Below are 110,453 nucleotides of genomic sequence, written 5' to 3'. Positions count from 1 at the left end.
CACCCTCTTCCCCACCCCCCCGCTCTCCCTATCTGGGGGGGGGGCGGACCCCCCCCCGCGGCGGAGCCGAAAATCGACACTGCGGGAAGGGGCGGGTAGGGGACAAGGCCCGCCGCAGGCGCCCCCACCCCCACCCGCACCCGCACCCGCAAGCGCGCCCCCCACCCGCACCCGCAGGCGCCCCCCACCCGCAGCCTCACGCGCACGCACCCCGGCCGAGCCGGGGTCGCCCGGCATTCAGATGGCGCACATCCGCGCTCCGCACCCCCGTCATGTCGAATCCAGCCGGTCACGGAATTAGTTAGGAGCCGGGCCCCCGCAGCCCGAGGCCCGGCGCTTCCGTCCGGCAGAGGAGAGCCGCCATGCCCGCATCGCCCGCCGTCATCCCCGCCCCACTCGTGTCCGCCGAGCCGCGCTACGTGGTCTCCCTCGCCCGCGACCAGGACGACGTCCGGGCCGCGCAGCGGCTGCGGCACCAGGTGTTCGCCGGAGAGATGGGGGCCCGGATCGAGGGCCCGGAGCCCGGCCTCGACATCGACGCGTTCGACGCGTACTGCGACCACATCCTCGTACGGCACGAGGAGACCGGCGAGGTCGTCGGCACGTACCGCGTGCTCCCGCCCGACCGCGCACGGATCGCCGGGCGGCTCTACTGCGAGACCGAGTTCGACATCGCCCGCCTCGCCCCGATCCGCGACGACCTGGTCGAGGTGGGCCGTTCCTGCGTCCACCCCGCCCACCGCAACGGCGCCGTCATCGCCCTGATCTGGGCGGGCCTCGCCCGCTACATGACCCGCACCGGCCACACCTGGCTGGCCGGCTGCTGCTCCATCCCACTCGCCGACGGGGGCTCCCTCGCCGCCGCCACCTGGGACACGGTCAAGGCCAAGCACCTCGCCCCCGAGGAGTACTGGGTCACCCCGCACAAGCTCTGGAGCCCCGACGGCATCACCCGGCCCGAGGGCCGCACCGAACTCCCCCCGCTCCTGCGCGGCTATCTGCGGCTCGGAGCCTGGGTGTGCGGCGCGCCCGCCCACGACCCGGACTTCGGCGTCGCGGACCTGTACGTGCTGCTGTCGCTGCGCCGCACCAACCCCCGCTATCTGCGCCACTTCCTGTCGCTGGCCCCGGTGCGATGAGCGTCTGGCTGCCCACCGCGCCCTGCACCCCGGGCGCCTGCGCGACCCCGCGGTGGCCGGCCGCCGGCCGGCTGACGGCGGTCGCCCGGCTGATCGCGGGGATGGCGGCGGTGCTCGCCGGTGTCGTCCTGTCCCCGCTGGCGATCCCGCTCAGCCCGGCGGGCCGGGCCCGGTTGGCGAGTCTGTGGTCCCGGACGGTGATACGCGCGTTCGGCGTACGCATCCGCATCGTGGGCGAGATACCGGCGCCGACGCCTCCACGGCGGCTGGGCCCCGTACGAGACGTCGCGTCCCGGCCGGGGAAGGCCGTCGGAACCCTCGTCGTCGCCAATCACATCTCCTGGCTCGACATACCCCTCGTCGCGGCCGTCCTGCCCGGACGGATGCTCGCCAAGCGCGAGGTCCGGCAGTGGCCCGTGCTCGGGCCGCTCGCCGGATTCGGGGGGACGCTGTTCCTGGACCGGGACCGGCTGCGGGCGCTGCCCGGGGTGGTACGGGCCATGGCGGACGCCCTCGGGGGAGGGGCACGGGTGATCGTCTTCCCGGAGGGGTCCACGTGGTGCGGCCGCGGGCACGGCCGGTTCCGTAACGCCGCGTTCCAGGCCGCCCTGGACGCCGGGGCCGTCGTCCAGCCCGTACGGATCACCTACCGGCCCACCGGCGCCGCCGCGTTCGTGGGCGAGGACCCACTGACCGCGTCCCTGTGGCGGGTCGTGACGGCCGGCGGGCTCACGGCGGAGATCACCCTGCTGCCGGCGATCCCCGCGGCCCGCCACCCCGACCGCCGCTCACTCGCACGAGCCGCGCAGACCGCGGTCGTCCACACCGCGGCCGCCCCCGGGGCCGTTCACAACGCCGTCGGTCACACCGCGGCCGCCGCCGGGGCCGTTCACAACGCGGTCGTTCACACCGCCGTCGACAGCGACAGCGCGAATCTGCCCTCCCCGTCCGTCCACCACTCCGAGAGCTTGAGCCCGGCGTCGGCCAGTTCGGTCCGCACGCCCTCCTGACGGAACTTCGCCGACACCTCCGTACGGATCTCCTCACCCGCCTCGAACGGCACCAGCAGATCCAGCTCACGGATCTTGACCGTCAACGCCTCCCGCGCCCGCAGCCGCATCTCGATCCATTCCTCCTCCGCGTTCCACAGCGCCACATGGGCGAAGTGCTCCAGCGGGAAGTCGGCGCCGAGCTCCCTGTTGATCACGGCCAGCACGTTCCGGTTGAACTCGGCGGTGACACCGGCCGCGTCGTCGTACGCCGCGACCAGCACCGCCTCGTCCTTCACCAGGTCCGTGCCGAGCAGCAGCGCGTCCCCGGGCGCGAGCAGCGAGCGTACGGACCGCAGGAACACCGCACGCTCTCCCGGCAGCAGATTGCCGATCGTGCCGCCCAGGAAGGCGACCAGCCGGGGGCCCGGCGTTCCCGGCAGCGCCAGCCCGCGGGTGAAGTCGGCGATCAGGGCGTGGACATGGAGCTCCGGGTGCTCGGCGAGCAGCGCCTCGGCCGCCCCGGTCAGCGCGCTCTCGCTGACGTCGACCGGTACGTAGCTCTCCAGCTCCGTCAGCGCGTCCAGCAGATGGCGGGTCTTCTCGGACGAGCCGGAGCCCAGCTCCACCAGGGTGCGGGCGCCGGTCGCCGCGGCGATCCCGTCCGCGCGGGCGAGCAGGATCTCCCGTTCCGCGCGCGTCGGGTAGTACTCGGGCAGCCGGGTGATCTCCTCGAAGAGGTCACTGCCGCGCGCGTCGTAGAACCACTTGGGCGGCAGCTCCTTCGGCATACGGGTCAGCCCGTGCAGCACATCGGCGCGCAGCGCGGCTTCCGTGGCGTCCTCGGGCAGGGTGCGGGTCAGCTGGAACGGGCTCACGCGGTCGGCTCCTTGAGCGGGGTCAGCAGTACATCGGTGCGGGTCGCCACGACCAGCGTGCGGTCGGGCACCTCGCACCAGCGGGGATCGTCGTCGTACGGCTCCGAGGCGACGACCGTGCGGCCTTCTTCCTGGGCCCGGTCCGCCTCCTGGTCGCTCCCGCGGCCGGGTGGCGCGAGGTACCAGAGCGTGTCGCCCCAGGCGGTCGCCACGACCGTCACACCGTCCGTGAGCAGGAGGTTCAGCCGGGAACCGGGCGCGGCGGCCGAGATGTCCAGCACGGTCTCGGCGAGCGCCTGGCCGGGCTCGTCGCCGTCCCGCAGCCGGTGCAGCACCAGCGCCCACACCAGCGCGGAGTCGCAGCGCGCCTCCATCGACAGCAGCTCGGCGGCGGGCAGCGCGGCGGCGAGCGGCGCGAGCGAGCCCGGCCAGCCCTTCACTGCGCCGTTGTGGCTGAACAGCCACGGCCCGGCGGCGAACGGCGCGGCCGCCGCCTCCCCGTCCGCGCCCGCCTCGGTGGCGTCCCGGACGGCGGCCAGCAGCGCCCCGGCCCTGACCACCCGGGCCAGGTCGGCGAAGGACTGGTCGCCCCAGATCGGGCCGGAACGGCGGTAGCGGGCCGGGACCGGATCGCCCTCGGCGTACCAGCCCACACCGAAGCCGTCCGCGTTGACCGTCCCGTACCGCTGCCTCCTCGGCGCCCAGGACTGGCGGAAGAGCGCGTGCGGCGGCCGTACCAGCAGTTCGGCGAGCGCCGTCGCGGGGCCCAGAAAGGCGATATGACGACACATCACGCGTCCCTGGCGGTACGGAACCCGGAGAAGATCTGCCGGCGCACCGGCAGGTCCCAGTTGCGGAACGTGCCCCGGCAGGCCACCGGGTCCACGGCGAACGAACCGCCCCGCAGCACCTTGTGGCCGGGGCCGAAGAACACCTCGGAGTACTCGCGGTACGGGAACGCCACGAAGCCCGGATACGGCAGGAAGTCGCTCGCCGTCCACTCCCACACGTCGCCGATCAGCTGCCGGACGCCGAGGGGCGAGGCGCCCTCGGGATACGCCCCTGCGGGCGCGGGGCGCAGATGGCGCTGGCCGAGGTTGGCGTGCGCCGGGGTGGGATCGCCGTCGCCCCACGGGTAGCGCCGGGACCGCCCGGACGCCGGATCGTGCCGGGCCGCCTTCTCCCACTCGGCCTCCGTCGGCAGCCGCCGCCCCGCCCAGCGGGCGTACGCGTCGGCCTCGTACCAGCTGATGTGCAGCACCGGCTCGTCCTCGGGCACCGGCTCGGTCACCCCGAACCGGCGGCGCAGCCACTGGCCGCCCTCGCTGCGCCAGAACAGCGGCGCGCCGATGCCGTGCCGGTGGATCTGGTCCCAGCCCTCCTCCGCCCACCAGCGCTCGTCGGTGTAGCCGCCGTCCGCGATGAACTGCTGGAAGGCGCCGTTCGTGACGGGTGTGGTGTCGATGTAGTACGCCGGGAGGTCGCGGTGGTGCGCCGGGCGTTCGTTGTCCAGCGCCCAGGGCTCGGCGGACGTGCCCATGGTGAACAGCCCGGCCGGGACCAGGACTTCGGCGGGCAGACCGTTCGTGCCGCCCCGTGGCGGCTCGGGAGCTTCGAGCGCGGCCGGGCCGCGCCGCAGCTGATGGGTGATCAGCATCGTCTCGTCGTGCTGCTGCTCGTGCTGCGCGATCATCCCGAAGGCGAAGGCGGAATCGACGAGCCGCCCGCCGCGCAGCGGATGGCCGTCGAGGACGTCGAGGACCCGGGCCCGTACGTCCGAGGCGTACGTCCGGGACTCGGCGGGGGAGAGCAGCGGCAGCGAGGGCCGCTCCGCGCGGGGATGCTCGAAGGCGTCGTACACCTTGTCGATCTCGGGGCGTATCGCCTCGCGCCCGGCGACCGCCCGCAGCAGCCACTGCTCCTCCTGGTTGCCGATGTGCGCCAGGTCCCAGACGAGCGGTGACATCAACGGCGAGTGCTGAGCGGTCAGTTCATGGTCGTCGACGCACGTGGTGAGCAGGGAGGTGCGGGCACGGGCGGTGAGCAGCGCCTCCAGGGCGCGCTGCCTGAGCACGTCGTCGGTCGCCACCACCGGGGACTCGTTCATGAGCTGATCTCCTTGCCGCTGAGCTCGCTGCTGAACTTGCTGCCGATCGAGAAGTCGTCGGCCGGACATCGGCCCCGCAGGACGTAGCGGTCGTAGTACGCGGCCACCGCGTCCTGGACGGACGGGGCCGCCCCGATCCGGGGCAGGGCCTCCAGCGCGGCGGCGAAGCAGCTGACGGCCGCGCCGTGCAGTTCGGGGTCGGTCAGCCCGTGGCGGGCGGCGCCCAGCCAGAGCGGATTGCGCGGCGCGGGCTGCGGCCCGGCCGTCTCGGCGAGCGGTTTCACCGTCCGGTACGCCGTCTCCGTCGCCTCCGGGTCGTCGAACAGAGCCGTCGTGACGGCCACCGGCACCATCCAGCCGTCCTCGCCCGGCTGGGCGTCGATCATGCGCAGTTCGAGATGGCCGCGCGGCCGGACGGGCGGGAAGAGCGTGGTGATGTGGTACTCGAGATCCGCGCGGACCGGCGGCCGGGGTGCCCCCCACCGTGTCCCGTCACGTATCCAGTCGCGGAACGTCAGCCGCTCCGGCACGGCCCACGGACCATCGGCGGTCCTGACACACATCACCGGTGTGTCCAGCACATGCGCCGTCCAGCCCGCGCGCGGCTCCGTACCGAAGGGCGGCGCCAGCGAGCGCACGGGGTCCAGCTGGGCCCACAGCGCCTGCCGGGTCGACCGCCAGCCGGTGGGCCGGCCGGAGCCGGCCGGGGAGTGCGCGAACGCCGCCACCAGCACCGCGCCCAGCAGGTGCGCGAGCTGCCAGCGTCTGCCGAGCCCCAGCGGGCCCGGCTCCTCGTGACCGGCGTCCAGGCACACCTGGACCGAGGCGGAGGAGCACATCATGGAGCGCCCGGCGGGTCCCGTGCGCTGGAAGTAGGCCTCCATGGCGTCGTAGCGCGGCTCGCGCAGCAGTCGGCGCGGGGGATGCCAGGGATCGTGACCGAAACCGGTGAGTGCGAGCCCGGACGCGCGAAGCGCGGTCCGTACGGTGGCGAGGTCTGCCGCCGTGGAGTCGATGCACTCGGTGAGAGAGGCGGCGGGCGGCGAGCTGAGCTCCAGCTGACCGCCGGGTTCGAAGGTGAGCGCCGAGCCGAGGGGCAGGGTCCTCAGTCCGGCGAAGGCGCGCTCCAGCCGGGTGGGCGCGACGGGCAGTTGCGGTACGTGCAGATCGTGGACGAGCCATTCCAGTTCGACCCCGATGAGGCGGGGCGGGCCCGTCTTGAAGCAGATACATCGCAGTAGGTCTTCGGCGTCGTTCTCGGTGAGCGGTGGTCCGCTCCCCGTGACGTCGGGTGCTGCCATGGCCGACTCCTCCTGTCGAAGGCGCTCCGTCCACCTAAGGCCACCGTCGTTGGTTCGCACAAGAGTGCCCCTGCGGGGCGTATAGGGGCGGTAATTCGGTTGCTGCCTCCATGAATGATCACTGAGGATGCCGGGCATGAGTGCACGTTTGCGGGGGATCGCGAAACAGACCCAGGAGATCGTCGAAGCCGGCCGGTACAGGGCACCCGGCGGCCGGATGGTGACGATCGGCGCGGACCTGTCCGCCGCGGTCGAGGGGACACGGATGTACGGGCCCGGGCCCGTGCCGGTCACCCCCGGCTCGGACCGTTCCAGCGTATGCGAGGTCACCGGAGAGAGCAGCCTGGACGCCGCCCGCCGGATGACGGCCCGGGATCCGGGCGCTCCGGTCGCCGTGCTGAACTTCGCCTCGGCCCGCAACCCCGGCGGCGGCTATCTCAACGGCGCGCAGGCCCAGGAGGAGGCGCTCTGCCGGGCCTCCGGGCTGTACACCACGCTGCTGAGCGCCCCGGAGTTCTACGCCCACCACCGCGCCGACCGCGACCCGTTCTACACCGACCGGGTCATCCACTCACCCGGCGTCCCGGTCTTCCGCGACGACCGCGGCACGCTCCTCGACACGCCGTACCGCGTCGGCTTCCTCACCTCGCCCGCGCCGAACGCGGGCGTGATCCTCAGCCGTACGCCGGGGGAGGCCGGGCGCATACCGGCCGCCCTCGCCTCCCGGGCGGAGAGGGTCCTGGAGACCGCAGTGGCGAACGGCTACCGCAGGCTGGTGCTGGGCGCCTGGGGCTGCGGGGTCTTCCGCAACGATCCGGCGCAGGTGGCGGTCGCGTTCCGGACGCTGCTCGAAGGCCGGTTCGCCGGGCACTTCGACGAGATCGTCTTCGCCGTACTGGACCGTACGCAGGGGCAGACCACGCTGGGGGCGTTCCGGGCGGCGTTTCCCGGCGCGGCGGCGCGCTGACGCACGCCCGGCCGCTTCGCGGCGGCCCGGCGCGCGTCACGTGGCACGCGTCAGGGCGTGCCCGTCAGATCCAGCCGTCCAGCGACGACATGAACCCGTCGAAGTCGTCACGGTGGATCGTGTGGCCCGCGCCCTTCACCGTACGGACCTCGAAGCCGCGCGCGGTCAGCACCCGCGCCCGCTCCGCCGACACCAGGAGGCTCGGATCGGCGAGCTGGACCAGGGAGGGCACGACGGCCCTCGTCGGCAGCAGGTCCACGCCGACGGAATCGGCCAGCCCCCGCACGGACGACTCGTCCCAGGCCGCGAGGGTCTCCAGCTCGATGTCGACGTCCTCGCTCTCCCAGCGCGGGTTGAGCGCCGCGATCCGGTCCTTCGAGGCGACCGCCTTGAACTCGGCGAACTGTTCGAGGCCACGGCCGTCCTCCGACGGGGCGAGGTGCCAGGCCGGATCCGAGTACACGGCGCGCCGCGGCGCGAGCCGCTCCACCGCGAGGGAGAGCGTCAGCCCGCCGAGCGAGTGCCCGACGGCGAGTTCGGCGCCGCCCGGCAGCGTCTCGACGAGGTCGTCGGCGAAGTCCCGCGGTGTGTACGAGGTCGCGGCGCCGCTGCGGCCGTGGCCGCGCAGATCGACGGCGATCACGCGATAGCCCTGCTCGGCCAGCGCGGGACCCACGCGCCGCCAGGTGCGGTGGTCGGCCATGATGCCGTGGACCAGGAGTGCGACGCGGTCGCCCGAGCCCCAGGTGTGGGTGTGCAGCTGCACGGTGGTGTGCCTTTCCGTTCGTGGTCGGTTCGTTGATTCATCGACTCATCGATCCGGGGTTCAGCGCACCGTGCGGATCGGGCGCACGGCGAGCGCGCCCAGCACCGACAGCGCGGCGGCGACGAGGAAGAGCGTGGTGTAGCCGCCGGCGACCGACACGATCACCGAGGCCACGAACGGCGCGATGATCTGCGGGCCGGCGTTGGCGACGTTGAGCACGCCCATGTCCCGCGCGGCGTCCTCGGCCTTCGGCAGGACCATCGTGACGAGCGCGGTGTCCACGGCCATGTAGCAGCCGAAGCCGAGCCCGTTGACGGCCGAGAAGGCGAGCATCGCCGTCCAGCTGTCCGACACGGCCGGGATGACCATGGCCGCCGCCGCCAGCGCGGCGGACGCGCCGACGAACAGCTTGCGGCGGTCGTAACGGTCGGAGAGCCAGCCGCCCAGCACCGTGGACAGGGCCATCGCGACGCTGTTGACCGGCAGCAGGACGGCCACGGCCTCCTCCGGTGCGAGGCCGGCGGGCAGCGCGGTGTGGTCCTTGAGGATGTACAGCTGGAAGCCGGCGACCGCGAAGTACCCGAGGATCAGCAGGGCCCGGCCGATGAACGCCCAGCGGAAGTCGTGCTCCTTCAGCGCCCCGCCGAACGCGGCGATCTGCGCCTTGACGGGAAGGGGCTCGCGCGCGGGCATCCGCTCCTCGCGGGCGCCCGCGGAGAACAGCACGGCGGCGGCCGCCACGAGCACGCCGAACACCAGATAGCCGGTGCGGTGGTCGTCCGAGAAGGCCGCGCCCAGCAGGGCGCCCAGGGTGGAACCGACCGGCAGGCCGAGCCCGACGGCCGCCGACGCCCTGCCGCGCGCGCCGACCGGCACCCGGTCGGGGACGACCGAGGTGAGGGCCGCCTGGTAGACGTTCATCACGGCCTGGCCGAGGCACCAGGCGATCATCACCAGCAGCACGGTGTCGACGCTGCCGAGCAGCAGCATCACAGGGACGGCGAGGAGCCCGCCGGCCAGGATCCACGGATTGCGCCGGCCCGACCGGTCGGACAGCGCGCCTGCCACCGGATTGAGGACGGTCGCGAAGATGGCCGACACCCCGGCGACCAGCCCGAAGTTGGCCACCTTGTCCGCCGGGTCGATGGCCTCGATCTGGAGGGCGAGGAGCACTCCGGCGACGCCGGTGTAGAGCGCGTACATCGCGGTGTTGCCGAGGAGGAGCAGGGGTAGGAGCCCACGCGCCGTGCGGGGCGACGGGGGCGGCGACGGGTGCGGGACCGGGTGCGGAACGGGTCCGGGGATGTCGGCACCGGGGGAGGAAAGGGCCACGTTGCCCTCCGGTTGAGGGGTGGGATCGGGATGTGGTTACACGTGTCAGCTGAGGCGTGCGCACTGTCTAGCACCCAATTCAGGCCATCCGCCAGACCCTGGACGCGACAGGTCTGGAAAGATGCCGAGGGCGATGAGCCAGACACCCGAGCAGTCAGCAGAACGTCCCGTCCCGACCAGTGCCGATGTCGCGCGGCTGGCCGGAGTCTCCCGGGCCACCGTCTCGTACGTGCTGAACAACACCTCCGCGGTGCGGATCAGCGAGCCCACCCGCCGCAGAGTGCGCGAGGCCGCCGAGGAACTGGGCTACGTACCGCACGCCGCCGCCCGCAGCCTGCGCGCCGGGCACAGCCGCATCGTGCTGCTGCCCACCGCGCACGTTCCGGTCGGGCCGCTCTACAGCCGGTTCTTCAACGAACTCCAGTGGGCCCTGCGGCGCCTCGACTACACCGTCGTGCAGTACGGCAGCCTCGGTCTGGACGGCGACGCGGCGGCCCGCGCCTGGGCGGAGCTGCGCCCCGTCGCGGTGGTGTCACTCGGCGAGGTCGCCCTCACGGCGCACGGCGTCGAGGTGCTCAAGCGCTCCGGTGCGAAGGCCGTGATCACGCTCGGTCCGCAGGACGTCGAGGGTGCCCACTCGCTGGTGATGGACCAGCGGGAGGTCGGCATCCGCGCGGCGGGGCACCTGCTGGAGCGCGGTCACCGCCGGATCGGCGTGATCATGCCCGAGGAGCCGGGCCTGGAGCTGTTCTCCGTGCCCCGGCTGGCCGGCGTCCGGCGGGCCGTCGAGCCCGCCGGCGGGACGGTCGTCCCGATCCCGCTCGCGTACGACGAGGACGCGGCGACCGCGCTGGCGGCGCGCTGGCGGGACCTGGGCGTCGACGCCGTGTACGCGTACAACGACGAGTACGCCATGCTGCTGATGCGGGCCCTCCAGGACGCCGGGATCGGCATCCCGCAGGAGACGGCGGTGATCGGCGCCGACGACCTGCTGCTGGGGCGGCTGCTGCGGCCGCGGCTGAGTACGGTACGGATCGACATGGTCACCGGGCAGCACCTGGCCGAACTCGTCGACCGGGTCGTACGGGATCCCGGCAGCGAGCCCGAACGGCACGACCTGATGGGCGCGCAGGTCGTCCAGCGCGAGTCGACCTGAACCGCGCTAGCTTCATTGCATGGGCACTGTTCCGCGGCGCTTCGAGATCCTGCTGGTGCCGTCGCACGTCGAGGACCGCTCCGGCGCGACGGTGGAGGACAGCGCGGTCCGCTCGGCCGTCGTCGAGGCCACCGGCCAGACCGGCGCGTCGGGCTACCCGCGCTATGTGGGCCACGGCATCGTGGCGGACATCGACCCGCTGACCCGCACGGTGGAGGCGCTCCTCGTCGACGGCTCGGAACTGGACTACGGCCTGACGGCCCTGGTCTCGGGGCGTACCCCGGACTGACGGGTGTGCGTGAACCGACGGAGCCTCAGGTCATCGCGAGAACACCGCCGACACGACTCATCGCGTGAGTCGTTGTCAGGGCCGTCAGGGAACGCCCCCTAGCGGGCCAGGGCGCGCAGGAAGCGGACATACATGGTCCAGCGGGCCCGGTGGCGCCGGTGCCCGGCGCGGTCCAGGCTGTCCTCCAGAAGGGCGTCGTGCAGCCAGCGGTATGCCAGGGGCCAGCTCAGGCGGGCGATTCCGCTGACGCGCATCGAGAGAGTGTGCCGCAGCATCGTGTGCTCGTCGTCGACCGGCAGCACCGCGTACTCGTGGAAGCCGTGGAAGCCCCGGGGGCCGCTGAAGGTGAATCGGACCCAGGTGCCCGGCACGTACGCGGCGACCGTGTAGCGGACCGGCCCGTGGCCGCCCGCCGCGCCCGCCGACAGCGGGCGGTCGAACTCCATCGCGGGCCAGGCCTGGTGGGGCCAGAGCCGGTCCGAGGCCCCGCCGGACAGCGTGTCGAGGAGGTCGCCGACCTCGGCGGCTCTCATCGGCAGCAGGCGTTCGTGCACGTTGTGGACGGGCATCGCCACTCCTTCAATTGGAGAACATCCTCTAATTGATATGGAGAGTACTCTCTGATTCATGCCGAGACCACCACGCTTCGACACCGGCCTCCTTCTCGACGCCGCCGTCCGGCTCGCCGCCTCCGGCGGCCCGGCCGCCGTGACCATGTCCGCCGTCGCCCAGGCGGTCGGCGCGCCCAGTGGATCGGTCTACCACCGCTTCTCGGGGCGGCCGGCCCTGCTCGCCGAGGTGTGGCTGCGTACCGTCGAGGGCTTCCAGGACGGCTACCTCGACGTGCTCGGCGGGGATCCCGACCTTCGCCGGGCGGCCTGCGCCGCTGCCCGGCACGTCGTCGCCTGGAGCAGGGCCCATCCCCAGGAGGCCGCGCTGCTCCTTTACGGCCCCGAGGAGTTCGGCCGCACCGACTGGCCCGAGGAGTACCGGGAGCGCGCGGACCGGGGCAACCGGCGCGTCTTCGCCCGCCTCGGCGAGATCGGCGAAGCCCTCGGTGCGGGCGGGGCCCAGGGCGCGGACCGTGTCACCCTCGCCCTGGTCGACGTGCCGCTCACCGTGATCCGCCGCCACCTGCGCGCCGGACAGCCGCTGCCGCCGCACGCCGAGGACCTTGCCGAGGAGTCCGCCGCGAGGCTGCTCCACATCAGGTAGGGGTCGAAGCGAACACCAAGGGGTCGCCGACTCCTGGCCCGCCGAACATCCGTGCGTCCGCAGGGAGTTGACGCGTAGATACGATGCTCCGCGTCCAACTGGGCGAAGCCGACGCGACTGGAGCGCCTCCATGACCCTGCTCGACCCCAAGACCTGGCAGCCCGTCAGACTCTCCGGACACCGGTCCGACGTCGTCGAACCCGCCACCGGGGCCACGCTCGCCTCCGTGCGCCTCGCCACCGCCGACGACGTCACCGCCGCCACCGATTCCGCCGCGGCGGCCCGGACCGACTGGGCGCGCACCCCGCACTTCCTGCGGGCGACCGTGCTGCGGCGGGCGGGGGACCTGTTCACCGAGCACGCCGCCGAGCTGCGCGAATGGCTGGTCCGGGAGTCCGGTTCGATCCCCGGCAAGGCGGACTTCGAGCTGCACGTCGCCGCCCAGGAGTGCTACGAGGCCGCCGCGCTCGCCTCCCGCCCCACCGGCCAGGTGCTGCCGAGCGAGCAGCCCAGGCTGTCGTACACCCGCCGGGTCCCCGCCGGGGTCGTCGGTGTCATCGCTCCGTTCAACGCTCCGCTGATCCTCTCCATACGCTCCGTCGCCCCGGCCCTCGCGCTCGGCAACGCCGTCCTGCTCAAGCCCGATCCGCGCACCGCGGTCTGTGGCGGACTCTCGCTCGCCGCGGTGTTCGCGCGGGCCGGGCTGCCCGAGGGGCTGCTGCACGTCCTGCCGGGCGGCGCGGACGTGGGCCGGGCGATCGTCGTGGAGCCGGGCATCCCGGTGGTGTCCTTCACCGGCTCGACGGCGGCGGGCCGCTCCGTGGGCGAGGCGGCCGGCCGCCACCTCAAGCGCGTCCATCTCGAACTCGGCGGCAACTCGGCCCTCGTGGTCCTCGAGGACGCCGACATCGAGGCAGCCGTCGCCCAGGCGTCCTGGGGTTCGTTCTTCCACCAGGGCCAGATCTGCATGACCACCGGACGGCATCTGGTGCACGCCTCGCTCTACGAGGAGTACGTCGAACGACTCGCCGCGAAGGCCGAATCGCTCGCCGTGGGCGACCCGTACCGCGAGCAGGTGCACCTCGGACCGGTCATCGACCGCGGCCAACTCGACCGGATCCACGGCCTGGTGGAGGCCAGCACGGCGCGTGGGGCCGTACTGGCCGCGGGCGGCAAGCACCGCGACCTGTTCTACCGTCCCACCGTCCTCGCCGGTGTCGACGACCACACCCCCGCCTACGCGGAGGAGGTCTTCGGACCGGTCGCCCCGGTCCGGCCGTTCGGCACGCTCGACGAGGCCGCGGCGCTCGCGGCGGCGGGCCCGTACGGACTGTCGCTGGGCATCGTCACCCGCGACAGCGCGCTCGGCCTGGAGCTCGCCGACCGGATCCCCACGGGCATCGCGCACATCAACGACCAGACGGTCAACGACGAGGCGGTCGCGCCCTTCGGCGGTGTCGCGGCGTCGGGCACCGGCGCGCGCTTCGGCGGTGACGCCAACCTGGAGGCGTTCACCGAGCTGCGCTGGACGACCGTACGCGGCGAGGCGCCGGGTCACCCGTTCTGACGCGCGGGGGCCCGGGTCGTGGCGCGGACCCGGGCCCCGCAGGCGCTCACCGGATCCGAGGCGGCTCAACGGCGCGGAGGCGGCTCACTGCTTCTGCTGCGCGACCTCGACCGACTTGCGGACCTCGTCCATGTCCAGACCGCGCGCCTGGCCGATCAGGTCCTCGAGCGCGGGCTCGGGGAGCGCCCCGGGCTGGGCGAAGATCGCGACCTTCTCCCGGACGATCATCAGCGTCGGGATGGAGCTGATCTGGAACGCCGCGGCCAGCTCCGGCTGCGCCTCCGTGTCCACCTTGCCGAAGACGAGATCCGGGTGGCGCTCGGAGGACTTCTCGAAGACCGGGGCGAACTGGCGGCAAGGGCCGCACCAGGAAGCCCAGAAGTCGATCAGGACAAAGTCATTGTCAGATACAACCTGATCGAAGTTTTCCTTGGTGAGCTCGACAGTGCTCATTGCTTCCTACCTCTTCCTGGTGTCCGCTCGGACCCCCGCACAACGATGTACGGAGTGGCCGTATTCCGGGTGAGAGGCGCCTGCCCCTGTGGCCACGGCCCACACGTGGTCACAGACTGTCCGTATGACGGATGCCGTGGAGTACGACGTGGTGGTGCTGGGGAGCGGGCCGACAGGGGAGAACGTCGCGGACAGGACCAGGGCCGCCGGGCTGAGCACGGCGGTCGTGGAGAGCGAACTCGTCGGAGGCGAGTGCTCGTACTGGGCGTGTATGCCCAGCAAGGCGCTGCTGCGGCCCGTCATCACCCGCGCCGACGCCCGCCGGGTCCCGGGCGTACGCCACTCCGTCCAGGGCCCGCTGGACACCGCCGAGGTGCTGGCCCACCGCGACGAGTACGCCTCCCACTGGAAGGACGACGGCCAGAGCGGCTGGCTCGACTCGATCGGCGCCCGGCTCTACCGAGGGCAGGGCCGCCTCCACGGCCCGAAGAAGGTCGTCGTCACCGGCCCCGAGGGCGAGCGTCACGTACTGACCGCGCGGCACGCCGTCGCCGTGTGCACCGGAAGCCGGGCCGTCCTGCCCCGGCTCCCCGGGCTCGCCGGGGCCAGGGCCTGGACCAGCCGCGAGGCGACCAGCGCGCAGACCGTCCCCGAGCGGCTCGTCGTGGTCGGCGGGGGAGTGGTCGGCACCGAGATGGCCACCGCCTGGCAGGCCCTCGGCTCACGGATCACCATGCTGGTCCGGGGCAAAGGGCTGCTGCCGCGCATGGAACCGTTCGTCGGCGAATACGTCGCCGAGGCGCTCACCGAGGCCGGTGCCACGGTCCGCACCGGCGTGTCCGTGGCCGCCGTACGCCGCGACGGAGGCGGCGGACCGGTCACCGTGGTGCTGGAGGACGGCGAACTGATCGACGCCGACGAAGTCCTCTTCGCCACCGGACGCGCACCGCGCACCGACGACATCGGGCTGGAGACGGTGGGCCTGGAACCCGGCTCCTGGCTCCGCGTCGACGACAGCTGCCGGGTCGACGGCAGCGACTGGCTGTACGGGGTCGGCGACGTCAACCACCGCGCCCTCCTGACCCACCAGGGCAAGTACCAGGCGCGCGTCGCGGGCGCCGCGATCGCCGCGCGTGCCCAGCACGTCCCGCTCCTGGAGACGGACCGCTGGGGCGCGCACGCCGCGACGGCCGACCACGACGCCGTCCCGCAGGTCGTCTTCACCGATCCGGAGGCGGCATCGGTCGGCCTGACCCTCGCCGAGGCCGAGGCGGCGGGCCACCGCGTGCGAGCGGTGGACCACGACCTCGCCGCCGTCGCCGGGGCCGGGCTCTACGGCGACCAGTACCGTGGCCGCGCCCGCATGGTCGTCGACCTGGACCGGGAGATCGTCCGGGGGATCACCTTCGTCGGCCCGGGGGTGGGCGAGCTGCTCCACTCGGCGACGATCGCGGTCGCCGGCGAGGTCCCGATCGACCGGCTCTGGCACGCGGTCCCGGCGTACCCCACGATCAGCGAGGTGTGGCTGCGGCTGCTGGAGACGTACCGCGGATAGGGCCCGTCGCGCGGAGCCGCGTCAGGTGGTGCGGGTGCGGCACGGAACCGATGACGGCGCCGCGGTCGGCATCGTCCGCCGGGTCGGAGCCGTCCTCGCCGTGGTGGATGAGCACCCTCGGTCTGCTGGACCACCTGGACGCGGCACTGGCGGCGTTGCGGGCCGCGGTGACCAGATGGCGGGTCCGGCATCTGCTGCTCGTCGAGCGGATGATCGGCGACGGCCAGGAAACGGACGGGACGGACGGCCTGGCCCACCTCAGATCCCTGATCGTTCTCCCGCCCCGTGACCAGGTGCCCTGAATACAGCGAGGTCCCACTCCCGGGCCGATCGGCTGTTTGACCTGCTGCTGTGCTGCTCGCTTTGATCTCGCTGGTCGACGTTCGGTTGTTCGGGCGGGAGAGCGGGGGGCGGGCTGATGAGGATGGCCAGACGGTCGTCAGGGCGGCCGCTGGGGCGGCAGTTCGGGTGGCTCTGGGCGGCGTACACGGTCAGCACGCTCGGCACGTGGTTCGCGTTTGACGCGTTCCCCTTGATCGCGATTCTCGTGCTGGACGCCGGGACGACCGAGGTGTCGCTGCTGGCGGCCGCCGGACCGGCGGCCGGCGCGGCCGTAGCGGTGCTGCTCGGACCGTGGGTGGAGTTCCGCCGCAAGCGGCCGGTGATGGTCGCGATGGACCTGGTCCGGTTCGCGGCGTTGATGAGCGTCGCCGCGGCGTTCGCGTTCGGCAGCCTCGGCTTCGCCCAGCTCCTGGTCGTGTCGGTCGTCGTCGTGGCGGCCGACATCGCCTTCACGGCGGCCGGCGGCGCCTGTGTGAAGACGCTGGTGAAGCCGAAGGATCTGATCGTCGCCAACGGGCGGTTCGAGTCCACGACCTGGACGGCCACCATGCTCGGACCTCCGCTCGGCGGGGCCGCGACCGGGATGTTCGGCCCGGTGATTCCCGTGATCGCCAACGCGGTGAGCTTCCTGCTCTCGGCGGTGGGGATCCGTGCGATCGGCGGACGGGAGCCGCGCCCCACGCACACCGAAGCACCGCCACGGCTGCGCGCCGGCGACCTGCTCGACGGGTGGCGGTACATCCTGAGCGACTCCGCGCTGCGGCCGCTGTTCGTCAACGCGATCCTGGTCAATGGCCTGATCATGGCTACCTCGCCGCTGCTCGCCGTCCTCATGCTCGGCCGCCTCGGGTTCGCGCCGTGGCAGTACGGCCTCGCCTTCGCCGTGCCCTGCGTCGGCGGCCTGATCGGCTCACGCCTGGCCCCCGGGCTGGTCGCCCGGTTCGGGCAGCACAGGGTCATGCTCACGGCCGGGGCGCTGCGGGCGTGCTGGCTGCTCGGACTGGCCTTCGTCGGCCCCGGAACCGCCGGGCTCGTGCTCGTCATGGTTGTCGAGTTCGGGCTGATCACCTGCATGGGAGTGTTCAACCCGGTGCTCGCCACCTACCGGCTCGAACGGACGCCGGCGGACCGGGTCGTCCGGACCCTGTCCGCGTGGTCGGTCACCAGCAAAGCCGGCATCGCCGCCCTGACCGTTCTGTGGGGCCTGCTGGCCGGCGTCACCGGCCCCCGCATCGCGATCGCGATCGCCGGGCTCCTCATCATGACGACGCCGTTCCTGCTCCCCCGGCACGACCGCGTGCCGCTGCGCGAGCGGGAACCGGGCCCGAGCCGCCCATGACACCGGTTCAGGGCACACCAGGTCCTGGCCCCGGCCCCCGGCTCGTCTCACGCGCCCGGCGCCACCCGCAGACGTACCGGCGCGACGGCCGCGGGCTGCGGGAGCCGCAGGCCGTGGCGGCCGGGGGTGATCGAGCCCAGGATGCTGGGGTGGCGGGCGCCGGTGCAGGCCGGCACCGTTCCGGCGAGGCCGTGGGCGGTCAGGAAGCCGAGGACCGCGAAGGCGTACGCCTCCTTGGCCGCCGACGGCAGCCCGAGGTCGTCGGAGTGCCGCAGCGGGATGCCGCCGAGCGCGGTGCGGAGCATGGCCATCAGGGTCGGGTTGCGGGTACCGCCACCCGAGGCGATGACCTCGCTCCCGCCCGCGGACCTGACGGCGTCGGCGACGGTCGTGGCGGTGAGCCGGGTGACGGTGGCGATGACGTCCTCGGGCGGGAGGGGGCCGAGGCCGGTCAGGGCGGTGCGGACATGGTCGTAGTGGAACAGTTCCTTCCCCGTCGTCTTGGGCGGCGGCGCGGCGTAGTACGGCTCGGCGAGGAGCCGTCGCAGCAGGTCCTGATCGACGGTGCCCCGTGCGGCCAGCGCGCCGTCCTCGTCGTAACGCAGCCCGCCCCGGGTGAGCTCGTGCACCGCCGCGTCGATGAGGGCGTTCGCGGGGCCGGTGTCGTAGGCGACCGGGTCCCGGTCCCCGGCCGCCACGGTGATGTTGGCGATTCCGCCGAGGTTCAGGGCGACGGGCACGCCGGGGCGCCCGCGCAGCCACATGACGTCCACCAGGCTCACGAGGGGCGCGCCCTGGCCGCCGGCGGCGACGTCGCGGGTGCGCAGCCCGGACACCACGGGGCAGCCGGTCGCCTCGGCGATCCAGGCGGCGGCGCCGAGTTGCAGGGTCCCGTGCACATGGCCGTTCTCGGCCCAGTGGTAGACGGTCTGACCGTGGGAGGTGATGAGGTCCGTACGTCCGTGGCACAGCTCCCGGTCGGCCCGGACGGCGAGTGATGCGAACGCCTGGCCGATCCGGGTGTCGAGCACGCACACGTCCCTCATGGTGATCGCCGCCGGGGGCAGTACGTCGCCCGGACGCAGTTCGTCGGGGTACGCGGCGCTCACCATGCCCAGCGGCGTGAGCACGAGGCAGTCCCCGTCCAGTGCCAGCTCGGCCGCGGCGGCGTCGACGGCGTCGTGGGAGGTGCCCGACATCAGTCCGATGACCCGCATTTCAGTCGCCCCGCATCTCAGTCACGCAGCGCGCTGCGATGGTCGTCGCCCCGCAGCGTGAGCAGGGCGAGCGCGCTGATCGCGCAGATCCCGGCCACGTAGTACGCGGGGACATCGATGTCGCCGGTCCGTTCGACCGCCTCGGTGATGACGAGGCCCGCGCAGCCCGAGAAGACCGCGTTGGACAGCGCGTACGCCAGCCCGAGCCCGGTGTAGCGGACGCGGGTCGGAAACATCTCGGCCAGCATCGCCGGCCCCGGCCCCGCCATCAGCCCGACCACGGCGCCGGCGGCGAGTACGGCGAGCGCCTTGACGAGGGTGGGGACGGCGGGGTCCTGCAACACGTTCAGCAGCGGGAACGCGAGCACCGCGGCGAGTACGGCACCGGCCACCATGACCGTGCGTCTGCCGGTCCGGTCGCTCAGCGCCCCCGCCGGGATGATGGCGGCGGCGAAGCCCAGGTTGGCGAGGACGGTGGCGATCAGAGCCTGCTGAAACGTCGCGTTCAGCGTGCTCTGGAGGTACGACGGCATCACGACCAGGAAGGTGTACCCGGCCGCCGACCAGCCCATGAGGCGGCCCGCGCCGAGGACGATGGCCCCGGCGGTCTCCCGCGCGGACGCGGACGCGGACGTGGAAGTGGAAGTGGAAGTGGAAGTGGACGCGGCAGGCTCTTCCCCCGTCCGTCGGAAGGCGGGCGTCTCCTCCAGCCTCAGCCGCAGCCACAGGGCACCGAGCCCCATGGGCAGGGTGAGCAGGAACGGCAGCCGCCACCCCCAGGCGTCGAGCTGCGCCGGGGTCAGTACGGTCGCCAGCAGCGCTGCCATCCCGGCGCCGCCGAGGAGCCCGAGCGCCACCGTGAAGGACTGCCACGATCCGTAAAGGCCGCGCCTGCCCTCGGGGGCGAACTCCGTCATGACGGAGACGGCGCCGCCGAACTCCCCTCCCGCGGACAGCCCTTGCAGGACCCGCAGGAACGTGAGCAGCCACGGTGCCGCGGCTCCGAGCGTCGCGTACGTGGGCAGCAGGCCGATCAGCGTCGTGGCGCCGGTCATGAGCAGGACCACGAGAATCAGCGTGGGGCGCCGCCCGATGCGATCACCGACGTGGCCGAAAACCGCGGCACCCACCGGCCGGAAGAAGAAGGCGAGCGCGAACGACGCGTACGTTTTGACGAGGGCCTCGACCTCGCCGTCGCCCTGCGGGGTGAAGAAGTTGGCGGCGATGACCGTGGCGAAATAGCCGTAGACGCCGAACTCGTACCACTCGATGAAGTTGCCCACCGACCCCGCCACCAGCGCCCTGCGCGCTCGCGGCGTCCCGGTGGCGGCTCGTGCAGGACCGTGCACGGATGCGGTCATGGAAAGTTGGTTACACCATCACTTCCGGATGCTGTCAACAGCATTCACCGGGAGGGACGAGAAGGGAGCAGCAGCCATGGCGGATGCCGCGGATGGACCGAATGGGCCGAATGGCGCGGAGCGGCAGTCGGCCGGAGCGGTGCTGGTGGGTGTCGACGACGGGAGCGGCCAGGAGCCCGTCCTGCGTCATGCCGCCCGGCACGCCGTCCTGCACGGCAGCCCCCTGCGGGTCCTGCACGTGGTGGAGCACCGGACGGCGGCCGATGCGGGGGCGGAGGTCGTCGGGCGGCTGGAGAAGCTCGTACGGTCGGAGTTCCCCGGACTGCCCGTGACGGCGGAGGCGGTCACCGGACGCGCCGCTGCCGTGCTCCTGGAGCGGTCCCGTGAAGCCGCGTGGCTGGTGGTCGGCCACCGGGGGAGCGGCGGGTTCCCCCGGCTGCCGCTCGGCTCGGTCAGCTGGCAGGTGGCCACGCACGCCGAGTGCCCGGTGATCGTCATCCGCTCGGCGGAGCTGCCCGAGGCGCCCGCGAACCGGGTCGTGGCCGGTGTGGACCTCTCCCAGGTCTCCGAGGCGGCCCTTGACGTGGCCTACGCCGAGGCCGACCTGCGCGGCGCGCGCCTGGAGCTGGTGCACGGGAGCTTCCACCTGGGCGAGATGCCGTCCGGGCCGAGCATGACGCAGCCGGACTTCACGAGCATGGACGCCTCCGCCCGTACGGCACTGGAGACGGAGGCGGCCGGGCGCCGCGAGCGGTTCCCGCGGGTACGGGTCGATGTGCGCGTGGAGTGCCTTCGCCCGGCGACCCTGCTGGCGGACGCCTCGCGGGGAGCGGCGCTGCTGGTGGTCGGGTCCCATGGGCGTACGGGGCTGCGCAGGCTGCTGCTGGGGTCGGTGAGCGGGGAGGTGTTGCACACGGCTTCGTGCCCGGTCGTGGTGGTCCCCACGACGACGGTCACCGATTGACCGGCTCCCGCGGGTCCTGCGGGCCTCGTGGCTCCTGCGACTCCTGTGGGCCTCGTGGCTCCTGCGACTTCTACGGTTCCTGTGCCTCCCCGGACATCGCCGCCGCGATGCGCAGGTGCGGGGCCGCCTCGGCGGCGCGCCCCTGCCGCTCCAGCGTGCGGCCGAGCATCAGCCGGGCGTACTGCTCGACCGGGTCGCGCTCCAGCACGGCGCGCAGCTCGGCCTCGGCCCTGAGCAGCTGCGCCGAGTGGTAGTACGCCCGCGCCAGCAGCAGCCGCGTCGCGACCTGCTCCGGGACCTCGGCCACGAGTCCGCGCAGGATGCGCGCCGCCGTCGCGTACTCCTTGGCCTCGAAGAAGAACCGCGCGCGGTCCCAGCGGTCCGCCGCCGTCCCGGACTCGTAGTAGGCGTCGCTGTAGGTGTCGCTCATGACCACCTGCAACCAGCCGAAGTAGTTGAATATTTCACATCGACCGGATGCGGGCGTGCCGGACCCGCACAGGACTAGGTTGTGCCCCATGAGCAATCTTGACCGTCAGGCCGCGCTCTCCCCCTGCGGCGGTCGCGGCTTCGTCGTCGCCGAGCCGGTGCGTGAGCTCCTCGCCCCCCGCCATGTCCAGCTCGGCGAATCCACCGAGGTACGCCGGCTGCTCCCGAACCTGGGCCGTCGCATGATCGGCGCCTGGTGCTTCGTCGACCACTACGGCCCCGACGACATCGCCGACGAACCCGGCATGCAGGTCCCGCCCCACCCCCATATGGGCCTCCAGACGGTCAGCTGGCTCCACGAGGGCGAGGTCCTGCACCGCGACAGCGTCGGCAGCCTCCAGACGATCCGCCCGCGCGAACTCGGCCTCATGACCTCGGGGCGGGCGATCAGCCACTCCGAGGAGAGCCCCAGGCCGCACGCGCGCTATCTGCACGGCGCCCAGCTCTGGGTCGCACTGCCCGGCGCCCACCGCGACGTGGAACCCCACTTCCAGCACCACGCCGACCTGCCCCACGTCACCGCCCCGGGCCTGACCGCCACCGTCATCCTCGGCGAACTCGACGGCGCCGTCTCACCCGGCACGACGTACACCCCGATCGTCGGCGCGGACGTGACGCTGACCCGCGGCACCGAGACCCGCCTGCCCCTCTCCCCGGACTTCGAGTACGCGGTGCTCTCCATGTCCGGCGAGGCCCACGTCGACGGCGTCCCCGTACTGCCCGGCTCGATGCTCTACCTCGGCTGCGGCCGCACCGAACTGCCCCTGCGCGCGGAGTCGGACGCGGGCTTGATGTTGCTCGGCGGCGAGCCGTTCGAGGAAGAGATCGTCATGTGGTGGAACTTCATCGGCCGGTCGCACGAGGAGATCGAGCAGGCCCGGAAGGACTGGATGACCGGCTCGCGCTTCGGCGAGGTGAAGGGCTACGACGGCGCTCCGCTGCCGGCTCCGGAACTGCCGCCGGTGGCGCTGAAACCGCGGGGCCGGGTACGCTGACCTGGGATTCTGCGTCGCGGTAGACCGCTGCGAGTTGGGCCCGTCGCCCCGGGGAGCGTTCCGCGAGAAGCTGTCGATCAGCGCTCTCACCATCGACGGTGCCCTCGGGGCAGTGTCCCTCGACTACTGGGACTCGACCTGTTCACCGAACTGCAACGGCGCCTATGCCGGTACCTGGGATGCGCCCACGACGTGGACCGGCCTCGGGGACACGCATTGGGCGTCCGCGACAAAGACGTTCACCTGGACCCTGCCCACCGCGGGCACCGCGGAGACGTTCGACCGGGGCACGTTCCTGAACTTCAAGGCCGCGAACCCGCAGACCGTCGGTGCCATTCCCGTGGAGAAGCCAGAGTGGGTGTTCTTCGACCAGGTGCGGTGTGACTCCATCATCGGCACGAACTCGACAGGGTGCGTGTTCGAGAAGCACATCCCCACCTTCACCACCAACACCAAGCGGTACCCGGCGGCGGCTGCCTACTACTGGATCATGCGAGAGAAGCTCTCATGGCACCCGGGCAGCAAGGCGCACAAGACGCCCATGCACCGTGAAGCCGACTCGGTCGTGAGCGACAAGAGCCGTCAGACCATCTGCAGGAAGACCGGCGCCTTCGCCTATGTTGAGCACCCGGACGCCACATCGGATACCTCGGGTCTCAACTGCGACGAGTTCCCGTTCGCTGCGACCAAGGAGAGCGGCGGCCAGAGTACGCCGCTCCTCAACGGCGGGGCGTGCGTGCAGCTCTTCGCCAAGAAGGACGGCGATGGGAAGTGGCGCCTGTATGACGACGAGAGGCCGCCGTACACGGCGCCTACCTGGGGTGAGCCGTGCGGCCGGGCGACCATGCCCGGAAAACAGAACCAGGACGCGGGTCGAGGCCCCGGCCTGTCGGGCTTCTACACGAAGGCTCGCGTCCTGGACAACGGCCCGTTCTACATCGACGTCCCCGAGCTCTCGGGCTGCAACGTCGATGAGGTGTGCGTGATCCGCCCGTAGCGGCGTAGTCCACAGTTGAGGGGGTGGCACCGGGTCGGCGTCACCCCCTCAGCCAATCAGGCCAGTTCCCAGTGCAGGACCGTTCCGCCGCCGGGTACTTCTGCTGTCTCTGGGAACATGCGGCCGCCCCACACGGATGTCAGCGGGCTCATGGTTTCCAAGGCCGTGACAGTGGACTGCAGCATGTCGGCCACACTGTCCCACCACACCGGGGCTGCCTCAGTCATCCCTGAGGCAATGACGCGCACGCTTCCGTACGCGTCGCCTTCGCGGTGGTCCACGACCAGTTCGTCACCCGACGCAGTCCGGCCTATCGGAACCCACTTCACGTGCGCGTCGAAGGGGACCAGAGCGAGACCGACGTCTTCGGCGTCGAAGGGGGTCTCGTCGTCGCCGCTCATGGTGACGCCTTGGCGCACGGTGAACTGCGCGACACCTTCCCCTTCGAGGGACCAGGCAACGCTCCTTTCCATACCCCGCTGTCCGTCACGCATCTGCGCGGCGCTGTAAAGGCAGAAGTCACCCGGCAGGAAGAACCCGCCAGTCCCCTGCCCGCTCCCGTCGTGGCGTCGGAGCAGGGTGGCCACATCGGGATGGAGATCGAAACGGTACTCCGTGATCTCCTCGATCTCCCCGGCTTCGGCGGGCGGCCGAAGAGCCACGTAGTCCGAGGGAGCGTTCCGGCTGAGCCACTCCTCGACACGGTCCCACGCGGCTGCGACCCCGGCTTGATCCGTCATCCTTGCCGTCCCTTCTCCTCGTCTGCTGTCGCACCCCCGTCACCGTACAAGTGCCGGCGCCGCGCGCGGGTGGTATCGGTTACTCGTCGGGTCGGGGTAGGCAAGGATGATCGCGGTGCACAATCGCGATCAAGCCCTGTGCCGGGTCGGAGCTCGGATCCCGGCCTTTCGAGATCGGCTACCGTGGCGCGACACCGAGCCATTTCGCCGCACGTCACACCGCCGTCACCCTTCCGTCGGCGGAACGCCAACCAGTTCCACCAGGAAGCATGTCCACGTGTTCAACCCTCCGGTCACGATGCTGACGTTCTGCTGACCCCCGAGGACTCGGAGGCGTGATGTGGTGGAACTTCATCGGCCGGTCGCACGAGGAGATCGAGCAGGCCCGGAAGGACTGGATGACCGGCTCGCGCTTCGGCGAGGTGAAGGGCTACGACGGCGCTCCGCTGCCGGCTCCGGAACTGCCGCCGGTGGCGCTGAAGCCGCGGGGCCGGGTGCGCTGACCTGGGGTGAAGAGTGCTGGTCTCGTCGAGAGTGACGCGCCGCCCGCACCCCCACACAAGGGACCGGGCGGCGGTGCTCATCTCCGGCGCCGGTGCTGGCGCTGTCTGGCTGTTCCGGATGTGTCAGTGCCGGGAACGCGGCTGCCGGTGGCCCCCGAGCCACCATGGATGCGCCGGATCCCTGCTGCTGGTGCTCATGCGCGAGAACGGCGGCCGGCTGTGGCGTCTGGCCGACAGGTGCGCCGCCTGTCCCCGATCGCCCGGCTGCTCACGCTGCGGTGCGCACTGTGCGCCGACGGCCACGGACAGGTACACCTGCCGGGCGGACTCCTGCGCGGAATGCGCCTCGACGGTCACGGCATGCCCTGGCAGGAACTGGAACACGCTGGCTGAGCTGTCGGCGGGCATGAACAAAGGGCAGGGAGGCGTGGAAGCGTAACTGCTTGATGCGGCGGCCCGCGCGTCAGCGCCCGGCCGGACGGGCTGGGCACGAGCCGCGCACTGGGCACTGGGCACTGCACCCAACCCTGCGGCACCGGAAGCAGCGCTGCCCCTTGCCGTACGCACGGCAGCGGGCAGCGGTGTCGTGGCGCGGTCAGTTGGAGGGTCGGGCCTTGCCGAGTGCCTTGTCCACACGCGCGTCCACCAGGGCCGGCGACCCGGAGACGACCACCAGCAGACCACGGGACAGATGACGGCCGGTCTCCTGCTGATCGGTGTGGCGGTCCTGCTCCTGGTGGGCGCGGTGCAGGAAGTGCGGCGATTGCAGGACCGCGCAGCAACGGGGGGCGGGAACGGCGGCCCGCCCACTACGCGGTGACCTGGTTTCCCGGAGCGCAGCTCCTCGGCGGGGTCCCAGCCGTCATGGCCGACGTGCGCGTCTCCTCCCCGTCGGGGAGTTAAGGGCACTTTCCTCGGGTCATGCCGAGGGCAGCTCCTCCGCGGGTAGCCGGCCCGCGCACACCGCGTCGACCAGGGCCTGGTGGTCACGCTCGGTCTGGTCGGCGTATTTCTCGGCGAACGCCACGAGTGCTCGGTCGAAGGTGTTGCCGTTGCCCAGATAAGCGGCGATCGCGATTCGGTCGCCGGACCGCGCGTGGCCACGAGCCAGCGTTTCTCCGCACACCTCGCCGAACACCTGCATGCGCTTCGGCCCCATCGTCTCCGGTATGGCGATGCCCTTCCAGTCGCGCAGCTGGCGGACGTAGAAGTCGCGTTGCTTGCCGTCGATCCCATCCACCCGTTCCCAGCCGAGGAAGATGTCGCTCGTGGCCTGCATCAACCGCTGGCCCGAGACCACCCGCTCGCCCTGGTTGCGGTATCGGCTCGCGCCGACGTGTTCGGCGAGCACGGAGGCGTCGGCCTCCTTGGCCTGGAGGAAGAGCGGGTCCTGGTCGTCCCTGCCGAGAAGCAGGATGATCCAGCATCGGGTACCGACACTGCCGACGCCGACCACCTTGCGGGCGATGTCCGCCAGCCGGTAGTCCTCCAGGAGCGTGCGCCGGTCGGATACCAATGTGCGGCCGTACCGCTCGATCAGGCCGCGGAACTGGCGCTCGAGCGCACTGCGCTCGACGTCCGGCATCAGATCGCCGATCGGGACGAGCAGCGGAGGATCCGCCACGATCCGGGTCCGGCCGTCGACCGTCCCGGCGACCTTGGCGAAGGCTTGCAGGCTGTCGCGGGTACGGGCCTTTGCGATGGCGCGGGCCAGTCTCTCCTGGCCGCCCTTGTCGAGCCGGTTTGCGGCCAGGGCCTCAAGGCGGTCAACGTTGATCTTCGCGTACCAGACGTCGAGGTTGCGCATGCTCGCGAAGCGGATCATCGCCTCGCGGTACGAGCGGACCGTGGCGCTCACGATGCGGGCGCGCTCGGCGGCGTCGAAGCGGTTTGCCCGGCCGGCGATGACGAGGCTGGCCGACAGCCGCTTGACGTCCCACTCCCAGGGGCCCGGCAGCGTTTCGTCGAAGTCGTTGATGTCGAACATCAACTGCCTCTCCGGCGAGGCAAGCAGACGGAAGTTCAGCATGTGCGCGTCCCCGCACAGCTGGGCCGTGAGTCCCGAGCGCGGGGTGTCGGCGAGGTCGGACGCCATGATCGCGGCGGCGCCCCGGTAGAAGCGGAACGGGGACTCCGTCATCCGGCCGTAACGGATCGGGACGAGCTCGGGCACCCGTGCCGCGGACTGCGCCTCCAGGATCGCCAGCGGGTCCGGCCTGTTGGGCCGCGGCTTGTACACGGCATGGGCCGACCGCGGCGAGCGGCGCCGGGCCTCCTTGCCTAGGGCCGCGCGTTCCTTGGGCGTGGCGTGGGGTGCTGAGCGCATCGCCGTGGTCGCGTTCTGGGGCATCGAAGGCCCTCCTGCCTGGCCCTGCAGCCTTCGGGTCACCCGGCGCAGGGCACGGCCAGAACCGCTCCGTGGCCTCCTCCGATGTCGGCCTCGCCGATCATTTGATGCCGGGTGTGCGACTGCTCTCAGCCCTGGGACTCGATCTCGGCATCGGCGACGGCGATGGCGATGCCGAGTGCCGTGGCGATGTTGCCTGCTGCCGTCATGACACGGGCGGTGCCCACGATGGGTGCGATGGCGACCAGGACGTCCTGCAACTGGTCGGCGGTCAGTCCGGCCTTGAGGGCGGGGTCGATGTGGGCCACGTAGGAGATCGGCGGAGCATCCGAGGCAGCGAGGGCCGCGATGCGCGTGAGCATGAACATGTCCGGGGCCAGCCCGCACCGCTCGATCGAGTCGACCGTCATAGCGGCGAGGGTGTCCAGGACAGGGGTTTCAGATGCAGTGGACATGTCGCATGCCCTCCTGGTGCGTTTTCGAACTCGAGTGGGGGAGTGAGGCGGTAGGAACGGATGTCCGCGAGCGTCGGGATTCCCCTCAACCCTAGAACCCATCCGGGCCTCCCGCATGAGGGCGCATGGTTCGCCGCGGCAGACGGAGGCGGGCCACGTCGGCAGATCCCGCCCGGCTCAGCGTGGTCCGATGTGCTGTTTCCCGGAGCCTTCGGCCGCGAGGCCGGCGGCGTCGGGGCCACGCGCGGGGAGCGGAAGCGAGCCGCCTTGATCGAGGTGGAGAAACCTGTAACAGGCTGGTCTGCGCACGCCCGAGGGCCTTGGCGGCTCAGGGCGCTCGGACGTCGGGGATTCGCAGGCTCAGCGTTCCGGGGCCGAGTTCCCGTTCGGCATCCCCACCTTGCCTCAGCGCGGCCACGAACGCCGTGAGCTGATCAGCCGCCTCAAGGCGTGACAGCGAGCGCTTCTGCGCTCGGGTCGCGCTGCGGTCCGCGATGGACGCGAACGTGCGGGCCACTTCACGGGCATGGGGGTGACCTCGGAGACACTGTTCGAGAACGAGATCGCGACGCTCGGCGGCTGGACAGGACGACGACGTCGTCCGTCTCTACCCCAGTGTTGCGGGGGCAGGGCCGTCGGGGCGGACGGTGATGCTGTACGCGGCCTTGGTCGGCGTGGAGCGGAAGTGCGGTACGTGGGCGGGCAGGAGGTGCTCAAGGAGGACGGTCGACTCCCGGAGCGCGAACTGCAGACCCAGGCACGCCCGGGGCCCGATGCCGAACGGGAGGTAGCTCCCGGGGTGGCTGGGGCGTCGTCCGGGGGTCGTGAAGCGCCCCGGGTCGAACCGCTCGGGGTCCTCCCAGATTCCCTGGTCCCGGTGCGTGAGGTAGGGGCACACCAGGACGTCGGTTCCGGCCTCGATCTCATATCCGGCGAGGATGTCGTCCTCCGCCGCACAGCGCGGCAGGATCCAGGCCGACGGGTAGAGCCGCAGCGTCTCGTGGACGAGCGCCTGGATGGCCTGCCGCCGTTCGGGAGAGCCCTCGGCGCCCGCGGCGAGGGCCTGCTCCCGCGCCTGCGGGTTTCGGTCCAGGAGGAGGTAGAGCCAGGTCAGGGTGGTGGCGGTGGTCTCGTGGCCGGCGACAAGGAGGGTGACCAGCTCGTCCCGGATCAGCCGGTCGGTGTATTCGGGGAGCGTTCCGGACGCCTCGATCAGGACGTGCAGCAGGCCCGGGCCGTCGGGCCCGGCTTCTCCGTCTCGGGCCGCGGCGATGGCACGGCTCGCCACGGCGTCGATTCTGGCCAGGTCGGCGGCGACGGCTCTGTGGCCGGTAGCGGCGTCGGCGGGCAGGCTGGGCAGCGCGGCCACCACGGCGGGCACGGCGGCCAGTTCACGCTCCGTGCCGGGGTCGAGGGGATGTCCGGTCAGTGACCGCCAGATGGTGTCCAGGGCGAAGCGGCGCATCTCGTCGCCGACGTCGAGGACCTGCCCGGTGCGGGCGTACGCATCCCAGCGTGCCGCGGCGGTCCGGGCGGCCTCACTGATCCGCTGCTCGTAGCGGCGCATTCCCCGGCCGGTGAACTGGGACTGCAGCAGCTTCCGTTGCCGCTGCCACGCCTCGCCGGTCGCGGCCAGGACGCCGTCGCCGATCAGCAGCCGGGCGCGGTGCGAGCGCTTCACGTACCGGCCAGGGTGGAGCGCGAGCACGTGCTGCACGGCCTGCGGGTCGGTGAGCAGGACGGTCGGCTGCGGACCGAGCCGGAATGCGGCGATGCCGCCGAGCCGTTCGTGCGCCTGGGCGAACAGGTCGACGAGTTCCGCTCCGTCGGCCTGCCACTGCTTGACGAGGGCGGGTTCCAGTTCGGGGACGGAGCCTGGGCGGGCGGTGGTGGCCACGGGTCTGCTCCTGTTCGGCGGTTGGACGTCGTCACGGACGGGATACGGGGCGGGCGGGCACGCATCACGCACTGTAGGGGAACGGGCGCGGTGGGCGACAGGCCACCCCGCCCGCTCTCCGTCAGACAGGTCAGACAGGCCAGCCAGGTCAGACGCGGTCCGCCGCGATCAGGACGTACTGGAACGAGCCGTCCTTGTACGAGTTGATGAACGCCTCTTCGATGCCGGTGACCAGCGATGACGTGGCCCGCAACTCCCAGTAGGGCAGGGTCGCGGCAGTCAGGTCGACGACGGCCTGCGGTACGAGACGGTTGTCGGCCATGGCGCGCAGGTACTCCCGGCGGGAGTGGATGTTGCACTCGAAGTGTGCGTTGATCTGGGAGACCCACTTCGAGGGCTGTCCGTAGCGCGGGTTCCAGCATCCGGTGATGGTCACGTAGCGACCCCCGACCTCCAGGACACGGGAGTGCTCGGCGAAGAGGTCGTGCAGGTCGACGTACATGCTCGACTCGTTGTTCCACGAGGCCGCCGCCTGCCCCGTCTCGAAGGGTGTGTCGAGCATGTTGCACACACGAGCGTGAACGTCGTCCTCGATACCGAGCTCACGGGCGCGCTGGTTCGCGAAATCGGCCTGCGTGGTGGAGAGGGTGACGCCCTCGACCTTGCACCCGAACCGATGGTGGGCCATGACCATCGAACCGCCCCGGCCGCAGCCGGCGTCCACGAGCATGTCGTCACGCCCGATGGAGCCGAGGTGGTCCAGGAGGACCTCCGCCTGCGCGGACTCCAGGCGGTGGAGTTCGGCGATCAGCTTCTTCTCGTACGCGCTGTCCTCGGCGTCCCCGAGGGCGGCGTGGTCCACGTCGCCGATGCCGTAGTGGTGGTGATAGAGCCCGTCGACGTCACCGAGACGCAGGTTCACGGGCCTGGCCTCGTTGTTCCAGTAACGGGCGATGTCTCCCTGGTAGGGCGTCGCCGGGGCGGGGATGAACACGGAGGTGTCGTTGGTGGTGTTGACGGTGGAGAGCTTGGTGTTGGTCACAGATCGATCCGTTCTTACCAGAAATCGGGCAGGCTGTATCGGAAGGTGTTGGTCTGGTGCCAGTAGTGGTTGCCGTCCACCCACGCGGCCACGCCGTGCAGGAAGCGCAGGACGTTCGGGACGGGGCAGGCGGCGGCGAGGTCGGCGGTCGCGTCCTCGAAGGCGTGCATGAGGTCGTTGTGGACCTCGACCGCCTTCAGGTAGGCGTCGCGCTCCGAGCACTCCTCGCGCTCGGCGATCACCACGGGCAGATTCAGGTGCCGGCCGGGGCTGTTGAGCTCCTTGGTGTAGGAGTACAGGTCGTTGACGATGGTGGTCGCGTTGCCGGCGAGCGCGATGACCCGTTGCATGGCGGGCTGCGCGTGCAGATCGGTCGGCAGTTCGTAGCCGCCGACGGTGTCGGTGATGGTGGGGCAGGGGCGGAAGTTGTTGAACTGCCGCATCGCCAGGTACTCCCACACCTCCGGGACGTGGTCCGTCTCCGACCAGGCGGCCTCGGCGAGGTACCCCAGGTGCAGCCGGGCCATGTCGTGCCGGAACCGGTCGGCCTGGGAGGGGGTGGACTGCTTGACGAAGTACTCCATCGCGGAGCGGTAGGCACGTCGCGGGGCGTCCGCGTGGAGCGACTCGGCCCACTGCGGCTGGTAGTCCGCCGTCGTGTACAGGGGGTCCAGGGCGGTGTGCGCAAGGAGGAGGCGGCCCCCGAGGCCGATGGGCGAACCTCCGTGGTCCTCGCAGTAGCAGTCGTCGACCGCGTTCTCGGCGACCATCAACCGCGTGGCGATCATCAGGTGGTCGACGGTCGGAGCGTCCGGATGGCAGGCGACCATGTAACGCCCGACGGAGAAGCCGTCGAACTGGCCCTCCCACTCCTCGGGGAACAGCTCGACCTCCTCCACCGCCCAGTCCTTGATCCTGCGACTGACCTCCTCCACGCGCACCGGGTCGGGCTCACGGACCGGGTGGTAGTAGAGGCCGGGGATCGGTCTTCCCTGCGCCGCTTCGGCCGGTTCCGCCGGTGTCTCGGACGCCGCAGGCGTCGGCGGCTCCTTGCGTCGGCTCGGATAGAGGCCCGACGTGCCCAGACCAGTGGGGCCGCGCAGGATCCGCTCCAGGGAAGACAGGGCGGGTGAGAGCCCGGAATCGGGCATCCGTAACTCCTTGGTGGGGTGGGGTCTGTCGCGGCGGGCCGCCGGACGGACCGTCTAGTGGTGCCTGCGGGCGATCTGCACGTTCTCCAGCACGCCGAGCGCGTTGGGCACGAGGATGGCGGCGGAGTAGTAGGCCGTGACGAGGTACGACATGATCGCCTGCTCGCTGATGCCCATGAAGCGCACCGACAGGCCCGGCTCGTACTCCTCCGGCAGGCCGGTCTGGCGCAGCCCGATGACGCCCTGGTTGTCCTCGCCGATGCGCATGGCGAGGATCGAGCTGGTGTTCTCCTTGCTGATGGGGATCTTGTCGCAGGGCAGGATCGGGACCCCGCGCCAGGCAAGGACCTGGCGCCCGTCGAGGTCGGCGGTCTCCGGGTAGAGCCCGCAGGCGTTCCACTCGCGCCCGATCGCGGAGATCGTCCGGGGGTGGGCGAGGAAGAGCTTGGTGCCGCGGCGGCGGGTGAGCAGCTCGTCGAGGTCGTCCGGGGTGGGCGGGCCGGAGTGGGGCTGGATCCGCTGCTTGTAGTCGGCGTTGTGGAGCAGACCGAACTCGCGATTGTTGATCAGCTCGTGCTCCTGGCGCTCGCGCAGCGCCTCGATGGTGAGCCTGAGCTGCTCCTCGGTCTGGTTCATCGGCCCGTTGTAGAGGTCGGCAACCCTCGTGTGGACCTTCAGCACGGTCTGTGCGACGGAGAGCTCGTACTCTCGCGGCTTGAGCTCGTAGTCGACGAACGCACCGGGCAGCCCGACTTCGCCGGTGTGGCCGGCGGACATCGCGATCTCGGCCTCGCCGTGGCGGTTCTGCCGCCGGCGCGGCAGCGAGCTGAACTGCCGGATGTGGGCCTCCAGATGCGGCGCCGCGGAGAGCACGGCGGCGAAGTCGGCGCGGGACAGCGTGAGGAGGGTGCCCGCGGTCTCGGCGGTGGCGGAGTAGTCCCACATGCCCTCGCCGTCCAAGAGGGCGTGCTCGCCGAACCGGTCGCCATCGGCGAGCACGGCGACGCCGACCTCGTCGCCGTACTTGCCGACAGACGTCTGGTTGATCCGGCCGCGGGCGATCAGGTGGACGTGCCGGGCGGGTGTACCGCGCTCGACCAGCACCTCGCCGGCACGGAAGTCGCGCTGGACGCACCGGCCGGCGATCTCGGTCAGCACCTCCACGTCCTCGAAACCGCGCAGCAGGGGCAGTTCGCCGAGCTCCTGGGGGATCACCCGTACGTCCGGGCCGTCCTGGACGAACTCGATGCGTCCGTCGCCGACGGTGTAACTGAGCCGCCGGTTCACCCGGTAGGTGCCGCCCTTGGCATCCACCCAGGGGAGCATCCGCAGCAGCCAGCGATCGGTGATCTCCCGCATCTGCGGGGCGGACTTGGTCGTGGTGGCAAGGTTGCGGGCGGCCGCGGTGCTCAGGCTGAACTGCCGGGACGGCGCCGCCTCCGCTTCCGCTTCCGGGCCGGTCTCAACGGTCATCGGACGAGATCTCCTTACGCACGGCTGGTGATCGGCGTACGCCTACGCGTACGCCAAGCGCTGAAAGAGGGAAGGGTGAGGGGTGGAAAGGGGATCGAATCATTGGGAATCCGTCCGGATCCCGGTGAACAGTAGCGGCGGAAATGCCCTGGTCACCCCCTGATCCCGTGGGTATTACCTCGATGAAGTGACCTTGATTCGCACGGGGTTTATCCGGGCGACCGACGACATTCGAGCCACTTGACCGATAGCCGCCCGGCCTGAGCCGTCGTGCCGGACCGCTTGCGGCCTCATCGAATCCTCACGGCGGATCTTCTCCGTCACGCCGCCCTCGGCGGCCGAGCGGACGAGGCTCGGCACCGGCTATCCGATCGCCGACGCCCGGCCGACGGGCCTGTACCTGCCCCCGGGCGCGTGCCTCACCGTGACACCGATCGTCCCGCCGACGCGCCGGCCCCCGTGCTGTTCCTCGCATCTACGGCCTCGGCCAGGACGACAGGACGCCCGCGAGGACGCAGAGTGAGTACCCACTCGAACCCGGCGGCACCACGGTGAAGGACCCGGGTGGCGGGATGCTGTACGTCCGCTACGCCGACGACGATACGGTCGAGCCCGGTGACGTCACCGCGCGGTTCGGCGAAGCCGCGCGCCCCGTCCCGCACCACGTCCTGGGCAGCACCCCGGCCGGGAGTGGCCCGCGCGGCCGGCCGGGGCGGGGAACGTGCCGGTAACGCCGTCGACGCCTCCTCCGAGGCCGCGAACGGCGTCGGAAGCTGTGGGTCGAGGACATCGCTTCCCAGGACACCGGCCGCATCGACGCCTGGAACCTCACCCCATCTTCCGGGCGCCGACCGCCCCGCCCCGCCGGCCCATGAGTGATGGCGCCCGCATCACCTGACCGCGCCATGGGCGCGCGGGCGGGACGGGACGCCTGGGCGCGGATAGACCTTGGACTGCTTGACGCTGCCGAAGGCGAAACTGGACTCGATCGACGCGATGCCCGGGATGGCGTGGATCTGTGTCCGCACGAAAACTTCGTACGCCTCCAGGCTCTCGATGACGACCCTGAGCAGGTAGTCGCTGCTGCCCGCCATCAGATAGCAGTCCTGGATGTGATCGATGAGGCCGACGTGCTCCTCGAACACGTTGACGGCCTCGGCGGTGTGGCGTTCCAGGCGGATCCGTACGAAGACGGTGATCGGCAGGCCGTAGGCGACCTGGTCCACCGTGGCCGTGTAGCCGCTGATCAGACCCGACTCTTCCAGGCGGCGTACCCGGCGCAGACAGGGGGAGGGGGACAGTCTGATCCGGTCGGCGAGGTCCTGATTGGACAGTCGACCGTCCGCCTGCAACTCGTGGATGATCTGGAAGTCCACGGCGTCCATTGGCACTCCTTGGCAGATTCTGCCCTCACGCTATGGCTGGAGGGCAGAACTGGCAATCCTCTGCCCTGCCAAGAACTCTACTGTTGCTTACCGGGGGCGAGGTCGGCTGTCGGTTCCGCCCGAGCGGCTTCGAGCGGGAGGAATCTTCGGTGGTCGTGACGCAATCGGTGGGTACAGCACCCACAGGCCGCCCACCCGCGCTTCGTGCCGGTCGGCTCAGGGGGCTCTCTCCGCAGGCGGTGGGGATGCTCGCACTGCTGCTCACCGTGGCCATCTGGGCCGCGTTCGCTCTGAGCGCCCGGGCTCTGAGCGCCTCCACGCTGCTGCCCGCCGACGCGGCCCTGCTGCGCTTCGGTGTACCCCTCGTGGTCCTGGCGCCCGCCCTGTGGCGGCGCAGGCGCCGACTGGCCGAGGTGCGGCCGGGACACGCAGCCAAGATCATCTGCGGTGCCGGGGTTCCCTTCTTTCTCGCCGCCATGCATGGCGGCTCGCTGACGTCAGCCGCCTTCGTCGGGGCGATCGTCCCCGGCATGGTCCCGCTGTTCGTCTCCGCCCTCATGGTCGCGGGCGGGAAGAGCGCTCCGCGCGGTACGCAGTCGGCCGGCCTCGCGCTCATCGTGGCCGGAGTCGCGGCGCTTGTCTGGCGCTACACGGCAGCCCTCGACACGGATGTCCTGCTCGGCACGGGAACACTGCTCGTCGCCAGCGGCCTGTGGGCCCTGTACACCGTGGGGCTGCGTGAAGTGGACCTCGACCCCATCGGGTCCATCGGACTGCTGTGCCTCCCCTCATTCGCCGTCATCGCGCTCCTGGCCCTGACCGGCGTCCTGCCCACTGGTCTCGCCCGGGCGGCCGGCGGCGACATCGCGCTCTTCCTCGTCGTGCAGGGCCTGGGGGTCGGCCTCTGTGCCGGTCTGCTGTACGCGTTCGCCATCCGCCGACTGGGACCCGAGCGCAGCTCGGTCGTCGGCAGCCTCAGCCCGGTCGCCGTCGTCCTGCTCGCCGTCCCCCTCCTCGAGGAGGCGCCGACCCTGTCGGTCGTGGTCGGCGTTCCTCTCATCACCCTCGGCGTCGCGCTCGCCAACCGGCGCCCCCGATCCAAGGTTGCCCCCGATGCTTGAGCTTCTTGCCGCCCCGCCCGTGGACCCTCTGTGGGACCTGGCGGCCGAGTTCGCCGCCGACCCGCGTCCCGAGCGCCTCGACCTCGTGCTCGGCGTCTACCGCGACCACACCGGGGTCACCCCCGTCATGGCGGCGGTCAGGGAGGCCGAGATACGCCTGGCGGAACGCTCCGACTCCAAGGAGTACCGTGCCCTCTCGGGCAACACCGCCTTCAACCGGGCCATGCTGGCCATGGTCCTCGGCACCGAAACCCCGACCGGCTCGGCGACGGCCGTCCAGACCGTGGCGGGTACCGGAGCCTTGCGCCTCCTCGCCGATCTCGTACGTCAGACCCGCCCGGGCACGACGGTGTGGATCAGTGACCCCGCGTACGTGAATCACCGGCCCATCCTGGAAGGCGCCGGTCTCAGGGTCCGGACGTTCGGGCGGCTCGACTCCACGGGCATGATCGAGGACCTGGGTGCCGCACGCCGTGGCGACGTCGTCCTGCTCCAAGGCTGCTGTCACAACCCCACGGGAGTGGATCCCTCCTTCGAGACGTGGGAGGAACTGGCCGGACTGGCCGCTGCGAACGGCTGGGTCCCCTTCGTCGACCTCGCCTACCACGGGCTCGGCGACGGCCTCGACGCCGACCTGCGCGCCACCCGAATGCTGGCCGACCGGCTGCCCGAGGTGCTGATCGCCGTCAGCTGCTCCAAGAACTTCGGTCTCTACAGCGACCGCACCGGGTGCGCCATCGTCCTCGGATCGTCGCGGCAGACGCTCCGGCACGTCGAGACCGCCCTCCAGAACGCCGCACGCACGATGTACTCGATGCCGCCCGACCACGGCGCCGCCGTCGTCGCCACCGTCCTGGAGGACGAGCGCCTGCGGGCCGCGTGGCTCGCGGAACTCGAGGTGATGCGTCACCGGATCACAGCCAACCGGGCGGACCTCGTCGCCCATCTCCGTGCCCTCGGCCGAGAGGAACAGGCGACGTCCCTCGCACGGCAGAAGGGCATGTTCTCGATGCTGCCTCTGACGCCGGACCAGATGCGCCGGATGCGCCGGCAGTCCGGCATCTACGGCACGAGCTCCGGGCGCATCAACATCGCGGGTGTCCCTGGGCAGCGGATTCCCTTCCTGGCGCAGGGCATCGCCAGGGCTCTGGAGACGCCTCGCGCCGTTCGGAGCGTCTGAGGGGACGGTGACGACTCCGGGAGCTCCGGGCTGCACAGCGGCCTGTCGTGCTTCGCGACTCCGCTCCCTGACGGAGCCGTTCGCCGCGATAGTGCATTCGTACTCGTGCCGGCGTCGCTTGCGTCGGTGAGTTGAACAGGGAGAACTCGGTCGCCGAGGTACTGGAATCCACCATGGTCTAGTCCGACGAGCTCACGTACCGCTCGTGCTCCTCGGGGGAGACCCGGCTGCCCGAGGAGGGGAGGAGCTGCGGAATGCCGTCCACGATCGGGTAGCGGAGTTGCAGCCGCGGGTTGTAGAGCACGTCCTGGCCGGCCGGCAGTGTGAGCGGTCCCTTGTCGAGCGGGCAGGCCAGGATGCGCAGCAGCGGGTCGTCGGAGTTCATGAGGGTCCTCGGTGGTCGGTGGTCGGTGGTCGGTGGTCGGTGGTGGTGAGGTTCGGGCGGTACGTCAGGTCCGCGGGTCGTGGCGCGGCATGACCAGCAGGACGGACAGGGCCAGTGCTGTGCCGGCGACGCGCAGGGTCAGCAGCAGCGGATCGTCCGGGAGCCTCTCGCCGAACGTCAGCGTCCCCGCCACTGCCGTGAACAGGCACGTCACCGTCGTGCAGACAGGCACGATCAAGGAAGCACGGCACCTTTGCAGCGCCGCCTGGGACATGACGAGTCCGGCCCCGGCCGTGAACAGGAGCAGATACGGGTACGGGGAGCCGAACAGCGCCCTCACCGCCGCGTCCGCGCTCTCGGCGGTGAGGCGGCCCGACGCTCCCTTGATGGCCAGTGAGCTGACGCCGTAGAGCAGTCCCACGGCCACGCCGTAGCCGATGCCGTTGGTCGGCACCCGATGGCGTCTGCGCGCGCGCCGCTCGACCTGCCCGTACAGCAGCAGTCCGGCCGCGAGCGTCGGCACGCAGACGACGAGTACCAGGGCCCACGGAGCCCCCGCGCTCACCACGTCGTCGCCCTCGCGCACCGACGCCACGACCATGAGCAGCGCGACGAGCACCGCCCCGAGCGCATGGCGCTCCCGGCCCGAGGGCCGTTCGCCGAGCACCGCCGACGACAGCAGGAGGAGCAGGACGAGGCCCGAGACGAAGATGCCCTGCGCGGCGGCGATCGGCAGCGCCCGGTAGACGATCAGCTGGGCCACGAAACCGGCGGCGAGCGCGAGGAAACCGGCAATCCACAGTGGGCTCGTCAGCAGCACCCCGAACACACGCAGCGGCCGCCCGGCGGGGAGCGCGGGCAGCGAGCCGAGGGCCCGCTTCTCCAGGACGAAGCCGACGCTGTAGAGGACGTTGGCAAGCAGCGCCGCGCCCACACCCCACCACATCCCGCTACCTCCGCCGGGCGTGCGCCAGCAGAATGGACGCTGCCGACGGCACGGCGCACGCGGCCCGGTCGATCAGGCGCAGCCCGCGCGGCACCCCGTGGAACGGCGCCCCGGTGATCCGTACGTCCTCGAAACCGGACGACAGCAGGAACGAGCGCAGCGCACGCGCCGTGAACAGCCTCAGATGGCCCACCACTTCGGAACCCGGCCGGCCGTGGATGCCGCGCAGACTCACCTCGGAGAACACCGGCTGCCGGCCGGCGAGCAGCAGCCCGCGGTTGTACCAGGCGGCGAGGTTCGGGGTGGAGAGCATCAGGTGACCTCCCGGCCGCAGAATGCGCCGCAGTTCGTCCAAAGCCCGGTCGGGGTCGACGAGATGCTCGACCACCTCGCTGAACAGCACCGCGTCCGCGCACCCGTCCGCGAACGGTAGCCCGCCGTGGTCCAGTTCTCCGCGCACCACATGCGCGACTCGCGGCCGGGCGCGGCGCAGCGCTTCCTGCGACCAGTCGACCCCTACGAGCCGGTGTCCGGCGAGAATCGGCCCCGCGGTCGCGGCCGCGGTGCCGTCCCCGCAGCCGACGTCGACGACGAGCGCGCCCGGCGCCCCGAGGGCGGCGGCCAGCAGCCGCGCCTGCCGCCGGCTCCGGGCGTCACCGGACGCCACGGGCACGGCGGGGTTCTCGTAGAAGTCCCGCAGCCCGGGAACGGAGTCGGGACGGGCCGCGTCGGGGGCCGGGGCGAGGGGGGCCGTGCCCGCAGGATCGGGCCTCCGAGCGCCAGGTGCGGCACCTTCCCCGCCGTCCCACACGGCGCGTCCCTCCACACCGCTTCCCGCCGTGGCCGCTTCCACGGTGTGCCTGTTCACAGCGCCTCCGCTTCGGTCGCCGCCAGCCGGCCGGCGAACATCTCGCACAGCCGGACGCCGTCCTCGTCGCCCAGCAGGGTCCGGGACCAGCGCAGCACCAGGTGGAGCCGGCCGCCGGTCGACGCCGTCGTGAACGTCAACCCGCGCGGCATCGCGGCCGGCGCCGAGAACCAGACCGCGTGCGCGCGGCCCGCGGCACCGAAGTCCAGCGGGTACGGGATCCGCCCGATGTTGCTGAGCAAGGTCGTGGACGTCCACGGCGCCGCGAGCCGCCGTACCCCCCGCGTCAGCGCCGCCCGGGCGGCGACCGGCAGGACCGGGGCGGTCAGCACCGCGGCACCGCGCCCCAGCTGGGGACGGTCGCGCGCCTTCAGGGCGCGCGTGCGCTCCGCGGTGATGCGCAGCAGCGCGCCGAGGTCGGCGTCGGGGCCGGTCTCGGCCGGCGTGAATCCGACCTCGACCAGGCGGGTGCCGTTGCCGATCGGCATCGCGGGCCCGCGGGTGCGGTCGTCGACGGGCATGGTGATGCGCAGCGGCCGGTCGGGAGCGCCCCGCTGCCGGTTCCAGTCGGCGACGGTCAGCGCCGTGGCCACCATCAGCTGGTCGTTCACGGTGTACGGGGCACCCGGCTCCCGCCGGGGCACCGGGAGTTCGGTGACCAGCATCGCGTTTCCGGGCGTGGGTCCGGGGTGCCCCGCCGCGACCCGTGCGGGTCGCGCCACCGTCGGCGCACCCCGTGGCGGGAGCACAGGCCCGGCCGGCGGGCGGACCGGCGCCGGGACGGGTTGGGCGGGGCGTCCGCCGTAGATCTCCGCGGCGGTCGCGGCGATCCGCAGGCAAGCGGGACCGTCGAGCGCCGTGTGATGGACCGTGAACAGCAGGACGCAACCCTCGGAACCGGGCTCCTCGACCACCTCCAGGCGCAGGGGTGGCGCGGAGAACAGAGACGGAGCCTCGGTGAGGGCCCGCTGCCGGGCCCGTGCGAGGGCGCCGGGCGCGCAGGGCGGGAAGGAGACCGCATCGGTGCGGGGACCGTCGGTCAGCTCCCACTCGTAGCGCCGTGCGAACGGTCCGCGCCCCCGCTCCCGCATCAACACCCGCGGATGCCGGGCGAGCGCCCGCGCGAACGCGTCGCGCAGCCGGTCCGCTCCGACCCGTCCCGGCAGATGGATCTCGATGTGCACCGTGTTCGGCTCACGGTCGTCGGCGCAGTGCCGGGCGATCTCGTCCACGACGGCGAACGGCACGCACGGCGACTCCCGCCCCGCCCCGGTGCGCGCGACGGCCGCGTCCTGATCGGTTGCCATCAGACATCCCTTCTCTCGGTCCGCCCCGTGTGGCCGCCTGGTGGGTCGCCCCGCACGCCTGAACGGCCGGGTCCCTCGGCCGTACCTCCATGACTCCAGCGACCGCCGTGGCCGCCAGGCGACGCGTCCGGCTCCCCCGATCCGTACGGCTCCGGCGCACCGCTCGGTGCGCCCCGGCCCCCGGCGCGGTGCGCGCCCGGCCGGGAACCGCGCTCGCGCCCCACGGTCACCAGCGCCGCGAACAGCGCTACCAGGGCTAGGAGTTGGGCTGCCGGCCCGTACGCGCCCCGGCCCAGCGCCGCCGCCTCGCCGCTGCCGGTGAGGGTGACGACTCCCGCACCCGCCATCGCCGTGAAGGCGATCGGGCCGAGCAGCGCCGGGCGCCACCGGGCGATCGCCGCGAGCACGGGTACGGCCACCGCGACGGGACCCGCGATCACCACGCCCACCAGCGTCAGCGCGACCGTTCCGAGCAGCAGCCCCGGTGCGGGCGGCGCCCCGTCCGTGCCTGGCCCCACACCTGCCGCGCCCGACGCCACGTCCGCGCCCTCGGCCGTCGCGCCGGACCGGCGGCGTCCGACGAGCGCGAGCCCGGCGAGCACCACCAGCAGCGCTCCGGCGGCGACCAGCCCGGCGTCGTACACGCGGGACGGCTCGTACAGCAGCGTCACCGTGCCGCCCCGGCCGGCGGGAACGAGCCAGGCCTGCTGCCAGCCGTCGATGCGCAGCGGGCGCAGCTCCTCACCGTCGAGCGTGGCCTTCCAGCCCGCGTTGTGGTTCTCGTGGAGCTGCAGGTACGAGGCGTCGCCCGCGCCGACTTCGAGGGTCCGCCGGTCACCGCCGCCCGAGACGACCTCCACCTCGCGCGAGGCGGGCGCGGCGGCCCGCGTCCCGCCGGTCGTGAGCTCGAAGCCGGTGACCACGAGCGGGCCGGTGTCACCGGCCTCGACGGTGTGCGTGCGAGGGTCGAGGGAGACGCGGCTGCCGTCGGTGCACAGGGAGACGGCGATCGGGCGGCGTTCGGTCAGGTCCCGGACCCGCCCCTCGGCGCGGGTCGCGAGGAACCGGCCGTCGACCGACACGATCGGGCCCTTGCCGCACGGCAGCGTGAACCTCTGTGCCGGGTCCGGCTGAGGCGCCCGGTACTTCTCCAGCGCCGGGATGTGCAGCTCGCTCAGCCCGACCGGCAGCTGCAACTGCTCGTCGGCGACCGGGTTGTGCAGGGTCAGCGGCGCGACACGGGAGATCGTGATGTCCATCCGGTCGGTCGTGATGGGTGAGAACCGTGCCATGCCGTTCTCGTCGACCGCCGCGATCGCCGTCCCGTCCGGCGAGCTGATCTGCACCTGCTCCGGCCGGGTCGCGAGCCCGCCGGCCGCGGCGAGGACGATCTCGCCGACCGCGGTCTTCTCCGGCCAGGTCAGATGAAGCACGGGCCGCTCACCGGCGACCCAGGCAGTCGTCAGGTCGCCGTCCGTCAGATTGCGCGGGCTGAGATTCGTCCCGAGCCGCGCGGTCGAGTCCGCGCTCACGACGATCTTCTGCCGTTGCCCGGTGAGGTCGAACAGCAGGTCGTCGAGCTCCTTGCCCGGCACGGGCAGGGCAGTGGCGCGGACCGCGTAGTCGCCGGCCCGGGCGGCCTCGAACTGCCGGTGCAGACCCACCTCGGCGGACACGGCGGACAGCCCGCCCGGATCGCTGCCGCGGGACAGCGCGTACACGACCGGGCCGGCGACGTCGCGCGGCGCGTCGGCGGGCAGCTCCAGCATCCGGGTCACCTGCACGCCCGGGACGGAGACCTCGGTGAACCCGGCGCCGGTCAGACCCGGGCGGCCCTGCTGCGACTCCAGGATCGTCACCTTCAGCCAGTTCGCGTCGCCCTCCGGCGCGGCGACCTGCTGGGTGCTGCCGTCCGGCCGCAGCGGGCTGACCCGGCTGCCCCGGTCGGTCTCCACCCGCACCACCGTGGGTGCGGCGCGCACCGCACCGCCGGGCAGCGGGGTCAGGTCCAGCGTCCCGGGGATGCGGGTGGGGCCGGTGAAGGCGATCCGGAGCCACTGGCCCTGCGGGGAACCGGGGGAGCCCTCGGCCCAGCCGGTGTCCGGATTGCCGTCGAAGGCGTTGACGGGGTCGTACTGGGGCAGGTGGAACAGCCAGTTACCCACCGAGGACGCGGTCACGGACGCCGCGCCGCGCAACACCGCGGTCGTCTGGTGCCGGGTTTCGGAGAGGGGCAGGATCTGCCGCGGTTCGTCCCCCGGATCCTGAACCGCCTGCTCCGCGTTGCGTTCCTCACGGGTGTACGTGTACGAGGTGCCCGAATTCACCAGTCCGAACCGGGTGTCGGCCCGGCGCATCCCGTCGCCGGCCGCGTACAGCGACGGCCGGTCCACACCCGGGTGCGCGTCCCCCGCGAGCACCGCCGGCCGACCGGCCAGGGCGCCCGACGCGGACAGCGGCAGCAGGGACTCGGGACCGCCGCTGACGACCGCCGTGCCGGAGACGGGCGTCATGCGTGCCGGACCGGGGCGCGGGGTGCCGGACGGCGGTGCGTAGATCTCGACCGCGCGCTGGCGCGGGTAGAGGCCCTCGACCTGGACGGGGGTGTCGTCGGCGATCCGGCCGTCGGTCAGCAGCGGACCGAAGCCGGTCACGCGCCGGTACCCGGACGCCTCCAGCGTCCGCTTCACGGTCGCGGTGGGGACGTGCCCCAGCTGGTCCGGGTCCAGGTCGTTGCGCACGACGACGTGGTACAGCCCGGCCCGCGCGAGGTACGCGGCGAGCCCCGGCACCTCGCCGCCCGACGTCAGGGCCTGCTCCACGGCGTCCATCGCCCGCCGATTGCCGGGGGTCCCGAACGGCACGTAGTCCCGCTGTGCCCACGGGGACCGGGCGAGGACGTCGAGGGGCTGGTCGATCGGCGAGCCCCAGGTGTAGATGCCGTGCGCGGTCGCCGGGACGACGAGGGCCCGGTCGTCGGGCGCGTTCTCGTCCAGCCAGTCCGCGGTCGCCTCCCAGTACCCCGGCAGCTGCCGGAACGAACCCGGCTGCAGGATCGAGCCGTTGACGTACGGCCAGGCCAGGCAGGGCAGGACGAGCACGGCGGCCACGGCCGGCACGAGGCGGTGGGACCGGACCGGCACGGACCGGGGGAGGGCCGTGGCCGTCAGGTGCGTGAATCCGAGGACGAGCGCGAGGGCGAGCCCCGTCTGGAACTTGTAGATGTTCCGGAACGGCACCAGCGGCCCGTTCAGCCAGTCCTGCACCGTCTCGTGGAACGGTCCGCCCAGCGCGCCGCCGTACCCGGCGAGCGTGATCAGGGCGGCGACCGTCGCGGTCAGCACCAGCCAGCGCCGCTCGGGCAGGTCGCGCCGGGCCAGCCCGGCGAGGCCGAGCGCCGCGGCGAGCGCCGAACCGGCGATCACCACCGCCGACGTGGCGACGGTCCAGCCGGCGGGCAGCCACGCCTCGCCGAAGTGCAGATAGCCCACCCAGTTCCCCGCGCCGCGCAGCACCTCGGCCGCCGACATCGTCGCCGTGGTGGTCTGCGAGGACTCCACGTACGGCATGAAGTTCTCGCCGTACGTCCCCAGGAGCAGCAGCGGCACGATCCACCAGGCCGTCGCGAGGATCACGCACGGCGTCCACCACGCGATCAGGGCGCGCTTACGGGGGCCGCCCGGGCGGGACAGCAGGTACAGGCCGACGGGCAGCAGCGACGCCAGCGTCGACGCGGCGTTCACCCCGCCCATGAGCGGGATCAGCAGCGCGGAGCGCGCCGCGGCCAGGCGCGGGCTCGTCCGCGGGTCCGTCAGCGGCAGCAGCACCCACGGCAGCATCGCACCGGGCAGAGCGGCGGCCGACGTGGAGCCGACGACGATCGTGTACGTCGGCCACAGGGCGTACGCCGCCGCTCCGACGAGGCGTGTCGCGGGCGAGCCGGCGCCGAGGCGTTCGGCGAGCCGCATGGCGCCCCAGAACGCGGTGGCGACCACGAGGGAGAGCCAGAGCCGTTCGGCCAGCCAGACGGGCAGCCGTGCCAGGTCGGCGGCGGCGTGGAAGGGCAGCATCGGGATCGCGTAGCCGACGTACTGGTCGGCGATGCCGCCGAAACCGGCCCGGTCGTGCCACAACTGGCCCAGGTCGCGCAGGAACCGCCACGGATCGGCGACGACGCCCAGCTTGGTCTCGAACGTCATCCGCCCCGGCGACACGGCGAGAAACGCCAGGAACACGGCCGCCCAGAAGCCGAGCAGCCAGCGCCGGGAGCAGCGCGGCGGCTGCGGCTGCCGCGCTCCGGGGGTGGGGCCGGGCGGAGCCGGGGACGAGGGCGGTCGGGCATGGACAGTGCTGGTCACGGACACCGCCGGAGAATGAGAAGGAGGTTCCACGTCGCGAACTCGCGCAGCCCCGGCACCCGTGGCACGACTTCCGGGAGGACCGGCCAGTAGCGGGAGCGGGCGGAGACGATCTCCACGTCGGCACGGCCCCTGACGTGGCGCAGGGTCGGCCCGACCCCGATGGCGAACAGGTTCTCGCCGAGCCGGTGCTTGGCGGCCCGGCCGGTGCGCCGCTCGTAGCGGGCGCGGGCCCGCTCGGCGCCCAGGTAGTGCCAGGGCGCCCATTCGTGGCCGCCCCACGGCGAGAGCCAGTTGGTGAAGGAGACGTAGATCAGTCCGCCGGGCCGGGTGACCCGGATCATCTCGCTGAGGAACGTGCCGGGATCACGCACGTGCTCCAGCACGTTGGAGGAGAAGCAGACGTCGGCGGCGCCGTCGGCGAGGGGCAGCAGATAGCCGTCGGCGACGACCGTGCCTGCGCCGGAGACGGAGGCGAGCTCCGCGAGGTCCGGTTCGAACAGGTAGCCGTGGGCCCCGCGGCGACGGAATTCCCGGGTGAAGTAGCCGCGTCCGCCGCCGACGTCGACGACGACCCGGCCGTCCAGCCGGACATGGCGCTCGAGCTGGTCGGCCGCGTCGCCGGCCAGCAGCTCGTACGCGGCGTGCGGATCGTCCTGCTCGCGCAGGAAGGCCCGGAAGAGGGCGAGGGAGCGGCGGAACGACGGGTCCTTCACGTGCGCGAACCCTCCGCCCGCGCGCCCCGGCCCTGTGGACGCGCGCGATTCACCGCCTCCGCGGCGACGGCGCGGAACTGCCGCACCGTGCTGCTCCACCGGAAGTCGGCGGCGTGCTCGGCGGCGGCCTCGCCCATGGCCTCGCGCCGGCCGTCGTCGAGCGCCAGCGTGCACCACGCGGCGGCGAACGACGACTCCCCGCGGGCCAGGAGGCCGGTGACGCCGTCCTGGACGGAATCACGCAGCCCCGGCACGTCGAACCCGAGAGTCGGGGTGCCGCGGGCGCCGGCCTCGGTCACCACGAGCCCCCAGCCCTCGACGGAGGCGGGGTGCAGCAGCAGCCACGCCTCGCACAGCAGCCGGTGCTTCTCCATCTCGGACACATGGCCTCTGAACTCCACGTCGGGTCCGGCGAGTTGCTGAAGCCTCTCGCGTTCGGGACCGTCGCCGACGACGACGAGCCTGCCGCCGGTGACGGGCCGGACCCGTTCCCACAGCCGCAGCAGCAGATCGATGCGCTTGTACTCGACCAGCCGGCCGAGGGCGACGAACAACGGCGTCGTCGACCGGGGCGCGCGCGCCCCGGGCTCGTGGACGCCGTTGTGCACGACACGGATCTGCTCCTGCGGCACCCCGATCGCGCGGAGCGCGCCCGCGGTCGAGGGCGACACGGCCACCAGCAGATTGCCACGGTGGGCCCGGGCCAGGGCCCAGTGTTCGAGCAGCCGGCCGGCGCGGGCGACGGGCGCGGGGTAGCGCATGCCCCACAGCTCGGTGTGCACGTGGTTGACCAGGCACACCGTGGGGCCGCGGTGCCACAGAGGGGACAGGTACGGCATCCCGTTGCACACCTCGACGAGCAGATCGCAGTCGCCGACCTGGCGGGCGAAGGCGGAGCGCGCGCCGACGAAGTGCCCGAACCCGCCGCCGGCCGACACCACGCGGTACGGCCGCTGCGTCGCGGGCCCGCCGCACAGCAGAGTGACGTCGTGGCCCAGCTCCGTCAGTCCGGAGGCGAGCCGGTCGATCAGGAGCTCCGAGCCTCCGGCGGCCGGGTTGCCGAGGTCGCGATGGGCGAGGAAGGCGATGCGCCGGGGAGCTTCGGCCCCGTGTCCACGGGCCGGGGTGCGGCTGCCCAGGGGCCGCGGGAGCGGCTGCGGAACCGGGTGGAGCTGTGGGGGAGGAACGTGCTGGGGCATGTGTGCTCCAACTCGTGTCAGGGTGCGGAGGGGTGGGGGATGCGAGCGGTGGCGTCGTCACGGGTGGGGGGTGACGAGCGGTGGGGGCATGCGGGTGAGGGTCGGGGTGTACGGGTGGGGGACGAAGCCGGGGTGACGATGATGGGGGCTATGGGGGCTATGGGGGCTATGGGGGCGATGGGGGCGATGGGGGTGACCGGATGGGGCCGTGCTCGGTTCGGGACGCCAGTCTCGGGTACGTGTTCGATTGGCGGCTACTCACCGGTATGACAACTTCGGCCGGTGTCAGGTGAGTTGATTCGTCATCAGGTGAGCATCGGGGGTGCCGGTTCGCTCCGCCGTCCCCGTACCACCAGGACCGCGCCCACCAGCGCGAGCGCCGAACCGAGCGCCGCGGCCCCCAGGGGCGCCGTGCTGCCGAGCAGCTCCAGCTTCCTGCTGTCCGCCGAGGCCAGGGCCACTTGCTGCCGCTGTGTACGGGCCGTGAAGGCGATCTTCTCGCTCGACAGCAGCACGACCGCGTCCTTGTCCGCGCCGGGGGCGCGCAGCGTCTTCCTCGGCCCGATGGCCGCGTAGACGATGCGCCCGGTGCGCCGGTCCGCGACCAGCTCGATCCGGCTGTTGGCGTACCACTCCTCGGCGAGCACCTGCGGCGTCTTCGGCCGGCCGACGAGCCGCCCCGGCACCTGCCGTACACCCGTCCTCATGGGCGGGACGGAGCCGGTGAAGCGCAGCCCCTCGTAGCCCTGCACGGTTCCGGGGCCCGCGTAGCGGAGCCGTACGACACCGCCGAGGGTGCCGTCCCACCAGCGGTAGTCGCGTTCCTCGACGTCGAAGGGGAACTTCAGGTACGCCTCGCCGTCGAAGACGGGCGACTCGCGGCAGCAGTGCACCGGTTCATTGGTCCGCCGGTCGGTCACCCAGCGTTCGAGGGTCCACTGGAGGGCGTCGCGGGTGTCGGCGGCCGGCAGCGTGGCGTCGGTGTCGACCGAGGTGGACACGTCCCAGACCGCGTTGCCGCTCCGCACGCTGTCCGCGACGTCGCCGCGGACCTGGCGTGTGATGGTGATCCGCCGGTCGTGCACCGTCTCGAGCAGGGAGGTGTCGAAGTAGCTGCCGGTGCCGGTGAAGACGGTCGTCGTGTCGACGTCGACCGGGGTGCGCTTGGCGTGCGGCTGGACGTACGCCACCAGCAACGGGGCGAGGACCAGCAGAAACACCCCTGCTCCCAGCAGGATCAGGGACATGGGTGAAGCGGTACGGCGCATCCGGGCACTCCTGGTTCGAGAAACTCGCTCGGAGACGCACGGACCCCAGGGCCGGTCGAGCCCTTGTGGCTGAAGACCGTAGGGAGCCCCTTGACGGATTGTCAATGACCCGCCAAGACTGACGTCCAGCCGGTGGGGGCCGGCCGGGGTGGGATCGTCTCCAACGAGGAGCTGACCCGACACAATGCGCAGACTGCTCGCCGCATCGACCACCGCGGTGATTGCCGCGGCACTCGCCGTGGGCACCGCCTTCGGGATCGTGGCACTGCTGGATGCCACCCCCGAGCAGCCCAACGTCCCCCTGGTCACCTACGACACGGCCCCGCCGCTCCGATGAGCCGGCCGGCCTGGAGTGAGGTGCCCAAGCCGAAGGTGGAGCGGTTCGCCGCGATCGCCCTGGCCGAGGCGGCGGATCTGGCCCAGGCGATCCTGCGGGAGATCCGGTGCGACTTCCCCGAACTACGCCTCGTGGAGGACGAGTCCGGCGAGCCGATGGCGCTCGTGGGCATCAGGCGTGCCATCGAGGCATTCGTCCAGCACCTGGCGTCCGGGGTGGCCGATCCCAGGGTGCCGCCGGAGGTCTTCCAGGAGTTCGGCAGGGGAGAGGGGCTGAACGGGCGCAGCCTCGACTCCCTCCAGGCCGTCTACCGGCTCGGAGTGCGCCTCGCCTGGCGCAGGTTCGCCAAGATCGGCCAGCAGGTCGACATCGCCGCGCCCGCCATGTACGAACTCGCCGAATCCGGCTTCGAGTATCTGGACGGCCTCGTCGAGCAGTCGGTGCGCGGCTACGCGGAGGCGGCCGCCCGTCAGGCCGGTGAACGCCTGCGACTGCAACGACAGTTGATCGACCGTCTGCTCTCCGGGCAGCGCGGCGACACCGCGCACACCCTTGGTGAACGCGCTGCCCGCATCGGCTGGGAGCTGCCCGCCGTCGTCGCCGTCGGCGTGCTGATCCGGCCGGCCAGGGAGGCCGTCGCCCCCGCACTGGGCCAGGGCATCCTCCTCGACATGGAGAGCGAACAGCCCCGCATGGTCATCCCCGAACCGGACACCGCGGGCCGCGCGGACCTGGTGCGCCGGGCCACGACGGGCTGGTCCGGCGCGATCGGCCCCTCGGTGCCGCTCGCGGCCGCGGCGACGTCACTGCGGTGGGCGGAGACCGCCGTGCGACTGATCGAGGACGGCCTGCTGCCCCGGGGCGAGGTGCAGCACTGCATCGATCGCACGGAGGAACTGGTCCTGCTGCCCTCCCGGGAGCTGATCGAGGCCGCGGCCCCGCGCTGCCTGACCCCGCTGCAGGGCGTCGCCCCGGCCCAGGCCCGCCGCCTCGCCGCGACGCTGCTCGCCTGGATCGAGACCTCCGGCGGCGCCCCGGAAGTCGCGAACCGCCTCGGCGTGCACCCCCAGACCGCCCGCTACCGGCTGCGCCAGATCCGCGAACTGTGGGGCGACGCCATCGACGACCCGGACCGCCGCTTCGAGATGCTCCTCGTCCTCCGCACCCAACGCCTGTGCGGCGAACTACCCACGCGCCCCGACTGACGCGGGCGACGCTGTCGAGGGCGCCTCCGCGGCCGGCTCACCTCCGTTCGCGCGGAGAGGACCCGTGGGGGCTCCCAGCCTGGGGTTTCCACGGTGTTGGCCGTCCCGGAAAGCGCCTCTGCCGAGGACAGTGGGGGACGGTGGTCTCGCAGGCGGGAGGTGTCCTGCTGGTGGAGACGGTCCGCAAGGCCGGGCTGGATCAGGCGATACCGGCGACCCTGGTGAGCGGGTGCGGCCGTGCCCATGGTGCTGTTGATGTAGGCGGTGGCCGCGTATCCGGCGCTTGACCCTACGGGCCCGGTGGCACCGGCGTCGGGTGGCGGAGCCCGGCCCCGCCACCCGACGCGAGCGTCGCCGCGCTCGCGGACGGACAGGGAGGAGACCCTGTCTCACCCCTGCGGCGGCAGCAGTTGGCGGACTTCCTGGCAGGCGGCCGGAATCGGGCCGATGACCGGGACGGGGAAGCGACCCTGGAGCGCCTCGGCCGCCTCGCCGAGGGGGCCGCCGCCGATGATCACAGCCTGGGCGCCGTCCTCCTGGACGCAGGCATGGACGGCTTCGGCCAGCCGCTCCCGCATCAGCTCGGGAGAGGAGGCCAGTTGGCGGGGGTCGCCCGGGGTGAGGCGGATTCCGGTGTACTGCGCGGACCAGCCCAGCTGGACGGCTCGTGCGTCGATGGCGGCGGCCAGCCCTGGCGTGGTCGTGGCGATGCCGAACCTGCGGCCGTTCGCGCCGGCTTGCCTCATGGCGGCCTCGGCGATGCCCACGACGGGCACGTCGGTCGACGCACGCAGTTCCTCGACCCCGGGGTCGCCGAACGCGCTGACGACGAGGGCCGCGACGGGCTCGACCTCCGTGCCGGTGAGGGCGCGTCGCGCCGCGTCCAGGACCTGGGGTCCGGCGGCCCGTAGAGCCTCCTCGTCCACCAGCATGGAAGGCCCGTCGACGACGGTGATTCCGCGCACCTGATAGCCGTCCTGCGGCGGCAGGGTCCGCCGGGCGATGGCGGTCATCATCGCGGTGGTGGCCTGGGAGGTGTTGGGGTTGATGAGTGCTACGACAGTCACTTGACGTCCTTTTCCCGCATGGTCGGGTCAGCGGTGCCCGCGGAGGTGGAGGTGGAGGCGGAGGTCCGGTCCGTGTCCCCTTCGTCCGTCGCCATCTCCTCCATGGACCGGCCGAAGGTCTCCGGCGGGAACTGTACGAATACCGCGAGGCCCACGAAGAGCGCGCCCAGCAGGGTGAACATGCCCGCGACGCCGTACCGGTCGAAGGCGGCACCGGCGAGTATCGGAGTGAGGCCGCCGGCCAACGAGCCGAGCGCCAGGATGATCGATGTGCCGAACGCCCGTACCCGGGTGGGGAACTGCTCGGGCGTGAAGATCCAGATGGTCGTGTTCAGCATGATCACGCAGAAGTTGAAGGCGGCACCGAAGAGAAGGATCAACGGGACGCTGGAGGCCAGGAAGCCGAAGCAGAAGGCCGACGCGCAGCCGAGGCCGGCGGCCACGGTGAGTACGACCTTGCGCGGGATGTAGCGTGCCGCGGTGGAGGCGGCCAGCGCGCCGAGCAGGGAGCCGGACTGCATGACCAGGGTGAAGAGCAGCGACTTGGTGATGCTGTAGCCCTGGGCCACCAGGATGGTGGGCATCAGCGACAGTACGGAGATCTGGGCACCGTACGACATGCAGACGGCCGCCCCGAGGGAGAGGGTGCGGCGGCCCAGCGCGCCGGCGAACACATCGCGCAGCCGGTTGCGTTCCGGCACGACCCGCTCGCCGCTCTCCACCGCGGTGATGAACCGCTGCGGCTGGTCCATTCGTCCACGCAGCCGGCCCGAGGCGAGCCGGTTGAGAACGTCGTTGGCCTCGTCCACCTTGCCGCGCGACAGCAGGTAGCGGGGGGTCTCGGGCACGAACCGGCGGTAGAAGAGCACCAGCAGGGCGGGTACGGCGAGCAGCCCGAACAGCCAGCGCCAACGATCGGGGCCGGAGAAGACGGTGAAGACGAGGACACCGAAGCCGGGGGCCAGCATGTTGCCGAGACCGCCGGCGGTGACGTTGATGATGCCGACCGCGCTGCCGCGGTGCCGGGCCGCGAAGAACTCGGACATCATCGTCACGGCGATGGCGATCTCCCCGCCGAGGCCGAAGCCGACGACGAACCGACCGATCGCCACCACCGAGTAGACCGGGGCGAAGGCGCAGATCAGCGCACCCAGTGAGAAGAGCAGCAGGTTGACCGTGAGCATGCTCCGGCGGCCGAGCTTGTCTCCGATGATGCCCGTGGTGAGCCGGCCGAGCGCTGCCGCGGTGAACGTGATGGTGTTCAGGAATCCGAGTTCGGCCGCCGTGGTGCCCCACGACTCCTGCAGGACGGGCCCCACGAGTCCGACCGCGTTCTGCTCCAACGCGTCGAAGAACACGCCGAGCAGCACCATCGCGCCGATCTGCTTGTGCGCTCCGGTCACGCCGATCCGGTCGAGGGTGTCCTCCAACTGACGATGGCGCGGGCTCGCGTCCTGTGTCGTTCTGGTGGGGAGGGCTTCCATGGGGATCCTTCCGGCAGAGCGGGATATCCCGGAAGCCCAGGGCTCCGGGATGTGGAAGTTTGATTTCGACCAGCGGAAGTTTGGTTTCGGCCACGCTGGCCCGTCAAGAGCGTGAACGGCTCGAATTTCGGTCGTTGCATACCAACTGGCTACGCGAGGGGCGCCAAACCGGAAAAATATCGGTCGAATGGGGTGTGGTGTGCGACGGATTTCCGCCCGGCATTGCCACTTGGTATACAAATCAGGTTCCGGTGCGCATAGAGTCCCCGAAGCGGGCGGCCCGGGGGTCATCCGATCGGTTGACCCCCATGTCAGCCGTCCCGTGCGCGGCATGCAGCCGGTGCGCCGACAGGACGGGCCCCATGGCGGGCCGACCATGGATGTCAGAGCGGGACGGCCCGGACCGGCCGCGCCCCGACCGAGCATCCAGACCCAGGAGTTCGCCCACATGAAGCACGTCAAGAAGGTCTCCAAGCGCACCCGCGCCGTCACCGGCGGCGCACTGGCCGCCGTCGTCGTCCTCGGCGGCTTCGGCGCCTACTCCGCCAGCGCCGACCCGGCCACGGCGACCCGGGCCACCGTGAAGACGGACGCCAAGAACAAGAACCTGACCCGGTCGACCCACCTGACCGTCGACGCCGCCACCGAGGCCGCGCAGGCCGCGCTCGACGCCGCCGAGAAGGAGAACCAGCGCGTCTCCGTCGCCGTCGTCGACCGCAACGGCAACACCATCGTCACCCTGCGCGGCGACGGCGCCGGCCCGCAGTCCTACGAGTCGGCCGTGAAGAAGGCGTACACCGCCGTCTCCTGGAACGCGCCCACCTCCGAGCTGGCCAAGCGCCTGGCGCAGGCACCCAACCTGAAGGACATCCCCGGCACGCTGTTCCTCGGCGGAGGCGCCCCGGTCACCGCCAAGGGCGCCCCGATCGCCGGCATCGGCGTCGCGGGCGCGCCCTCCGGCGACCTGGACGAGAAGTTCGCCCGCGCCGGTGTCGCCGAGCTGAACAAGTAACCGCGTTCGCGGCGCACACTGCGGATGGTTCACATGACCCGGTTCATACCGCCCACGACATCGCGGAGGTCCAGGTGAGCACGTCGAACAGTGCGCCCGCGCAGACTCCGGCGGCGCACGCAACCCCCCGTACCGTGCGTCGCCGGCCCTTCGGCCCCGCCCGGATCCGCGCAGGCATCCGGGCGGGGATCGGCATCGCGGTGCGTACGTGGACGCGGACCGCCCTGACCTCACTGCGCGGCTTGACCCACCTGAGGAGCAGCACCCCCATGCCCCCTGCCGACCGAGCCCTCCGGGTCGCCGTACGGGCCGCCGACGCCGACGCCGTGCGGGCGGCCATCGCCGATGGCGCCGACATCGAGAGCCGCGACGAGCACGGCCGCACCCCGCTCCTGATCGCCGCCGTCGGCGACCACGTGGCGGCCGCCGAGGTCCTCGTCGCCGCGGGTGCCGACCCAGACGCCCAGGACGACCGCGAGGACAGCCCCTGGCTGGTCACCGGCGTCACCGGCAGCGTCCGCATGATGCGCGCCCTGCTCCCGGCGGGACCCGACCTGACACTCCGCAACCGCTTCGGCGGCACCGCCCTGATCCCCGCCGCCGAACGCGGCCACGTCGACTACGTACGGGCCCTGCTCCGGGAGACCGACATCGACGTCGACCACGTCAACCGGCTCGGCTGGACCGCGCTGCTCGAGGCGGTCATCCTCGGCGACGGCGGTCGCGCGCACCTGGAGATCGTGGAGCTCCTCATCACCGCCGGCGCCACACCGCACCTTCCGGACGGCGACGGGGTGACCGCGCTCGAACACGCCGAGCGCCGCGGCTTCACCGAGATCGCCGGGCTGCTGACGGCCGTACGCTGAACCGCCGCGCGGACACCTGCCGTACTGGACGCCCCGGTATGCGGCGTCACCGGTCCGCGCCGACCGCGGCGGCGGCCACGGCGGGCGTCGCGGGGCCGCTCGTGGGCCGCACGCTCCCGAACCGCCGCCGGTGGCGCGTGTGCTGACCTGACCTGACCCGCGCGACGATGTGGTGGTCCGCGTGATGCCCTCGGCCGGACACTCCGGCCGAGGGCATCACGTTGTCGGAAGACGCTTGCTCCTGCCGACCTTTCTCAGTCGAGGAACTCCCCGTCGCGGGCCACGACGACTCCGCCGTGCACGACCATGTCCCGTCGGGGCATGTCCACGACGACCTGCGGCAGGCACTCACCCCGTACGAGGACGAAGTCGGCCGGGGCACCCGGCTCGAAGTCCGCGTGTGCGAGGCTCATGACGTCCGCGCCTCCGTGGGCCGCGACGCGATAGCAGTTCTTCAGCTCCTCATCGATGCGTACGTCCGTCACCCACCCGAGCAGATGTGCGCGATGCAGCATGTCGGCGTTGCCGAACGGACTCCAGGAGTCGCGCACGCCGTCGGAGCCGAGCCCGACCCGGACGCCGTGCTCGCGCAGCCGGGCGATCGGCAGCACCAGGGAGGCGGACGGAGCGACCGTGGTGAGGGCGATGTCCTGGTCACCCAAGTCGGCGGCGATGGAGCCGAGTTCACGATCCGGCAGTTCGGGCAGACAGAAGACGTGGCTGACGGTGACCTTGCCGGCGAGGGACAGGGCGCGCGTGCGGTCGATGATGCCGCGCATGGCCTTGATCCCCTTCTCGCCCTGGTCGTGCAGGTGAATGTCCACGCCGACGCCGTGGCGGTCCGCGATGCCGAAGACGAGGTCGAGCTGCTCGTCGAGGGCCTCGTCGAAGCCGATCGGGTCGATGCCGCCGATCATGTCGATGGCGCCCGTACGCGCGGCCTTCTCCAGCAGCTGCGCCGTGCCCGGGGTGCGGATGACGCCGTGCTGCGGGAAGGCCACGATCTGGACGTCGAGGGCGTGGCGCAGCTGCTCACGGGCCTCTCCCACACCCTCCACTCCGGCCAGCCCGTAGGCCGGGGCCACGTCGGCGTGGGCGCGCATCGCCCGAGTGCCGCGGGTGACCGCGTGGGCCATGAGGCCGTACGCGCGCTCGGCGACGGGGCGGTGCTGGCTGCGGAACAGTTCCACGTCCTGGGCGACGAAGTCGGCGATGGTGCTCGCCGGCCGCCGCGACACCCAGGAGCCGCCCCAGGTCGTCTTGTCGGGGTGGATGTGCGCGTCCACGAGGGACGGGAGCGCGATCCGGCCGCCGCCGTCGACGACCTTCGCACCACGAGGCGCGGGGCCGTCCGCGACGAGGCCGTCGACGACCACGAGGTCCGTGGGCTTCGCCGCACCGAACAGCCGTACGTTGCGGAAGACCACGACCCTGTCGCGGCGCCCCGCCGCACCGGGCGCCGCGGCTTCGGCGGGCGCGTTCGCGGCGTGGGCGGTCGTGGCCGCCGCGCCGGCCATGGCGGCGGCGCCGGCCAGCATCGTGCGGCGGGAGAGGGCGCCGGGGAACGGCGAGGACGGCTGCATGAGGACTCCTTCAGCGGGGGGATGGTGCGGGTGATGGGGGTGCGGGTGTGGACCTGTGAGGAGCGGGAGCGGTAGCGGTACGCAGAGGGCAGGCGGCGGCGAAGCGCGGTGGACGCGAGCGGGGAGGCGTCCGTAGGGGAGGAGGAGCGGCGGTGGCGCCGGCCGCGATGGCGCGCGCAGCGCACGGGTGGGCAGCGTCGTCGTCCGGGGTACGGCCAGGGCGCGCGCGTCCGGTCGTCGCTGCGGTCGCACGGTCCGAGGCGCGAGCCACGGTGTCGCGGCGCGGCGCGGCGCACGGGCCGTGATCGCGGTCCGGGGCACGTACGGCCACGGCGCGAGGCGGCCGGCCGGTGCGCCGGTGGAGCGGTCCGGCATCACTCCCCAGGAACGGGGACCGTTGTCGAGGTCAGAGCGGCATGCCCGCCCGTACCACCCGTACCGGCTGCTTGAGCACGGTGACGTCGGCCAGCGGGTCGCCGTCCACGAGGATCACGTCGCCCGCGAAGCCGCGCGCGAGACGGCCCGCCGTGCGCTCCAGTCCGAGGAGGCGGGCGGCGCCGGTCGTGGCGGTGCGGATCGCGTCGAGCGCCGGCAGCCCGGCGGCGCGCATCAGCTCCACCTCCCGGCCGATCGGGCGCACCGAGCCACCGGACGAGTCGGTTCCGGCGGCGAGCGGGATACCGAGTTCGTGCGCCGCGAGGACCGCCCGCTTCAGTGCGGGGAGGTAGGTGCGTCCGCGCTCGGCGAGGACCGGGTCCGTGGACTCCGCCAGACCGGCGATGGCGGTGAGGGTGGGCGTGAAGTACGTGCCCCTGCGGCGCATCTCGCGCAGGGTGCGCTCGCCGACGAACGCGCCGTGCTCCAGCGAGCGGATGCCGGCCGTCACGGCGTCGTGGCAGCCCTGCTCGCTGTAGCTGTGGCACAGGACGCTCTTGCCGCGCCGCCGGGCCGCGGCGACGATCTCCGAGAGCTGCTCGTGCGAGTACACCTGGGCGAGCGGGTCCTGTTCCGGAAGCCCGGCGCGCTCGTTGACCCGCGTCTTGATCACGTCCGCGCCCCGGGCGAGGTTCACCTCCACGACCCGCCGCAGCGCCTCGGCCGAGCGGACGCCGTCCTTGAGACGGGCGAGCGGGGTGAGATCGGGGTCCGCGAGCACGGTGTCGCCGAGGTCCGGGGTGACGAAGACCCCTGCGGCCGTCAGCCGGGGTGCGAGGGTGGGGCTGTGCCGGGCGAGTTCGCGGACGGCGATGTCCTGGTAGAACGCGGTCGATCCGCTGCGCGCACTGGTCGCGCCCTTGCGGACGGCGTCGCGGGCTTCGGCGGCGGTGCTGAGGTGGATGTGCGCGTCGACCAGGCCCGGCAGGACCCAGCGGCCGTGGGCGTCGAGAACCTCGACGCCCTGCGGGACGGCGACGCTGTCCCGACGGCCCGCCGCGCGTACGGTCCCGGCCTCGATGACGACGACGGCGTTCTCGATGACCTCGCCGGTGGCCGGGTCGAGGAGCGTGCCTCCCTGGACCACGAGGTTTCCGCCCCGCGCGCCCCGCCCCTCGGTGCCGCCGCCGGCCTGCCCGGCGGCGTCCGCCGTTCCGCCACGGTTCGCGGGACCGGCCACCGCCGGCCCGGCGGCGGCCACGGTCCCGGCGAGAGCGGCCGCACCCGCGAGGATTCCGCGGCGGGTCAGTCTGCTGGAGGGTGGCGGCGTGGCTTCGACGCACATGGGGGAGCTCCATGGGGGAGTAGGTCAGCGACTCCCCCATTTTGTATACCAACCCTGAGGTGGCCAGCAAGAGTGGTGATCAAATGCCAGAGATTACCCATATGGGGAAGCTTGATCTCGCTATGGGGCGGAGGTCCGCCTTTCGCTTGGTATACAAACTGCCGGGTCAGTGGCCGAAGAGGGAACGCAGGGCGACGGCCCTGCTGTCGCGCACGTGCAGCAGCGTGCTCGCCCCTGCGGCCTCCGCGTCGCCCGCGGCGATGTGCCGGTACATCTCGGCGTGCTGGGCCCGCATGTGCGCCGGCTCCTCCCGCAGGCCGAACACCAGCCGCAGCTGCCAGCTCAGTTGCTCCATCACGCGTGTGAGCAGCGGGTTGCCCGACATCGCCACGACGCCCTCGTGGAACGCCGTGTGCGCGGCCACCTCGCGCGTCCCCTCGTCCGCCGCGGCCGCCGACTCGGCCTGGTGCAGCGTCGCTTCCAGGGCGGTGAGCCCCTCGGTGTCGTGCGCCGCCACGGCTCGTGCCGCCAGCCGCGACGCCTGGACCGCGAGCGGCTCCCATACCTCGTACAGGTGCTCCACGTCGGTGCGCTCGAGGCGCCGCACGCGTACGCCGCTGTGCGGGAGAAGCTCGAGGAGCCCTTCGGCGACCAGTGCGCGCAGCGCCTCGCGCACCGGCACACGGGACATGTCGAGCTCCTCGGCGACCTCTCGCTCGACGAGGCGGGCACCCTGCGCGTACCGCCGGTCGACGATCCGCTGGAGCACGGCCTCGCGCGCCCGCGCGCTGAGCGAGGCCGACGCGCTCTTCCCTGAGGAGCTCGTTCCCGAACCGCTCGTACCCGAGGCGGGCGTGTGTGAGCCGCTGCTCGTGGCCGCCGCGCCGGTCCTGCTGCTGTCCGCCACCGTTCGGCCCTCTTTCGTCCTCTGTTCGGCGTGCCCCGGCGAGGATATGTCCGACGGCGGGTGAGCCGTGTCTCATCCGGGTGGCGGCGCTTGTCTATGCAACAAGTTGCATAGAAGGATCGGGGTATGGCGCTCGAACACGCGATCCTTGTGTCACTGCTGGAGAAGCCCGGCTCCGGCTACGAGCTGGCCCGGCGCTTCGAGCGGTCCATCGGGTACTTCTGGACCGCCACTCACCAGCAGATCTACCGCGTGCTCAAGCGGATGGAGAGCGACGGCTGGGTCGACGTCCGGGATGTTCCGCAGCAGGGCCGCCCGGACAAGAAGGAGTACTCCGTCGCCGCCCTCGGACGGACAGCCCTCTCCGACTGGCTGCACGAGCCGATCGAACCCGAGAGCGTCCGCCACGACCTCGCCGTGAAGGTCCGGGGCGCCGCCTTCGACGACCCGGCCGAGCTGATCCGCGAGGTGGAGCGGCACAGGCAGGCGCACACGGAGCGGCTCGCGCGCTATCTCACGGGCGAGGCGCGCGACTTCACGGGGCCGCAGGCACCCCGCCCCGCCGCCGGTCCGCCCGACGCGGGGCGGGAACTCCAGCACGTCGTCCTGCGTGGCGGCATCGCGTACGAGCGGATGATGCTCGCCTGGCTCGACGACGTACTCGCCACCCTCCACCGGCTCGGCTCCGCGCACTGACGGCGCCGACCTGCCGGCACATCGGCAGGGCCCTTCTGCCCGCCCCGCCGTCCCGAGTTCTTCACCACCACCCCTCTCACCCTCCCAGCCGAAAGGCGTCCTCATGGCCGACCAGCTGCTGTTCAACCCGCGCACCTACGACCCGGCGGACTTCGACCCGGAGACCCGTCGCCTGCTGCGCGCGACCGTCGACTGGTTCGAGGAGCGCGGCAAGCGACAGCTCATCGAGGACTACCGGTCCCGGGCCTGGCTGGGCGACTTCCTCGCCTTCTCCGCCAAGGAGGGGCTGTTCGAGACCTTCCTGTCGCCCTCCGCCGACGCCGGGGAGGGGGAGCGGGACAAGCGCTGGGACACCGCCCGTATCGCCGCCCTCAACGAGATCCTCGGCTTCTACGGTCTCGACTACTGGTACGCCTGGCAGGTGACGATCCTCGGTCTCGGTCCGGTCTGGCAGAGCGACAACGCGACCGCCCGCGCCCGCGCGGCGGAACTCCTCTCGCAGGGCGAGGTGTTCGCCTTCGGCCTGTCCGAGAAGTCCCACGGCGCCGACATCTACTCCACCGACATGCTGCTGGAGCCCGACGGCGCGGGCGGCTTCCGGGCCACCGGATCCAAGTACTACATCGGCAACGGCAACGCCGCCGGACTCGTCTCCGTCTTCGGCCGCCGCACCGACGTCGAAGGCCCGGACGGCTACGTCTTCTTCGCCGCCGACAGCCGCCACCCGGCGTACCACCTCGTCAAGAACGTCGTCGACTCGTCGAAGTACGTCAGCGAGTTCCGCCTGGAGAGCTACCCGGTTGCCCCGGAGGACGTCCTGCACACCGGCCGCGCCGCCTTCGACGCCGCCCTCAACACGGTGAACGTGGGCAAGTTCAACCTGTGTACCGCCTCGATCGGCATCTGCGAGCACGCGATGTACGAGGCCGTCACCCACGCGCACAACCGCATCCTCTACGGCCGCCCCGTCACCGCCTTCCCGCACGTGCGGCGCGAGCTCACCGACGCCTACGTCCGCCTGGTCGGCATGAAGCTCTTCAGCGACCGCGCCGTCGACTACTTCCGCTCCGCCGGCCCGGACGACCGCCGCTACCTCCTCTTCAATCCGATGACGAAGATGAAGGTGACCACGGAGGGCGAGAAGGTCATCGACCTGATGTGGGACGTCATCGCCGCCAAGGGGTTCGAGAAGGACAACTACTTCGCCCAGGCGGCCGTGGAGATCCGTGGGCTGCCGAAGCTGGAGGGCACCGTCCACGTCAACCTGGCGCTGATCCTGAAGTTCATGCGCAACCACCTGCTGGACCCGGTCGCGTACGAGCCCGTCCCGACCCGGCTGGACGCGGCCGACGACACGTTCCTCTTCCGCCAGGGACCCGCCCGCGGCCTGGGATCGGTGCGTTTCCACGACTGGCGCCCCGCGTTCGCCGCGTACGCCCACGTACCCAACGTCGGCCGCTTCCGCGAACAGGCCGACGCCCTGTGCGACTTCGTCACCTCCGCGGCCCCCGACGAGCGGCAGAGCCGTGACCTCGACCTCCTCCTCGCCGTCGGCCAGCTCTTCGCGCTCGTCGTCCACGGCCAGTTGATCCTGGAGCAGGCGCGCCTGACGGATCTCGACGAGGACGTACTGGACGAGCTGTTCGCCGTCCTCGTACGGGACTTCTCGGCGCACGCCGTCGAGCTGCACGGCAAGGAGTCCGCCACCGAGCAGCAGCAGCTCTGGTCGCTCGGCGCCGTCCGGCGTCCGGTCGTCGACGAGGCGCGTTCGGCTCGGGTGTGGCAGCGCGTCGAGGCGCTGTCGGGGGCGTACGAGATGACGCCGTAACGTCGACGGAGTCCGTCGACGGACACGGAACGGAGGCCGCTACGGGTCACCCCACTCCAAGGGGCGACTCGTAGCGGCTGACTCATGTGACCGGGCCGCCATCCTGCCGCCGGGCCACGTGATCTCGCTACGGTTCCGGGCGGCGGTCATGGCTCGCGAGGCCGCGCAGGACGAGGCGGACGCCGAGATCGAAACCGCGTGTGTCCAGGTCCGCGAGACCACCGGGCCGCGCGTCGGCCGCGTGCAGTGAGGCGGCGAGCTCCGGGTGGCCGGGGAGGTAGTCGGCGGGGGCGCGGGTGAAACCGGCGGTGAAGGTCTCCAGGGCCGAGCCGAGGACGAGGTTGTCGATCGCACAGGCGGCTTCCGCAGCCTCGTCCGGGGTGCAGCCGGTCAGGGTCAGGGCGCGGAGCAGGGCGTCGTAGCCGCGCAGCGCCTTGTCGGAGGAGACCCCCCGGCGGGCGACCAGCGGGATCATGTGCGGGTAGCGGAGGTAGACCCTGCGATAGCCGTGGGCGTACGCGGCAATGCCCCGCGCGCCGCCCGGGTCCGTCAGGGGACCCAGATCGATCTCGTCGTTGATCAGCTCCGCGACGGCGTCGAGCAGGTCTTCCTTGGACGCGACGTGGTGGTACAGGGACGCCCCGCGCACCCCGAGCCGGTCGGCGATCGTGCGCATTTTCAGGGCTTCCACGCCCTGCTCGTCCAACAGCTCCAGGGCCGCACGGGCGATGATCGCTCGGCTGAGGAGGGCCTGGCTCGGCCGTGGCATCTGCGACTCCCTCGTCCTCGGATGTGCAGGTTACCTGCCAGGAACGCTTCACAAGCAGCCGGGAGCACCGCTACATTCACGCCACCTCGTTTACCTAACGCGGTTAGATTTGGCGTGCCGGGCCGCTGTCGGCCCGGTGCGCCCGGTGAGGTGATCATGAACGACACGCCGACCGGCCGGATGCCGGCCGATCCAGTGGCCCCCCAGGGCGGACCCGACGCGGACGCCGCCCGGCTGCGCGACCTCGGCTACCGCCAGGAACTGCGCCGCAACCTGGGCATTCTCGGCAACATATCGATGGGCTTCGCGGTGGTCTCCCCGGTCGTCGCCCTGTACGCCGTCTCCATGGTGGGGACCACGGTCGCGGGCCCTGTGTGGGTGTGGGCCCTGCCCTTGGTGCTCGCCGGCCAGTGCCTGGTGGTCAACGTCTACGCGGAGCTGACCTCGCAGTGGCCGCTCGCCGGCGGCCCGTACCAGTGGGGAAGACGCCTGCTGGGTCCGGCGTTCGGCTGGCTGGGCGGTTGGGTCTGGCAGTTCGCCGTGATGTTCGGCAACACGACCGTCGCCTACCTCGCGGCGCCCTGGGTGTACGCGCTCTTCGGCGCCACCCCCACACCCGCCGGGCTGGTCGCGGTGGCCGTCGGCATCCTGCTCGCGTGCATGCTGGTGAACGCGTACGGCATCAGCATCCTGCGCTGGTTCGTCTCGCTCGGCATCGCCGCGGAGGCCGTCGCGTCCGTGCTGGTGGGGCTGGTTCTGCTGCTGTTCTTCCGGGAGCACGGCTTCCCGCTGTTCACCGAGACGCTCGGTGCCGAGGCCCTGTCCGGCGGCTCCACCGTCCTGGGCTTCCTCGCGGCGGTCGCCGTCGCCGGATGGGCGTTCATCGGCTTCGACGCCTGCGTCTCCACCGCCGAGGAGACCAAGGACGCGGGCCGCCAGGTTCCGCGTGCGATGTGGTGGGCTCTGCTGAGCGTGGGCGCCGTCGTCATCCTCAACGCGATGGCGGTGGCTCTGGCGCACCCGCAGCCGGAGGTCGTGGTGGCCGGCCAGGACATCGACCCCGTCACCACGGCGGTCGTGCACGCCTTCGGCGACTGGTCGGACAAGCCGTTCGTCGTGGTCGTGCTGATCGGCTTCCTGGCCTGTGCGATGGCCTCCCAGGGCGGTGCCGCGCGCGGTCTGTTCTCGCTGGCCCGCGACGGCGTCTTCCCGTTCTCCGGGCAGGTCCGCAAGGTCAACCGCCGCAAGGCACCCATCGGCGGCCTCGTCGCCTCCACCCTGATCAGCGGCAGCGCGCTCGCCCTCGGGCTCAACGCCACCGCCATCGGCAGCCTGATCGCCTTCGGCACCGCCGCCACCTACCTGCCCTTCTTCCTCGTCTCGCTCGCGGCGCTGATCGCCCGGCTGCGCGGATCCTGGGTGCCCTCCGGCCGTATCCGGCTGGGCCGTAAGGGCACCGTCCTCAACGTCCTCGCCGTGGCCTGGACCGCCTTCGAGGTGGTCAACGTCTGCTGGCCGCGCGCGATTCTCGCGCCGCCCGGCGCCCCCTGGTACCAGGTGTGGGCCGCGCTGCTGGGCACCGCCGTGGTCCTGGGCAGCGGACTGGTCTACCTGGTCGCCCGGCGCCCGCACGACAAGCTGCGCGAGGGCGCCCCGGCCCCTGCCGCTCCCGCTGCGGAGGCCGCCGCGCTCCCCGCCACGGACCACCCCTGAGCCGGTGCCGGCACCGCGGCCCGCGGTGCCGGCTCCGTATCCGCCCCTTTCCGGCAATCCCCTGCGGAAGAAACGCCCACGACGCACCCTGGAAGGTCCCTGTCATGAACCTGCCACAGCCTGCACGCCGCGCGTTCTGTACGACCGCGCTGACCGCGGCCGCGACCGTCTTCCTCTCCTCCCGGACCGCCGGCCCGGCCGCCGCCGCGACAACGGCCGCCGCCGCGTCGACGCCCCCCGCGACAACGGCCGCCATCGCACAGACGACCGCCGCCTTCACCGTCCCGGCCGAGTGGCAGCCCCACTCCGGGTGCGTGATGGCCTGGCCCTGGGACCGCACCGTCGGATGGGGCGCGCTGCTCAAGCCGGTACAGGCCGAGATCGCCGCCATCGCCAGGAGCATCGCCCGCTTCGAAAGCGTCCTGATGGTCGCCGAACCCGGCACCGCCGCCGACGCCCGCCAGCAGTGCGGCCCGACCGTCACCGTCATCGAGTACCCCGTCAACGACTGCTGGACCCGGGACACCGGGCCGGTCTTCGCCCTGAGCCCCGACCGCACCCAGCTCACCGGCCTGGACTTCCGCTTCAACGGCTGGGGCAACAAGTACCCGTACGACAAGGACGACCTGCTGCCCGTCGGGGTCTGCTCCCACCTGTCCGTGCCGCGCACGCCGGTCGACCTCGTACTCGAAGGCGGCGCCGTGATCACCGATGGCCAGGGCACCCTCATCACCACCGAGGAATGCCTGCTCAACCCCAACCGCAACCCCGGCCTGACCCGTGCCCAGATCGAGTCCGCGCTGCTCGCCGCGTACGGGGCGAGCAAGGTGATCTGGCTCCCGTACGGTCTGAACAACGACATCGTCACGGACGGGCACGTCGACCTCGTCGCCGCCTACCTCGGCCCGGCCAAGGTCCTGCTGCACACCCAGCCCGACACCGGCAGCCCCAACCACGCCCGGATGGCGGCCAACAAGGCCGTGCTCCAGGCCGCCACCGACGCCTGCGGGCGGCCCATCCAGATCGTCGAACTCCACCAACAGCCCCACTTCCGGGTGAGCGGCACGCTCGTGGAGACCTTCAGTTACACCAACTACTACCTGACCAGCGGCAGCGTCGTCGTCCCCACGGCCGAAGTGCCGGAAGACGCCCTCGCGCTGAGCAGGTTCGCCGAGCTCTTCCCGGGTCGGGAGATCGTCGGCATTCCGACCCGCAATCTGGCGTGGGGCGGTGGCGGGATCCACTGCGTCACCCAGCACGTTCCCGCCCGGTCCTGACCGAAGGGCCCCGGGGCGGGGCACGGCCGAGGGGCCCGGCCGTTCGTGGTCGAGGCCCCTCGGCGCGCTCAGGAAGACGGGCCGGCGTTGACACGGGTGCCCATGTCCACCTCGGTGCCGTCCGCGTCCACCAGGGTCAGGTCGACGTCCGCGCTGCGCGGGGCGATCTCCGGCGGCGACACGTACCGGCCGGCCCCCGCCCTCAGCCCCTCCGCCGTCCAGCCGGGACGACGCTCACCTACGCCTCCCAGTCCCAGGTGTCGAAGCACACGGGCATGCCCGTACGCCGGGCGGCCATGACCGCCTCCAGCCGCGCGTGGTCCCGGCCCGGCATCAGCTCCCGCCACTCCGCCCCCGGCAGCCCGAACACCGCCGCCAGCAGCCGTGGCGGGCCGGGCACGGTGAGCCCGGTCTCCTCCCGGCACTCCCGGACGGCGGTCTGCCAGGGCCGCTCGCCCGGATCGGCGACACCGCCGGGCCACTGCCAGGGGTGGACGCTGGAGTAGGTGGCGCGCAGCTGGACGGGTCGGTCGTCCTCGTCGGTGAAGAACACGGCCCCGAAGACGGTGGCCTTCGGCAGTGTGGCGGCGAACTCCTCAGGGGGCAGCCACTGCTTGCTCACAGGGCGCTCCCACGGACGATGCTCTCCGGGCACAGGCGGGCGACTTCCACCGCATCAGCGGGTGTTGCGAGGCGGGGGTGCGACACGGCATGTTCCTTCCGCGAAGGGCCCATGGTGGCTTCACTGTAGGGGCCACACAGGCGATGCCAGGACCGGATCGAGGAGACGTGACCGGAGGCGGCGTCACCCGAACCAGACGACCAGGCGCACGTTCTCGTCCCCGTACTCGGTGGCGAGCTCCCGCATGGTGCCCCAGACCTGGGACCACGGCTCCTCGTCCGGGGGCGCGAGCATGCGCGCGGTGAGGAACACGGGCCGGTACACGATTCCGTCCAGGAGCACCTCACCGCCCGGCGGCCACTCCGGAGGTGCGAGGAGCCGATGCCCGCCGAAGGTGTCGCATGCGGCCTCGTACACATCGTGCGGGGCCCGGACGACGTCCTCCAGGACGAGCTCGCCGCCGTCGTCGCGCCGCCACTGCCCCACCCAGTACCAGGCGGGCTCGTCGTCGAGCGGGGCGTCCCAGTCGACCGCCGCGACGTCGGCCCAGGTGGCGTACGTGTGGCCGTGCTGGAAGTCACCCACACCGGTCTCCCGCACCGGATCCGAGACGTCGTCCGGAAGGCCGCGGTCCGCGAACAGCCGACGCCGCAGATGCTCCACGCCTCGGACGTTGAAGAGGCAGTTCCACGCTTCGTAGTCCCGCCGCAGGTTGAAACCCAGCACGCCGACCTCGACTTCCCAGCAGCCGTCGGCCCCGCGCGTCTCTATCGCACAGTCAATGTCCGTCCCCATGAACGACGACCCTAGGGCGCCCGCCGGTCGCGGCCGACGCCCACTGTGAGCCGGGACGTGCGACGGGTCCCTGAGGAGCTCCCACGCAGGCCGACGGGGAAGGTCCCGTACGCTTGCCCGAGCTTGGCATGATCGCGGCCGACAGGCCGGAGGAAGTGAAGGGGACGGGGGCCATGCGGCACGACCGTAATGTGGTCAGAGCGCTCGACGTGCTGATCTCCCTCGCCGAGTCGGACGACGCGCGGCGGGTGCGGGACCGGATCGGGGCCGCCGAGGCGCCGGAAGCGACCGTTCCGCCTGCCTGGGGCGGTCTGTCGTCGGTTGCGTCCGGTGCGCTGCCGGCGTCGGCGCTGCTGTGGATGCTGGAGGAGGACCGGCCGCAGACGAACGAGGCCGTCGTCCTCCAGGCCGGGCTGCCCGTCGCGCTGGAGCTGGCCGTGCTGGCGGGCGAGCCCTTCGGGCCCGACGCGGGGCGCACCGTGCCGCTGACGGACGGGCTGCACCGCCACCGCCGCCCCCAAGGCGTAGAGCTCCTGCCCGCCGAGGAACTGATCCCCGCGCTACGGGCGGTGGAGACGATGCGGCAGGGACACCGGGCCGCCAAGCGGCTCTCCCGGAAGGACTGGGCGCGCGTCTTCGAGGCCGACGTGGAGCAGCCGCTGCCCGGGTACGCCCGGTGGGCGCTCGCGCTGCGGCCCGACTGCCCCGCGGCCCTTCGCGAGCGGTTCTCCGGACATCGGAGCTACGAGCACCGGATGCGGACCGGGGGCATTGTCGACGGCCCCGGGACCTACGTACGGGAGTGGCGGCCGGCCCGCCATGTGCTGGCCGTCCTGGACGTCGGCCGCTGGGCGTTCCCCACCCGTTTTCCGGAGGCGGAGGAGGTGCTGCGGCCGATGGTGCGCGGATCGCTCGGGGGCGACATCGAGGCGTGGGCCGTCCTCGCGCAACTGCTGCCGACGTTCACGGGGACCGTGCCCGAACTGATCGTGACCGCGCGCGCGATCGCCTGAACGGAGAGGGGCGGGGCGGCTGGAGTCGAACCAGCGTGTTCCGGTTTTGGAGACCGGCGCGTCTGCCTCTGCGCTACGGCCCCGCCTTGCCGGTGATCATAGGCGAATCGTCCGGGCGGAAAACACCTTCGCCCGTTGTCGGTGCTCCCTGATACCAAGGAGTACGCAGGGGGGGAGCGGGAACATGGCGTACGGGGAGCGCGGCGGACGGCCGCGGCACGTGGTCGATCTGGCCGACCGGCGCGCGCTGGAGCGGTGGCGGCCCGCCGACGAGACGGTGGTCGCGGAGGCACGGCGGCTCAAGGAGGCCGCCCTGCTGGACTTCGGGATGTCCGGCTCGGCGGTGGCGTCCTGGCTCTACGCCAAGTGCCACCACCAGGTGGCGACCACGGCGATCGACACCGCCGCCGTCGTCGCGAGCGGCGACGGGACCTGCCTGCTCGTCTACAACCCGGAGTTCTTCGTCTCCCTCGGCCTGGACGGGGTGAAGTTCGCCCTCTTCCACGAGGCGCGGCACCTGGTCCACCGCCACCTGTTCGTCGAGCCGGAACTGCGCGACGACCCCGTGTTCACCCTGGCCGCCGAGGTGTCCATCAACCATGTCGCCCTGGTCCGGCTCGGCCGGGACGCCCTGCCCCTGTGGGACGGCAAGCCCGCCGGCATCGACCCGCGCGAGACCCACGCGGCGTACCGGGCGGACCTGCTCGCGCATGGCCTGGAACCGGTGGACTACGCGGAGTTCATCGCCACGGACATGTCCGTGTACGGCGAACTGAAGCGCATGGCGCACCCACCGGTCCCGACGCCGGTCTGCGCGCACCTCACGCACCACGACATCCCCGCCGACCAGGAGACCGTGGACACCGTCGTCTCCTCCGTCCTGCTCAACTCGCTGCTGGCGGCCCGTCGTGGCCATGCCGTCGCCGAGGCGGAGATGGGCGAGCTGATGGACCGCACCGACGGCGCATCGGACCGGGTGACCCGCATGTGGGGCCGGCTCGGCGCCGGACTGCTGCGCGGACAGACGCCGCGCACGGAGCGGGTCGACTGGTGGCAGCGCTGGCTGGTGGACGTCGTCGCCTCGAAACTGCGGGACGGCGAGCGGCTGGTCTACCCGAAGAAGCGGGGCGCGCTGCTCGCGGCGCTCGGGCACGACCCGATGCTGTCCCGGCGCGGCCCGGTGCGCGACAAGGTGCTCGTCATCGCGTACGACACCTCCGGATCCATGCCGGACCACGTGGTCCACTGGCTGACCGAACTGGTCGGCCGCATCGACGGAGTGGAGGCCCACTGGTTCTCGTTCGACGCCGTGGTGATGCCCTTCCGGCCCGGCGAGGCGGTGTACGGCGGCGGGGGCACGAGCTTCCAGGCCGTCGCCGACCACGTGGAGGGGCGCACGCTCGTCGACGGCCGGCCCTTCGAGGAGACCCCGGACGCCGTGGTGATGCTCACCGACGGCTACGCCCCGCACATCACCCCCGCCGAGCCCGACAAGTGGATCTGGCTGATCACCGAGGGCGGCGACGACTGGCCCGAGTCCCACACCTCTCCGATGGCATGCCACCGCGTCACGACAGGATCCCCATGACCACGCCGACCGCGCCGACCCCGCCCCGTACCGTCTCCTGGCAGCCCAACGCCACCTACCCCCGGCCGCCCCAGGGCTGGACCGGGGCGTCCCGCCTGGAGTCCTTCGTCGACGCGATGATCGACATGGGGCAGACCGGCCAGGTCTTCGGCGAGCACGGCATCGGCAAGACCGCGACGTTCTTCTCCCACATCGCCGAGGCGTACCCGGACACGGAGCTGGTCCTCGTCCCGGCCGCCAACCTCACCCCGGACGATCTGCTGGCCAACGCGCCGGTGCGGGACGAGGAGACCGGGCGGCTCGTGCTGCGGCAGCTGGTGATGAGCCAGCTGAAGCCGGGGAAGCCGTTCGTCCTGCTCATCGACGACTCGCTGCAGGCGGGCGAGTCGATCCAGTCACAGCTGATGCAGATCGCCTGCAACTGGACGCTCGGCGGGTACGACCTGCGTGCGCTGGGCTGCGTCGGCGTCTTCCTCACCGACAACGAGTCGCTGGCCGAGACCGCCGCCCGCCGCAGCGACCTGGCCGTCCTGGACCGGATGGTCACGATCCGGATCACCGCGAACGACACGGCCTGGCGCTTCAAGCTGGCCGCGAAGTACCGGAACTGGGATCTGGGCGGGGTCTTCACGCTGTGGGCGTCCCTGAGCCCCGCGCTGCGCGAGCTGCTGTCACCGCGCACCCTGGACCACATCCTCGCCAACGCCCGGGAGGGCTTCCCACTGCGCTGGGGGCTGCCCCTGGTCAACGGCGAGCGTCTGCGGCTCGCCGAGCCCCGGCCCGACGGCCGCCCCGGCCCGAACCGGACCCAGGAGATCCTGGACCGCATCGCGAACGAGCTGGACGTGCCGAACCCGGCACGGATCGCCGACCCGGTCCGCCAGGTGGTCCGGGCGGCCCTGCGCAACCGGTGGACGGTGCTGCTCCAGGGCCCTCCGGGCTGCGGCAAGACCGAGCTCGTCCGCCAGACGGTCCGGGAGGGGCTCGGCGGGCGGGAGCCGCTGTACTTCTCGATGCCCGTCACCAACGTCGAGGACCTCTGCGCGCCGATCCCCACCCGCGACGGGTCTCTCGACAACCTGCTGGCCGCCGCGTTCACAGGACCGGAGCCCAAGGCCGTCGTCTGGGACGAGTACAACCGCCCCAAGGACAAGGCGGCGTTCGCCAAACTGATGGAGATCACGCAGGAGTGGTCCCTGGCGGGCCGGCCCATCGAGGGGCTGAAGGCGCAGGTCGCCGTCCAGAACCCGCCGTACCACCTGGGGCGCAAGCTGCTCGTGGCACGGAACAACATCGCCCAGGCCACCCGGTTCACGGCCTCGCTCACGGTCGAGCCCGGTGACATCCCGGCCAACGAATGGCTGATCGACACGTACGGCCCCGTCGCCGAGACCGTGCTCGACTGGTGGAAGCACGACATCGACGAGGACGGCCGTGCCTGGATCACCAAGCGGACCATCGAGCGGCTGATCAAACTCCACCAGCGGGGCCTGCCCCTGGAGATGGGCACGGTGTACCTGGGGGACGGCGAATACGCCCCGGTGCAGCTGACCAGCCTGATCGACCGGCTGAACAACCGGCCGGTGACCGGTCTGCGCGAGCTGGCCCGCGACGTCGACTCCTGGGAGAGGCGGCTGCGGCGGGCGGCGGAGTCGTCCTCCGAGGGCGGCGACGACAGCGACGTCGTGCACCAGGTCATCGCCAACGCCGAGCTGTCGCAGCTGAGAAAGCACCGTAAGGCTGTGACCCGGCTGGTCGCGCTGCTGCCGCCCAAGCTCCGCTCGACCTACATGGTCGGAGCCTCGGATCAGCAGCAGCGGTTCTGGATAGAGGTGTTCGGCGCGATGCCCCGCTAGTGCTGTTTCCGGAAAGGTTTGCCGGGAAGCTCGCGGCGTCCGGTGCATGGGGTCTCCCCAGGCCCGCAGGGCCTGGGGGACGCATCGCAAGGCGGAGGATCGCCCTCGTACTGGGCGTACTCGGGCGACTCCGACAACGCAGCGAGGTGCCGTGCCGGGAGTCGCGAGCCGGTGAACCCTTCCGGTCGCAGCACTAGCTAGGGGGTGTCGTTCGGATCAGGCCGGAGCAGCGAGTGTGCGTGCCAAGGCAGGCACGCCCGGCAGGAACCGAAGGACAGGCGCTGGGGCCGTCCGGCGCCCCTACCCCGGGCGGGATGCCCAGGACTCCTACGACGCCTCGGACGCGGGTGGCGCCGTGCGGTGCACGCTGCGTACCGCCTCGACGTCGGCGGAGACCGCGGGCCGCGGCAGGTGCGCGCTGAACGCGTCGAGCCGGCGCCGCACGCTCGTCGCGATGCCCTTGCCGAGGACGAAACGCGTCGGACTCACGGCCCGCGGCGCGGCGTCCAGGAGCCGGTGCGCCTCGTGGCTGCGCATACCCGTGTGGGCGAGGACGAGGTGCGCGAGGCGGTGCTCGCGGTCCGCGAGGGCCTCGCCGATCGCTGTCGCGGCGGCGACATCGACCCGGTTGTCCTCCGCGCCGAGCACCGCCGCGGCGCGGACCCGGCCGAGGTCGAGCAGTTCGACGCCCGCACCGGCCGAGGCGGCGACGAGCCGGGCGGCGGCCTCCGGGCCGATGCCGTTGCTGGCGACGGAGAGACGCCTCGTACGCCCGCGAGGCGCGCGGTCCAGGGCGTCGGCGAGCAGCAGCGCGCCCGCGTCGCCCAGCCGGGCCGCCGACACGTACAGTTCGCCGACCGCTCCGGCGGCGAGCAGTGCGGCGAGTGGCGCCGCCCCGGTGCGGCCGAGCGGATTGCCGCCGAGGAAGAGGCGCTCGACGCGACGCCCCGAAGCGGCGGCCGTCAGCAGGGCCTCGGCGAGCACGACGAGGCCCGCCGGGTCGAGGCCGGTCTGCACCAGGTCCAGGGTGCGCAGCCCGGACGCGGCGGAGACGAGGTCCGCCGCGGCGCGCCCGCCTTCGGTGCCCAGCGGGTTGCGCTTGAGCCAGACCCCGGTGACGACGTGCTCGGAAGCACGCAGGTTGTCGGCGATCCGGCAGGCGCCGCCCGCCGTGATGCCGTTGCATCCGAGGTACAGCGTCTCGACGCCCGCGCCGACGCTCTTTCCGGTGACGTCCGCCGCCCCGTCGTCGCCGAGCCCGTCGGTCCCGAGCAGCAGATGCCGTACCCGGGGCGGGCCCGCCGTGGCGCCGAGGGCCTCGGCGATCAGCGCGGCGCCCTCGGGGCCGAGGGCCTGCTTGCACAGGTCGAGCCGGCCGTCGGGCATCGCCGTCCCGGCCGGGAAGTCGAGCCTGCGGTCGGCCGCGGCGCCGCCCCGCAGCCAGTCGATCAGCGGGCCGAGGTCGCCGATCGACCGGGGCAGGACATCGGGGACACCCGCGAACGGGGCCTGCCCGAGGGGGTTCTCCGGCTCGGTCACCACGCCGCCTCCCGGTAGTCCTTGAGGAACACGCCCGACACCGGGGCCCCGGCCTCGCCGCGCACGATCGGGTCGTACACCCGCGCCGCCCCGTCCACGATGTCCAGCGGCGTGCGAAAACCCTCGGCGGCGATCCGGCTCTTCTTCGGCAGCGGGTTCTCGTCGGTGATCCACCCGGTGTCGACGCTGCACATGTGGACGCCCTGCGCGGCGAGTTCGGGCCCGCTGGTACGGGTGAGCATGTTGAGCGCCGCCTTCGCCATGTTGGTGTGCGGGTGCCCGGCGGTCTTGTGCCGGACCGCGAACCGGCCCTCGACCGCGGTCACGTTGACCACGTACCGGTTCGGCCGCGGCGAGGCGAGCAGCAGCGGCAGCAGCCGGTCGACCAGCAGGGCCGGGGCGAGGGCGTTGACGAGCTGGGTCTCCAGCAGCTCGGCCGGGTCCAGCTCGCCGATCCGCGCCGACCACGAGTTCACCGGGGCGTGGTCGGGCAGCAGGCCCGCCTCGTCGGCCTCCGCGAGGACCAGCGCGAGCGCGCCTCCGGCGGGGGGCGCCTCCAGAGCCCGCAGGGGTGCGTAGCCGGGGGCGGCCCACGCGCCCGCGGGCAGCGCCGCGGGCTCGCCGGCGGCCAGCAGCGCGTACGACTCGGGCGGGCGGCGGACGGTCTGGGCGGCGTTGTTGACGAGGATGTCCAGCGGCTCGCCGTCCTGCCGGAGCCGTTCGCACAGCCCGAGAACCTGGCGTGGGTCGCGCAGGTCGACGGCGACGACCGTCAGCCGGTCGAGCCACGCCTCGCTGCCCGGAGCGGCCCGGAAGCGGTGCAGGGTGTCCTGCGGGAAGCGTGAGGTCACGAGGAGTTCGGCGCCGTCCCGGAGCATCATCAGCGCCAGCTGGAAGCCGATCTTGACGCGTCCTCCGGTGAGGAGCGCGCGCCGTCCGGTGAGGTCCGTGGACAGGGCGCGGCGGGTGGTGTTGTCGGCGGCGCACTCCGGACAGAGCGCGTGGTAGAAGGAGTCGGCCCGCCGGTAGTGCGTCTTGCATACGTAGCAGCGGCGGGGCCGGGTCAGGAGCCCGCCCTGCCCGTTGTCGTCCGCACCCAGCGGGGCGTCCTCGCGCCGGGCGAGCCCACCGGTCGCGGTGGCCGCGACGACGGCGGCGTCCGCCTCGGAACGGGCGTCGCCGCGGGACTTGCGGCGGCGGATCCGGCCGTCGCGGGCGAAGGAACCGGCGACCTGCTCGGCACGCAGCCGGACCGGGTCGTCGACGGGCAGCGCGCGCAGCTTGCCGACGATGCGGTCGAAGGCGGCGAGCTCCTCGTCGGTGGGCGGCGTCTGGTTGTGGGGCTCGTGGTGGGTGGGCGGCGTCCGGCCGTGGGGCTCGTTGTGGGTGGGCCGCGCCTGGCCGGCGAGCTGCGGGGCCGTGGATCGTCGCTCCGGGGCGAGCCGTCGGTCCGTGGGGCGCTCCTCGCCGGCCGGCCGGGTCTCGTCGCCGATCCGTGTCATGTTCGTCGTCCCGCCCCGCCCGCTGTCGTGGTTCCCGTGGCCCCTGCCGGATTCGAACCGGCGTGTTCCCTTTTGGCAAAAGGGTGCGACTGCCTCTGCGCTACGGGACCGGGCTGCCCGGACGGTCGGATTCGAACCGACGTGTTCACGACGTGAGGGGTCGGCGCGCCTGCCTCTGCGCTACGTCCGGACAGTGCCGGTGATCATACCGGCGGGGGCACTCCGCGTGAGGCCCCGCCCTCACGGCACCGGTTCACGCGGGACCACGGCGGGGCAGGACGCCGAGGCATCCCCGCCACGGCCCCGCGCGCGGCGAACCGCTAGAGGTCCTCGACCGGGGCGTCCTCCGCCACCCCGAAATGCCGGCGTGCGGCCGCCTCGACCTCGCGGGAGAGCTCCTGGTCGCCATCGCGGACGTGCTCGGCGCCCGCCTCGGAGAAGTGCCGCTCGATCCACGTCACGTACCCGCCCCCGTCCGGAGGCGAGTCCTGCGAGGTGACCCGGTACCGGCCCGTCGCGTCCTTCCGCAGTTCGGTGATCCATGGAGTGGCCATCCCGGTGCCGGTGACGAGGGCGCCGCCCCGCTTCCCGTACTCCTGGCACACGGCGAGCAATCCCACCGTCAGGCTCTGACCGTCGTCCGCCCCGGCGATCTCGATGATGTCCTCGGAGCAGAACCACTGAGGCCGCAGGTGCTTCTCGTCCTGGGTGAGCATGCCGCCCTCCCGCTTCATCTGTGCGATCAGTGCGTCGTGGACGAGCGGCTGTACGAGCCTGCGCTGGTCGGGGTCCACGTCCGGCCGCGTCAGTCCGCACCCCGCGAGCCCGAGCAGCACCGCCGTCATGACCGGTACCGCGGCAACGGCCGCACCTCGCCACGTCCCTCGTATGCGCATGACATTCCCCGTTCGTCTCGTACCGGCCGGTGTACAAGACGGGCTCCGCACGCTGCGGGTTGCACGCCGACGTGGCCCTCGCCGTCCCCGCACCGGTCCCCGTCCCCGTACCGTCGGCCACCGGAGCCGGGCTGTGACGCACTTCGCGCTCCGGAGAGCGGACATAAATGCGAATCAAGAATGCGTATTTGATAGCGTCCTCGTATGCGGTTGACGAAGTTCACCGACCTGGCGCTTCGTGCCGTGATGCGCCTGGCGGTCTCCGAGGAGGACGGCCTGCTGACCACCCGCCAGGTGGCCGAGGCGATGGACGTGCCCTACGCCCATATGGCCAAGGCGATCACCCGGCTCCAGCACCTCGGCGTGGTGGAGGCCCGGCGGGGTCGCGGCGGTGGGCTCGGCCTCACCGTGCTCGGCCGACGGGCTTCCGTCGGCTGGCTGGTGCGGGAGCTGGAGGGCGAGGAGGAGGTCGTCGCCTGTGAGGGCGATACGCCCTGCCCGCTGCGCGGGGCCTGCCGGCTGCGCGGGGCGCTGCGTGACGCGCAGCGCGCGTTCTACGCCGCACTCGATCCGCTCACTGTCGCCGACGTCGTGGCCTCTCCCACTGGGCCGGTGCTGGTGGGGCTGATCGGCCGCCGCTCCGACTAGCCTCTGCCTCCTTCCGCTCCTTCCGCCCCCTCCTGCCGCTCCGTGTGGTCCGGCATGGGACGGCGTCACGCTTAAATACGAAGATCATCTACCAAATAAGGGAGTAGCCATGCTCTCCGAGCAGTCCACCCCGGTCGTCCGCGCCACGCTGCCCGCCGTCGGTGCCGCCATCGGCGAGATCACCCCGCTCTTCTACCGGAAGCTGTTCGGCGCCCACCCCGAGCTGCGACGGGACCTGTTCAACCGCGGCAACCAGGCCAACGGAGAACAGCAGAAGGCGCTCGCCGGCTCCATCGCCGCCTTCGCGAGCATGCTCCTGGAGCGCCCGGACGAGCGCCCGGACGCGCTGCTCGGCCGCATCGCCCACAAGCACGCCTCGCTCGGCGTCACCTCCGACCAGTACAAGATCGTCCACCGGTACCTCTTCGAGGCGATAGCCGAGGTGCTCGGCGGTGCCGTCACCCCCGAGGTGGCCGCCGCGTGGGACGAGGTCTACTGGCTGATGGCCAACGCGCTGATCACCGTCGAGGCCCGGCTGTACCAGGAGGCCGACGTCCCCGAGGGTGAGATCTGGCGGCAGATGGTGGTCACCGGCCGGCACGAGGAGACCCCCGACGCCGTCTCCTTCCTGCTGCGGCCCGCCGACGGCAGCCCGTCCGGTGCCTTCCGCCCGGGCCAGTACGTCAGCGTCCAGGCCGAACTCCCCGACGGCGCACGACAGATCCGCCAGTACAGCCTCTCCGTCGCCCCCGGCCGCCCGGACTGGCGCATCACCGTCAAGCGGGCCGGAGGGGGCGCGCGGCCCGAGGGCGAGGTCTCCGCCTGGCTGCACGCGCACACGCGACCCGGCGACCTGCTCACTGTCTCCGCCCCGTTCGGAGACCTGGTCCTGCCCGACGGTGCAGGCCCGCTGCTGCTGGCCTCCGCCGGGATCGGCAGCACGCCCATGCTGGCCATGCTCGACCACCTGGCCGCCGCCGGCGCGCCCCGCTCCTCGCGTCCGACGACCGTCCTGCACGCCGACCGCAGCCCCGCCGACCACGCCCACCGCGAGGAGCAGCGCCGCCTGGTGCGGGCGCTGCCGGACGCCGCCCTGCACCTCTGGTACGAGGCGGCGGACCCCGCGGGCGACGGGCTCCCGGACGGCGCGCGGCTCGGGCAGGCCGACCTGGACGCGGTGCCGCTCCCCGAGGGCGTGACCGCCTACCTGTGCGGTCCGCTGCCCTTCATGCGCGCGCTCCGCGGGGACCTGCTGCGCCGCGGCGTCCCCGCGTCGGCGATCCACTACGAGGTCTTCGGCCCGGACCTCTGGCTGGGCGAGTAGCCATGTCACTCGTACGTGGGGCGGAGCCGCTGTTCCAGTAAGGCTCCCGTTCCCGCCACTGGAAAATCCGCCCATGGGCACTGGTCGGCGGACACGGCGGGTTGGTCTGCTCTATTTCGCGCTGGCGGTCGGCGGCATGGCAGGTGCCGTGGGCGTCGCCTTCCGTTTCGACCTGCGGGTGGCCGAGACGGCAGCCGCTCTGCTTCCGTCCGTAGGCGGTCTGTACCTGTCCTGGGCGGCCTTCCAGGCCGATCGAAGGGAAGCGGCCGACGGGTACGGCGTCGCCCGGATCGCCGACCGGCTGGCGGTGGCCGTGCGGGGTCAGTGGGAGTCCGAGGCCCGGGTGCGGCGGCTGAACGACCCCTATCCGCTCCCGGTCTCCTGGCAGGCGGCCGATCCGCGGTTCGGCGAGTCGTGGGCCCTCCTGCGGGAGATGGCCGGGCACTGGCCGTCCGGCCGGTCAGCTCCTCCTTCCGGCTGGGCCACCGGGCCCGTCGGACTGGCCGGGACGGGCGGGGAGATCGCCGAGGTGTTCCTGGAACGGGTCCCGACCCGCCGCCTCGTGGTCCTCGGCGGCCCGGGTAGCGGCAAGACGATGCTGCTGATCCGCTTGATGCTGGCCCTGGTCGCCGAGCGGGCGGAGGGAAGCCCCGTACCGGTGCTCTTCCCGCTCGCCTCGTGGAATCCCGCGGAGCAGACGCTGGAATCCTGGATGGCGGAACGGCTCGCGCGTGACTACAGCGGTCTCGGCGCCCCCGCCGCGGGGCATACGGCTCCTGCGGGGTATGCGGCTCCCGCGGGGCATACGGATCGCGCCGGGCAGGTCAGCCACGCCCGAACACTACTGGAGCACCGGCTGATCCTGCCGGTCCTCGACGGGTTCGACGAGATTCCGGAACCGTTCCGAGCCGTGGCGCTGGACGCGATCAACGCCGCCCTGCCGCCCGGCCAGCCTCTGGTGCTGTCCAGCCGGGTGACGGAGTACGGGGACACGCTGGCCCCGGCCCACGGGGTCCCGGTCAGGCTCTGCGGCGCCGCCGCCGTGGAACTGGTCCCCTTGGCCGCGCCGGACATCGCCGACTATCTGAGACGGGACGCCGGCGGCCAGGACACGGCGGCGGCCTCCCGCTGGGATCCGGTGATCCGGCTGCTCGGCACCGACGCCCCCGTGGCACGCGCGCTGACCACACCGCTGATGCTCTTTCTGGCCAGGACGGTGTACAACCCCCGGCCGGGAGAACACACCGCCGTCCTGCCCACGCCCGAGGACCTGTGCGACCCGGGCCGCTTCCCCGACCCCGCGGCCGTCCGGACCCACCTCTTCGACGCGTTCGTCCCCGCCGCCTACCGCCCCCATCCGCGGTATCCGTGCCGCTGGTCCGCCCAGCAGGCCGAGCACGCCCTGCGGTATCTGGCACGACACCTGCAACACACCCTGGGCGGTACCACCGACCTGGCCTGGTGGCAGGTACGCCGCGCGCTGCCGCCCCGTATCAACCAGGTGGCGACAGGAGCTGTCCTCGGCGTCGTGGCCTGGACCGCCGCCACCGTGGTGGGCAGGCTCACGGCACTGCTCGCCGGCCTCGACACCGGGTGGCAGACGGGCCCGCCCGCGGCCATCGTCGCGGGCCTCGCCGGAGGGATCGCGGTCGGAATCCCCCATGGCCTCGCCGGGAAACCGGCTGATCTCGCCACCCCGGTCGGTCCGGCCGCCCTCCTGGAGCAGGACCGAAGGATCTTCCGCAGACTCTGGATCGCCGTCGGCCTCGCGGTGGGCGCCGCGTTCCTCCTCTGCTACGGCGTCGAATACGTCGTACAGGGCGGCCATCCCTACGGTCTGGGCCGGGGGCCACGGACGGACAGGCGATCTCGATGAGTCCGCCCCACATCCTCGACCGCGGCCTCGCCTACGGACTCACCGTCGGCCTCGCGGCGGCGCTCGGCCACAACGCCTGGTGGTACTACACCCTCACCCGCTACCACCTGGCGGCGCGGCGACACCTGCCCCGGGACCTGACCGCCTTCCTCGTCGACGCCCACGAACGACGCGGAGTACTGCGCCAGGTGGGAACGGTCCACCAGTTCCGTCACATCGACCTGCAGCACCATCTCGCCGCCCAAGGACGGTCTCAGGCGTCCGGAACGCCGCGCCCGCCGGTGCCCTGGCCGCGCTTCCCGCTCTCGCCGGTACGCGAATGCTGAGCGGGTGGTGCCGCGGGACGGCACATGGGCGCGGCAGGCGTCCGGACGCCCGTGGGTAAAATGGGCGCACGCTTCGACACCGCCGGGGCCCGTACCGAGGAGTACGGGCCCCGGCGCGTTCCGGGCGCCACACCGAGGAAGGTTCCCCCATGAACGCGAAGCCGCCGGCCGAGTCCTTCGAGGCGCTCGGGCTGCCACCGGAGCTGATGAAGACGATGACCGGCCTCGGGGTGAAGCAGCCCTTCCCGATCCAGGCGGCGACCCTGCCCGAGGCGTTGGCCGGCCGCGACGTCCTCGGCCGTGCGCGGACCGGCTCGGGCAAGACGCTCGCTTTCGGGCTGGCGCTCCTCGCCCGGACGGCAGGCCTTCGGGCGGAGCCGAAGCGGCCGCTCGCACTGGTTCTGGTACCGACCCGGGAACTCGCGCAGCAGGTGGGTGACACGCTGGCGCCGTACGCGCAGGCGCTGAAGGTGCGACTGGCGACGGTGGTCGGCGGGCTGTCGATCAACCGTCAGTCGGCGCTGCTGCGTGCCGGCGCCGACGTGGTCGTCGCGACGCCGGGGCGGCTGGCCGACCTGGTGTCGCGACGGGACTGCCACCTGAATCAGGTGCGCATCACGGTGCTGGACGAGGCGGATCAGATGTGCGACCTGGGGTTCCTGCCGCAGGTCTCGGAAATCCTGGACCAGGTCCGTCCCGACGGCCAGCGACTGCTGTTCTCGGCCACGCTCGACCACAACGTCGACCAGTTGGTGCGGAGCTACCTGCACGACCCGCTGCTCGCCTCGGTCGACCGGGTGGCGGGCTCGGTCGGCACGATGGAACACCACGTGCTGAACGTCCACACCGCCGACAAGTACGAGACCGCGACCGAGATCGCCGCGCGGGACGGCCGGGTACTGATGTTCCTGGACACCAAGGCCGGCGTGGACCGCTTCACCCGTCACCTGCGGGCCAGCGGCATACGGGCCGCCGCCCTGCACAGCGGGAAGTCGCAGCCGCAGCGTACGCACACGCTCGCCCAGTTCAAGGACGGTGAGATCACCGTACTGGTGGCCACCGACGTCGCGGCGCGGGGCATTCACATCGACGCGCTCGACCTCGTCGTCAACGTCGACCCGCCGGCCGACGCCAAGGACTACCTGCACCGTGGCGGGCGCACGGCGCGCGCCGGGGAATCCGGGAGCGTGGTCACCCTGGTCACCCCCAACCAGCGCCGCGATGTGAACCGGATCATGTCCGACGCCGCGATCCGGCCGACCGTCACACAGGTCCGCTCCGGCGAGGCGAAGCTGACCACCATCACCGGGGCGAAGCGCCCGCCCGCCGAGGTGAAGACCGGTGGTGGCAACGCCCCCTTCCGCGGCCTCGGCACCCGTCCCGGCCGCCCCGGGAAGGAGTCCCGCAAGGCCGCGGAGGCCCGCAAGACCGCGGAGGCCCGCGCGGCGGCCCGGGTGCGCAAGGGCCGCTGACGCCGGCCGGACCCCCGCCGGAGGAGTACCGAGCCGCGGCGACTGCGTTTCGCGGAGGCTCGGCGGAGGCTCAGTAGTTCTGCCACTCGTGGCGGGTGTACTCGAGCACCGCCGGATCCATCAGAGTGCTCGCCCGTACGTCCTGGGGGCGGCGGTCCAGGGGAAAGACGGTGGCCGCTTCGAGGACGGCGTCGTCCAGGAAACGCAGCGGCGGGGCGTCCTCGGCCAGGCGCAGGGGCGGCGGTGGACCGTCCGCCTTGCCGAGGGTGGCGAGGACGAAGCCCCAGTTGCCGAAACTGGGGACGTCCACCTGGTATTCGGTGGTGGTGTAGTCGGCCTCGTCGATGGTGGTGGCGATGGACCAGTACGACTTGGGGGCGAAGAACGGAGAGCCCCCCTGCACCACCACCCGGCTCTCAGGGTTCAGGACGTGGCGCAGCAGGTGGTAGAACTCGACGCTGTACAGCTTGGCCAGCGCGGCGGTGTCCGGGTCGGGAAAGTCGATGACGACCGCGTCGTAGCGCTGGGTGGCGTCCCGCAGCCAGTTGAAGGCGTCGGCGTTGACGACGGTCACGCGCGGGTCGCTGAGCGCGCGGTCGTTGAGTTCGAGCAAGGGCTCGAAGGTCCGGGCGAGCCGGGTCATGGCCGGGTCGAGGTCGACGAGCGTCACCTTCTCGACGTCGTCGTAGCGCAGGACCTCCCGCAGGGCCAGCGCGTCGCCGCCGCCCATGATCAGTACGGAGGCGCGCCTTCCCGACAGGGCGGGGTGGACGAGGGCCTCGTGGTAGCGGTACTCGTCGACGGAGGAGAACTGCAGGTCGCCGTTGAGGAACAGCCGTGTGTCGGGCTCCCCGGTGAAAGCGGTGGACTGGGTGACGACGATGTCCTGGTACGGCGTGGTCTCGGCGTGGACGACCGGGTCGCGGTAGAGCTGCTGACGCGCGGTGACCTCGATGTCGTCGGCCAGGACGTACACCGTGCCGAGTACGGAGAGGGCGGCGACCATCCCGGTCAGCAGCGCGATCCGCACGGCACGGCGGGTCTCCCGACGGAAGATCCACAGGACGACGACGACGCCGGCCACGGCATTGACGGCTCCCACCACCAGCGCGCCCTTGAGCTGGCCGAAGGCGGGCAGGAGGAGCAGCGGGAAGCCCAGGCCGCCGATCAGCGCGCCGACGTAGTCGGCGGCGAACATGTCGGCGACCGCGCTGCCCGCCTCCTGTCGCCTGATCCGCTGAAGCAGTGTCATCAGCAGGGGAATCTCGGCCCCGATGAGCAGGCCGACGACGAACGAGACCACCACCATGGCCGGCATGTAGACGCGCAGCCAGGCGAACGACACGTACAGGATGAGCACCGAGAGACCGCCGACGAGCGCGAGCAGCACCTCGACGAGGGCGAAAGAGCCGACCGCGCGCCGCTGCAGCGGCTTGGCGGCCAGCGAACCGATGCCCATGGCGAAGACCATGACGGAGATGACCACGGAGGTCTGCATCACGGAGTTGCCGATGAGGTAACTGCCCAGCGCCGTCAGCGCCAGTTCGTAGACCAGACCGCAGGCCGCGCAGATGAACACCGCGAGCAGCAGAAGGAAACGCGCTCCCCGCGAATAGGTCACGGGCGGTCGTGGGGCGACCGGGGTGGGGCGGTCCAGGACGCTGGTGCTCATGGTGTCGTTCAGGAAACCGCGGCGCCGACCATGAAGGCCGTGCCGATGTACATGGCTGCCTGGACCCAGGCGGCGGGATGGGGCCGGTCACCGTTGTCGTCGAGCACGGCGGCACCCAGGCGGCCGGGGGTCAGCAGACCGACGACGAGGGAGATCAGCGTCATGACGGCCACTCCGGCGAGGCCGTACAGCAAGGTGCTGAACAGACCGAGGCCGAGTCCCAGCTCGGACTCGCTGGCCCTGATGGACTGTTCGATGACGAGGCCGATGGCGATCGTCTGGCCGGCGAGGAGGACCGCGGCGCCCCGGTTGCGCTCCGTCCACACCACATGGAAGAGCTTTCCGGGGGTGACGAGGTCGAGGGCGATGAAGCCGACCGCCATCACGACGAAGCCGACCAGGCCGTAGAGCAGGGCGATGCCTGCCGACTCGAAGATCTCTGCCACGGGGGTGCCTTTCGGGGACGTCGTCGAGGAGCTCGGGTGTGGGTGTGAGGGGCGTGTGCGGGTGTACTGCGGTCGGTCACTTGCCGGAGCCGGGGCCCCCGCCGCGGAACGCGTCGCTGTTCGGATCCGGCCACGCGGACCTGATGTTGGACTGCCAGCGGTAGTAGCCGCTGCGGTAGTCCGCGATCTCTATCAGGCTGCCGCTCAGGTAGGGACTGATGGCGACGATGTCGTCCCGGTAGCGCAGGAAGACCATGCCGTCGTCGTCGATGCGGTCCCGGGAAGCGGTGTGGCCGTGGATCTCCTGCGCGACCTCGGACGGTAGGTCGCTGCTGTCGGCGTAGTCCGCACCACTGGCGGTGTATTCCTGGCGGATCCAGCTGGACGGCACGGCGTTGCCCTCCTCCTCCGGATCGCTGGAACATGCGGCGAGCGCCACCGTGGCGAGGAACATCACGCTGATGCGTCGGGCGGTCTTCATCGGGCCTCCAGCCGGGTGTGTGTCGCCACGATCTGGCGGCTCTGCGGGTAGGTGTGCCAGGTGCGCCAGCTCAGCCCCGTGCCGTCCCGGTCGACGGTCAGTGCGGTGACCGCTTCCGGGGAGCCGGGGAAGATCCCGTACAGCGCTCGGGGATGGTCGTCCGACCGGCTGCGGATCCGTGCCACCTGTGTGCTGAACTCCACTGCGGAGAAATGCTGGACGCGGGCGCTGAAGTGGTAGTTCCAGTCATCGAAGTGCTGCGCCGCCGTGTCCGGCAGGCCCCCCTCGACGCCGGGCAGGCAAGCCACCGTTTCCCGGACCGGCCCCGCGAAGACCTGATGGGAGGCGCCCAGGAGCCTGAGCTGCACGTCGAGCCCGCCGACCTTCAGGTCGCGTACGGCGAGTGCCTCGCGCGCGGGACGGCCGAGCGCGAACGAGAGCTGGTCGGCGTCGGTGTCCAGATACGGGGTCGTGAGTGCTATGCCGCTCATGTCGCGCGGCCCGGGCAGTTGTCCGGCGCTCCGGAAACGGAGCGATCGCCCGGCGTAGTCGTCCGATTCCGGAAGGAAGCCACGATGGTGGGTACGGCGCCGCGGACGGCAACCTCGAGCTTCAACGATGATCCCCCGACTTCGGAACGTGCAAAGAGCGCCGCCGAGTATGGCACAGGGCATGAGCGCCCCTGCGAGGGGGAACGTATATGCGATCCGGGTCGAGTCACCCGGACGGTTCGCACGCCTCCGCGCTCGAAGGCGGCGTCGCGGTCGTCGGTCGAGAAGCTGACACCGCGAGCCCGGCCTGATCCGCCGGACAGTCCTAGGGGGTGGGCTTCGGTTCCCCGTTCCTGACCGGTCGCGTGTGGATCTTGGCGACGCAGGGCGGGACGGCGGCGCCCTCGTCATGCAGACGGGCCCGGTACGAGCTGGGGCTCTCGCCGACCAGCTCGGTGAACCGCGAGCTGAACGAACCCAGCGAGGTACAGCCGACGGCGAAGCAGACCTCCGTCACCGTCAGGTCACCCCGCCGCAGCAGTGCCTTGGCCCGCTCGATCCGGCGTGTCATCAGGTAGCTGTACGGGGTCTCCCCGTAGGCGGCGCGAAAGCTGCGGGAGAAATGGCCCGGCGACATGAGCGCGACGCGCGCCAGGGCCGGGACGTCGAGCGGCTCCGCGTAGTCGCGGTCCATCAAGTCGCGGGCCCGGCGCAGCCGGACGAGATCCTCCAACGTCACGCCACCACCATCCCACAGCGCTGGGCGCCGCCGGTCGGTGACCGGCGCCGGGTCCGGCCTCCGGCCGCACCGAGGAGAACGCCGACGTGTCACTGTGGTGCCATGACCATTGAAGTCCGCCCGGCTTCGGTCTTCGGGGACGTCCGTACGCTGGTCGGCCCGAAGTCACCCGGAGCCACCGTCTGCTGGTGCCTGAGCTACCGGATCCCGTCCAAGCTCAACAACGAGCTCCGCGGGCCGGCCCGCGGCGAGTACGTCGCCGAGCTGTGCCGTACGGGACCCCCTCCAGGGGTGCTCGCCTACGACGGCGACGAGCCCGTCGGCTGGGCCGCCGTGGCACCGCGCTCGGACACCTCCTTCGCGCGCAGCCGCAAGATCCCGCACGTCGACGACCTGCCGGTGTGGTCCCTGTGGTGCATCCGCGTACGCCCCGGCCATCGGAAGAAGGGGATCTCGCACGCCCTCATCGCCGGCGCGGTCGAGTTCGCCCGCACCCACGGCGCACCGGCGATCGAGGCGTACCCCCTCGACAACGGTGACGCCAGGGTCGACATGACCATGGCGTACGCCGGGATCCGGAAGAACTTCGAACGTGCCGGGTTCGTCCACGCCGCCGACACCACCTCGGTGCTGGCCGGTCATCCCCGCGTCCTGATGCGCCTCGACCTGCGCTGACCGATCAGCCGGGGGGCGATCCGTGCAGTGCGCCCCTGCCGCGCCCCGGGGGGAGGCGGGCGGCAGGGGCGGGGGCCGGGGTGTGCCGGCCCCGGCTGGAGCGGTGGACTGACTCCCCCCACGGCAGTCGGCCTCCCGGGTCCAGCACTCAGGGATACGGCGCGGTCGCGGCCCGGGTTCGGCGTTCCGGGGAATTTCTCGACGAGCCGCACGGCGGCGGCCGGTTCAACCCGCCTCGCGGTGGGGCGGCGGAGCCGCGGCCGGGCCCCACAGCCGCGACAGCCGTGCCAGCTGCGCCGGACTGTTCGCGCACTGTCCGGTGAACCCGGCGCTTCGTGCCGGCGCGGCGTCCTCGGCGTACGCGTCGAGGCCGGCCTTCGCACGTGCCGTACCGATACCGTTCACCGGTCCGGGGAGCCCGGCCGCGACCGCTGCCGCGATCATGATCCCGCGCTGCCACTGGCGTACCTCGGCCGAGAGAAGAAGCCCCACGGCTTCCGTACCCGCCTCACCCGCCCTGCGCGCCCGCCGCGTGAAACCCGCGGCGGAGTAGCCGAGTCGGCTCACCGCCGGATGGCTGCTGATGGACGCTGCCCGGCTCAGTCCCTCCGCGTTCTCGATCACCGGCACGATCCGGACCGCCGGTGCCCGCTTCGCCACCCACTGAACGTCGTCGGCGGAGCGCACCTCGGGCAGGATCAACCCCTCGCACATTCCGGCGAGTTGGGCCAGCTCGTCCTCGCACGCCGCCGTACCGGCCGGATTTACCCGCAGCCGCAGCTGAGGCGACCTCGACCTCCCCGCCCCGGCGCGCGCGATCTGAACGGTGCGTGCGCACGCCCAGGCCATCGCCAGGTCCTGACCGGATCCGTCGTCCCCGTACAGATCGAGGACGACCGCATCGACGCCCGACCGCACGGCCTCCCGGGCGGCTTCGGGACTGTCCGGTGCGAGGAGCAGATGGACATCGGGAGGGCGCGGGGCGAGAGATGCGGCGGGCGTCGTGCACTCGCCCCGGCGCGCGCGGACCCGCTCGCGGAGGCGGGACGTGGAACGGAGCGGCGGTACGGACATGGGGACCTCCCTCGGAGGGGCGGACGCGCCTCTCGCCGCATTCGGCCGTGGCGCCGCGCCCCGCTCGTCCGGCCCCACACGGGGTACTACGCGGTACGCGGTGACGTACGTCGAAGGCCGAAGGCCGAAGGAGACCGCTGCTCACCGACCGCATTAGACTGGGAGGGTCTACGAAGACACGAAGACCGCTGATGTAGACCGGCAAGATCCGAACCGCTCGTGGATTCGCGACGCAATGCTGTGCGGGCCGGGCGGGCGGACGGATCGCGGCGCATCGGAGCCGTACGCAGGTCTGATGCGCAACGAACGGTCACTCCGGGCCCGAGACCCGGCACTCGTCCCCCCCGTGAAGGGGAAATCCTCATGCGCGCGAACATCTCAAGGATCAGGCGCGTGGCTGTTGCCGTCTGTGCCGCACCCGTCCTCGCCATAGCCGCGGGAGCCGGTGCCATCAGTGCGGCCGCTGCGGGCCACCAGGCATCCACCACCGCTACCGCGCCCCAGGCGGCGCCTTGCCCTGCCGACCCCACCGGCAAGAACTGTCCATCCTCCGGCTGGGGTCCGGGTGCGGGCTGACCGCCCCATGGACTGCGGGGACCGCCCGAACGGGGTCCCGCGTCAGCCAATCGGACCCTCGGGTGCCCGAGCCCCTCGGGCACCCGCTCACTGGCGCGGAGGCGGTGTGAAGCGGTGAGGATCGTGTGCGTGGGGGCGGGGCCGGCGGGTCTGTACTTCGCGATCTCGGCGAAGCTGCGCGACGCGGGGCATCAGATCACCGTCCTGGAACGCGATCCGCCGCTGGCGACGTACGGCTGGGGCGTCGTGTACTGGGAAGACCTGCTGGACGTCCTGTACCGCAACGATCCGGAAAGCGCCCGTGAGGTGAGCGCCAGGTCCGTGCTGTGGCAGGACCAGGAAATCCGCGTGCACGGCCCTCGGGGTGAGCAGACCGCGTACTTCGGCGGCTACGGCTACAGCCTCGGCCGCGCCGCGCTGCTGGAACTCCTGGCGCGCCGTGCGCGGCAACTCGGGGTCGAGATCGCGTACGACCGCTCCGTCGACGACCCCGCCCGATTGCCCGATGCCGACCTCGTCGTCGCCGCCGACGGGGCGAGCAGCCGGATCCGCCAACAACGTCAGAACGCGTTCGGTACCCGCGTCGATCCGGGGCGCAACTACTACATCTGGCTCGGCACGGACAGGATGTTCGACAGCTTCGTCTTCAGCTTCGAGCACACGCCGGCCGGATGGATCTGGTTCCACGCCTACCCCTCGATGCCCGGCATCAGCACCTGCATCGTCGAATGCCCGCAGGAGACGTGGCACGCGCTCGACCTCGGCACCCGCGAGCACGACGAGGGCCTGCGCCTGCTGGAGAAGATCTTCCACAGCGCGCTCGACGGCCATCGCCTGATCAGCAGCGCACGCGGCGCACCGGCGAACTGGCAGCGCTTCGCCCACGTCAGCAACCGGACCTGGTACGACGGCAGCACCGTGCTCGTCGGCGACGCCGCCCACACGACGCACTTCACCCTGGGATCGGGCACGCGACTGGCCGTGATCGACGCGATCACCCTGGCCGACAGCCTCTCCGCGACCCCGGACCTCGGGGCCGCCCTGGACGCGTACGACCGCCGGCGCCGCGCGGCTCTCCACCCGCTTCAGGGGGCGGCACGCAGCAGCATGGCCTGGTTCGAGCAGGCGGATCACTACCTCGACCGCGACGCGGTCGCGTTCGCCCACGCCATGTCGGTGCGCCACGCCCCCCAGGCACCCTGGCAGTACCGCCTGCACCTCGCCACGCAGTACACCGCCGTACGCCGGATACGCCGCGCCTACAGTTCCGGCAGCCGCTGGTATCGCGCCGGGCGGCGCGGCGAGGAAATGACGACCGTCCGTGCCCGCATGCTCGCGTCGGGCGGCGGCCAGGCCGATCCTGCCGTGCCGATCGACCGGAAAGGACCCACAGGACCGGCAGGACCCGCAGAGCCGCCAGGACCGCCAGAGCCCACGGACTCCACCGGACCTGCCGCAGGCCCTACTGTGAACCCGCCCTGACAGGATGCGCGGACCCTGCACCGGGCACGCCGGCGGCGGACTCACCGGCGCCGCGGTCGGCGGAGCGGGCGGGCCGGGCCAGGTTCGCGCTGATCATGGCCGCGGCGCGGCCCACGGCCTCGCCCAGTGAGGCGATCCGCTTGCTCTCCAAGGACGTTGCCGCCACCGCGGCGACCACCTGACCGGACGCGCCGTACACCGGTGCCGCCACGCACGAGAGCGCGCTCACGCACTGTCCGTACTGGAAGGCGAGCCCCTGCTCCCGGGCCCGCGTGGCCTCCCGGGCCCACGCGGCCCGCGACCACCCCTCGGGCGGCTCCGCCTCCGGGGCGGACGCTGTGAGGATCAGCTCGGCAGCGCTCCCGGGCGGGAGGACGACGCCGGAGCGGAGCGGAAAGACGTCGTCCACTTCACTGCGCGTGCTGCCGACGACGAGGGTGTGCCCCGCTTCGGGCACCGACAGGCTGACTCCCGACCTGCCGCTCACGGAGGCGAGTTCACGTAACGGCCGCGCCGAGGCCGCGCGCAGCGCACGTGCGGGGTGCCACGCCTGCCCCAGCCGGAACGTCCTCGGGCCGAGACGGTAGCGGCCCGCGCTGCTCTGCACCGCGCCGAGGGCGACCAGCTGCCCGAGCAGCCGGTGCGCGGTGGCCTTCGGCAGTGCGGCGTCGGCTGCCAGTCGGGTCAGCCCGATCTCGTCGCCGCGCGCGAGCACCTCCATGAGTGCGAACGCGCCCTCCAGTACGCCCCGCCCCTCCGTGCCGGATCTGGCCATGGGCGGTTCCCCCCTTCTCGCACGGGTCCCATCGGTCGGACGGGTCCGTAACTCCCCCTTCGTCCCGGCCCATCAGCGAGAACGGTGTCGCCGTCCTCCGCTTACGCCGGTCCGTTGAACGGACCCGATCATTGCCCGTGCGCCACGAACGCGCCAGTGTGTTGACGCCCAGGGACGGAACGTTTCGGCGACACCCACCGGGAGCCACGGCACTCATCGGGAGCCACGACGCCCGTCCGTCAGGAACCACACAAGGAGGATCCGATGAGCGCGATCAAGACCAGTGCCAAGCAGTTCAAGTACGTCATGGGCGCCATGACGGCCGTCTTCTTCGGTTCTTGTTCTGCCAGCTGACGCAGATACGGGGGTGGGGGCGGCTCGTCGCCCCCACCCCTTCGTGACGTTCCAGGGAGGCATGAGTGCTGGAGACCGGTGTCCGACAGGTCCGGGTGGCGATGGCCATGGTGTTCGGCCGGCGGCTGAACGTCCGGGCCGTGGAGCGGCTGGTCGCCGACGCCCTCGCCACGCTGGAGGAGTTCGGTTCCCTCGGCGACGACGTCGACGAACTGGCCGACGGGCCGTTCGCCGACCCGGACGAGCGCCGGGACCTGCAGAACCGCGCGCTCCAGCGGACCGCGCGCAGGCTCGCCAAGCGCTCCCCCTTCTACCGGGAGCGGCTCGCCGGTGTGGACCTCGACGGGCTCACCACCGAGACCGTCACCCGCATCCCGGTGACCCGCAAGGCCGACCTGATCGAGCGCCCGGCCGACTTCCTGTGCAGCACGCCGTATCTGGCGACCCAGACGACGGGCACCACCGGCCGCCCCGTGCAGATCTGGCTCTCCCGCTACGAGATGGAGCTCTGGCCCGCGCTGATCGCCCTGTCCGTGGTGCTGCGCGGCGACATCCGCCCCGGCGACCGGATGCAGATCAACCTCAGCTCCCGGGCCACGGCCGCCGTGCAGGAGGACGTCGAGGTGTGCCGGCTCGTCAACGCCTCGTGCCACGTCGTGGGCCAGGTCCCGCCGGAGGAATCCGTCGAGCACCTCCTCGGCCGCGGCGGCCCCCGGCCCACCCTGCTCACGGGCAACCCCAGCTACCTGGCCCGGATGCTCGCCACCGCCCGGCAACGCGGTTACGGACCGGACGACTTCGGACTCCGGTCGATCTACGCCGGAGGGGAGATCGTGTCGCCGGCGCTCACCAGCGCCCTGCGCGAGACGTTCGGCGCCGAGACCATCGGCGACAACTTCGGCATGACCGAACTGCTGCCGGTCGGCGGACGCACCTGCAGTCGGCGCCACCTCCACATCGATCCCAACATGGGGTACACCGAGGTGCTCGACCTGGAGACGGGCGAGCCCGCCGCACCCGGACGGCTCGGGGAGCTGACGGTCACGCCGTACTACCCCTACCGGGAGTGCATGCCGGTCCTGCGGTACAACACCGGCGACGTCGTCCGCACCCTGGACGGCGAACCGGACTGCGAACTGGCGGCGGTGCCCGCGGTCTCCCAGATCCTCGGCAAGGCGGGCCTGCTGCACCGCACCGCCGAGTCCGTCGTGACCCCGCGCGACATCGTCGAGGCCCTGGACGGCACCCCGGGCCTGCCGTGGCCGCTGCGCCACCGGGCCCAGGTCGGGGCCGACGGCCGGCTCCACGTGGAAGTCGCGTCCCGGAACGTCACCGCGGCCGACGTGACCGGGCGGCTGGCGACCTCGGACATCGACGCGCGCGTCACGGTCCTGCCGCTGGACGAGGAGGAGGCCGCGCGCCACTTCCCCCTGCGCTGCGACCTGTTGGAGCACACCTTCACCCGGAGCCACGCATGACGGTCTTCTTCCAGCTCGCGGTCACCACCACCCTGGCGCTCGCGGTCGTCGTCGGCACGATCGCCTACTTCCGCGCCGTACGCACCGGCAGGCCGCCCGTCGGCGTCTTCAACGGCAGGGACATCTTCCTGATGATGGGCTTCGTCCTGGCCCTGCCGTACGTCTACCTCGCGCTGCCCGGCGCGACCCTCCCCGTCGTGCTCGCCCTGGTCTTCGCGGGCGGACTGTCCGTCGGCTACCAGCCCCTCATCGGGAACGGCCGGCTGCGCCGGGCGCTGATCGCCGCACTGATCGCGAGCGTGCTCGCCACCCACCTGGCCTTCGGCGAGACCGCGCCGCCGTACTGGGTGGCGAACAGCCTGGTCGTCGGCCTGGTCGTCGTCTCCGCCACCAACCTCAACGTCCAGGGCGGCATGCGGCTGAAGAACGTCGCCTGGTTCCTGCTCGCGCTCGCCGCGTACGACGCCTTCTTCGCCTGGGTCGTACCGCTGACCCAGGAACTCGCCGAGGCCGTCCAGGGATATCCGTACGCCCCGGCCGCCGGCCTGCGCATCGGTGAGGACCTGGGCGGTGTGATCGGCATGGGTGATCTGCTGGCCTACGCCCTCTTCACCACCACCGCGTACAAGGCGTACGGAAAGCCCGGACTGCGGACCGGAATCGCCCTGGTGGTCCTCTTCGGAGCCCTGTCACCCGTGGCCGCCCTGCACCTGATCGAGGCGGTCACCGGCGACGCGCCCGCGCTCATCCCGGCCCAGGTGTTCTTCGGCCCGGCGGCGTTCATCGGCTACCAGCTCCTGCGCCGCCGCGGACCGGAACGGCGCATGGCCGATGTGCCGTTCCGGGACGGCCGCGCGGCGGCTCAGCGGCCGGCCCCGGTCCGCGAACCCGCCGCCCGCCCTACGGGTTGAGCCGCCACCGCGATCCCGCCGACGGCCGCGAGGCCGAACCGGGAATACACGTTGCCGTGGGTCCCGCTCTCCTCACCATGAGCACTCTTGGACTGATCGGCAGCGGACACATCGGCAGTACCCTCGCACGCCTCGGCGTGGCCGCCGGGCTGGATGTCGTCCTCAGCAACTCACGCGGACCCGAGACCCTCGCGGACCTGGTGGCGGAACTAGGGCCTGTCCTTCGGATCTTGCCGGGCTCGCGTGCCCTGGCACGCACATCTGCTGCGTTGTCGTCGGTCACCGACGCTCCGCGTCGATTCCCTCCTCCGCCTTGCAGCTGCACGCACCAGACCCTCCCCCTACGCCCTGCGGGCGTGGGGGGACCCCCACTCGCTGATCCGGCCTGATCCAAAAGACAGGCCCTGCCCCCGCGCGCGGGCCGCGACACCAGCCGAGGCGGCGGCCGCCGGCGACTGGGTCGTGGTCACCGTCCCGTTGAGGAACTACCGCCAGGTGCCGGTGGCGCCGCTGGCGGGGAAGGTCGTTCTCGACACGAACAACTACTACCCCGAGCGGGACGGACAGATCGCCGAGCTGGACGCGGAGGAGACCACCACGAGCGAACTGCTCCAGCGGCATCTGCCGGACGCCAGGGTCGTCAAGGCGTTCAACAACATCTACTTCGCGCACCTGGCCGTGCTGGCCCGGCCCTCGGGCGCCGCCGACCGCTCGGTGCTGCCGATCGCCGGCGACGATTTGGACGCGAAGGCGGCCGCCACCCGGCTGCTCGACCTCCTCGGATACGACGCGCTGGACGCCGGACTCCTCGCCGACAGCTGGCGCTTCCAGCGCGACACCCCGGCCTACGTCGTCCCGTACGCGAAGAACCCGCAGGGCCGCGGCTTCGCCCTGGACGACCCGGGCGCGAGCGCGGACACCGGGACGCTGCGCACGGCCCTGGCGGCGGCCCGGCGCGGCTGAGGACGCCGCCCGGCGCGTACCCGGGCGTGCGTCCGTACGGGCGTGACGGCGCCGAGCCTGACGCCGGCGGCGGATCGCCGCTCGTATCGTGTGGGCGTGATCGTTCGCGGGGGCCGAGGCGGCGGCGGGGGAGGGCGGCTCGGCTATAGGGCGGCGGCCGTCGTGTTCGCCATCGGCATGGTCGGGACGACGCTGCCCACCCCGCTGTACGGGCTCTACCAGCAACAGATCGGCTTCTCGGAGCTGATGGTGACGGTCGTCTTCGCCGTGTACGCGATCGCGGTCATCACCGCCCTTCTGGTGGCGGGGAACTACTCGGACGCGGTCGGCCGCAGGCCCGTCCTGCTGGTGGCGATGGCCTTCTCCGCCGGGAGCGCGTGCTGCTTCCTCCTGGAGAGCGGCCTGCCCCTGCTCTTCGCGGGACGGCTGCTGTCGGGTTTCGCCGCGGGGCTGCTCAGCGGCACGGCGACGGCGGCCGTCATCGAGATCGCGGGGCCCGCCAGGAGGGCGCGTGCCGGGTTCGCGGCCACCGCCGCGAACATGGGCGGCCTGGGCTGCGGGCCCCTGCTGTCCGGGGTGCTCGCGCAGTACGCGCCCCGGCCGCTGACGCTGACGTTCTGGGTCTATCTGGCTCTGGTGGCGGCGGCCTGTGCGTTGATCTGGCTGCTGCCCGAAACCGTCGGGGAACCGGAGCGATGGCCGCCGCTGCGGCCCCAGGGCGTCTCCGTGCCGCCCGAGGTGAAGGGCGTGTTCGTGCCCGCGTCGGTGGCGGCGTTCGCCGGATTCGCCCTGCTGGGCCTCTTCACCGCGGTGGCACCGAGCTTCGTCGCGAGGACCCTCGACGTCCACAATCTGGCCGTCACGGGCGCCGTCGTCTTCTCCGTCTTCCTCGCATCGACGATCGGACAGTCGCTGACCGGGAAGGTCGGCGCGCGCCGTGCGCTGCCCGTCGGCTGCGGCGTACTGGTCGTGGGCCTCATGCTGGTGGCCACGTCGCTGATCACCCACTCGCTGCCCCTGCTCGTCCTGGGAGCCCTGTGCGGCGGAACGGGACAGGGCCTCGCCTTCCGCGCCGCGCTCAGCCTGGTCAGCGACGCCGCCCCCGCGCGGCACCGGGGCGGGACGATCTCGGCGTTCTTCGTCGTCGCCTACCTGGGCATCTCCCTGCCGGTGGTCGGCGTCGGAGCCATGGCCATGGCGCTCGGACTGCGCGCGGCGGGGCTGGTCTTCGCCGGCTGTGTGATGGTGGTCGCCGCGTGCGCGGGTACGTACGCGGCACTTCGCCCGCCTCCCGGCCGGTGAGGAGCCGTACGGGCGTGCTCCTCACCGGCCACGTCCGGCTCAGGAAGCGGACAGTTCCGCCCTGACCGCGCGCGCCGCGGCGACGAGGTTGTCGAGCGAGGCGCGGGTCTCGGGCCAGCCGCGGGTCTTCAGCCCGCAGTCGGGGTTGACCCACAGACGCTCCGCGGGGATGGCCTCAAGTCCCTTGCGGAGCAGGGCCGCCGCCTCGGAGACGTCCGGGACGCGTGGGGAATGGATGTCGTACACGCCGGGGCCCGCCTCGCGCGAATAGCCGTGTCCGGCGAGTTCACGGGCGACCTGCATGTGGGAGCGGGCGGCCTCCAGGCTGATGACGTCCGCGTCGAGGTCGTCGATGGCCTGCACGATGTCGCCGAACTCCGCGTAGCACATGTGGGTGTGGATCTGGGTGTCCGGGCGCACGCCGCTGGTGGCCAGGCGGAAGGACTCGGTGGCCCAGGCCAGGTAGTCCGCGCGGTCGGCGGCGCGCAGCGGCAGCGTCTCGCGCAGGGCCGGCTCGTCCACCTGGATCACCGAACTGCCCGCCGTCTCCAGGTCGTTCACCTCGTCGCGCAGGGCGAGGGCGACCTGGCGGGCGGTGTCGCCGAGCGGCTGGTCGTCGCGGACGAAGGACCAGGCGAGCATGGTGACGGGGCCGGTGAGCATGCCCTTGACCGGGCTGTCGGTCAGCGACTGGGCGTACGCCGCCCAGCGCACCGTCATCGGCTCGGGGCGGGAGATGTCTCCGGCCAGGACCGGCGGGCGGACGTAGCGCGTGCCGTACGACTGCACCCAGCCGTGCTGGGTGGCGAGATAGCCCGTCAGCTGTTCGGCGAAGTACTGCACCATGTCGTTGCGCTCCGGCTCGCCGTGCACCAGGACGTCGATGCCGGTCTTCTCCTGGAAGGCGATCACGTCCCGGATCTCGGCCTTGATCCGGTCCTCGTAGCCGGCGGTGTCGAGGCGGCCGGCGCGCAGGTCCGCGCGGGTGGTGCGCAGTTCGGTGGTCTGCGGGAAGGAGCCGATGGTGGTGGTGGGCAGCAGCGGGAGGCCGAGGCGGGTGCGCTGGGCGGCCGCGCGCGCGGAGTAGGGCTGGGAGCGGCGGCCGTCGGCGTCCGTCACGGCAGCCACCCGTTCCCGTACCGCCGGGTCGTGGGTGATCGCGGAGCCCGCCCGGGAGGCGAGGTCGGCGCGGTTGGCGGCGAGTTCGGCGGCGATGGTGTCGGTGCCCTGGGCCAGGCCCTTGGCGAGGGTGACGATCTCGGCGGTCTTCTGCCGGGCGAAGGCGAGCCAGCGCCGCACCTGCGGGTCGATGTCGCGCTCGGCGGCGGCGTCGAGGGGGACGTGCAGCAGGGAGCAGGAGGCGGAGACATCGACGCGGTCGGCGATGCCGAGCAGGGTGCCGAGGGTGGCCAGCGACTTCTCGAAGTCGTTGATCCAGATGTTGCGGCCGCCCACGACTCCGGCGACCAGGCGCTTGCCGGGCAGCCCGCCGACGGCGGCCAGGGCGTCGAGGTTGGCGGAGGCGGCATCGGTGAAGTCGAGCGCCAGGCCGTCGACCGGGGCCTTGGCGAGGACCGGCAGCGCGTCGCCGAGCCGGTCGAAGTACGAGGCGACCAGCAGCTTGGGCCGGTGGGTGAGGGCGCCGAGGTCGCGGTAGGCGCGCCCGGCGGCGTTCAGCTCGGCGGGCGTGCGGTCCTGGACGAGCGCGGGCTCGTCCAGCTGCACCCACTCGGCCCCGGCGTCCCGCAGAGCGGCGAGCACTTCCGCGTACACCGGCAGCAGCCGGTCCAGCAGGGTCAGCGGCTCGAATCCGGCAGCGACACCCGGAGCGGGCTTGGCCAGCAGCAGATAGGTGACCGGGCCGACGAGTACCGGACGGGGCGAGAGCCCGAGAGCCAGCGCTTCGCCCAGCTCTCCGACCTGCTTGGCGCAGTCCGCCGTGAACACGGTGTCAGGACCCAGCTCGGGGACCAGGTAGTGGTAGTTGGTGTCGAACCACTTCGTCATCTCCAGCGGCGCCACGTCCTCGGTGCCGCGGGCCATGGCGAAGTACCCGTCCAGCGCGTCCGCCGCGAAGGCGGCGCGGTGGCGGGCGGGGACGGCGCCGACCATCACGCTGGTGTCGAGGACGTGGTCGTAGTACGAGAAGTCACCGGTCGGGACCTCGTGGACACCGGCGTCGGCCAACTGCTGCCAGTTCGAACGGCGCAGGTCCCGGGCCGTCCGCTCCAGGGCATCGGCGGTGACGCGACCCTTCCAGTAGCCCTCGACGGCCTTCTTCAATTCACGGTTCTGTCCCTGGCGGGGGTAGCCGTACACGGTGGCCCGTGATGCCGCGGATGCGGGCTTCGCTGTCACGGAACTCTCCTTCGCGAGTTACTCCTGTGGGCACCCGGGGACGGGTGAGGGCGCGAAGGGGCCGCAGACCGGACGGAACGCCGCCGTGCGTCGATGACACACGTGTCCGTCAGATATGTAGGCCGACCCGCCCTCGAGGTCACCGGGATCACCGGGTGCGCATGGGCGCACACGGGCAACGGGCAGGTCTTCGGACTCGCGGGCTCGTCCGGCCGGATTCCCGGCGGACACCTACTGGCTGTCGCTTCCCGGGCCCGTACAAGGACCCAGTGCTCATGACGGCGGTCGTTCCCGCTCACCGCTGCGGGGCAGTCCCGGATTCCCACCGGGTTCCCTCTTACGACGCGCGTACCTGGCGGGCACGGCGAACCAGCTGCACCGGCCAGCCTAGAGCCCCTGAGGGGACGCGGACACCACTGTTCATCATCCGGACGGTGATGCGAGACACGCGGGCGGCGCGACCGCGGAAACGCGGGAGGGCGTGGAACAGTCTCTCCCACTGTTCCACGCCCTCCCGCAGCAGCGGGTCCCTCAACCCCTCTGCGTCACCGGAGCCCCTCAGCTCCGGTCGTCCTTGGCCCCGTTCACGACCGCACGTCCGAGCGGTGGACGAGGTGGCGGGCGTAGGCGTCGGTGGTGAAGAACTCGGGCAGCGTCCTGGCGAGGGCGGTACGTTCGAAGATGTCGCGCACCTCGTCCACCCTGGCCCACGGATACTGCGCACCGAGCGCGGCGGTTTCCTCGTCGAGCATCGCGAGCACGGTCTCCCGGTCGACGGCGCCGTGGCGTATCCACTGCCAGACCTGGCAGCGGGCCATCTCGGCCGCCGCGGCGTCCTCCATCTGACCGCCCAGCGGGACGGCGCCCTGGCCGCGCAGCCAGGCGTCGAAGTAGCGCAGGGCGAGGGCGATGCCGGCGCGTACGCCGTCGAGGGTGGGCGGGCCCGCCGTGCGGCGGACGGCGAGCAGGTCCTCGGCGGTGACGTGGACGTCCTCGCGGGTGCGGTCGAGCTGGTGGGGCCGGCCGCCGAGGACGCCATCGAAGATCTCGCGGCACAGCGGGACGAGGGCCGCATCGGCGACCCAGGTGCCGTCGAAGCCGTCCTCCGCCTCGCGTTCCTTGTCGAGCCGGACCCGGATGAGTGCCGCTTCGTGTGCCGCCGCGTGCGGGCCGGGCAGGTGGGCGGCCATGCCGCCGATGGCGTGCGCGCCGCGCTTGTGGCAGGTGCGTACGAGCAGTTCGGTGTAGGCCCGCAGGAACGGGGCGGTCATGGTGACCCGGTCCCGGTCGGGAAGGGTGAAGTCCGGCCGGTGGGCGAAGTTCTTGATCAGACTGAACAGGTAGTCCCAGCGGCCGGCGTTGAGCCCGGCGCTGTGTTCGCGCAGCTCGTAGAGGATCTCCTCCATCTCCAGAGCCGCGGTGACGGTCTCGATGAGGGCGGTCGCCCGGATCGTGCCGCGCGGAATGCCGAGGAGGTCCTGGGCGAGGACGAACACGTCGTTCCACAGGCGGGCTTCCTGGTGGTGCTCCATCTTGGGGAGGTAGAAGTACGGGCCGCGGCCGGCGTCGATCTGCCGCCGGGCGCAGTGGAAGAAGTAGAGCCCGAAGTCGACGAGGGACGCGGACAGCGGGCGGCCGTCTATCACCAGGTGCTTCTCGGTGAGGTGCCAGCCGCGGGGGCGGACCATGAGGGTGGCGATTGTGTCGCCGGGCCGGTGCTTCTCGCCGTCGGGCGCGGTGACGTCGATGCGCCGCTCGACGGCGTCCAGCAGGGTCAGCTGGCCGCCCACGATGTTCTCCCAGGTGGGGGAGGTGGCGTCCTCGAAGTCGGCCATCCACACCTGGGCACCGGAGTTGAGGGCGCGAGCCGCCGTGTCGCGGTCCGGGGGGCCGGTGATCTCGACCCGGCGGTCGGTCAGCCCGGGGCCGGGCGGTGCGACGCGCCAGTCGGAGTCGTTGCGGATGTTGGTGGTGGCGCGGGAGAAGTCGAGCGGGAAGCCGGATGCGAGTCGGCCGGCGAGGCGGCGGCGTTCGGTGAACAACTCGAACCGGCGGCCCGCGAAGGCGGCGTCGAGGCGGGCGAGGAAGTCCAGCGCCTCGGGGGTGAGGATCTCGTCGAAGCGGTCGCCGGGTGCGCCGAGGACCTGGACACGAGCGGTCAGCTCGGTGGTGGACATGAGGGGCTCCTCAGCGTGAGCGGTGAGGGTGAGGGCCGGACGGACGGCTGTCCGGCCCTCACCTGGCTACGGATGCTCTTGACGTGCGGGGGCCGGGCCTCGCGAACGAGGCCGGGGGAGCGAGGCCGGGGAGCGAGCGGTCCCGGGTACGACGCGCGGGAGCCGTCGCGGGTGTTCCTAGTGGAACTGCTCTTCCTCGGTGGAGCCGCTCAGCGCCGTGGTCGAGGAGGCGGGATTGACGGCGGTGGAGACGAGGTCGAAGTAGCCGGTGCCGACCTCGCGCTGGTGCTTGACCGCGGTGAAGCCGTGCGCCTGCGCGGCGAACTCGCGTTCCTGGAGTTCGACGTAGGCGGTCATGCCGTGCTCGGCGTAGCCGCGGGCCAGGTCGAACATGCCGTGGTTGAGGGAGTGGAATCCGGCCAGCGTGATGAACTGGAAGCGGTACCCCATGGCGCCGAGCTCGCGCTGGAACTTGGCGATCCGGTCGTCGTCCAGGGCCGCCTTCCAGTTGAAGGAGGGCGAGCAGTTGTACGCCAGCATCTGATCCGGGTACCGGGCGTGGATCGCCTCGGCGAACTCCCGGGCCTGCGCCAGGTCCGGGGTGCCCGTCTCCACCCAGATGAGGTCGGCGTACGGGGCGTAGGCGAGGCCGCGGGCGATGACGGGGGCCATGCCGTTCTGCACCCGGTAGAAGCCCTCCGCCGTGCGCTCGCCCGTGACGAACCGCGCGTCGCGCTCGTCGACGTCGCTGGTGAGCAGGTTCGCGGCGAGGGCGTCCGTACGGGCGACGATGACGGTCGGGACGTCGGCGATGTCGGCGGCGAGGCGGGCCGCGTTGAGGGTGCGGATGTGCTGGGCGGTGGGGACGAGGACCTTGCCGCCGAGGTGGCCGCACTTCTTCTCGGAGGCCAGCTGGTCCTCGTAGTGGATGCCCGCCGCGCCGGCGGCGATCATCGCCTTGGTCAGTTCGAAGGCGTTGAGCGGGCCGCCGAATCCGGCCTCCGCGTCGGCGACGATCGGCGCCAGCCAGTCGGTGGTGTCGCCCGCGCCCTCGGCGGTGGCGATCTGATCGGCGCGCAGCAGCGCGTTGTTGATGCGCCGCACCACCTGCGGAACCGAGTTGGCCGGGTAGAGGCTCTGGTCGGGGTACGTGTGCCCGGCCTGGTTCGCGTCGGCGGCGACCTGCCAGCCCGACAGATAGATGGCCTGCAGCCCGGCCTTCACCATCTGCACGGCCTGACCACCGGTCAGCGCGCCGAGAGCGTGGACGTATTCGCGCTCGTGGAGCTGCCGCCACAGGCGCTCGGCGCCGCGCCGGGCCAGGGTGTGCTCCTCCCGGACGCTGCCGGACAGCCGCACCACGTCCTCGGCGCTGTACGTGCGCTCGATCCCGGCCCAGCGCGGGTCCGCCGCCCACCGCTGTGCCAGCTGCTCGGCCGTCTCCGTCGCCGTCCCTGCCTGCGCCATGACCGTCTCCCGGTTTCGCTCGAAGTGCCTGTGTGCCTGTGTGGCTGTGTGTCTGTGGAGCTGTGTGCCTGTGTTCGTCAACAGTGCGAAGGCGTGACACCTGGTGTCGTGCCTCGTGGGGCGGCCCGCCCGCCCGTGCCCGGGTGGAGCGAGCAATGGTGACGGGCTGGCCGGGGCCGGAATTGCCGGGATCTCCGACGTCAGGGTGTGAATCGTGCCAGGATATCCGCTCCGGCCGCCGGGTCCGGCGGGCCGCATGACGACTCTGCCAGTGGCACTGAGTGCCAACAACCATGGACGTCTGCCAACTTCTGCGCATCTTCTTCGCCAGGTTTGCCAACTTTGCCAAGGGCGGATTCGGTGCGTGCGTGCGTAGGCTTGCACGAGCCTCGGGCACTGCGCCCCCGTACGGGGAAGCGCACCAGCGCCTGCGCCGATGGAAGGGAGTGCGGTGAGCAAGACCTATGCCGGAGCGCGGCTGCGGCGGCTACGGGAGGAACGACGGCTCAGCCAGGTCGAACTGGCCCGGATGCTGGCGATCTCGCCGAGCTATCTGAACCAGATGGAACACGACTCGCGCCCGCTGACCGTTCCTGTGCTGCTGAGGCTGACCGAGGCGTTCGGGGTGGATCCGGGATTCTTCTCCGAACGGGATACCAGCAGACTCCTCGCGGACCTGCGGGAAGCCCTCGCGACCGAGGTCGCCGAGGCCCGGGTCTCCCCGTCCGATCTCGCGGAACTGGCGTCGCGCATGCCCGCCGTCGCCGAGGTCCTGCTGGGCCTCGGCCGGCGCAACCAGGCCCTCGCCGAGCGGCTGGCCCCGGCGGCCGACGGCCGTGGCCCCGCCGACAGCGCTCTGCCGCGCTCGCCGCACGAGGAGATCCGGGAGTTCTTCTACCGTCGGCAGAACTACCTCGACGACACCGACCTCGCCGCGGAGAGCCTCGCACGGACGATCGGCATCCGCCCCGGCGAGGTGTTGCGCGCACTGTCCGCACGTCTCGCCGAAGGGCACGGCGTGCGCCTGGCCGCCGACTCCGACCGGCTGCACCACTACGATCCCGCAGGCCGCGTCCTGCACCTGTCCAACCGGCTCCGCCCCGGTCAGCAGGCCTTCCGGATGGCAACTCAGCTCGCCCTGCTGGAGTACGACGGCGAGCTCTCCCGCCTCGCCTCCGAGGACTACGACAAGGGATCCACCACGTGGTCACTGGCGAGGATCGGGATCGCCAACTACTACGCCGCCGCTCTGGTCCTCCCCTACCGCGCCTTCCACGCAGCCGCCGAGGAATGCCGCTACGACATCGAGCGGCTCACCGACCGGTTCGGCCTCGGCTACGAGACCGTCTGCCACCGCCTCAGCACCCTCCAACGCCCCCGACTGCGCGGAGTGCCCTTCTCCTTCGTGCGCGTCGACCGCGCCGGCAACATGTCCAAGCGGCAGTCCGCGACCGGCTTCCACTTCTCCCGGGTCGGCGGCACGTGCCCGTTGTGGAACGTCTACGAGGCCTTCGCCGCCCCGGGCCGCATCCATGTGCAGATCGCCTCGATGCCGGACGGGCAGCGCTACCTGTGGACCGCCCGTGCCGTGACCCGTCACCGGGGCGGGTGGGGGGAGCCCGGCAAGACCTTCGCCATCGGGCTGGGGTGCGAGATCCGGCATGCCGCACGCCTCGTCTACTCCGACGGCCTGGACCTGGACAACGTCTCGGCCGCCACACCGATCGGCATGGGGTGCCGCATCTGCGAACGCCTCGACTGCCCCCAGCGGGCCGTGCCACCCCTCGGCCGGACGCTGGCGGCCGACGAGAACAGCACCACCTTCGTGCCCTACCCCGTGTCCGACGGACCGAACTGAGGCTCCCCCAGGGGGTGTCAGTGCTGTCGGCCGCCCCGGTCGGCGAGCCGGCGGAGCAGGCGCTGCCGGTGGCCGGGGTCGGTGGCCAGGTCGATGGCGGTCCAGGCCATGGCGAGGCCGCCGTCGAGGACGGCGCGGTCGGCGGCCGCCGTGGTGCCGTAGCGGGTGAAATCCGGGTGGTGCATGATCGCGTCGCCGCAGTCGTAGCCGATCATGGGGTGGATGGTGGGGACGACGTGGGAGACGTTGCCCATGTCGGTCGAGCCGCCGCGCAGGTTCGGGTCGGACTGCGGGACCGTGCGGCCCAGCGCTTCGGCGGCGGCCAGGTAGCTGCGGCCGATGGCGATGTCCTGGCGCAGGTCGGCGTAGTCGTGGCCGACGGTCTCCAGGGCGAGTCGAGGTCGCGACAGGCGCGCTGGACGTCTTCGTCGAGTTGCTCGCGCCCGATCACGAAGCCCTGCTGTCGCTGGTCGACGACGTCGTCGGGCGGCTGGAGGGGGTACGGGACATCCACTCCTCGCTCATGCTGCGGCTGCTGCTCACGGCCAGCGACTGGGCGCCGTACGACGACGAGCCCACCGATGTGCGCCGCAGCGCGATGGAGGGCAGGCCGCTGCCGGAACCGATCTCCGTCGACGACCTCGACCGGCGCCTGGTCGAGCTGCTGCGCCACGACGCCCGGATGTCCACCACGCGCCTGGCCCGGGAGCTGAGCGTGGGCGAGACCACCGCGCGGCGGCGGCTGGCCCGGCTGATGGGCTCGCACATCCTGCATCTGCGGCTGCACGCCGACCCGGCCTTCCTCGGCTACCCGGTCGAGGCACGGTTCCAGCTCGGCGTGCCGCACAGCCGGCTCGACGCGGCGACCCGGCTCCTGGCGGGCGAACCCGCCGTACGGCAGCTGCTCGTCACCTCGGGCACGACCAGCCTGCTCGGCTACTCCAGCCATCGCGACCTGCGGGACCTCCACGCGTTCACCGCCCGGGTCTTCGCCCGGCTGGACAGCGTGAGCTCGGCCGAGACGGCGCTGCTGATGCGGACGTACAAGCGGGCCGGGTTCGCTCGGGAGAGCTGACGGGCCATCGCCACCGGCGGGGCGGTGCCACACTGGGGCGATGGGCTCCTCCCTGTCTTCCCCTGATCGTGACGCGCTCCGTGACCGGGTCGCCGTGGTGGCCGGTGCCACCCGTGGTGCCGGGCGTGGCATCGCGGCCGCGTTGGGTGAGGCCGGTGCGACGGTCGTCTGCACCGGACGCAGCAGCCGCGCCGGTACGGGCTCGATCCGGTCGGACTACGACCGTTCCGAGACCGTCGAGGAGACTGCCGAGCTGGTCACGAGCCTCGGCGGGACCGGGATCGCCGTCCAGGTCGACCATCTGGAGTCCGCACAGGTACGGAGTCTCGCCGCACGACTGCGTGCGGAGTTCGGCCGTGTCGACGTCCTGGTGAACGCCATCTGGGGCGCGGAGGTGCTCAAGGGACCCCCGCACACCTGGGACACACCGATCTGGCGACACGACCTGGAGGTCGGTCTGCGCATCCTGCGGCTGGCGGTCGACACCCACCTGATCACCTCGCACCACCTGCTGCCGCTGCTGGTCGAGCGGCCCGGCGGGCTGTTGGCCGAGATCACCGACGGCACCGCCGCCTACAACGCGGACCACTACCGGATCTCGGTGTACTACGACCTCGCGAAGGTGGCCGTGAACCGCCTGGCCTTCTCCCAGGGCCACGAACTCGAACCGCACGGCGCGACCGCCGTCGCCGTCACGCCGGGCTGGCTGCGTTCGGAGATGATGCTCGACAACTTCGGCGTGACCGAAGCCAACTGGCGCGACGCTCTCGACGGCTCGGTCGACGGGTACCCCTCGGCGCCAGGGGGATTCGAGGTGTCCGAGTCACCCCGGTACATCGGCCGTGGCATCGCCGCACTGGCCGCGGACCCCGGCCGGGCACGGTGGAACCAGCAGTCCGTGACCTCGGCCGAGCTGGCCCGCGCGTACGGCTTCACCGACATCGACGGCCGCGCGCCCGACAGTTGGGCGGGCCATCGCTGATGGCCCGGTGCCTGGTCACACGGCGTCGGGTCGCGCGGCACCGGTCCGCGTCGCGGTGACCGCCACCGTCGCGTAACGCATCGTGAAGCTGCCCCCCAGCGCGTCGACGGCGGCCCCGACGCTCTCCAGCACCTGCGCCGTCCTGTCCGGCGGGAGCCGGGTGACGGCGCCATGGGTGGACATCTGGTCCAGCCAGGCTTCCCGGGTGCAGTGCCACTCCCAGTCGAACCGCCACTGCTCCGGGTCGCTGAAGCCGCCCCCCTCCCGTATCCCGTCGGCGGCCTTGGTGAACAGCGCCTGGTAGCCGTCGAGCGGTTGCTTCGTCATCCCCTGGAGATCGAACGGCGCGTCGGGCAGCACCCGCCGGTAGACCTCGGCGACGGCCTCCGCCACGTCGGGCGGAAGCCGGAACACGTTCCAGAACGCCGCCAGCCGGCCGCCGGGCCTGAGTACCCGCGCGGCCTTGGCCGCTCCCGCGACCGGGTCGATCCAGTGCCAGGCCTGGCCGGCGACGACCGCGTCGAATTCCCGCCCGTGCGGGTCCCAGGATTCGAACGTCGCTACGTCGACCTCGACCCCGAGCCGGCGCGCCGGCTCGGCCATCCGGGCGTCGGGCTCCACCCCGAGCACCCCGCAGCCTGCCGCCAGGAACTGCCGGGCGACGATTCCGGTACCGCAGCCGACGTCGAGGACGTCCTTGATGTCGCGGCAGGGGCTGCCGGTGGCGATCCGGTCGATCAGCGCGTCGGGATAGCGGGGCCTGGCACGGTCGTAGCGTTCGGCGTCCGAGCCGAAGGACTCCGCCAACTGCCGCTGTTCATGGGGCTGGTGCTCGGGAAGCGGTGCTCGCTCCGGAGGTAAAGTGGGCATGTGCCCACTATGAGTGGGCGATCGCCCACTCGTCAATCGGAACGGGCCGGGCGAGGGCGGAAGGAGATGAACGGTGCCGACAGGGGTGGCCATCCGAGACGTGCGTGAGCAGCTGTTCGACGCGGCCGAACGCGTCCTGCTCCGCGACGGGCCGAGCGCGCTGACCAGCCGGGCGGTCACCACCGAGGCGGGCTGCGCCAAGGGCGTCCTGCACCGGCACTTCGCCGACTTCGACGCGTTTCTCGCCGAGCTCGTGCTGGACCGCATCGGCCGGATCACCCATCAGGCCGCCGCCCTGCGCGACTCGGCCGGGACCGGCACGGTCGCCGACAACCTCACCGTCGCCCTGACGGACCTGTTCGGGTCGGTCGCCGTGGCGATCGTCGGCCTCGTCACCTCCCGGGACGACCTGCGCGCCCGGCTCCGCCGCACCACGCCGACCGGCATCCCGGTACTGACGGAGGCCACGGCCGTGATCGCCGCCTACCTCACCGCCGAGCGCGAACTGGGCCGCGTCGCGGCGGACGCCGACGTCGACATCCTCGCTCCCACGCTGATCGGGACCGGTCACGTGCTCTTCGCCGACCGCAAGGGCGCCCCGCCGGAGGCCGGCGCCGTCCGCAGGGTCGTGACCACGGTCATCGCCGGGGTCGTGCGCGAACCACGGCAGTGAACACCGGCCCCGTCCGACGATCCCGCGCCGAACCGTGAACCACTTCCGCCTCACCGGGCAACAACTAGTCACAGGGGCAGCCATGCCCCGAGGCAGGTGAACGTCCTTCAGCAGGGGGAAAGTTGCACAGAGGCAGACAAGTCCATCGCCGACAGCTGGCAGCCACGGTCGCCTGCGCGGCCGTGGTTCTCTCCACGGCGCCAGCCGTTTCCGCCCAGGCCGTCGCCGAGCCTGAGCTCATATCCGCTCCGGCGAAGAGCGCGCAGCGGGCCGGGGCCGCTCAGCGGACCATCACCCTCATCACCGGGGACCGGGTCGGCGTCGACGCCAAGGGGCAGGTGGTCGACATCGAGCGCGCCAAGGGCCGCGAGCGCGTACCCATCCAGGCCCGGACCGTCGACGGGCACACGCACGTGGTCCCGGCCGACGCGCAGCGGCTGATCTCCGACGGAAAGCTCGACCCCCGGCTGTTCGACGTGACCGAACTGTCCCGGGCCGAGAACGTGAAGGCGCAGCGCGGCGCGCTCAAGGTGATCGTCGGCTACGCGGGCGCCGCCGCGCCGCAGGCCAAGGCGGAGGTGAAGGCCGCGGGGGGCAGCAAGGTCCTGCGCTCCCTCAAGTCCCTGAACGCCGACGCCGTACTGACACCCCGCCAGGACGCGGGCGAGCTGTGGGCGGCCCTCACCGACCGCAAGGGCACCGATGCCACCGTCGCCTCCGGAATCGGTCGCGTCTGGCTGGACAGCGTGCGCAAGGCGACCCTCGACACGAGCGTCGCGCAGATCGGCACGCCCACGGCGTGGTCCGCCGGGTACGACGGCAAGGGCGTCAAGATCGCGGTACTCGACACCGGCGTCGACGCGACCCACCCGGACCTCAAGGGCCAAGTGATCGCGGAGCAGAACTTCAGCCCCGCCGCGGACGCCAAGGACCGCAACGGCCACGGGACGCACGTCGCCTCGATCGCGGCGGGCACGGGTGCCGCGTCGGGCGGCACGCACAAGGGAGTGGCCCCCGGGGCCGAGCTGCTGAGCGGCAAGGTCCTGGACGACGAGGGCTACGGAACCGACTCGAGCATTCTCGCGGGCATCGAGTGGGCGGCCGCACAGGGCGCGGACGTCGTCAACCTCAGCCTGGGCGGGTTCGACAGCGAGGAGGTGGACCCGCTGGAGGCGGCGGTCAACCGGCTGTCCGCCGACAAGGGCATCCTCTTCGCGGTCGCCGCCGGGAACACCGGTGACTCCGTCGGCTCGCCGGGCAGCGCGGACGCCGCGCTGACCGTCGGAGCGGTCGACGACGGCGACGCGCTCGCGGACTTCTCCAGCCGGAGGCGTGCGGAGGACGGCGCCATCAAGCCCGACGTCACGGCGCCCGGCGTGGACATCACCGCTGCCGCCGCCCCGGGCAGCCTCATCGAGCGCGAGGTCGGACAGAAGCCGGACGGGTACCTGACGATCTCGGGTACGTCGATGGCGGCCCCGCACGTCGCCGGTGCCGCCGCGCTCCTCAAGCAGCGCCACCCCGACTGGAAGTCGGCCGAACTCAAGGGCGTACTGACCGGCTCCACGAAGGGCGGCCCGTACCCGGCGTCCGCGCAGGGCAGCGGTCGTGTCCAGGTCGACCGGGCCATGCAGCAGACCGTGTTCGCCGAGCCCGTCTCGCTGAACTTCGGCCTCGCCCAGTGGCCGCACACCGACGACCCGGCCCTCACCGAGAAGCTGACCTACCGCAACGCCGGCGACAAGGACGTCACCCTCGACCTCGCCGTCACCGCTACCGACCCCGAGGGCCAGCCCGCCCCTGACGGCTTCTTCGCCCTCGGAGCGACCTTGCTGACCGTCCCGGCGGGCGGCACGGCCTCGGTGGACCTGATCGCGGACACGAAGCTGGGCGGCACGCTGGACGGCGCGTACTCCGCGTTCGTCACCGCCACCGGTGGCGGCCAGAGCGTACGTACGGCAGCGGTGGTGGAGCGCGAGAAGGAGGCGTACGACGTGACGTTCCATCACATCGGCCGCGACGGCAAGCCCACCGCCGACTACGCGACCGCCGTCGGACGCGCCTGGTACGGCCAGGAACTGAAGCGTGACCCGTCCGGCACGGTCAAGCTCCGGCTGCCGAAGGGGACATACGTCCTCGAGTCGGTCATGGCGCAGGACCCCTCGGACACGGCGAAGGGCGTCGACTTGCTGATCCAGCCGGTGCTGGAGGTCGACAAGGCAACGACGGTGACCCTGGACGCGCGCACCGCCAAGCCGGTGGACATCACCGTGCCGGATCCGAAGGCCGAGCCGTCCGGGGCAAGTTTCTTGATGACGTACCAGCAGGGTCAATGGATTGAGCTCCTGTTGTTGTCGGTCGACTCCTTCGCGAACGTCCGCACCGCGCACCTGGGTCCCGATGTGGAGACGGGTATGACCCAGGGCTGGAACGCGGGCTGGACCGTGGACGGCACCACCGGCTACCAGGTGGCGCTGGGCGGTCCGGTGAAGCGGCTCGGTACCGGCTACGAACGACACCTGGGGAAGGGCGATTTCGCCACGGTCAAGGCCGGGCTCGGCGCTTCGGTCCCGGGGAAGACCGGGGAGCTCCAGGCCACCGGGTGGCCTGGTGGGCTCGAATTCGTTGGGGTGTTGAACGGCGCCAGGCAGAAGCTGCCGAGTACGCGGACACTGTACGTATCCGTTCTCGATCAGGCCCTTTGGGACATCGGATTCTTTCAGCTCAGGGGCGAGGGCGACTCGGAATCGATCGAGGTGGCCTACTGGGCGCAGAGCCAGACGTTCCAAGCGGGCAAGAAGCACGCCCTGACCTTCAACACGGGGGTCGTCGGACCCCAGCTCGCCCACGAATTGGACGGAATCAAGCGCGACGGCAACGAGATCTACGGCAGGCTGCCGGTCTTCGCCGACGGGAAGGGGCACTGGGGCGGCTCGGACCATGCCTCGGTGAAGACGGAGCTCCACCGCGACGGAACGAAGATCGGTGAGAACGAGGACTCGCTCGCCGACGGCGTCGTCTTCACCGTTCCCGCCGACGACGCGGCGTACCGGCTGACGACGTCCCTCACGCGCAGCCCGGCGCTGGCGCGTACCTCCTCGCGCGTCGACGCGAGCTGGACGTTCCGTTCGAAGGAGACGGCGGGCGAGGCGAAGCTGCCCGTCTCCACGGTCCGCTTCGACGCGGCCGTGGGTCTGGACAGCACCGCCCCCGCCGGCCGGACCCAGCTCGTGCCGGTCACGGTCCAGGGCGCGGCCGCGGGCGACAAGCTCAAGTCCCTTGAGGTGTACGTCTCGTACGACCGGGCCAGGACGTGGACCAAGGTCCCGGTGAGGAATGGCAAGGTGGCCGTCCGCAACCCGGCGAAGGGGCAGGGCATCGCGCTGCGCGCCGAGGTCACGGACAAGGACGGAAACCTGTCGACGGTGGCGATCCACGACGCCTACTTCGGCAGGTAGCCGCGAAGTGTGACCGCAGGGCGGCCCGCCGGAGCCTCAAGGCCCCGGCGGGCCGTCGCGTCCCTCCCCGACCGGCTCGATGCCTACGAAGGAGCGAGGAACTCCGCGAGGCGACGGGTGCCAGGGGCGCACGCCCGGCGCAGTTCCTCGGCCTGCTCGGCGGAGAGGCCGCCGGAGGCCCCGGTCCGTCCCGGGGCCACGCGTCCGGCGACCCGCCGCGCCCAGGCCTCAGGCTCGGGGATGCCGGTGAACCGCCCGAACCGGGTGAGCTCCGGCACCGGATCGGCCACGATCCGGTCGTACGAGATGTGCAGCAGCCGCTCGGCGGGCAGGCCCGCGAGGTGCCTGACCGCGCCGGTGCTGTGCGCCCACATCGTCCCGAACCGCTCCAGCGGGATGTCGGCCCCCGCCAGCGCCGAGGCGTCCAGCGTGTCCGGCGTGAACGCGCGCAGCCGCTCCGGAAGGCGCCGTGCGTGGGACGGATCGGGGGCGGTGAACGGATCCACCCCCAGTTCCTCCCGCATGTCGCTGATCAGCACCGCCAGCCGGAACAGGGGATGCCGGCTCATCGACACGGCGCAGTCCGGCCCGTGCCGGTACATATGGACGAAGCGGGCCTCCGGAAAGTGCCTGAGGAAGTCCCGCAGGTACCGCACGGAGGCCCCCGAGCGCTCGATGACGACGTCACGGCCGAGGAAGGCCGCCCACCAGGTGAAGAGCCGGGCGTAGTGCCGGGGGAGCGGGGCCCTCGGCCACCGCGTCACCTCGTCCCGGATGCTGTCGAGCAGGGCGTCGGGGTCGTCGGTGAGCGGAGGCAGGGTCATCACGCTGAGCGCGGGCACGTCCCCGGCGGCGTAGCGACCGGTGCCGAGCGGATACCGGTACTCCGGGACCACCACGCCCCTGCGCATCACCGTGTTGGGCTTCAGCCGCGGCGCGCTGATCAGCCTCCAGAACTCCGGCCCGTCCACATCGCCGTGCGTGAAGACCCACGGGTCCAGACAGGCGAAGAACTCGCTGAGGCTCAGCACCTTCGGGTGTTCGTTCACGAGATCCGACAGCATCGTCGACCCGCAACGGCCGGTTCCCAGGACGATGGTGAGTGGCGCCAACTTCTCGATCCTTCCATGAGCGGAGACGACTGTGGGTGATCCTCTTTTCGGGGTCTCTCCGATATCTCTCCGTCGTCGCCCCGGCGGCTCTCTATTCGCTCCTCGTTCGCGCGCCACGGATTCCCTTGTTCGGCGCGCGAGGCTCGGGAGGGCTGAAGTACGGGCGCCGACAGGCAGGTTGACCAGGTGCGAGCATTGACTGGCACATGCATCCTACATAGGCTTTCTTGCGGTTTGCCGCGACATGAATTCGGCCGATGGGGAAATGGCCGATGGGGGGCGACATGCTTTTCGGTGGTGTGATCCAGCCATTCGACCGTGACCGATGTCCATTCCGGCCGATTTAGTGGAAAGAGTCCCGCTGTGAATCCGATGACGCATCAGTCCACGCAGTCCAACGAGTCCATAGCGTGTTCGAAGAACGATGACGGAGTTCTCCTCGCGGAGTTCACGGGCGCGCACGAGCAGAACCCGTTCAGCCGCGCCCGGATGCGGGAGCTCACCGCGCTGATGCGTGACATCGACGCGGACGACAAGGTGCGGTGCGTCGTGCTCCACGGCGGCCCGGGGCGCTCCTTCGGCGTGGGAGGCGACTTCAACGAGGTCTCGATGTTCACCGGCGGCGACGAGGTGAACGGCTGGATCGACGACATCACCGACCTGTACGGGACGATCGCGGGGATCTCCAAGCCGGTGGTCGCGGCGATCGACGGCTATGCGATCGGCGTCGGCCTGCAGATCGCCCTGTGCTGCGACTACCGGGTGGGCAGCGAGGACGCCCGGCTGGTGATGCCGGAGCTGCGGGTGGGCATCGCCTGCAACTTCGGCGGGTTCATGCTGCGTTACACGGTCGGCACCACCGTCATGCAGCGCATGCTCTACACCTGCGAGGAATGGCCCGCCGACCGGGCGCTGGCCGACGGGCTGCTGCACGAGGTCCAGCCCGCGCAGAACACGCTGGACCGTGCGCTGGAGTTCGCCCGCACCCTCGCCCGCTACACCCCGGAGGCGGTGCAGGGCACCCGGCCGCGGGTCAACGCGCCGTTCGTGGAGGGGCTGGAGCGGGTCCGCACCGAGGCCAAGGAGTCGCACCGCAGGGCGTTCGCCGCGGGCGAGGCGCAGGTACGGATGCGGCGCATCATCGGGCAGAGCTGACGGCCGGACACGTAACCGAGGAGCCGGCCCGTCGGCCGGCTCCTCAGCATCGATCGATTGCTCGACCCCCGCAGGCTCCTCAGCCTCGGACGAGCGTGCGCCGGAAGTCGTCGAAAGGCTCCTCAGCCCCGGACGAGCGCGCGCCGGAAGTCGTCGAAAGGCTCCTCAC

95 protein-coding genes, 3 tRNA genes, 3 pseudogenes and 1 riboswitch are annotated in these 110,453 nt (G+C 72.0%); of the genes and pseudogenes, 46 read left to right on the top strand and 55 right to left on the bottom strand.

The window, feature by feature from the left end; translation table 11 throughout:
* Positions 1-362: 362 nt before the first annotated feature.
* Together ABT342_RS21270 and ABT342_RS21265 are read left to right on the top strand one after the other, a co-directional pair.
* A complete protein-coding gene (locus ABT342_RS21270) occupies positions 363-1,139 on the top strand; it encodes a GNAT family N-acetyltransferase (RefSeq protein WP_351575910.1) in 777 nt (258 codons plus the stop codon).
* Positions 1,136-2,149 carry a lysophospholipid acyltransferase family protein gene (locus tag ABT342_RS21265; protein ID WP_351575908.1) on the top strand — a complete coding sequence of 338 codons (1,014 nt, stop codon included), beginning with the start codon at positions 1,136-1,138 and terminating at the stop codon, positions 2,147-2,149. The genes ABT342_RS21270 and ABT342_RS21265 overlap by 4 nt, the downstream gene beginning before the upstream one ends.
* Here ABT342_RS21265 and egtD read toward each other — a convergent pair.
* The 4 genes from egtD to egtA are packed head-to-tail and all read right to left on the bottom strand — an operon-like array spanning position 2,044 to position 6,414.
* Positions 2,044-3,006: an L-histidine N(alpha)-methyltransferase gene (egtD, locus tag ABT342_RS21260; RefSeq protein ID WP_351575905.1), complete on the bottom strand. Its 963-nt coding sequence runs from the start codon at positions 3,004-3,006 to the stop codon at positions 2,044-2,046. The genes ABT342_RS21265 and egtD overlap by 106 nt on opposite strands.
* Positions 3,003-3,797, bottom strand: a complete 795-nt coding sequence (egtC, locus tag ABT342_RS21255; RefSeq protein WP_351575903.1) for an ergothioneine biosynthesis protein EgtC — start codon at positions 3,795-3,797, stop codon at positions 3,003-3,005. The genes egtD and egtC overlap by 4 nt, the downstream gene beginning before the upstream one ends.
* Positions 3,797-5,113: an ergothioneine biosynthesis protein EgtB gene (gene egtB, locus ABT342_RS21250; protein WP_351575900.1), complete on the bottom strand. Its 1,317-nt coding sequence runs from the start codon at positions 5,111-5,113 to the stop codon at positions 3,797-3,799. Before egtB ends, egtC begins: the two co-directional genes overlap by 1 nt.
* A complete protein-coding gene (egtA, locus tag ABT342_RS21245) occupies positions 5,110-6,414 on the bottom strand; it encodes an ergothioneine biosynthesis glutamate--cysteine ligase EgtA (protein ID WP_351575897.1) in 1,305 nt (434 codons plus the stop codon). The genes egtB and egtA overlap by 4 nt, the downstream gene beginning before the upstream one ends.
* A 136-nt stretch (positions 6,415-6,550) precedes the next feature.
* Between egtA and ABT342_RS21240 the strand changes: the two genes are divergently transcribed.
* Positions 6,551-7,381, top strand: a complete 831-nt coding sequence (locus tag ABT342_RS21240; RefSeq protein ID WP_351575894.1) for a TIGR02452 family protein — start codon at positions 6,551-6,553, stop codon at positions 7,379-7,381.
* A 64-nt stretch (positions 7,382-7,445) separates the two neighbouring features.
* On the opposite strand, the gene ABT342_RS21235 is transcribed toward ABT342_RS21240, so the two are convergent.
* Positions 7,446-8,147 (bottom strand): alpha/beta fold hydrolase, encoded by a 702-nt coding sequence (locus ABT342_RS21235; protein WP_351575891.1) that lies wholly within the window; start codon positions 8,145-8,147, stop codon positions 7,446-7,448.
* A 60-nt stretch (positions 8,148-8,207) separates the two neighbouring features.
* Positions 8,208-9,479, bottom strand: a complete 1,272-nt coding sequence (locus tag ABT342_RS21230) for an MFS transporter (RefSeq protein WP_351575888.1) — start codon at positions 9,477-9,479, stop codon at positions 8,208-8,210.
* A 133-nt stretch (positions 9,480-9,612) separates the two neighbouring features.
* Here ABT342_RS21230 and ABT342_RS21225 point away from each other — a divergent pair, with 133 nt between their 5' ends.
* Entirely contained in the window at positions 9,613-10,635 is a 1,023-nt protein-coding gene (locus ABT342_RS21225; RefSeq protein ID WP_351575885.1) for a LacI family DNA-binding transcriptional regulator, read from the top strand.
* 19 nt (positions 10,636-10,654) lie between these two features.
* Positions 10,655-10,924, top strand: a complete 270-nt coding sequence (locus ABT342_RS21220) for a hypothetical protein (protein WP_351575882.1) — start codon at positions 10,655-10,657, stop codon at positions 10,922-10,924.
* A 98-nt stretch (positions 10,925-11,022) separates the two neighbouring features.
* Here ABT342_RS21220 and ABT342_RS21215 read toward each other — a convergent pair whose 3' ends face one another.
* Complete coding sequence (locus ABT342_RS21215; protein WP_351575879.1) at positions 11,023-11,493, bottom strand: SRPBCC family protein; 471 nt, start codon at positions 11,491-11,493, stop codon at positions 11,023-11,025.
* 58 nt (positions 11,494-11,551) lie between these two features.
* Between ABT342_RS21215 and ABT342_RS21210 the strand changes: the two genes are divergently transcribed.
* Positions 11,552-12,139: a TetR/AcrR family transcriptional regulator gene (locus ABT342_RS21210; RefSeq protein ID WP_351575877.1), complete on the top strand. Its 588-nt coding sequence runs from the start codon at positions 11,552-11,554 to the stop codon at positions 12,137-12,139.
* Positions 12,140-12,269: 130 nt separating this feature from the next.
* Positions 12,270-13,706 carry a benzaldehyde dehydrogenase gene (locus ABT342_RS21205; RefSeq protein ID WP_351575874.1) on the top strand — a complete coding sequence of 479 codons (1,437 nt, stop codon included), beginning with the start codon at positions 12,270-12,272 and terminating at the stop codon, positions 13,704-13,706.
* Between the two features lie 84 nt (positions 13,707-13,790).
* On the opposite strand, the gene trxA is transcribed toward ABT342_RS21205, so the two are convergent.
* Entirely contained in the window at positions 13,791-14,159 is a 369-nt protein-coding gene (trxA, locus tag ABT342_RS21200) for a thioredoxin (protein ID WP_351575871.1), read from the bottom strand.
* A 124-nt stretch (positions 14,160-14,283) separates the two neighbouring features.
* Between trxA and ABT342_RS21195 the strand changes: the two genes are divergently transcribed.
* The 3 genes from ABT342_RS21195 (at position 14,284) to ABT342_RS21185 (ending at position 17,395) form a co-directional block, all read left to right on the top strand.
* The gene (locus ABT342_RS21195) at positions 14,284-15,714 is read left to right on the top strand and encodes a dihydrolipoyl dehydrogenase family protein (protein WP_351575869.1); all 1,431 of its coding nucleotides are present in this window, start codon (positions 14,284-14,286) and stop codon (positions 15,712-15,714) included.
* A gap of 107 nt (positions 15,715-15,821) precedes the next feature.
* Positions 15,822-16,016: a hypothetical protein gene (locus ABT342_RS21190; protein ID WP_351575866.1), complete on the top strand. Its 195-nt coding sequence runs from the start codon at positions 15,822-15,824 to the stop codon at positions 16,014-16,016.
* Positions 16,017-16,138: 122 nt separating this feature from the next.
* Complete coding sequence (locus tag ABT342_RS21185) at positions 16,139-17,395, top strand: MFS transporter (protein ID WP_351575863.1); 1,257 nt, start codon at positions 16,139-16,141, stop codon at positions 17,393-17,395.
* A 47-nt stretch (positions 17,396-17,442) separates the two neighbouring features.
* Here ABT342_RS21185 and ABT342_RS21180 read toward each other — a convergent pair whose 3' ends face one another.
* Both ABT342_RS21180 and ABT342_RS21175 read right to left on the bottom strand, forming a co-directional pair.
* Positions 17,443-18,612, bottom strand: coding sequence for an anhydro-N-acetylmuramic acid kinase (locus tag ABT342_RS21180; RefSeq protein ID WP_351575860.1), 1,170 nt, complete (start codon positions 18,610-18,612; stop codon positions 17,443-17,445).
* A 17-nt stretch (positions 18,613-18,629) separates the two neighbouring features.
* Positions 18,630-19,973, bottom strand: coding sequence for an MFS transporter (locus ABT342_RS21175; RefSeq protein WP_351575857.1), 1,344 nt, complete (start codon positions 19,971-19,973; stop codon positions 18,630-18,632).
* A 76-nt stretch (positions 19,974-20,049) separates the two neighbouring features.
* On the opposite strand from ABT342_RS21175, the gene ABT342_RS21170 reads away from it, so the two are divergent.
* Complete coding sequence (locus ABT342_RS21170; protein ID WP_351575854.1) at positions 20,050-20,937, top strand: universal stress protein; 888 nt, start codon at positions 20,050-20,052, stop codon at positions 20,935-20,937.
* Between the two features lie 70 nt (positions 20,938-21,007).
* Here the strand turns inward: ABT342_RS21170 and ABT342_RS21165 are convergent, their stop codons facing one another.
* Positions 21,008-21,367, bottom strand: a complete 360-nt coding sequence (locus tag ABT342_RS21165; protein ID WP_351575852.1) for a tetratricopeptide repeat protein — start codon at positions 21,365-21,367, stop codon at positions 21,008-21,010.
* Between the two features lie 88 nt (positions 21,368-21,455).
* On the opposite strand from ABT342_RS21165, the gene ABT342_RS21160 reads away from it, so the two are divergent.
* Positions 21,456-22,421, top strand: a complete 966-nt coding sequence (locus ABT342_RS21160; protein ID WP_351575850.1) for a pirin family protein — start codon at positions 21,456-21,458, stop codon at positions 22,419-22,421.
* Positions 22,422-22,455: 34 nt separating this feature from the next.
* A complete protein-coding gene (locus ABT342_RS21155) occupies positions 22,456-23,418 on the top strand; it encodes a hypothetical protein (RefSeq protein ID WP_351575847.1) in 963 nt (320 codons plus the stop codon).
* A gap of 56 nt (positions 23,419-23,474) precedes the next feature.
* On the opposite strand, the gene ABT342_RS21150 is transcribed toward ABT342_RS21155, so the two are convergent.
* The gene (locus ABT342_RS21150; RefSeq protein WP_351575844.1) at positions 23,475-24,158 is read right to left on the bottom strand and encodes an SMI1/KNR4 family protein; all 684 of its coding nucleotides are present in this window, start codon (positions 24,156-24,158) and stop codon (positions 23,475-23,477) included.
* A gap of 335 nt (positions 24,159-24,493) precedes the next feature.
* Between ABT342_RS21150 and ABT342_RS21145 the strand changes: the two are divergent.
* Positions 24,494-24,661, top strand: a pseudogene (locus ABT342_RS21145) (pirin family protein); the annotation flags it as partial.
* 219 nt (positions 24,662-24,880) lie between these two features.
* Positions 24,881-25,054: a hypothetical protein gene (locus tag ABT342_RS21140; RefSeq protein ID WP_351575842.1), complete on the top strand. Its 174-nt coding sequence runs from the start codon at positions 24,881-24,883 to the stop codon at positions 25,052-25,054.
* A gap of 526 nt (positions 25,055-25,580) precedes the next feature.
* On the opposite strand, the gene ABT342_RS21135 is transcribed toward ABT342_RS21140, so the two are convergent.
* The 7 genes from ABT342_RS21135 to ABT342_RS21105 form a co-directional block, all read right to left on the bottom strand.
* Positions 25,581-27,011, bottom strand: a complete 1,431-nt coding sequence (locus ABT342_RS21135; RefSeq protein WP_351575839.1) for a DUF2252 domain-containing protein — start codon at positions 27,009-27,011, stop codon at positions 25,581-25,583.
* Between the two features lie 125 nt (positions 27,012-27,136).
* Positions 27,137-27,463 carry a carboxymuconolactone decarboxylase family protein gene (locus tag ABT342_RS21130; RefSeq protein ID WP_351575836.1) on the bottom strand — a complete coding sequence of 109 codons (327 nt, stop codon included), beginning with the start codon at positions 27,461-27,463 and terminating at the stop codon, positions 27,137-27,139.
* Positions 27,464-28,070: 607 nt separating this feature from the next.
* Positions 28,071-29,360: a cytochrome P450 gene (locus tag ABT342_RS21125; RefSeq protein WP_351575833.1), complete on the bottom strand. Its 1,290-nt coding sequence runs from the start codon at positions 29,358-29,360 to the stop codon at positions 28,071-28,073.
* 148 nt (positions 29,361-29,508) lie between these two features.
* On the bottom strand, positions 29,509-30,402 hold the full coding sequence (locus ABT342_RS21120) for a geranyl diphosphate 2-C-methyltransferase (RefSeq protein WP_351575830.1): 894 nt from the start codon (positions 30,400-30,402) through the stop codon (positions 29,509-29,511).
* A gap of 14 nt (positions 30,403-30,416) precedes the next feature.
* Positions 30,417-31,553, bottom strand: a complete 1,137-nt coding sequence (locus tag ABT342_RS21115) for a family 2 encapsulin nanocompartment cargo protein terpene cyclase (protein WP_502965583.1) — start codon at positions 31,551-31,553, stop codon at positions 30,417-30,419.
* Between the two features lie 54 nt (positions 31,554-31,607).
* Positions 31,608-33,026 (bottom strand): family 2B encapsulin nanocompartment shell protein, encoded by a 1,419-nt coding sequence (locus tag ABT342_RS21110; protein WP_351575826.1) that lies wholly within the window; start codon positions 33,024-33,026, stop codon positions 31,608-31,610.
* An 890-nt stretch (positions 33,027-33,916) separates the two neighbouring features.
* A complete protein-coding gene (locus ABT342_RS21105) occupies positions 33,917-34,411 on the bottom strand; it encodes an Lrp/AsnC family transcriptional regulator (protein ID WP_351575823.1) in 495 nt (164 codons plus the stop codon).
* A gap of 245 nt (positions 34,412-34,656) precedes the next feature.
* Here ABT342_RS21105 and ABT342_RS21100 point away from each other — a divergent pair, with 245 nt between their 5' ends.
* Positions 34,657-35,532 (top strand): DMT family transporter, encoded by an 876-nt coding sequence (locus ABT342_RS21100; RefSeq protein WP_351575820.1) that lies wholly within the window; start codon positions 34,657-34,659, stop codon positions 35,530-35,532.
* Positions 35,525-36,712, top strand: coding sequence for an amino acid aminotransferase (locus tag ABT342_RS21095; protein ID WP_351575817.1), 1,188 nt, complete (start codon positions 35,525-35,527; stop codon positions 36,710-36,712). The genes ABT342_RS21100 and ABT342_RS21095 overlap by 8 nt, the downstream gene beginning before the upstream one ends.
* Before the next feature lie 178 nt (positions 36,713-36,890).
* On the opposite strand, the gene ABT342_RS21090 is transcribed toward ABT342_RS21095, so the two are convergent.
* The 8 genes and pseudogenes from ABT342_RS21090 to pgfA all read right to left on the bottom strand — a co-directional run bounded on the left by ABT342_RS21090 (position 36,891) and on the right by pgfA (position 47,759).
* The gene (locus ABT342_RS21090) at positions 36,891-37,097 is read right to left on the bottom strand and encodes a Trm112 family protein (protein WP_351575815.1); all 207 of its coding nucleotides are present in this window, start codon (positions 37,095-37,097) and stop codon (positions 36,891-36,893) included.
* Between the two features lie 64 nt (positions 37,098-37,161).
* Positions 37,162-38,043: a hypothetical protein gene (locus ABT342_RS21085; protein ID WP_351575812.1), complete on the bottom strand. Its 882-nt coding sequence runs from the start codon at positions 38,041-38,043 to the stop codon at positions 37,162-37,164.
* A gap of 4 nt (positions 38,044-38,047) precedes the next feature.
* Positions 38,048-38,743 (bottom strand): class I SAM-dependent methyltransferase, encoded by a 696-nt coding sequence (locus tag ABT342_RS21080; protein WP_351575919.1) that lies wholly within the window; start codon positions 38,741-38,743, stop codon positions 38,048-38,050.
* Between the two features lie 164 nt (positions 38,744-38,907).
* Complete coding sequence (locus ABT342_RS21075) at positions 38,908-40,218, bottom strand: condensation protein (protein ID WP_351575809.1); 1,311 nt, start codon at positions 40,216-40,218, stop codon at positions 38,908-38,910.
* The gene (locus ABT342_RS21070; RefSeq protein WP_351575916.1) at positions 40,218-44,576 is read right to left on the bottom strand and encodes an alpha-(1->3)-arabinofuranosyltransferase domain-containing protein; all 4,359 of its coding nucleotides are present in this window, start codon (positions 44,574-44,576) and stop codon (positions 40,218-40,220) included. The genes ABT342_RS21075 and ABT342_RS21070 overlap by 1 nt, the downstream gene beginning before the upstream one ends.
* Positions 44,573-45,292 (bottom strand): class I SAM-dependent methyltransferase, encoded by a 720-nt coding sequence (locus ABT342_RS21065; protein ID WP_351575807.1) that lies wholly within the window; start codon positions 45,290-45,292, stop codon positions 44,573-44,575. Before ABT342_RS21065 ends, ABT342_RS21070 begins: the two co-directional genes overlap by 4 nt.
* Positions 45,289-46,491: a glycosyltransferase family 4 protein gene (locus tag ABT342_RS21060; RefSeq protein WP_351575804.1), complete on the bottom strand. Its 1,203-nt coding sequence runs from the start codon at positions 46,489-46,491 to the stop codon at positions 45,289-45,291. Before ABT342_RS21060 ends, ABT342_RS21065 begins: the two co-directional genes overlap by 4 nt.
* A 285-nt stretch (positions 46,492-46,776) precedes the next feature.
* Positions 46,777-47,759 (bottom strand): annotated as a pseudogene (gene pgfA, locus ABT342_RS21055) (cell envelope lipid trafficking protein PgfA).
* 184 nt (positions 47,760-47,943) lie between these two features.
* Between pgfA and ABT342_RS21050 the strand changes: the two are divergent.
* A complete protein-coding gene (locus tag ABT342_RS21050) occupies positions 47,944-48,096 on the top strand; it encodes a hypothetical protein (RefSeq protein WP_351575798.1) in 153 nt (50 codons plus the stop codon).
* Positions 48,093-49,301, top strand: a complete 1,209-nt coding sequence (locus tag ABT342_RS21045; RefSeq protein WP_351575795.1) for a PucR family transcriptional regulator — start codon at positions 48,093-48,095, stop codon at positions 49,299-49,301. The genes ABT342_RS21050 and ABT342_RS21045 overlap by 4 nt, the downstream gene beginning before the upstream one ends.
* A gap of 389 nt (positions 49,302-49,690) precedes the next feature.
* On the opposite strand, the gene ABT342_RS21040 is transcribed toward ABT342_RS21045, so the two are convergent.
* Both ABT342_RS21040 and ABT342_RS21035 read right to left on the bottom strand, forming a co-directional pair.
* Positions 49,691-50,368, bottom strand: a complete 678-nt coding sequence (locus ABT342_RS21040; RefSeq protein WP_351575792.1) for an aspartate/glutamate racemase family protein — start codon at positions 50,366-50,368, stop codon at positions 49,691-49,693.
* The gene (locus ABT342_RS21035; RefSeq protein ID WP_351575788.1) at positions 50,365-51,852 is read right to left on the bottom strand and encodes an MFS transporter; all 1,488 of its coding nucleotides are present in this window, start codon (positions 51,850-51,852) and stop codon (positions 50,365-50,367) included. The genes ABT342_RS21040 and ABT342_RS21035 overlap by 4 nt, the downstream gene beginning before the upstream one ends.
* A gap of 448 nt (positions 51,853-52,300) precedes the next feature.
* On the opposite strand from ABT342_RS21035, the gene ABT342_RS21030 reads away from it, so the two are divergent.
* Positions 52,301-52,864, top strand: a complete 564-nt coding sequence (locus tag ABT342_RS21030) for a GlcG/HbpS family heme-binding protein (RefSeq protein ID WP_351575785.1) — start codon at positions 52,301-52,303, stop codon at positions 52,862-52,864.
* Between the two features lie 43 nt (positions 52,865-52,907).
* Here ABT342_RS21030 and ABT342_RS21025 read toward each other — a convergent pair whose 3' ends face one another.
* Entirely contained in the window at positions 52,908-53,129 is a 222-nt protein-coding gene (locus tag ABT342_RS21025) for a hypothetical protein (RefSeq protein ID WP_351575782.1), read from the bottom strand.
* Between the two features lie 4 nt (positions 53,130-53,133).
* Here ABT342_RS21025 and ABT342_RS21020 point away from each other — a divergent pair, with 4 nt between their 5' ends.
* On the top strand, positions 53,134-53,730 hold the full coding sequence (locus ABT342_RS21020; protein ID WP_351575779.1) for an ankyrin repeat domain-containing protein: 597 nt from the start codon (positions 53,134-53,136) through the stop codon (positions 53,728-53,730).
* A gap of 254 nt (positions 53,731-53,984) precedes the next feature.
* Here the strand turns inward: ABT342_RS21020 and ABT342_RS21015 are convergent, their stop codons facing one another.
* The 3 genes from ABT342_RS21015 to ABT342_RS21005 all read right to left on the bottom strand — a co-directional run bounded on the left by ABT342_RS21015 (position 53,985) and on the right by ABT342_RS21005 (position 57,940).
* Positions 53,985-55,313, bottom strand: a complete 1,329-nt coding sequence (locus ABT342_RS21015) for an amidohydrolase family protein (RefSeq protein WP_351575776.1) — start codon at positions 55,311-55,313, stop codon at positions 53,985-53,987.
* A 406-nt stretch (positions 55,314-55,719) separates the two neighbouring features.
* Positions 55,720-57,033: an amidohydrolase family protein gene (locus ABT342_RS21010; protein ID WP_351575772.1), complete on the bottom strand. Its 1,314-nt coding sequence runs from the start codon at positions 57,031-57,033 to the stop codon at positions 55,720-55,722.
* Between the two features lie 166 nt (positions 57,034-57,199).
* Positions 57,200-57,940: a GntR family transcriptional regulator gene (locus ABT342_RS21005; RefSeq protein WP_351575769.1), complete on the bottom strand. Its 741-nt coding sequence runs from the start codon at positions 57,938-57,940 to the stop codon at positions 57,200-57,202.
* A gap of 126 nt (positions 57,941-58,066) precedes the next feature.
* Here ABT342_RS21005 and ABT342_RS21000 point away from each other — a divergent pair, with 126 nt between their 5' ends.
* Positions 58,067-58,636 (top strand): PadR family transcriptional regulator, encoded by a 570-nt coding sequence (locus tag ABT342_RS21000; RefSeq protein WP_351575766.1) that lies wholly within the window; start codon positions 58,067-58,069, stop codon positions 58,634-58,636.
* A 103-nt stretch (positions 58,637-58,739) separates the two neighbouring features.
* The gene (locus tag ABT342_RS20995; protein WP_351575763.1) at positions 58,740-60,464 is read left to right on the top strand and encodes an acyl-CoA dehydrogenase family protein; all 1,725 of its coding nucleotides are present in this window, start codon (positions 58,740-58,742) and stop codon (positions 60,462-60,464) included.
* A 127-nt stretch (positions 60,465-60,591) separates the two neighbouring features.
* Here the strand turns inward: ABT342_RS20995 and ABT342_RS20990 are convergent, their stop codons facing one another.
* Positions 60,592-61,233 (bottom strand): TetR/AcrR family transcriptional regulator, encoded by a 642-nt coding sequence (locus tag ABT342_RS20990; RefSeq protein WP_351575760.1) that lies wholly within the window; start codon positions 61,231-61,233, stop codon positions 60,592-60,594.
* A gap of 156 nt (positions 61,234-61,389) precedes the next feature.
* On the opposite strand from ABT342_RS20990, the gene ABT342_RS20985 reads away from it, so the two are divergent.
* Positions 61,390-62,946: an APC family permease gene (locus ABT342_RS20985; protein WP_351575757.1), complete on the top strand. Its 1,557-nt coding sequence runs from the start codon at positions 61,390-61,392 to the stop codon at positions 62,944-62,946.
* A 104-nt stretch (positions 62,947-63,050) separates the two neighbouring features.
* On the top strand, positions 63,051-64,223 hold the full coding sequence (locus ABT342_RS20980) for an agmatine deiminase family protein (RefSeq protein ID WP_351575754.1): 1,173 nt from the start codon (positions 63,051-63,053) through the stop codon (positions 64,221-64,223).
* A gap of 238 nt (positions 64,224-64,461) precedes the next feature.
* Here ABT342_RS20980 and ABT342_RS20975 read toward each other — a convergent pair whose 3' ends face one another.
* Both ABT342_RS20975 and ABT342_RS20970 read right to left on the bottom strand, forming a co-directional pair.
* The gene (locus tag ABT342_RS20975; protein WP_351575751.1) at positions 64,462-64,845 is read right to left on the bottom strand and encodes an NUDIX domain-containing protein; all 384 of its coding nucleotides are present in this window, start codon (positions 64,843-64,845) and stop codon (positions 64,462-64,464) included.
* A gap of 183 nt (positions 64,846-65,028) precedes the next feature.
* On the bottom strand, positions 65,029-65,640 hold the full coding sequence (locus ABT342_RS20970; protein ID WP_351575748.1) for a hypothetical protein: 612 nt from the start codon (positions 65,638-65,640) through the stop codon (positions 65,029-65,031).
* A gap of 173 nt (positions 65,641-65,813) precedes the next feature.
* Here ABT342_RS20970 and ABT342_RS20965 point away from each other — a divergent pair, with 173 nt between their 5' ends.
* Positions 65,814-66,653, top strand: coding sequence for a hypothetical protein (locus ABT342_RS20965; protein ID WP_351575745.1), 840 nt, complete (start codon positions 65,814-65,816; stop codon positions 66,651-66,653).
* Between the two features lie 9 nt (positions 66,654-66,662).
* On the opposite strand, the gene ABT342_RS20960 is transcribed toward ABT342_RS20965, so the two are convergent.
* Positions 66,663-66,738 (bottom strand) — tRNA-Trp (locus tag ABT342_RS20960).
* 99 nt (positions 66,739-66,837) lie between these two features.
* Between ABT342_RS20960 and ABT342_RS20955 the strand changes: the two genes are divergently transcribed.
* Both ABT342_RS20955 and ABT342_RS20950 read left to right on the top strand, forming a co-directional pair.
* Positions 66,838-68,241, top strand: coding sequence for a vWA domain-containing protein (locus ABT342_RS20955; protein ID WP_351575742.1), 1,404 nt, complete (start codon positions 66,838-66,840; stop codon positions 68,239-68,241).
* Entirely contained in the window at positions 68,238-70,097 is a 1,860-nt protein-coding gene (locus ABT342_RS20950; RefSeq protein WP_351575739.1) for an AAA family ATPase, read from the top strand. The genes ABT342_RS20955 and ABT342_RS20950 overlap by 4 nt, the downstream gene beginning before the upstream one ends.
* A 327-nt stretch (positions 70,098-70,424) precedes the next feature.
* Here ABT342_RS20950 and ABT342_RS20945 read toward each other — a convergent pair whose 3' ends face one another.
* From ABT342_RS20945 to ABT342_RS20925, 5 genes are all read right to left on the bottom strand, one after another.
* Complete coding sequence (locus ABT342_RS20945; RefSeq protein WP_351575736.1) at positions 70,425-71,639, bottom strand: leucine-rich repeat domain-containing protein; 1,215 nt, start codon at positions 71,637-71,639, stop codon at positions 70,425-70,427.
* Positions 71,633-73,138, bottom strand: coding sequence for an SDR family NAD(P)-dependent oxidoreductase (locus tag ABT342_RS20940; protein ID WP_351575733.1), 1,506 nt, complete (start codon positions 73,136-73,138; stop codon positions 71,633-71,635). Before ABT342_RS20940 ends, ABT342_RS20945 begins: the two co-directional genes overlap by 7 nt.
* 37 nt (positions 73,139-73,175) lie before the next feature.
* Positions 73,176-73,248: transfer RNA gene (locus tag ABT342_RS20935), tRNA-Gly, on the bottom strand.
* Positions 73,249-73,254: 6 nt separating this feature from the next.
* Positions 73,255-73,328, bottom strand: a tRNA-Glu gene (locus tag ABT342_RS20930).
* 130 nt (positions 73,329-73,458) lie between these two features.
* Positions 73,459-73,983 carry a hypothetical protein gene (locus ABT342_RS20925; protein WP_351575730.1) on the bottom strand — a complete coding sequence of 175 codons (525 nt, stop codon included), beginning with the start codon at positions 73,981-73,983 and terminating at the stop codon, positions 73,459-73,461.
* A gap of 255 nt (positions 73,984-74,238) precedes the next feature.
* Between ABT342_RS20925 and ABT342_RS20920 the strand changes: the two genes are divergently transcribed.
* The 5 genes from ABT342_RS20920 to ABT342_RS20900 all read left to right on the top strand — a co-directional run bounded on the left by ABT342_RS20920 (position 74,239) and on the right by ABT342_RS20900 (position 79,680).
* Positions 74,239-74,682, top strand: a complete 444-nt coding sequence (locus ABT342_RS20920; protein WP_351575727.1) for an RrF2 family transcriptional regulator — start codon at positions 74,239-74,241, stop codon at positions 74,680-74,682.
* A gap of 109 nt (positions 74,683-74,791) precedes the next feature.
* A complete protein-coding gene (locus ABT342_RS20915; RefSeq protein ID WP_351575724.1) occupies positions 74,792-76,006 on the top strand; it encodes a globin domain-containing protein in 1,215 nt (404 codons plus the stop codon).
* A 73-nt stretch (positions 76,007-76,079) separates the two neighbouring features.
* Entirely contained in the window at positions 76,080-77,882 is a 1,803-nt protein-coding gene (locus ABT342_RS20910) for an NACHT domain-containing protein (protein WP_351575721.1), read from the top strand.
* Positions 77,879-78,208, top strand: coding sequence for a hypothetical protein (locus tag ABT342_RS20905; protein WP_351575719.1), 330 nt, complete (start codon positions 77,879-77,881; stop codon positions 78,206-78,208). Before ABT342_RS20910 ends, ABT342_RS20905 begins: the two co-directional genes overlap by 4 nt.
* 149 nt (positions 78,209-78,357) lie before the next feature.
* Complete coding sequence (locus tag ABT342_RS20900; protein ID WP_351575717.1) at positions 78,358-79,680, top strand: DEAD/DEAH box helicase; 1,323 nt, start codon at positions 78,358-78,360, stop codon at positions 79,678-79,680.
* 70 nt (positions 79,681-79,750) lie between these two features.
* Here ABT342_RS20900 and ABT342_RS20895 read toward each other — a convergent pair whose 3' ends face one another.
* The 5 genes from ABT342_RS20895 to ABT342_RS20875 all read right to left on the bottom strand — a co-directional run bounded on the left by ABT342_RS20895 (position 79,751) and on the right by ABT342_RS20875 (position 83,509).
* Positions 79,751-81,352 carry a polyamine aminopropyltransferase gene (locus ABT342_RS20895; protein ID WP_351575715.1) on the bottom strand — a complete coding sequence of 534 codons (1,602 nt, stop codon included), beginning with the start codon at positions 81,350-81,352 and terminating at the stop codon, positions 79,751-79,753.
* Between the two features lie 8 nt (positions 81,353-81,360).
* Positions 81,361-81,798, bottom strand: coding sequence for a DUF350 domain-containing protein (locus tag ABT342_RS20890; protein WP_351575712.1), 438 nt, complete (start codon positions 81,796-81,798; stop codon positions 81,361-81,363).
* 76 nt (positions 81,799-81,874) lie between these two features.
* Positions 81,875-82,279 carry a DUF4247 domain-containing protein gene (locus ABT342_RS20885; protein WP_351575709.1) on the bottom strand — a complete coding sequence of 135 codons (405 nt, stop codon included), beginning with the start codon at positions 82,277-82,279 and terminating at the stop codon, positions 81,875-81,877.
* Positions 82,276-82,770: a DUF2617 family protein gene (locus ABT342_RS20880; protein WP_351575707.1), complete on the bottom strand. Its 495-nt coding sequence runs from the start codon at positions 82,768-82,770 to the stop codon at positions 82,276-82,278. Before ABT342_RS20880 ends, ABT342_RS20885 begins: the two co-directional genes overlap by 4 nt.
* 325 nt (positions 82,771-83,095) lie before the next feature.
* Positions 83,096-83,509: a helix-turn-helix domain-containing protein gene (locus tag ABT342_RS20875; RefSeq protein ID WP_351575704.1), complete on the bottom strand. Its 414-nt coding sequence runs from the start codon at positions 83,507-83,509 to the stop codon at positions 83,096-83,098.
* A gap of 102 nt (positions 83,510-83,611) precedes the next feature.
* On the opposite strand from ABT342_RS20875, the gene ABT342_RS20870 reads away from it, so the two are divergent.
* Positions 83,612-84,184: a GNAT family N-acetyltransferase gene (locus tag ABT342_RS20870; RefSeq protein ID WP_351575701.1), complete on the top strand. Its 573-nt coding sequence runs from the start codon at positions 83,612-83,614 to the stop codon at positions 84,182-84,184.
* Positions 84,185-84,409: 225 nt separating this feature from the next.
* Here the strand turns inward: ABT342_RS20870 and ABT342_RS20865 are convergent, their stop codons facing one another.
* On the bottom strand, positions 84,410-85,258 hold the full coding sequence (locus ABT342_RS20865; RefSeq protein WP_351575699.1) for an aldolase/citrate lyase/malate synthase family protein: 849 nt from the start codon (positions 85,256-85,258) through the stop codon (positions 84,410-84,412).
* A 705-nt stretch (positions 85,259-85,963) separates the two neighbouring features.
* On the opposite strand from ABT342_RS20865, the gene ABT342_RS20860 reads away from it, so the two are divergent.
* The gene (locus ABT342_RS20860; protein WP_351575696.1) at positions 85,964-87,316 is read left to right on the top strand and encodes an FAD-dependent monooxygenase; all 1,353 of its coding nucleotides are present in this window, start codon (positions 85,964-85,966) and stop codon (positions 87,314-87,316) included.
* Here the strand turns inward: ABT342_RS20860 and ABT342_RS20855 are convergent.
* Positions 87,297-88,091, bottom strand: a complete 795-nt coding sequence (locus ABT342_RS20855; protein ID WP_351575693.1) for an IclR family transcriptional regulator — start codon at positions 88,089-88,091, stop codon at positions 87,297-87,299. The two genes, ABT342_RS20860 and ABT342_RS20855, sit on opposite strands and share 20 nt — an antisense overlap.
* A gap of 419 nt (positions 88,092-88,510) precedes the next feature.
* Between ABT342_RS20855 and ABT342_RS20850 the strand changes: the two genes are divergently transcribed.
* The 5 genes and pseudogenes from ABT342_RS20850 (at position 88,511) to ABT342_RS20830 (ending at position 93,099) form a co-directional block, all read left to right on the top strand.
* The gene (locus tag ABT342_RS20850) at positions 88,511-89,923 is read left to right on the top strand and encodes a phenylacetate--CoA ligase family protein (protein WP_351575690.1); all 1,413 of its coding nucleotides are present in this window, start codon (positions 88,511-88,513) and stop codon (positions 89,921-89,923) included.
* The gene (locus ABT342_RS20845) at positions 89,920-90,834 is read left to right on the top strand and encodes a hypothetical protein (RefSeq protein WP_351575687.1); all 915 of its coding nucleotides are present in this window, start codon (positions 89,920-89,922) and stop codon (positions 90,832-90,834) included. Before ABT342_RS20850 ends, ABT342_RS20845 begins: the two co-directional genes overlap by 4 nt.
* A gap of 77 nt (positions 90,835-90,911) precedes the next feature.
* A pseudogene (locus tag ABT342_RS20840) lies at positions 90,912-91,050 on the top strand (NAD(P)-binding domain-containing protein); the annotation flags it as partial.
* 246 nt (positions 91,051-91,296) lie between these two features.
* Positions 91,297-91,797, top strand: coding sequence for an NADPH-dependent F420 reductase (locus tag ABT342_RS20835; protein WP_502965585.1), 501 nt, complete (start codon positions 91,297-91,299; stop codon positions 91,795-91,797).
* A 177-nt stretch (positions 91,798-91,974) separates the two neighbouring features.
* Positions 91,975-93,099: an MFS transporter gene (locus ABT342_RS20830; RefSeq protein ID WP_502965584.1), complete on the top strand. Its 1,125-nt coding sequence runs from the start codon at positions 91,975-91,977 to the stop codon at positions 93,097-93,099.
* 39 nt (positions 93,100-93,138) lie between these two features.
* Here ABT342_RS20830 and metE read toward each other — a convergent pair whose 3' ends face one another.
* The 3 genes from metE to aceA all read right to left on the bottom strand — a co-directional run bounded on the left by metE (position 93,139) and on the right by aceA (position 99,101).
* Positions 93,139-95,457 (bottom strand): 5-methyltetrahydropteroyltriglutamate--homocysteine S-methyltransferase, encoded by a 2,319-nt coding sequence (gene metE / locus ABT342_RS20825; protein ID WP_351575684.1) that lies wholly within the window; start codon positions 95,455-95,457, stop codon positions 93,139-93,141.
* A 164-nt stretch (positions 95,458-95,621) separates the two neighbouring features.
* Positions 95,622-95,828: riboswitch (cobalamin riboswitch) on the bottom strand.
* A gap of 213 nt (positions 95,829-96,041) precedes the next feature.
* The gene (gene aceB, locus ABT342_RS20820) at positions 96,042-97,634 is read right to left on the bottom strand and encodes a malate synthase A (protein WP_351575681.1); all 1,593 of its coding nucleotides are present in this window, start codon (positions 97,632-97,634) and stop codon (positions 96,042-96,044) included.
* A gap of 177 nt (positions 97,635-97,811) precedes the next feature.
* Positions 97,812-99,101 carry an isocitrate lyase gene (gene aceA / locus ABT342_RS20815; protein WP_351575678.1) on the bottom strand — a complete coding sequence of 430 codons (1,290 nt, stop codon included), beginning with the start codon at positions 99,099-99,101 and terminating at the stop codon, positions 97,812-97,814.
* 451 nt (positions 99,102-99,552) lie between these two features.
* On the opposite strand from aceA, the gene ABT342_RS20810 reads away from it, so the two are divergent.
* Positions 99,553-100,959, top strand: a complete 1,407-nt coding sequence (locus ABT342_RS20810) for a short-chain fatty acyl-CoA regulator family protein (protein WP_351575675.1) — start codon at positions 99,553-99,555, stop codon at positions 100,957-100,959.
* Between the two features lie 17 nt (positions 100,960-100,976).
* Here ABT342_RS20810 and ABT342_RS20805 read toward each other — a convergent pair whose 3' ends face one another.
* Positions 100,977-101,213 (bottom strand): hypothetical protein, encoded by a 237-nt coding sequence (locus ABT342_RS20805; protein WP_351575673.1) that lies wholly within the window; start codon positions 101,211-101,213, stop codon positions 100,977-100,979.
* Between the two features lie 179 nt (positions 101,214-101,392).
* On the opposite strand from ABT342_RS20805, the gene ABT342_RS20800 reads away from it, so the two are divergent.
* Positions 101,393-102,034, top strand: coding sequence for an Lrp/AsnC family transcriptional regulator (locus tag ABT342_RS20800; protein WP_351575670.1), 642 nt, complete (start codon positions 101,393-101,395; stop codon positions 102,032-102,034).
* Between the two features lie 40 nt (positions 102,035-102,074).
* A complete protein-coding gene (locus tag ABT342_RS20795; RefSeq protein ID WP_351575667.1) occupies positions 102,075-103,016 on the top strand; it encodes an SDR family oxidoreductase in 942 nt (313 codons plus the stop codon).
* Between the two features lie 15 nt (positions 103,017-103,031).
* On the opposite strand, the gene ABT342_RS20790 is transcribed toward ABT342_RS20795, so the two are convergent.
* The gene (locus ABT342_RS20790; protein WP_351575664.1) at positions 103,032-103,886 is read right to left on the bottom strand and encodes a class I SAM-dependent methyltransferase; all 855 of its coding nucleotides are present in this window, start codon (positions 103,884-103,886) and stop codon (positions 103,032-103,034) included.
* 73 nt (positions 103,887-103,959) lie between these two features.
* Here ABT342_RS20790 and ABT342_RS20785 point away from each other — a divergent pair, with 73 nt between their 5' ends.
* Together ABT342_RS20785 and ABT342_RS20780 are read left to right on the top strand one after the other, a co-directional pair.
* Entirely contained in the window at positions 103,960-104,559 is a 600-nt protein-coding gene (locus tag ABT342_RS20785) for a TetR/AcrR family transcriptional regulator (protein WP_351575661.1), read from the top strand.
* 182 nt (positions 104,560-104,741) lie between these two features.
* Positions 104,742-108,017, top strand: a complete 3,276-nt coding sequence (locus ABT342_RS20780) for a S8 family peptidase (RefSeq protein WP_351575659.1) — start codon at positions 104,742-104,744, stop codon at positions 108,015-108,017.
* An 83-nt stretch (positions 108,018-108,100) separates the two neighbouring features.
* Here the strand turns inward: ABT342_RS20780 and ABT342_RS20775 are convergent, their stop codons facing one another.
* Positions 108,101-109,129: a sulfotransferase family protein gene (locus ABT342_RS20775; RefSeq protein WP_351575656.1), complete on the bottom strand. Its 1,029-nt coding sequence runs from the start codon at positions 109,127-109,129 to the stop codon at positions 108,101-108,103.
* Between the two features lie 372 nt (positions 109,130-109,501).
* On the opposite strand from ABT342_RS20775, the gene ABT342_RS20770 reads away from it, so the two are divergent.
* The gene (locus ABT342_RS20770; RefSeq protein WP_351575653.1) at positions 109,502-110,284 is read left to right on the top strand and encodes an enoyl-CoA hydratase/isomerase family protein; all 783 of its coding nucleotides are present in this window, start codon (positions 109,502-109,504) and stop codon (positions 110,282-110,284) included.
* The last annotated feature ends 169 nt before the right edge of the window (positions 110,285-110,453 follow it).

The organism is Streptomyces sp. NPDC000410, from assembly GCF_040300305.1.
Lineage (GTDB): Bacteria > Actinomycetota > Actinomycetes > Streptomycetales > Streptomycetaceae > Streptomyces.
The sequence above is the reverse complement of the archived record's forward strand: the minus strand, read 5'-3'. Positions and strand labels throughout refer to the sequence as shown.

Excerpts from the sequence above, each read along its gene's own strand:
- ABT342_RS21010 (WP_351575772.1), bottom strand. The coding sequence starts at position 57,033 with ATGTGCGTCGAAGCCACGCCGCCACCCTCCAGCAGACTGACCCGCCGC.
- ABT342_RS21180 (WP_351575860.1), bottom strand. The coding sequence starts at position 18,612 with ATGCGGGTCATCGGACTGATGTCGGGCACCTCCCACGACGCCGTCGAC.
- ABT342_RS20950 (WP_351575739.1), top strand. The coding sequence starts at position 68,238 with ATGACCACGCCGACCGCGCCGACCCCGCCCCGTACCGTCTCCTGGCAG.
- ABT342_RS20880 (WP_351575707.1), bottom strand. The coding sequence starts at position 82,770 with ATGAGCGGCATAGCACTCACGACCCCGTATCTGGACACCGACGCCGAC.
- ABT342_RS21220 (WP_351575882.1), top strand. The coding sequence starts at position 10,655 with ATGGGCACTGTTCCGCGGCGCTTCGAGATCCTGCTGGTGCCGTCGCAC.
- ABT342_RS21130 (WP_351575836.1), bottom strand. The coding sequence starts at position 27,463 with ATGTCCACTGCATCTGAAACCCCTGTCCTGGACACCCTCGCCGCTATG.
- ABT342_RS21045 (WP_351575795.1), top strand. The coding sequence starts at position 48,093 with ATGAGCCGGCCGGCCTGGAGTGAGGTGCCCAAGCCGAAGGTGGAGCGG.
- egtC (WP_351575903.1), bottom strand. The coding sequence starts at position 3,797 with ATGTGTCGTCATATCGCCTTTCTGGGCCCCGCGACGGCGCTCGCCGAA.
- ABT342_RS21175 (WP_351575857.1), bottom strand. The coding sequence starts at position 19,973 with ATGACCGCATCCGTGCACGGTCCTGCACGAGCCGCCACCGGGACGCCG.
- ABT342_RS20845 (WP_351575687.1), top strand. The coding sequence starts at position 89,920 with ATGACGGTCTTCTTCCAGCTCGCGGTCACCACCACCCTGGCGCTCGCG.
- ABT342_RS20805 (WP_351575673.1), bottom strand. The coding sequence starts at position 101,213 with ATGGGCAACGTCTCCCACGTCGTCCCCACCATCCACCCCATGATCGGC.
- ABT342_RS20830 (WP_502965584.1), top strand. The coding sequence starts at position 91,975 with ATGGTCGGGACGACGCTGCCCACCCCGCTGTACGGGCTCTACCAGCAA.
- ABT342_RS20920 (WP_351575727.1), top strand. The coding sequence starts at position 74,239 with ATGCGGTTGACGAAGTTCACCGACCTGGCGCTTCGTGCCGTGATGCGC.
- ABT342_RS21030 (WP_351575785.1), top strand. The coding sequence starts at position 52,301 with ATGAAGCACGTCAAGAAGGTCTCCAAGCGCACCCGCGCCGTCACCGGC.
- ABT342_RS21170 (WP_351575854.1), top strand. The coding sequence starts at position 20,050 with ATGGCGGATGCCGCGGATGGACCGAATGGGCCGAATGGCGCGGAGCGG.
- ABT342_RS20955 (WP_351575742.1), top strand. The coding sequence starts at position 66,838 with ATGGCGTACGGGGAGCGCGGCGGACGGCCGCGGCACGTGGTCGATCTG.
- ABT342_RS21020 (WP_351575779.1), top strand. The coding sequence starts at position 53,134 with ATGCCCCCTGCCGACCGAGCCCTCCGGGTCGCCGTACGGGCCGCCGAC.
- aceA (WP_351575678.1), bottom strand. The coding sequence starts at position 99,101 with ATGGCGCAGGCAGGGACGGCGACGGAGACGGCCGAGCAGCTGGCACAG.
- ABT342_RS21100 (WP_351575820.1), top strand. The coding sequence starts at position 34,657 with ATGCTCGCACTGCTGCTCACCGTGGCCATCTGGGCCGCGTTCGCTCTG.
- ABT342_RS21035 (WP_351575788.1), bottom strand. The coding sequence starts at position 51,852 with ATGGAAGCCCTCCCCACCAGAACGACACAGGACGCGAGCCCGCGCCAT.
- ABT342_RS20915 (WP_351575724.1), top strand. The coding sequence starts at position 74,792 with ATGCTCTCCGAGCAGTCCACCCCGGTCGTCCGCGCCACGCTGCCCGCC.
- ABT342_RS21000 (WP_351575766.1), top strand. The coding sequence starts at position 58,067 with ATGGCGCTCGAACACGCGATCCTTGTGTCACTGCTGGAGAAGCCCGGC.
- ABT342_RS21265 (WP_351575908.1), top strand. The coding sequence starts at position 1,136 with ATGAGCGTCTGGCTGCCCACCGCGCCCTGCACCCCGGGCGCCTGCGCG.
- ABT342_RS21090 (WP_351575815.1), bottom strand. The coding sequence starts at position 37,097 with ATGAACTCCGACGACCCGCTGCTGCGCATCCTGGCCTGCCCGCTCGAC.
- ABT342_RS20925 (WP_351575730.1), bottom strand. The coding sequence starts at position 73,983 with ATGACGGCGGTGCTGCTCGGGCTCGCGGGGTGCGGACTGACGCGGCCG.
- ABT342_RS20970 (WP_351575748.1), bottom strand. The coding sequence starts at position 65,640 with ATGGGGACGGACATTGACTGTGCGATAGAGACGCGCGGGGCCGACGGC.
- ABT342_RS21165 (WP_351575852.1), bottom strand. The coding sequence starts at position 21,367 with ATGAGCGACACCTACAGCGACGCCTACTACGAGTCCGGGACGGCGGCG.
- ABT342_RS20855 (WP_351575693.1), bottom strand. The coding sequence starts at position 88,091 with ATGGCCAGATCCGGCACGGAGGGGCGGGGCGTACTGGAGGGCGCGTTC.
- ABT342_RS20865 (WP_351575699.1), bottom strand. The coding sequence starts at position 85,258 with ATGTCCGTACCGCCGCTCCGTTCCACGTCCCGCCTCCGCGAGCGGGTC.
- ABT342_RS21135 (WP_351575839.1), bottom strand. The coding sequence starts at position 27,011 with ATGCCCCAGAACGCGACCACGGCGATGCGCTCAGCACCCCACGCCACG.
- ABT342_RS21095 (WP_351575817.1), top strand. The coding sequence starts at position 35,525 with ATGCTTGAGCTTCTTGCCGCCCCGCCCGTGGACCCTCTGTGGGACCTG.
- ABT342_RS20790 (WP_351575664.1), bottom strand. The coding sequence starts at position 103,886 with ATGCCCACTTTACCTCCGGAGCGAGCACCGCTTCCCGAGCACCAGCCC.
- ABT342_RS21075 (WP_351575809.1), bottom strand. The coding sequence starts at position 40,218 with ATGGCAACCGATCAGGACGCGGCCGTCGCGCGCACCGGGGCGGGGCGG.
- ABT342_RS21015 (WP_351575776.1), bottom strand. The coding sequence starts at position 55,313 with ATGCAGCCGTCCTCGCCGTTCCCCGGCGCCCTCTCCCGCCGCACGATG.
- ABT342_RS20990 (WP_351575760.1), bottom strand. The coding sequence starts at position 61,233 with ATGCCACGGCCGAGCCAGGCCCTCCTCAGCCGAGCGATCATCGCCCGT.
- ABT342_RS21110 (WP_351575826.1), bottom strand. The coding sequence starts at position 33,026 with ATGACCGTTGAGACCGGCCCGGAAGCGGAAGCGGAGGCGGCGCCGTCC.
- ABT342_RS21210 (WP_351575877.1), top strand. The coding sequence starts at position 11,552 with ATGCCGAGACCACCACGCTTCGACACCGGCCTCCTTCTCGACGCCGCC.
- ABT342_RS21240 (WP_351575894.1), top strand. The coding sequence starts at position 6,551 with ATGAGTGCACGTTTGCGGGGGATCGCGAAACAGACCCAGGAGATCGTC.
- ABT342_RS20885 (WP_351575709.1), bottom strand. The coding sequence starts at position 82,279 with ATGAAGACCGCCCGACGCATCAGCGTGATGTTCCTCGCCACGGTGGCG.
- ABT342_RS21190 (WP_351575866.1), top strand. The coding sequence starts at position 15,822 with ATGAGCACCCTCGGTCTGCTGGACCACCTGGACGCGGCACTGGCGGCG.
- ABT342_RS20965 (WP_351575745.1), top strand. The coding sequence starts at position 65,814 with ATGCGGCACGACCGTAATGTGGTCAGAGCGCTCGACGTGCTGATCTCC.
- ABT342_RS20985 (WP_351575757.1), top strand. The coding sequence starts at position 61,390 with ATGAACGACACGCCGACCGGCCGGATGCCGGCCGATCCAGTGGCCCCC.
- ABT342_RS20870 (WP_351575701.1), top strand. The coding sequence starts at position 83,612 with ATGACCATTGAAGTCCGCCCGGCTTCGGTCTTCGGGGACGTCCGTACG.
- ABT342_RS20795 (WP_351575667.1), top strand. The coding sequence starts at position 102,075 with ATGGGCTCCTCCCTGTCTTCCCCTGATCGTGACGCGCTCCGTGACCGG.
- ABT342_RS21160 (WP_351575850.1), top strand. The coding sequence starts at position 21,456 with ATGAGCAATCTTGACCGTCAGGCCGCGCTCTCCCCCTGCGGCGGTCGC.
- egtB (WP_351575900.1), bottom strand. The coding sequence starts at position 5,113 with ATGAACGAGTCCCCGGTGGTGGCGACCGACGACGTGCTCAGGCAGCGC.
- ABT342_RS21105 (WP_351575823.1), bottom strand. The coding sequence starts at position 34,411 with ATGGACGCCGTGGACTTCCAGATCATCCACGAGTTGCAGGCGGACGGT.
- ABT342_RS20980 (WP_351575754.1), top strand. The coding sequence starts at position 63,051 with ATGAACCTGCCACAGCCTGCACGCCGCGCGTTCTGTACGACCGCGCTG.
- ABT342_RS21085 (WP_351575812.1), bottom strand. The coding sequence starts at position 38,043 with ATGTGGTGGGGTGTGGGCGCGGCGCTGCTTGCCAACGTCCTCTACAGC.
- ABT342_RS20770 (WP_351575653.1), top strand. The coding sequence starts at position 109,502 with ATGACGCATCAGTCCACGCAGTCCAACGAGTCCATAGCGTGTTCGAAG.
- ABT342_RS20940 (WP_351575733.1), bottom strand. The coding sequence starts at position 73,138 with ATGACACGGATCGGCGACGAGACCCGGCCGGCCGGCGAGGAGCGCCCC.
- trxA (WP_351575871.1), bottom strand. The coding sequence starts at position 14,159 with ATGAGCACTGTCGAGCTCACCAAGGAAAACTTCGATCAGGTTGTATCT.
- ABT342_RS21150 (WP_351575844.1), bottom strand. The coding sequence starts at position 24,158 with ATGACGGATCAAGCCGGGGTCGCAGCCGCGTGGGACCGTGTCGAGGAG.
- ABT342_RS21205 (WP_351575874.1), top strand. The coding sequence starts at position 12,270 with ATGACCCTGCTCGACCCCAAGACCTGGCAGCCCGTCAGACTCTCCGGA.
- ABT342_RS21115 (WP_502965583.1), bottom strand. The coding sequence starts at position 31,553 with ATGCCCGATTCCGGGCTCTCACCCGCCCTGTCTTCCCTGGAGCGGATC.
- ABT342_RS21050 (WP_351575798.1), top strand. The coding sequence starts at position 47,944 with ATGCGCAGACTGCTCGCCGCATCGACCACCGCGGTGATTGCCGCGGCA.
- ABT342_RS21215 (WP_351575879.1), bottom strand. The coding sequence starts at position 11,493 with ATGCCCGTCCACAACGTGCACGAACGCCTGCTGCCGATGAGAGCCGCC.
- ABT342_RS21270 (WP_351575910.1), top strand. The coding sequence starts at position 363 with ATGCCCGCATCGCCCGCCGTCATCCCCGCCCCACTCGTGTCCGCCGAG.
- ABT342_RS20900 (WP_351575717.1), top strand. The coding sequence starts at position 78,358 with ATGAACGCGAAGCCGCCGGCCGAGTCCTTCGAGGCGCTCGGGCTGCCA.
- aceB (WP_351575681.1), bottom strand. The coding sequence starts at position 97,634 with ATGTCCACCACCGAGCTGACCGCTCGTGTCCAGGTCCTCGGCGCACCC.
- ABT342_RS20995 (WP_351575763.1), top strand. The coding sequence starts at position 58,740 with ATGGCCGACCAGCTGCTGTTCAACCCGCGCACCTACGACCCGGCGGAC.
- ABT342_RS21195 (WP_351575869.1), top strand. The coding sequence starts at position 14,284 with ATGACGGATGCCGTGGAGTACGACGTGGTGGTGCTGGGGAGCGGGCCG.
- ABT342_RS20905 (WP_351575719.1), top strand. The coding sequence starts at position 77,879 with ATGAGTCCGCCCCACATCCTCGACCGCGGCCTCGCCTACGGACTCACC.
- ABT342_RS21060 (WP_351575804.1), bottom strand. The coding sequence starts at position 46,491 with ATGCCCCAGCACGTTCCTCCCCCACAGCTCCACCCGGTTCCGCAGCCG.
- ABT342_RS21185 (WP_351575863.1), top strand. The coding sequence starts at position 16,139 with ATGGCCAGACGGTCGTCAGGGCGGCCGCTGGGGCGGCAGTTCGGGTGG.
- ABT342_RS20910 (WP_351575721.1), top strand. The coding sequence starts at position 76,080 with ATGGGCACTGGTCGGCGGACACGGCGGGTTGGTCTGCTCTATTTCGCG.
- ABT342_RS21225 (WP_351575885.1), top strand. The coding sequence starts at position 9,613 with ATGAGCCAGACACCCGAGCAGTCAGCAGAACGTCCCGTCCCGACCAGT.
- ABT342_RS20895 (WP_351575715.1), bottom strand. The coding sequence starts at position 81,352 with ATGAGCACCAGCGTCCTGGACCGCCCCACCCCGGTCGCCCCACGACCG.
- egtA (WP_351575897.1), bottom strand. The coding sequence starts at position 6,414 with ATGGCAGCACCCGACGTCACGGGGAGCGGACCACCGCTCACCGAGAAC.